106 protein-coding genes and 2 tRNA genes (1 of these 108 only partly in view) are annotated in these 114,990 nt (G+C 55.6%); 52 read left to right on the top strand and 56 right to left on the bottom strand.

Annotated elements, in window-relative coordinates; all coding sequences use genetic code 11:
* Positions 1–85: 85 nt before the first annotated feature.
* Positions 86–1,885, bottom strand: a complete 1,800-nt coding sequence (locus K1718_RS03570) for an NAD(P)/FAD-dependent oxidoreductase (protein ID WP_265679722.1) — start codon at positions 1,883–1,885, stop codon at positions 86–88.
* Between the two features lie 150 nt (positions 1,886–2,035).
* Positions 2,036–3,784, bottom strand: coding sequence for a sigma-54-dependent Fis family transcriptional regulator (locus K1718_RS03565; protein WP_265679723.1), 1,749 nt, complete (start codon positions 3,782–3,784; stop codon positions 2,036–2,038).
* Here K1718_RS03565 and K1718_RS03560 point away from each other — a divergent pair.
* Positions 3,783–4,007, top strand: a complete 225-nt coding sequence (locus tag K1718_RS03560; RefSeq protein WP_265679724.1) for a hypothetical protein — start codon at positions 3,783–3,785, stop codon at positions 4,005–4,007. The two genes, K1718_RS03565 and K1718_RS03560, sit on opposite strands and share 2 nt — an antisense overlap.
* Before the next feature lie 71 nt (positions 4,008–4,078).
* Here K1718_RS03560 and K1718_RS03555 read toward each other — a convergent pair whose 3' ends face one another.
* Positions 4,079–4,882 (bottom strand): MipA/OmpV family protein, encoded by an 804-nt coding sequence (locus K1718_RS03555; RefSeq protein WP_152499591.1) that lies wholly within the window; start codon positions 4,880–4,882, stop codon positions 4,079–4,081.
* 220 nt (positions 4,883–5,102) lie between these two features.
* Between K1718_RS03555 and K1718_RS03550 the strand changes: the two genes are divergently transcribed.
* Complete coding sequence (locus tag K1718_RS03550) at positions 5,103–5,399, top strand: YggT family protein (protein ID WP_265679725.1); 297 nt, start codon at positions 5,103–5,105, stop codon at positions 5,397–5,399.
* A 69-nt stretch (positions 5,400–5,468) separates the two neighbouring features.
* Here the strand turns inward: K1718_RS03550 and K1718_RS03545 are convergent, their stop codons facing one another.
* The 4 genes from K1718_RS03545 to K1718_RS03530 form a co-directional block, all read right to left on the bottom strand.
* Positions 5,469–5,660: a Trm112 family protein gene (locus K1718_RS03545; protein ID WP_152499589.1), complete on the bottom strand. Its 192-nt coding sequence runs from the start codon at positions 5,658–5,660 to the stop codon at positions 5,469–5,471.
* 58 nt (positions 5,661–5,718) lie between these two features.
* Positions 5,719–6,396, bottom strand: coding sequence for an LON peptidase substrate-binding domain-containing protein (locus tag K1718_RS03540; protein ID WP_265679726.1), 678 nt, complete (start codon positions 6,394–6,396; stop codon positions 5,719–5,721).
* An 82-nt stretch (positions 6,397–6,478) separates the two neighbouring features.
* Positions 6,479–7,417 carry a thioredoxin gene (gene trxA / locus K1718_RS03535; protein ID WP_418068127.1) on the bottom strand — a complete coding sequence of 313 codons (939 nt, stop codon included), beginning with the start codon at positions 7,415–7,417 and terminating at the stop codon, positions 6,479–6,481.
* A 185-nt stretch (positions 7,418–7,602) separates the two neighbouring features.
* Complete coding sequence (locus K1718_RS03530; RefSeq protein WP_265679728.1) at positions 7,603–8,124, bottom strand: prolyl-tRNA synthetase associated domain-containing protein; 522 nt, start codon at positions 8,122–8,124, stop codon at positions 7,603–7,605.
* Positions 8,125–8,364: 240 nt separating this feature from the next.
* Between K1718_RS03530 and K1718_RS03525 the strand changes: the two genes are divergently transcribed.
* Positions 8,365–8,439 (top strand) — tRNA-Gly (locus K1718_RS03525).
* Between the two features lie 445 nt (positions 8,440–8,884).
* Here the strand turns inward: K1718_RS03525 and K1718_RS03520 are convergent.
* Both K1718_RS03520 and K1718_RS03515 read right to left on the bottom strand, forming a co-directional pair.
* Positions 8,885–9,958, bottom strand: coding sequence for a Gfo/Idh/MocA family protein (locus K1718_RS03520; protein ID WP_265679729.1), 1,074 nt, complete (start codon positions 9,956–9,958; stop codon positions 8,885–8,887).
* Positions 9,959–10,024: 66 nt separating this feature from the next.
* Positions 10,025–10,810: a ThuA domain-containing protein gene (locus K1718_RS03515; RefSeq protein WP_265679730.1), complete on the bottom strand. Its 786-nt coding sequence runs from the start codon at positions 10,808–10,810 to the stop codon at positions 10,025–10,027.
* 223 nt (positions 10,811–11,033) lie between these two features.
* Here K1718_RS03515 and K1718_RS03510 point away from each other — a divergent pair, with 223 nt between their 5' ends.
* The 3 genes from K1718_RS03510 to K1718_RS03500 all read left to right on the top strand — a co-directional run bounded on the left by K1718_RS03510 (position 11,034) and on the right by K1718_RS03500 (position 12,738).
* Entirely contained in the window at positions 11,034–11,408 is a 375-nt protein-coding gene (locus K1718_RS03510) for a hypothetical protein (RefSeq protein WP_152499583.1), read from the top strand.
* A 121-nt stretch (positions 11,409–11,529) separates the two neighbouring features.
* The gene (locus tag K1718_RS03505; RefSeq protein WP_265679731.1) at positions 11,530–12,099 is read left to right on the top strand and encodes a TetR/AcrR family transcriptional regulator; all 570 of its coding nucleotides are present in this window, start codon (positions 11,530–11,532) and stop codon (positions 12,097–12,099) included.
* Between the two features lie 129 nt (positions 12,100–12,228).
* Positions 12,229–12,738 carry a hypothetical protein gene (locus K1718_RS03500; protein WP_152499581.1) on the top strand — a complete coding sequence of 170 codons (510 nt, stop codon included), beginning with the start codon at positions 12,229–12,231 and terminating at the stop codon, positions 12,736–12,738.
* Here K1718_RS03500 and ggt read toward each other — a convergent pair.
* Positions 12,732–14,477, bottom strand: coding sequence for a gamma-glutamyltransferase (gene ggt, locus K1718_RS03495; protein WP_265679732.1), 1,746 nt, complete (start codon positions 14,475–14,477; stop codon positions 12,732–12,734). The genes K1718_RS03500 and ggt overlap by 7 nt on opposite strands.
* A gap of 179 nt (positions 14,478–14,656) precedes the next feature.
* On the opposite strand from ggt, the gene K1718_RS03490 reads away from it, so the two are divergent.
* Entirely contained in the window at positions 14,657–15,022 is a 366-nt protein-coding gene (locus K1718_RS03490) for a c-type cytochrome (protein WP_152499579.1), read from the top strand.
* A gap of 6 nt (positions 15,023–15,028) precedes the next feature.
* Here K1718_RS03490 and K1718_RS03485 read toward each other — a convergent pair whose 3' ends face one another.
* Positions 15,029–16,000: an endonuclease/exonuclease/phosphatase family protein gene (locus tag K1718_RS03485; RefSeq protein ID WP_152499578.1), complete on the bottom strand. Its 972-nt coding sequence runs from the start codon at positions 15,998–16,000 to the stop codon at positions 15,029–15,031.
* Positions 16,001–16,197: 197 nt separating this feature from the next.
* On the opposite strand from K1718_RS03485, the gene K1718_RS03480 reads away from it, so the two are divergent.
* On the top strand, positions 16,198–16,488 hold the full coding sequence (locus K1718_RS03480; protein ID WP_285806058.1) for a YchJ family protein: 291 nt from the start codon (positions 16,198–16,200) through the stop codon (positions 16,486–16,488).
* 53 nt (positions 16,489–16,541) lie between these two features.
* Here the strand turns inward: K1718_RS03480 and K1718_RS03475 are convergent, their stop codons facing one another.
* Positions 16,542–17,306, bottom strand: a complete 765-nt coding sequence (locus tag K1718_RS03475; protein ID WP_265679733.1) for an SDR family NAD(P)-dependent oxidoreductase — start codon at positions 17,304–17,306, stop codon at positions 16,542–16,544.
* A 539-nt stretch (positions 17,307–17,845) separates the two neighbouring features.
* On the opposite strand from K1718_RS03475, the gene K1718_RS03470 reads away from it, so the two are divergent.
* Both K1718_RS03470 and K1718_RS03465 read left to right on the top strand, forming a co-directional pair.
* On the top strand, positions 17,846–19,270 hold the full coding sequence (locus tag K1718_RS03470; protein ID WP_265679734.1) for a lipopolysaccharide biosynthesis protein: 1,425 nt from the start codon (positions 17,846–17,848) through the stop codon (positions 19,268–19,270).
* A complete protein-coding gene (locus K1718_RS03465) occupies positions 19,260–20,390 on the top strand; it encodes a GNAT family N-acetyltransferase (protein WP_265679735.1) in 1,131 nt (376 codons plus the stop codon). Before K1718_RS03470 ends, K1718_RS03465 begins: the two co-directional genes overlap by 11 nt.
* Here K1718_RS03465 and K1718_RS03460 read toward each other — a convergent pair.
* The 3 genes from K1718_RS03460 to K1718_RS03450 all read right to left on the bottom strand — a co-directional run bounded on the left by K1718_RS03460 (position 20,380) and on the right by K1718_RS03450 (position 23,170).
* The gene (locus tag K1718_RS03460) at positions 20,380–22,020 is read right to left on the bottom strand and encodes an AMP-binding protein (protein ID WP_265679736.1); all 1,641 of its coding nucleotides are present in this window, start codon (positions 22,018–22,020) and stop codon (positions 20,380–20,382) included. The genes K1718_RS03465 and K1718_RS03460 overlap by 11 nt on opposite strands.
* 74 nt (positions 22,021–22,094) lie before the next feature.
* The gene (gene xerD, locus K1718_RS03455) at positions 22,095–23,018 is read right to left on the bottom strand and encodes a site-specific tyrosine recombinase XerD (protein ID WP_265679737.1); all 924 of its coding nucleotides are present in this window, start codon (positions 23,016–23,018) and stop codon (positions 22,095–22,097) included.
* A gap of 8 nt (positions 23,019–23,026) precedes the next feature.
* Positions 23,027–23,170: a hypothetical protein gene (locus K1718_RS03450; RefSeq protein ID WP_173005876.1), complete on the bottom strand. Its 144-nt coding sequence runs from the start codon at positions 23,168–23,170 to the stop codon at positions 23,027–23,029.
* 152 nt (positions 23,171–23,322) lie between these two features.
* On the opposite strand from K1718_RS03450, the gene K1718_RS03445 reads away from it, so the two are divergent.
* Genes K1718_RS03445 through K1718_RS03435 form a run of 3 tightly spaced genes read left to right on the top strand, consistent with a single transcriptional unit; the run spans position 23,323 to position 26,454 of the window.
* On the top strand, positions 23,323–23,964 hold the full coding sequence (locus K1718_RS03445) for a shikimate kinase (RefSeq protein ID WP_152499572.1): 642 nt from the start codon (positions 23,323–23,325) through the stop codon (positions 23,962–23,964).
* Positions 23,965–23,992: 28 nt separating this feature from the next.
* Positions 23,993–25,135, top strand: coding sequence for a 3-dehydroquinate synthase (aroB, locus tag K1718_RS03440; protein ID WP_265682414.1), 1,143 nt, complete (start codon positions 23,993–23,995; stop codon positions 25,133–25,135).
* A complete protein-coding gene (locus K1718_RS03435; RefSeq protein ID WP_265679738.1) occupies positions 25,132–26,454 on the top strand; it encodes an HlyC/CorC family transporter in 1,323 nt (440 codons plus the stop codon). The genes aroB and K1718_RS03435 overlap by 4 nt, the downstream gene beginning before the upstream one ends.
* A 61-nt stretch (positions 26,455–26,515) precedes the next feature.
* Here the strand turns inward: K1718_RS03435 and K1718_RS03430 are convergent, their stop codons facing one another.
* On the bottom strand, positions 26,516–26,812 hold the full coding sequence (locus tag K1718_RS03430; protein ID WP_265679739.1) for a BolA family protein: 297 nt from the start codon (positions 26,810–26,812) through the stop codon (positions 26,516–26,518).
* Between the two features lie 181 nt (positions 26,813–26,993).
* On the opposite strand from K1718_RS03430, the gene K1718_RS03425 reads away from it, so the two are divergent.
* The 4 genes from K1718_RS03425 to K1718_RS03410 all read left to right on the top strand — a co-directional run bounded on the left by K1718_RS03425 (position 26,994) and on the right by K1718_RS03410 (position 31,609).
* Complete coding sequence (locus K1718_RS03425; protein WP_152499569.1) at positions 26,994–27,584, top strand: J domain-containing protein; 591 nt, start codon at positions 26,994–26,996, stop codon at positions 27,582–27,584.
* Between the two features lie 65 nt (positions 27,585–27,649).
* Positions 27,650–28,636 carry a cobaltochelatase subunit CobS gene (gene cobS, locus K1718_RS03420; protein WP_265679740.1) on the top strand — a complete coding sequence of 329 codons (987 nt, stop codon included), beginning with the start codon at positions 27,650–27,652 and terminating at the stop codon, positions 28,634–28,636.
* Positions 28,637–28,643: 7 nt separating this feature from the next.
* On the top strand, positions 28,644–30,551 hold the full coding sequence (gene cobT / locus K1718_RS03415; RefSeq protein WP_265679741.1) for a cobaltochelatase subunit CobT: 1,908 nt from the start codon (positions 28,644–28,646) through the stop codon (positions 30,549–30,551).
* A gap of 11 nt (positions 30,552–30,562) precedes the next feature.
* Complete coding sequence (locus K1718_RS03410) at positions 30,563–31,609, top strand: esterase-like activity of phytase family protein (protein WP_265679742.1); 1,047 nt, start codon at positions 30,563–30,565, stop codon at positions 31,607–31,609.
* Positions 31,610–31,687: 78 nt separating this feature from the next.
* On the opposite strand, the gene K1718_RS03405 is transcribed toward K1718_RS03410, so the two are convergent.
* The 3 genes from K1718_RS03405 to rpmB form a co-directional block, all read right to left on the bottom strand.
* Positions 31,688–32,080 (bottom strand): GFA family protein, encoded by a 393-nt coding sequence (locus K1718_RS03405; RefSeq protein ID WP_265679743.1) that lies wholly within the window; start codon positions 32,078–32,080, stop codon positions 31,688–31,690.
* A 169-nt stretch (positions 32,081–32,249) separates the two neighbouring features.
* Positions 32,250–32,936 (bottom strand): queuosine precursor transporter, encoded by a 687-nt coding sequence (locus K1718_RS03400; RefSeq protein WP_152499565.1) that lies wholly within the window; start codon positions 32,934–32,936, stop codon positions 32,250–32,252.
* A 19-nt stretch (positions 32,937–32,955) separates the two neighbouring features.
* Complete coding sequence (gene rpmB / locus K1718_RS03395; RefSeq protein ID WP_152499564.1) at positions 32,956–33,252, bottom strand: 50S ribosomal protein L28; 297 nt, start codon at positions 33,250–33,252, stop codon at positions 32,956–32,958.
* Between the two features lie 344 nt (positions 33,253–33,596).
* Here rpmB and K1718_RS03390 point away from each other — a divergent pair, with 344 nt between their 5' ends.
* The 3 genes from K1718_RS03390 (at position 33,597) to K1718_RS03380 (ending at position 37,175) form a co-directional block, all read left to right on the top strand.
* Positions 33,597–34,430: a DUF3108 domain-containing protein gene (locus K1718_RS03390; RefSeq protein WP_209006805.1), complete on the top strand. Its 834-nt coding sequence runs from the start codon at positions 33,597–33,599 to the stop codon at positions 34,428–34,430.
* 218 nt (positions 34,431–34,648) lie between these two features.
* The gene (locus K1718_RS03385; RefSeq protein ID WP_152499562.1) at positions 34,649–35,608 is read left to right on the top strand and encodes an acetyl-CoA carboxylase carboxyltransferase subunit alpha; all 960 of its coding nucleotides are present in this window, start codon (positions 34,649–34,651) and stop codon (positions 35,606–35,608) included.
* Positions 35,609–35,915: 307 nt separating this feature from the next.
* The gene (locus tag K1718_RS03380; protein WP_265679744.1) at positions 35,916–37,175 is read left to right on the top strand and encodes a L,D-transpeptidase family protein; all 1,260 of its coding nucleotides are present in this window, start codon (positions 35,916–35,918) and stop codon (positions 37,173–37,175) included.
* A 29-nt stretch (positions 37,176–37,204) separates the two neighbouring features.
* On the opposite strand, the gene K1718_RS03375 is transcribed toward K1718_RS03380, so the two are convergent.
* From K1718_RS03375 to leuS, 5 genes are all read right to left on the bottom strand, one after another.
* Positions 37,205–37,807: an HD domain-containing protein gene (locus tag K1718_RS03375; protein WP_265679745.1), complete on the bottom strand. Its 603-nt coding sequence runs from the start codon at positions 37,805–37,807 to the stop codon at positions 37,205–37,207.
* Positions 37,808–37,921: 114 nt separating this feature from the next.
* On the bottom strand, positions 37,922–38,974 hold the full coding sequence (locus K1718_RS03370; RefSeq protein ID WP_265679746.1) for a MaoC family dehydratase: 1,053 nt from the start codon (positions 38,972–38,974) through the stop codon (positions 37,922–37,924).
* A gap of 130 nt (positions 38,975–39,104) precedes the next feature.
* Entirely contained in the window at positions 39,105–40,145 is a 1,041-nt protein-coding gene (gene holA, locus K1718_RS03365; RefSeq protein WP_152499558.1) for a DNA polymerase III subunit delta, read from the bottom strand.
* Positions 40,146–40,169: 24 nt separating this feature from the next.
* Positions 40,170–40,745 (bottom strand): hypothetical protein, encoded by a 576-nt coding sequence (locus K1718_RS03360; RefSeq protein ID WP_152499557.1) that lies wholly within the window; start codon positions 40,743–40,745, stop codon positions 40,170–40,172.
* Positions 40,732–43,353, bottom strand: coding sequence for a leucine--tRNA ligase (gene leuS, locus K1718_RS03355; RefSeq protein ID WP_265679747.1), 2,622 nt, complete (start codon positions 43,351–43,353; stop codon positions 40,732–40,734). The genes K1718_RS03360 and leuS overlap by 14 nt, the downstream gene beginning before the upstream one ends.
* 367 nt (positions 43,354–43,720) lie before the next feature.
* On the opposite strand from leuS, the gene K1718_RS03350 reads away from it, so the two are divergent.
* The 6 genes from K1718_RS03350 to K1718_RS03325 all read left to right on the top strand — a co-directional run bounded on the left by K1718_RS03350 (position 43,721) and on the right by K1718_RS03325 (position 48,931).
* Positions 43,721–44,392, top strand: coding sequence for a YggS family pyridoxal phosphate-dependent enzyme (locus K1718_RS03350; RefSeq protein ID WP_152499554.1), 672 nt, complete (start codon positions 43,721–43,723; stop codon positions 44,390–44,392).
* Between the two features lie 264 nt (positions 44,393–44,656).
* Positions 44,657–44,887 (top strand): EF-hand domain-containing protein, encoded by a 231-nt coding sequence (locus K1718_RS03345; protein ID WP_152504100.1) that lies wholly within the window; start codon positions 44,657–44,659, stop codon positions 44,885–44,887.
* A 265-nt stretch (positions 44,888–45,152) separates the two neighbouring features.
* Complete coding sequence (locus K1718_RS03340) at positions 45,153–46,145, top strand: TRAP transporter substrate-binding protein (RefSeq protein ID WP_265679748.1); 993 nt, start codon at positions 45,153–45,155, stop codon at positions 46,143–46,145.
* A gap of 137 nt (positions 46,146–46,282) precedes the next feature.
* Positions 46,283–46,777: a TRAP transporter small permease gene (locus K1718_RS03335; protein WP_265679749.1), complete on the top strand. Its 495-nt coding sequence runs from the start codon at positions 46,283–46,285 to the stop codon at positions 46,775–46,777.
* Positions 46,774–48,045: a TRAP transporter large permease gene (locus tag K1718_RS03330; protein WP_265679750.1), complete on the top strand. Its 1,272-nt coding sequence runs from the start codon at positions 46,774–46,776 to the stop codon at positions 48,043–48,045. Before K1718_RS03335 ends, K1718_RS03330 begins: the two co-directional genes overlap by 4 nt.
* Positions 48,046–48,055: 10 nt before the next feature.
* Positions 48,056–48,931: an isocitrate lyase/PEP mutase family protein gene (locus K1718_RS03325; protein ID WP_265679751.1), complete on the top strand. Its 876-nt coding sequence runs from the start codon at positions 48,056–48,058 to the stop codon at positions 48,929–48,931.
* Between the two features lie 16 nt (positions 48,932–48,947).
* Here K1718_RS03325 and K1718_RS03320 read toward each other — a convergent pair whose 3' ends face one another.
* The 5 genes from K1718_RS03320 to K1718_RS03300 form a co-directional block, all read right to left on the bottom strand.
* Positions 48,948–51,842: an AsmA family protein gene (locus tag K1718_RS03320; RefSeq protein ID WP_265679752.1), complete on the bottom strand. Its 2,895-nt coding sequence runs from the start codon at positions 51,840–51,842 to the stop codon at positions 48,948–48,950.
* A 129-nt stretch (positions 51,843–51,971) separates the two neighbouring features.
* Positions 51,972–53,129 (bottom strand): DUF1513 domain-containing protein, encoded by a 1,158-nt coding sequence (locus K1718_RS03315; protein WP_265679753.1) that lies wholly within the window; start codon positions 53,127–53,129, stop codon positions 51,972–51,974.
* Positions 53,110–54,183 (bottom strand): imelysin family protein, encoded by a 1,074-nt coding sequence (locus K1718_RS03310; protein WP_265679754.1) that lies wholly within the window; start codon positions 54,181–54,183, stop codon positions 53,110–53,112. The genes K1718_RS03315 and K1718_RS03310 overlap by 20 nt, the downstream gene beginning before the upstream one ends.
* Positions 54,183–55,712 carry a di-heme oxidoreductase family protein gene (locus K1718_RS03305; protein ID WP_265679755.1) on the bottom strand — a complete coding sequence of 510 codons (1,530 nt, stop codon included), beginning with the start codon at positions 55,710–55,712 and terminating at the stop codon, positions 54,183–54,185. The genes K1718_RS03310 and K1718_RS03305 overlap by 1 nt, the downstream gene beginning before the upstream one ends.
* Before the next feature lie 86 nt (positions 55,713–55,798).
* Positions 55,799–57,061 (bottom strand): imelysin family protein, encoded by a 1,263-nt coding sequence (locus K1718_RS03300; protein WP_265679756.1) that lies wholly within the window; start codon positions 57,059–57,061, stop codon positions 55,799–55,801.
* A gap of 306 nt (positions 57,062–57,367) precedes the next feature.
* Here K1718_RS03300 and K1718_RS03295 point away from each other — a divergent pair, with 306 nt between their 5' ends.
* The gene (locus K1718_RS03295) at positions 57,368–57,844 is read left to right on the top strand and encodes a tellurite resistance TerB family protein (protein WP_152499544.1); all 477 of its coding nucleotides are present in this window, start codon (positions 57,368–57,370) and stop codon (positions 57,842–57,844) included.
* Positions 57,845–57,936: 92 nt separating this feature from the next.
* Positions 57,937–58,689: a glutamine amidotransferase gene (locus K1718_RS03290; RefSeq protein ID WP_265679757.1), complete on the top strand. Its 753-nt coding sequence runs from the start codon at positions 57,937–57,939 to the stop codon at positions 58,687–58,689.
* 58 nt (positions 58,690–58,747) lie between these two features.
* Here K1718_RS03290 and K1718_RS03285 read toward each other — a convergent pair whose 3' ends face one another.
* The 3 genes from K1718_RS03285 to pyc form a co-directional block, all read right to left on the bottom strand.
* The gene (locus tag K1718_RS03285) at positions 58,748–60,313 is read right to left on the bottom strand and encodes a DUF1254 domain-containing protein (protein ID WP_265679758.1); all 1,566 of its coding nucleotides are present in this window, start codon (positions 60,311–60,313) and stop codon (positions 58,748–58,750) included.
* A 133-nt stretch (positions 60,314–60,446) separates the two neighbouring features.
* A complete protein-coding gene (locus K1718_RS03280; protein WP_265679759.1) occupies positions 60,447–61,043 on the bottom strand; it encodes a cytochrome P460 family protein in 597 nt (198 codons plus the stop codon).
* 191 nt (positions 61,044–61,234) lie between these two features.
* Positions 61,235–64,675: a pyruvate carboxylase gene (gene pyc / locus K1718_RS03275; RefSeq protein WP_265679760.1), complete on the bottom strand. Its 3,441-nt coding sequence runs from the start codon at positions 64,673–64,675 to the stop codon at positions 61,235–61,237.
* An 823-nt stretch (positions 64,676–65,498) separates the two neighbouring features.
* On the opposite strand from pyc, the gene K1718_RS03270 reads away from it, so the two are divergent.
* The 5 genes from K1718_RS03270 to K1718_RS03250 all read left to right on the top strand — a co-directional run bounded on the left by K1718_RS03270 (position 65,499) and on the right by K1718_RS03250 (position 71,712).
* On the top strand, positions 65,499–68,657 hold the full coding sequence (locus tag K1718_RS03270; RefSeq protein ID WP_265679761.1) for a helicase-related protein: 3,159 nt from the start codon (positions 65,499–65,501) through the stop codon (positions 68,655–68,657).
* Positions 68,657–69,058 (top strand): RNA-binding S4 domain-containing protein, encoded by a 402-nt coding sequence (locus tag K1718_RS03265; RefSeq protein ID WP_152499538.1) that lies wholly within the window; start codon positions 68,657–68,659, stop codon positions 69,056–69,058. Before K1718_RS03270 ends, K1718_RS03265 begins: the two co-directional genes overlap by 1 nt.
* Before the next feature lie 224 nt (positions 69,059–69,282).
* Positions 69,283–69,615 (top strand): ferredoxin FdxA, encoded by a 333-nt coding sequence (fdxA, locus tag K1718_RS03260; RefSeq protein WP_152499537.1) that lies wholly within the window; start codon positions 69,283–69,285, stop codon positions 69,613–69,615.
* Between the two features lie 455 nt (positions 69,616–70,070).
* Positions 70,071–70,661 carry a CarD family transcriptional regulator gene (locus tag K1718_RS03255; RefSeq protein ID WP_152499536.1) on the top strand — a complete coding sequence of 197 codons (591 nt, stop codon included), beginning with the start codon at positions 70,071–70,073 and terminating at the stop codon, positions 70,659–70,661.
* A gap of 187 nt (positions 70,662–70,848) precedes the next feature.
* Positions 70,849–71,712, top strand: a complete 864-nt coding sequence (locus K1718_RS03250) for an RNA polymerase factor sigma-32 (RefSeq protein WP_152499535.1) — start codon at positions 70,849–70,851, stop codon at positions 71,710–71,712.
* Positions 71,713–71,788: 76 nt separating this feature from the next.
* On the opposite strand, the gene K1718_RS03245 is transcribed toward K1718_RS03250, so the two are convergent.
* Together K1718_RS03245 and K1718_RS03240 are read right to left on the bottom strand one after the other, a co-directional pair.
* Entirely contained in the window at positions 71,789–73,294 is a 1,506-nt protein-coding gene (locus tag K1718_RS03245; protein WP_265679762.1) for a M48 family metalloprotease, read from the bottom strand.
* 108 nt (positions 73,295–73,402) lie between these two features.
* Complete coding sequence (locus K1718_RS03240) at positions 73,403–74,281, bottom strand: hypothetical protein (protein WP_265679763.1); 879 nt, start codon at positions 74,279–74,281, stop codon at positions 73,403–73,405.
* Between the two features lie 296 nt (positions 74,282–74,577).
* Between K1718_RS03240 and K1718_RS03235 the strand changes: the two genes are divergently transcribed.
* Together K1718_RS03235 and K1718_RS03230 are read left to right on the top strand one after the other, a co-directional pair.
* Positions 74,578–74,654, top strand: a tRNA-Arg gene (locus tag K1718_RS03235).
* Between the two features lie 92 nt (positions 74,655–74,746).
* Positions 74,747–75,130: a VOC family protein gene (locus tag K1718_RS03230; RefSeq protein ID WP_265679764.1), complete on the top strand. Its 384-nt coding sequence runs from the start codon at positions 74,747–74,749 to the stop codon at positions 75,128–75,130.
* A gap of 16 nt (positions 75,131–75,146) precedes the next feature.
* Here the strand turns inward: K1718_RS03230 and K1718_RS03225 are convergent, their stop codons facing one another.
* Positions 75,147–76,109 carry a sugar kinase gene (locus K1718_RS03225; RefSeq protein WP_265679765.1) on the bottom strand — a complete coding sequence of 321 codons (963 nt, stop codon included), beginning with the start codon at positions 76,107–76,109 and terminating at the stop codon, positions 75,147–75,149.
* Between the two features lie 96 nt (positions 76,110–76,205).
* Here K1718_RS03225 and K1718_RS03220 point away from each other — a divergent pair, with 96 nt between their 5' ends.
* Positions 76,206–76,967, top strand: a complete 762-nt coding sequence (locus K1718_RS03220) for an HpcH/HpaI aldolase family protein (protein WP_265679766.1) — start codon at positions 76,206–76,208, stop codon at positions 76,965–76,967.
* A gap of 24 nt (positions 76,968–76,991) precedes the next feature.
* On the opposite strand, the gene K1718_RS03215 is transcribed toward K1718_RS03220, so the two are convergent.
* The 7 genes from K1718_RS03215 to K1718_RS03185 form a co-directional block, all read right to left on the bottom strand.
* Entirely contained in the window at positions 76,992–78,881 is a 1,890-nt protein-coding gene (locus K1718_RS03215) for a bifunctional sugar phosphate isomerase/epimerase/4-hydroxyphenylpyruvate dioxygenase family protein (RefSeq protein WP_265679767.1), read from the bottom strand.
* 20 nt (positions 78,882–78,901) lie between these two features.
* Positions 78,902–79,105: a hypothetical protein gene (locus tag K1718_RS03210; protein ID WP_265679768.1), complete on the bottom strand. Its 204-nt coding sequence runs from the start codon at positions 79,103–79,105 to the stop codon at positions 78,902–78,904.
* Positions 79,102–79,962 carry a shikimate dehydrogenase gene (locus K1718_RS03205; RefSeq protein WP_265679769.1) on the bottom strand — a complete coding sequence of 287 codons (861 nt, stop codon included), beginning with the start codon at positions 79,960–79,962 and terminating at the stop codon, positions 79,102–79,104. The genes K1718_RS03210 and K1718_RS03205 overlap by 4 nt, the downstream gene beginning before the upstream one ends.
* Positions 79,959–81,254, bottom strand: coding sequence for a TRAP transporter large permease (locus tag K1718_RS03200; RefSeq protein ID WP_265679770.1), 1,296 nt, complete (start codon positions 81,252–81,254; stop codon positions 79,959–79,961). The genes K1718_RS03205 and K1718_RS03200 overlap by 4 nt, the downstream gene beginning before the upstream one ends.
* Complete coding sequence (locus K1718_RS03195; RefSeq protein WP_265679771.1) at positions 81,251–81,811, bottom strand: TRAP transporter small permease; 561 nt, start codon at positions 81,809–81,811, stop codon at positions 81,251–81,253. The genes K1718_RS03200 and K1718_RS03195 overlap by 4 nt, the downstream gene beginning before the upstream one ends.
* Positions 81,812–81,845: 34 nt before the next feature.
* Complete coding sequence (gene dctP / locus K1718_RS03190) at positions 81,846–82,856, bottom strand: TRAP transporter substrate-binding protein DctP (protein ID WP_265679772.1); 1,011 nt, start codon at positions 82,854–82,856, stop codon at positions 81,846–81,848.
* Between the two features lie 97 nt (positions 82,857–82,953).
* Positions 82,954–84,027: a Gfo/Idh/MocA family protein gene (locus tag K1718_RS03185; protein ID WP_265679773.1), complete on the bottom strand. Its 1,074-nt coding sequence runs from the start codon at positions 84,025–84,027 to the stop codon at positions 82,954–82,956.
* A gap of 184 nt (positions 84,028–84,211) precedes the next feature.
* Between K1718_RS03185 and K1718_RS03180 the strand changes: the two genes are divergently transcribed.
* The gene (locus K1718_RS03180) at positions 84,212–84,886 is read left to right on the top strand and encodes a GntR family transcriptional regulator (RefSeq protein WP_152499371.1); all 675 of its coding nucleotides are present in this window, start codon (positions 84,212–84,214) and stop codon (positions 84,884–84,886) included.
* A 36-nt stretch (positions 84,887–84,922) separates the two neighbouring features.
* On the opposite strand, the gene K1718_RS03175 is transcribed toward K1718_RS03180, so the two are convergent.
* Positions 84,923–85,234 (bottom strand): GFA family protein, encoded by a 312-nt coding sequence (locus tag K1718_RS03175; protein ID WP_209006958.1) that lies wholly within the window; start codon positions 85,232–85,234, stop codon positions 84,923–84,925.
* Positions 85,235–85,410: 176 nt separating this feature from the next.
* On the opposite strand from K1718_RS03175, the gene K1718_RS03170 reads away from it, so the two are divergent.
* Positions 85,411–86,139: a helix-turn-helix transcriptional regulator gene (locus K1718_RS03170; protein ID WP_265679774.1), complete on the top strand. Its 729-nt coding sequence runs from the start codon at positions 85,411–85,413 to the stop codon at positions 86,137–86,139.
* Between the two features lie 44 nt (positions 86,140–86,183).
* Here K1718_RS03170 and K1718_RS03165 read toward each other — a convergent pair whose 3' ends face one another.
* Positions 86,184–87,791 carry a GMC family oxidoreductase gene (locus K1718_RS03165; RefSeq protein WP_265679775.1) on the bottom strand — a complete coding sequence of 536 codons (1,608 nt, stop codon included), beginning with the start codon at positions 87,789–87,791 and terminating at the stop codon, positions 86,184–86,186.
* Between the two features lie 164 nt (positions 87,792–87,955).
* Here K1718_RS03165 and ypfJ point away from each other — a divergent pair, with 164 nt between their 5' ends.
* The 4 genes from ypfJ to ftsY all read left to right on the top strand — a co-directional run bounded on the left by ypfJ (position 87,956) and on the right by ftsY (position 92,467).
* Positions 87,956–88,852 carry a KPN_02809 family neutral zinc metallopeptidase gene (gene ypfJ / locus K1718_RS03160; RefSeq protein WP_265679776.1) on the top strand — a complete coding sequence of 299 codons (897 nt, stop codon included), beginning with the start codon at positions 87,956–87,958 and terminating at the stop codon, positions 88,850–88,852.
* A 150-nt stretch (positions 88,853–89,002) separates the two neighbouring features.
* A complete protein-coding gene (gene dapF, locus K1718_RS03155) occupies positions 89,003–89,914 on the top strand; it encodes a diaminopimelate epimerase (protein ID WP_265679777.1) in 912 nt (303 codons plus the stop codon).
* Positions 89,911–91,179: a tRNA (N(6)-L-threonylcarbamoyladenosine(37)-C(2))-methylthiotransferase MtaB gene (gene mtaB, locus K1718_RS03150; RefSeq protein ID WP_265679778.1), complete on the top strand. Its 1,269-nt coding sequence runs from the start codon at positions 89,911–89,913 to the stop codon at positions 91,177–91,179. Before dapF ends, mtaB begins: the two co-directional genes overlap by 4 nt.
* 28 nt (positions 91,180–91,207) lie before the next feature.
* Positions 91,208–92,467: a signal recognition particle-docking protein FtsY gene (gene ftsY, locus K1718_RS03145; protein ID WP_265679779.1), complete on the top strand. Its 1,260-nt coding sequence runs from the start codon at positions 91,208–91,210 to the stop codon at positions 92,465–92,467.
* Between the two features lie 85 nt (positions 92,468–92,552).
* Here ftsY and K1718_RS27585 read toward each other — a convergent pair whose 3' ends face one another.
* The 5 genes from K1718_RS27585 to K1718_RS03120 all read right to left on the bottom strand — a co-directional run bounded on the left by K1718_RS27585 (position 92,553) and on the right by K1718_RS03120 (position 100,513).
* Positions 92,553–95,309, bottom strand: coding sequence for an autotransporter outer membrane beta-barrel domain-containing protein (locus K1718_RS27585; RefSeq protein ID WP_265679780.1), 2,757 nt, complete (start codon positions 95,307–95,309; stop codon positions 92,553–92,555).
* 415 nt (positions 95,310–95,724) lie between these two features.
* Positions 95,725–96,687, bottom strand: a complete 963-nt coding sequence (locus K1718_RS03135; protein WP_152499363.1) for a hypothetical protein — start codon at positions 96,685–96,687, stop codon at positions 95,725–95,727.
* An 8-nt stretch (positions 96,688–96,695) separates the two neighbouring features.
* Positions 96,696–98,357, bottom strand: coding sequence for an ABC transporter permease (locus tag K1718_RS03130; protein ID WP_152499362.1), 1,662 nt, complete (start codon positions 98,355–98,357; stop codon positions 96,696–96,698).
* Complete coding sequence (locus K1718_RS03125) at positions 98,354–99,448, bottom strand: ABC transporter ATP-binding protein (protein WP_265679781.1); 1,095 nt, start codon at positions 99,446–99,448, stop codon at positions 98,354–98,356. Before K1718_RS03125 ends, K1718_RS03130 begins: the two co-directional genes overlap by 4 nt.
* An 81-nt stretch (positions 99,449–99,529) precedes the next feature.
* Positions 99,530–100,513 (bottom strand): extracellular solute-binding protein, encoded by a 984-nt coding sequence (locus tag K1718_RS03120; protein WP_152499360.1) that lies wholly within the window; start codon positions 100,511–100,513, stop codon positions 99,530–99,532.
* Between the two features lie 183 nt (positions 100,514–100,696).
* On the opposite strand from K1718_RS03120, the gene K1718_RS03115 reads away from it, so the two are divergent.
* Positions 100,697–101,836, top strand: a complete 1,140-nt coding sequence (locus K1718_RS03115) for an ROK family transcriptional regulator (protein WP_265679782.1) — start codon at positions 100,697–100,699, stop codon at positions 101,834–101,836.
* A 36-nt stretch (positions 101,837–101,872) separates the two neighbouring features.
* Here K1718_RS03115 and K1718_RS03110 read toward each other — a convergent pair whose 3' ends face one another.
* The 3 genes from K1718_RS03110 to gloB all read right to left on the bottom strand — a co-directional run bounded on the left by K1718_RS03110 (position 101,873) and on the right by gloB (position 103,499).
* The gene (locus tag K1718_RS03110) at positions 101,873–102,316 is read right to left on the bottom strand and encodes a cupin domain-containing protein (protein ID WP_152499358.1); all 444 of its coding nucleotides are present in this window, start codon (positions 102,314–102,316) and stop codon (positions 101,873–101,875) included.
* A 47-nt stretch (positions 102,317–102,363) separates the two neighbouring features.
* Positions 102,364–102,579, bottom strand: a complete 216-nt coding sequence (locus K1718_RS03105) for a hypothetical protein (protein ID WP_152499357.1) — start codon at positions 102,577–102,579, stop codon at positions 102,364–102,366.
* Between the two features lie 137 nt (positions 102,580–102,716).
* Entirely contained in the window at positions 102,717–103,499 is a 783-nt protein-coding gene (gloB, locus tag K1718_RS03100) for a hydroxyacylglutathione hydrolase (RefSeq protein WP_265679783.1), read from the bottom strand.
* A gap of 151 nt (positions 103,500–103,650) precedes the next feature.
* Here gloB and K1718_RS03095 point away from each other — a divergent pair, with 151 nt between their 5' ends.
* Positions 103,651–104,445 carry a class I SAM-dependent methyltransferase gene (locus K1718_RS03095; protein WP_265679784.1) on the top strand — a complete coding sequence of 265 codons (795 nt, stop codon included), beginning with the start codon at positions 103,651–103,653 and terminating at the stop codon, positions 104,443–104,445.
* Positions 104,446–104,456: 11 nt separating this feature from the next.
* On the opposite strand, the gene metW is transcribed toward K1718_RS03095, so the two are convergent.
* Positions 104,457–105,089 (bottom strand): methionine biosynthesis protein MetW, encoded by a 633-nt coding sequence (gene metW / locus K1718_RS03090; protein WP_265679785.1) that lies wholly within the window; start codon positions 105,087–105,089, stop codon positions 104,457–104,459.
* Positions 105,090–105,092: 3 nt separating this feature from the next.
* Positions 105,093–106,295, bottom strand: coding sequence for a homoserine O-acetyltransferase MetX (gene metX / locus K1718_RS03085; protein WP_265679786.1), 1,203 nt, complete (start codon positions 106,293–106,295; stop codon positions 105,093–105,095).
* A 230-nt stretch (positions 106,296–106,525) separates the two neighbouring features.
* Here metX and K1718_RS03080 point away from each other — a divergent pair, with 230 nt between their 5' ends.
* The 3 genes from K1718_RS03080 to K1718_RS03070 are packed head-to-tail and all read left to right on the top strand — an operon-like array spanning position 106,526 to position 109,499.
* Positions 106,526–107,380: a chorismate mutase gene (locus K1718_RS03080; protein ID WP_265679787.1), complete on the top strand. Its 855-nt coding sequence runs from the start codon at positions 106,526–106,528 to the stop codon at positions 107,378–107,380.
* A gap of 31 nt (positions 107,381–107,411) precedes the next feature.
* The gene (gene hisC, locus K1718_RS03075) at positions 107,412–108,536 is read left to right on the top strand and encodes a histidinol-phosphate transaminase (protein ID WP_265679788.1); all 1,125 of its coding nucleotides are present in this window, start codon (positions 107,412–107,414) and stop codon (positions 108,534–108,536) included.
* Positions 108,537–108,560: 24 nt separating this feature from the next.
* Positions 108,561–109,499 (top strand): prephenate/arogenate dehydrogenase family protein, encoded by a 939-nt coding sequence (locus K1718_RS03070; RefSeq protein ID WP_152499351.1) that lies wholly within the window; start codon positions 108,561–108,563, stop codon positions 109,497–109,499.
* 10 nt (positions 109,500–109,509) lie between these two features.
* Here the strand turns inward: K1718_RS03070 and K1718_RS03065 are convergent, their stop codons facing one another.
* Positions 109,510–110,415 (bottom strand): polyprenyl synthetase family protein, encoded by a 906-nt coding sequence (locus K1718_RS03065; RefSeq protein ID WP_173005842.1) that lies wholly within the window; start codon positions 110,413–110,415, stop codon positions 109,510–109,512.
* A 137-nt stretch (positions 110,416–110,552) separates the two neighbouring features.
* Between K1718_RS03065 and K1718_RS03060 the strand changes: the two genes are divergently transcribed.
* The 4 genes from K1718_RS03060 (at position 110,553) to K1718_RS03045 (ending at position 113,455) form a co-directional block, all read left to right on the top strand.
* Positions 110,553–111,767: an SAM-dependent methyltransferase gene (locus K1718_RS03060; protein WP_265679789.1), complete on the top strand. Its 1,215-nt coding sequence runs from the start codon at positions 110,553–110,555 to the stop codon at positions 111,765–111,767.
* Positions 111,760–112,500: a monofunctional biosynthetic peptidoglycan transglycosylase gene (gene mtgA / locus K1718_RS03055; protein WP_265679790.1), complete on the top strand. Its 741-nt coding sequence runs from the start codon at positions 111,760–111,762 to the stop codon at positions 112,498–112,500. Before K1718_RS03060 ends, mtgA begins: the two co-directional genes overlap by 8 nt.
* A gap of 183 nt (positions 112,501–112,683) precedes the next feature.
* A complete protein-coding gene (gene rpmF / locus K1718_RS03050) occupies positions 112,684–112,869 on the top strand; it encodes a 50S ribosomal protein L32 (RefSeq protein WP_152499348.1) in 186 nt (61 codons plus the stop codon).
* A gap of 163 nt (positions 112,870–113,032) precedes the next feature.
* Complete coding sequence (locus tag K1718_RS03045; protein WP_152499347.1) at positions 113,033–113,455, top strand: hypothetical protein; 423 nt, start codon at positions 113,033–113,035, stop codon at positions 113,453–113,455.
* Between the two features lie 80 nt (positions 113,456–113,535).
* Here the strand turns inward: K1718_RS03045 and K1718_RS03040 are convergent, their stop codons facing one another.
* Positions 113,536–114,177: a septation protein A gene (locus K1718_RS03040; RefSeq protein ID WP_265679791.1), complete on the bottom strand. Its 642-nt coding sequence runs from the start codon at positions 114,175–114,177 to the stop codon at positions 113,536–113,538.
* Between the two features lie 336 nt (positions 114,178–114,513).
* On the opposite strand from K1718_RS03040, the gene K1718_RS03035 reads away from it, so the two are divergent.
* Positions 114,514–114,990, top strand: partial view of a DUF3299 domain-containing protein gene (locus tag K1718_RS03035; RefSeq protein WP_152499345.1) — the 5' portion only. Its footprint extends 252 nt past the window's final position; 477 of the gene's 729 nt are visible here — the first part of the coding sequence; the start codon lies at positions 114,514–114,516; its stop codon lies off the right edge, out of view.

Genomic DNA, 114,990 nt, shown 5'->3' with positions numbered 1-114,990 from the left:
AAGAGCGCTTACCGGTTTCATTGGCTAAATTGTTGAAGTCGATTTTGTTTGCGGCCCGCCCAATCGTGCGGGCCGCTTTCTTTGATCAGGCCAGATGATGCACACTTTGGAGGCCATAGACCGGAGTAGGTAAACCTTCCATCCGCGCTTTCAGCTGCAGCGCCAGAAACTGCGAGTAGTGGCGGGACTGGTGAAGATTGCCACCATGGAACCACAACGCTTCCTGTTGGGTCGGCTTCCACATGTTTCGTTGTTCGCCTTCCCAGGGGCCTGGATCTTTGGTGGTGCTTGAACCAAGTCCCCAGACCTTGCCGACCTTATCGGCCATATCCTGTCCCATCAAATCGGCAACCCAGCCGTTCATGGACCCATAGCCGGTCGCATAGACGATCAGATCCGCCTCCAGTTTGGACCCGTCGCTCAGAACCACCCCGTCTTCAACAACTTCAGTAACCTGACCGCGCTTCAACTTGATTTCACCGTCAATGATGAGCTGGCTGGCACCGATATCGATATAGTACCCGGAGCCACGGCGCAGATATTTCATGAAGAGGCCGCTGTCGTCGTCGCCCCAATCGAGCCAGAATCCAGCTTTTTCAAGACCATCATAGAAATCGGCATCGCGTTTCTTCATCTCTGCATAAGCAGGGATCTGGAACTCGTGCAGGATCCTGTAGGGCAACGACGCAAATATGAGATCGGCTTTTTCTGTCGTCACACCTGCCCGTACGGCCTCTTCGGAATAAAGCGCCCCAAGACCGACCTCCATGAGAGTATCGGACCTTACAATGTGGGTCGACGAGCGCTGGACCATCGTGACATCGACGTCACCCTCCCAAAGGGCCGCGCAAATGTCGTGGGCTGAATTGTTGGAGCCAACAACAACAGCTTTCTTGCCGCGATAAGCGTCCGGGCCCGGATGCTTCGACGAATGCTGCTGGTCCCCCTTGAAGCTGTCCATCCCGGGAAACACCGGAATATTTGCTTTGCCCGACATACCCGTTGCCATGACGAGTTGCTTCGGGCGCAAGACGACTTCTTCGCCGTCACGGTCCACGACAATAGTCCATTCCTTTGCTGCTTCATCATACTTGGCGGACTTGGCGACCGAACGCGTCCAATAATTCAGTTCCATCACCTTGGTGTACATTTCCAACCAGTCCCCGATCTTGTCCTTCGGGCTGAAAACGGGCCAGTTCTCGGGGAATTTGATGTATGGAAGATGGTCGTACCAGACAGGGTCATGAAGGCAGAGCGACTTGTACCGGTTGCGCCAGCTATCGCCCGGGCGGTCGTTCTTTTCCACGATGATAGTCGGCACACCGAGCTGGCGAAGCCGGGCGCCGAGCGCAATTCCGCCCTGCCCGCCGCCTATGATCACGCAGTACGGTTGCCTTGAGTAGCCAAGTTCCGCCGCCTCATTCTCCCGCTCCTCCTTCCAGGTCGTACGATGCTTTGCTGCACCGTGCTTGGCACCCAACGGCCGATCAAACCCTTTTGGCTCCTCGTGCCCCTTGAGTTCAACCATCGTTGTCAGAAGGGTCCAGATCTTTCCGTCCTTGAGCCTGAGCAGTCCATAGCCGCGAGCAAGCGCGGTTTCAAACTGGATCCAGGCTGTGACAACACCGCCTTCTTCCGTTGGAACTTCACCATCGGCCAGTTGCCAGTTCCTGGGCGCTGTTGAAGCCAGCTGATGTGATAGCAGGTCTTTGACCTGCTCCTTGCCTTCGACTGTTTTGATGTTCCAGGTGAAAGCGACCAGATCCCGCCAGTAGCAATCGTCCTGGAACATCTCCACCGCTTCATCGATCTTTCCTGTTTCAAGGGCATCGCCAAACGTCTTAAGAAACGTCTCGGTCTGGTGGATCAAAGGTGTGTCGAGCATTGCATTCCTCCCGCGGTACCGCTCTTTGTTCAGATGGGAGAGCATTGCAGAGGGCAGCATCGACTTGCCATCAAGCAGTGATCCTTTGCGTGATTTAGACGCTCGAATGTGGTCGCGGCGTTGCGTGCGCAACAACGCGCAACAGTTGGGTCAGGTCTTGCGCAACAGGCCAGCCTTGCGCACCCGTCGCAGAACTGTCGAACGGTTTACGCCGAGACGCCGCGCAGTAACGGACATATTCCAGTTGCAGGCATCGAGAAGTGACTCCAGATCCTCTGTCGGGTCTGTTTCGATGTGCCTGGCAAGAGGTGGCGGCGGCAAGTCCGGCAGATCAATCACGGATCCTTCCGAAAGCGCTATCGCAACATCAAGTGCGGTTGCTAGTTCTCGAACATTGCCGCGCCATTCCCGCCCGCGAAGTTCGGCAAGTGCCGCCGGAGAAAGACGGAAGTTTCGGGGAGATCGTCTCAGGAGACGGTCGACCAACCATTCAAAATCCTGGCGATGACGCAGCGGAGTGACCGGCAGAACAGCCCCAGCCAGCCGGAAATAGAGTTCCGGCCGTATCAACTGGGCAACCTGAGGTCCGACGGGGTCCTGGCGCGTGGACGCGATCACCCTCAGATCGTCTCGCGATTCCAACAATGCCAGCACGGCACCTTGACCGTCAGCATCCAGATCTTCAATGCCTTTGAGGAAGAGCGTTCCTGCGCCAGCACTGCGCAATCCTTCGATCTGTGACCTGTTCAATCCTGAACAGGTCACGAGATGAAAAGACCTGTCGGCAGGACCGAGCACATGAATTGCCCGTGCAAGATACTCCTTACCGGTTCCCGTTTCTCCCAACAGCAGCAATGGGACTTGCGTCGGTGCAAGGCGTGCGAGCTTCGACATAAGCTGCCGCAGCATTGGATCAGGACCGCAGAAGCCACGCAAAGGTCCGCTAACGGAGCCCGTTTCGGAATGACGCGGGAGGCGCGCTGACTGTGGTGCAATGGCGTGCCCAAAGAGGCCTCGTCCATCCCGAAGACGAAGAACACGTTCCTCCGTTGGCCGGCCGCGCATGAGATCCGGCAATGCATCGACATCAAGATCCATATGCATGTCGATCCTAGTGCCGATCAACTCGGTTCGGCCTTCAGGCGCCAGACACTCTCTGGCCCCGTGGGTCATGCCGATAATCGTGCCGTTTTCATCGAGCGCGACAGCAGCCTCCGGGTCGACTTCCAGGAATTCAGCCGATGTTGAAAACCGCAAAACCCAGTCCCGGCGTGTCATGGCCATGAGGTTGGCCATTTCGACGCGCCTTACCGATGCCTTGACGAGGTTCATCGCAAGGTTCTGGCTCGACTTCGGAGAAGGGGACCGCAGCAACGAAACATCAAGAACAGCTGCAAGATTACCGCTTGTGTCGTAGATCGGCGCAGACGTGCAGGACAATGGCGTATGCGCAAACCCGAAATGATCACTTTGATGGATCGTCACTGCCTCGCCGGTAACAAGACAAGAACCAACACCACAGGTCCCCGCAAGCTCTTCCGACCAGTCCGACCCTAGATAGAGTCCAGCCAGTCTCAACTCGTCTTCAAACCGCGGATCGCCGAAGAAGTCCACGCAGATGCCCTTCGCATCCGCGAGCAAGAGGACATAATTCTGACCGGCAACCTGCTTGAAAAGACTTTGGAGGCCGGACCGGGCTGTCGCAATCAGACGTTCAGACTGTTCCTGGTGTTCGCGAAGCTGATCGGCAGTAACAATGTGCGCCGGCTCAGGACGCGTCGGGTCCATGCCGTAGGTTTCAACGCAACGGCGCCAGCTTTGCGAGACAAGCCCGTCCCGGCCAGTTTCAAAACCATTTAGAACCCGGTCGATCTCGCTCACATGTTCATGATCGCGCATGCCTTCCTCCCTCGGCATTGCCGTTACGATACTGTCACAAGTCGCAGGAGTGCAATACGCAGGCAACAAGTCCGACTGCGTGCACGCAATCAAGGCACTCGCAAGCCATCAGGACTGGAGCGAAGGTTTGCTTCTTTTAAGAGCTAAAGCCGAACAAAGTTTCAACGGGCCGTCTGCTGCTGCGGGACGACCCGGTGTGATCTGCCTTCGGGAGATGTTCTGAGCAGGCAGTTCCAGCTTCACAAAAAAGGAGGCACAAGGCCTCCTTTTCAAATCGTCGCTTGTAAGACCAACTCAGTCGAAGAGATCGAATGCAAAGCGGTAGCTGACACCGACACCCAGGCTAAACTGGTCTTTGCTGCCGTTCCTTGCAATCGGGCTGTCAGCAGCATCGCCGACCAGACGGTCATACCCGCCCTGAATGTGCAAACGCACATCGTCGTTCCAATCATAGCTTGCACGAGCTGCCAGGCCGACGCTCTTGAACCCGCCACTTGGGTCATACCGCGTCAGGCGACCGCCACTTGCCGCGGCCTCGGAGCTTGTCACACCGAAATAGGTGTCCATGTAATCGTCCGTTGCAAAATCGGCTCGCGGACCGAAGGACACTTCCCACTTTTCAGCTGGATAGACGATACCATCGAGACCAAGCTGACCCACCTGCCCGGTGTGGCCGTTGATACCTTGGCGCAGCTCGGCAAAAGCACGGAAATGCTCTGTCCGGAACCCACCGCCAAGACCGAGTTCAACTGCCCAGTCAATGGTGCGTGTGCCGCGCAGATCGTTGCTGTCGCTCGCCTTGCGCTCGCCGATAAAGTTGAACGAGGGAAAGAAGAAAATTCCACTTTTCCGCCGACCGTCAACAACCTGCCCAAGTCCCGGCAGATAGAACCGGCCAACCGAAATGATCGGAAACGGATAGATCAGGTAAGAGTCCGCGGCTTCATAGCGCGGCTTGGCGATGGCGCCGATGCCCAGATCGACTACAAACTGACGATTGGCATCTTGAGCGGAAAGGTCACCACTTTGAGCCAGTGCGCTACCGGTCACGGCGCTCAGGGCAAGGGCAAGCGCAGCGCGCGAAAACAGCTTCAACATTCAGATAACATCCATAGGGATTCCCATTGGCAGGGAAGATAGCACGACTAAGACTTATACAAAGCCTAAGGAATCCCGGTTTTATGCAACTGTTGCAATTTAGCATCGCTGGTTGCAGGCATTAAACATAACCCGGTTAAATGACAGCCTGCCTTGCAGCGGCCACGCCGGAAAGCTACATGATGACAAAGACTGATATTGAACGGCAACGGACCAGACCATGACCGCACTCTTCAACGTGATCCTCATTGCACTGGATCTCTACTTCTACATCATTATCGCCAGTGCGATTTTCTCCTGGCTATATGCCTTCAACATCATCAATTCCAACAACCAGATCATCAATTCGATCGGCAGGGCGCTCTATAATCTCACCGAGCCTGCATTGAGGCCAATTCGCCGGTTTCTGCCGAATCTCGGCGGCATAGACATTTCGCCGGTTATCTTGCTGCTCGGGATTATCTTCCTGCGTCAGATCATTATCTTGAACTTGATGCCAATGTTCCGAGGGTACTGACCCGGTTCACAGAAAACGAAAAAGCCCGGGCAACGACCCGGGCTTTTGCTGTATATCAGGCATTCCGCCTCAGTCCTCCAACACGCGCGCCTCATCTGGCAGCATGATCGGAATGCCGTTTCTGATCGGATAGGCCAGCTTGGCGGAGCGGGAAATCAGCTCCTGTGCTTCTGCATCATATTCCAGCGTGGACTTTGTTACCGGACAGACGAGCAACTCCAGCAGCTTGCGGTCGACGGTGCGTTCACTTGTTTCGTTCATAATTGGTCAGTCTCTTAAAACAGCCGGCTTGGTGGAATTAATTTTTCGGCCGGCAGGGTCACTGCAGCGTTGAGCCGCCGTCATTTTGTGATTTTGCCAGATCCATCTCGGTGATCGCAATCAGGGTCTCCGCACGGGTTCTGAGATCCCTTGCTTCAAGCAAGGCCTGCTTCTCCTGAGGACCATAAGGACACATCATGCACAAGGCATTGACCAGAACTTCCGTCTCAGCTTCAGAAACGCTCTGCCAATCCGCCTCCAGATTGTTTGCATCCAGATAACTGCGCAGGGTTTTCAAAAGACCATTTCGGTCAACGCCGTCTTCACCCTCACCGCACCTCAAATCGTTGGCAAAGGCGGCAAAGTCACACTCAACCTCACGGAACCGGCTGTAGCTCTTGCGCTCGTTTCCGAGTGCGAAACGGGTAATACCCTGGAGGGTGATCAGGTAACGCCCGTCTCCTGTTTCCTGAAAACTTGTCAAACGTCCTACACAGCCAACGCTCGCAAGATCCGGAGTATCCGGATCTCCGGCAAGACGCTCTGGCAAAGGTTGAACCATGCCGATCAATCGGTTGCCTGCAAGTGCGGCGTCAACCATGTCGATATATCGTTGCTCGAAAATATTGAGCGGCAATTGCGTCCGGGGAAGCAACAAGGCACCTGAAAGCGGAAATACGGGCAAGGCCGCTGGCAAATCCGCAATCGTCTCGTAAATGGCGTTTCCTGCCTGCATTACAGCGCCTTCATTGTTTTGGTTATTTTCGCAATATCGCCAGCATGATGCTTCCCTAAATGTGTGGCACTTGCTGCAATCGTCAAGCAAACAGGACGGCGGAAAGTTTCCGGCGGCCATAGGCGCTTGCCGGGTCCTTGAAGCCCCAGGCCTCAAAGAATTGCAGCAGCTGCTTGCGCGCACCGTCTTCGTTCCATTCCCGATCATTGCGCACGATTTCAATCAGCTGGTCGACTGCTCCGTTCTTGTCGCCCTTGCCGTTGAGGCCGAGCGCCAGATCGAACCGCGCCTGCAGGTCCTGCGGATCTTTTGCAATCCGCTCCTGAAGCCCGGCAAGGTCGCCGAGCGAGGCTGCCTGCTCAGCAAGATCAAGCGCTGCCTTTGCTGCCGTATAGGCTTCCTCGGAGCGTTTGTCTTCGGGAACCATGTCCAGGGCCTGGGTGGCACGCTCCAATTCATCTGCGCCAAGATAGCACTGCGCCAGACCGCAAATGGCCTTTACGTTGTCCGGTTCCATCTGCATCACAGCGCCGAAAAGCTGTGCAGCCTGACCGAAGTCCTTTTCAACAAGCAGCTGCTCGGCTTGTTCCAGAAAGGCATCCGCCTGATTGACAGGCGCCGGGCCAGCAAGCTTTTCGATGAATTCCTTCACCTGACTTTCCTGCTGAGCACCCATGAAGCCATCAACCGGCTGACCATCCTTGAAGGCAACGACGGCCGGAATGGACTGAATGCCCATTTGCCCGGCGATTTCCGGGTGGTCGTCGATATTCATCTTGGCCAGCTTGACGGTTCCGCCTGCCGCCTTGACTGCGGCCTCAATGATTGGCGTCAACTGTTTGCACGGGCCGCACCAGGGTGCCCAGAAATCCACCAGAACCGGCTGCTGCCGTGAAGCTTCCATGACGTCTGCCATGAAGGTCTGCGTGGTCACATTAAAGATGAGATCGCCACCGGTCGGACCATCTCCGCCACCGTCGCCTCCAAAACCACCACCCTGGCTACCGTAATCGCCACCCATGCTGGCGCCGAACCCGCCGCCGACCTGGCCGCCAATGCTGTAGTTGCCGTTACTCATGTGCCGCCTCTTAAACTTCGACGCTTCCGCTCGTCGCGGCGCGTCCTGAATCAAATCATCATATTCGGTTGAATTGGCCCCTAACATGGCTCCGCAGCGACCGAATTACAAATCCTGAAATCAGCCGGTCAAAGACCAGCTGCTTTTGCTTCTTCGCTCACCGCCAAAACAGCAACGCTATGTCCGCACGCTTTAGCAAATTTCAGCAGGTCACTGGCTGAAATCGACGTGGTCGCGTCATTTTTCAAGGGATGATAGTTCAACACATCATGCTGCATCATGGCCGCGTCGAACACGGGTGTCACCCGCTGGCTCTCGCGATCGTTGACAAGTGAGAAAGGCGTTACCGAACCGGGCTCCACACCCAGCACGTCCATCAGCAGGTCGGCGTTGCCAAACGAGACGCGGCCCTGTCCGCCTATGATCTGGTGAACCTTCTTGAGGTCAACCTCAGCATCGTGCAGCAGCACGATCAGAAACAGACGGCCCTTCTTGTCCTTGACGAACAGGTTCTTGGTGTGACCGCCCGGGATCCTGTCGTGCAGATCGCCGGATTCGGCCACCGTGAACACCGGTTCATGGTCAGTCGTTGTGACCTCGATTTCCAGATCCTTGAAGAAGGTCATGAGGTCGTCACGGGATGCGGGCATGATTTTTCCTGAATTTTTCGCTTTCAGCGCTGTCTAACGCAATTTGAAAGGTGACGACAAGAAAAAAGAATATAAAAAAGCGGCAGAATTCTGCGGATTTGAAACGAAGGAACGGCACAAACTCCACAGAACGACAGCCAAAAAAAATTCTGTAAATTCGGTGTTGCATTCCGTCTCAGCTTAGTTCATATACTGCGCCACCGACGCCGGGGCGATCTTCGCTGGGCGCTGGAACAATATGCGGGTGTAGCTCAGGGGTAGAGCACAACCTTGCCAAGGTTGGGGTCGTGGGTTCGAATCCCATCGCCCGCTCCAAAATTTCCTCACTTACCCCAGTGAGTTGAAAAAGCCGCCTTTTGGCGGCTTTTTTCATGTTTGGTTCAACATCCTTCACATTAAAAGCAGTATCTGCTGCGCTGTTCTTGCACCAAAAACAGCTACCTCATGGAGCCTGCTTCCGGGCGAAGGACACAAGCATCTGTTGTTCTGGAGAGCACTTTTTTTGCTGTGAAGAATTTGTGCTTTTTCCCGAGTTTTGGCCGGTTTTGATCGATAAAAACCGTTTCGTCTAAAAATTGAGAAAAACCTGTCGTTGGCTCTGAACGAAGTATCAGGGCCTGACCTATAAAAAGGAAGATGCAATTTCCGGAAGAGCCTGTCGCTGTGGCGATCGATCCCGCGTTGTTGCCCTGCCTCTAGTACCTACTTCTGCAGCGGAGCTTCTCATTTCAAAAGCTCCGCTGCAGCTCTTATGGGAAGTCTAATCGGAGAGCTTGAGGAAGCGGCTGCCTTCGGCATGAGAACGCTCGGCAGCGTCAAGCGCGTGTTGCAACCGGGCACCGTGATCGAAATCCGGTTCGGCTTCGCTGTCGCCTCTGATTGCCGAAATGAACCGCTCATAGATTGTGGTCACAGGAGGGACGGTAAGCTCCTGCCATTCGGCAGTTTGTAGATCTGGCTCGCGGCAGATACGCAGACTTTCAGATCGCTGTTCGAAGAGAATTTCCAGCCCACCTTTGTCGCCATAAAGACGCAGGCGAAGATCGTTCAGGTGGCCGGTTGCGAAACGGGTCGCGCTGATGGTTCCGAGCGCTCCGTTCTCCAGCTCGGCCTGCAATGTGAAACTGTCGTTTGCATCAAGGGTATAGCCGCCGATCCGCCCACCCTCCGCCTTGTCGAAGGTTTTCAGGCGGCAGGAGAGGTCGCGAACCTGGCTTCCGGCAGCAAAGGTCACGAAATCGATGATGTGAATTCCCACGTCACCGAGCACGCCTTTCGAACCATGTTCAGTCGAAAGACGCCAAAGCCACTGGCTTTCCGTGCGCCATTCCCCCCAGGCAGGTTGCGTCAACCAGCTCTGCAGGTAGGAGGCCTCGAAATGGCGAGGAGACCCAATTGCCCCCGCGGCGACCAGTTTGGCTGCCTCCTGAAGAACCGCAACATTGCGATAAGACAGGTTCACCATACCCACCAGCCCCTCAGCACGGGCGAGTGCTGCCATTTCGTCGGCATGTTGGGCGTTGGTGGCCAACGGTTTTTCGCAAAGAACGTGTTTGCCCGCTTTCAGCAAAGGCATCGTTGTTGGATGGTGCGCGCCATCCGGTGTCACGTTGGCCACGGCATCGAATGCACCCCAGGATATCGCCTCATCCAGATCTGAAAACCGGTGAGGAATTGCGAATTCATCGCAAAACTCGGCCAACACATCCGTGCGCCTGTCGACACCTGCAACAAGCTCGACTCCAGGCATCTTCTGGAAAGCTTCGGCATGAACGCGCGCCATATTGCCCGTCCCCAGGACAAGCATCCGGACCGGTTTTTCAGAAGTCGTCATGAAATACTCCGTCCGCAGGAATGCCGAACACACGGCCACACCTGCGGTTTTGAAAAGGAAAGAATACTAGCGATACCCTTCTTCGCCTTCGGCGTGAAGTTTCGGTCCACGTTCCTCTATTTTTTCCGGCGCCGCATCGACCGGCACATTCGGAGCTGCATTCGGGTCGGCCAGCCGGTCCATTGGGTTGAAGGCCCACTTGACACCGTTCTTCAACACCTGACGAACGTGGTCGTTGTAATAGGTCGGGTAGGTTTCGTGCCCCGGCCTAAAATAGAAGATGCTGCCCGCACCGCGTTTGTAGGTCAGGCCCGACCGGAACACTTCGCCGCCCTGGAACCAGCTGATGAAAACCGTTTCCAGCGGTTCTGGCACACCGAACGGCTCGCCATACATTTCTTCCATTTCCAGCTCGAAGCTGTCCGGCAGACCTTTGGTGATCGGATGATTGCGGCTGGTAACCCAAAGCCGCTCGCGTTCACCGGCCTCGCGCCAGGTCAGATTGCAAGGTCCTCCCATCAGCCGCTTGAACGGTTTGGCGAAATGAGCGGAATGGAGAAACAACATGCCCATGCCGGACCAAACCGCATCGCAAACCCGGTCGACAACCTCGTCGGAAACGTCGCCATGGGCAGCATGACCCCACCACAACAGAACATCGGTTTCGCGCAACCGTTCTTCAGTCAAGCCATGCTCAGGATCCTGAAGTGTTGCTGTTGTGGCGTTGATATCGGGGTCTTCGTTCAAAGCCTCCGCAATGCACTCATGCATACCTTTCGGGTAGGTGTCCGCGACGATTTGGTTGTGCTGTTCGTGGACGTTTTCGCCCCAGACTACGGTTCTGATCGGCATTTGACCCTCCCGATTATGTGCGGTGTTTTGGATATGTAGGCTTCGGCAATCGACAAATTCCAAAGCGCTTTGGATAGCGCTATCATTGGATTTTGCAGGTGTCAAACGCACAGTCACGTTAAGCAAAAAAATGTGTCCTGCTGCCTGTGACCGGACGCCACATTGGCAGCATTCTCAAAAGCAGAATAACATACCATATGTTATGGTTTGTATGGAGGTGCCCATGAATTCTCTTCTGCTTTTCGCCAGTTTCCTCTCATTGCTGGTCTGTCTGCTTCACACATTTGCCGGCGGACGCGCCATCGCCGTTCCGCTTCTGAAGGCTCAGGATCTGCATCCGGTTCCGAAATACGTGACCTATTTCTGCTGGCACATCGTCACGATCGTACTTGCCATGCTTTCAGTTTTGTTTGTTGTTGCCGGTTTTCGGCCCCAAAGCCTGGAGTTGGCTTGGGTGGCAACAGCCCTTACAGCTTCATTCTTTCTTCTCGGCCTTGCAGTTCCTCCGATTAAGAAGCAGAAATACAAGGATATGCCGCAAGGCTGGCTGTTCCTGCCGATACTCATTCTAGGGGCTCTCGGTTCGGTCGGACTTTAGGCGGGCTCCGAGGACATCAGGTGCGGCATAACCTTGGAAAATCCAGTGCGCGGCAAAATCGAAAGCCAGGGATCGGAGCTCTGGCAGGATTGACGAGACATGGAAAGAGCAGCCAGGCAGGATGACTAAGCGCAAGCGTTTCGGAAAATCCGACTGGCTGTCGCTGGGACTGTCCCAGTTGAAATCGGATGGTCCTGCCGGACTGACCGTGGAGGCCCTTTGCAGCGCTGCCGAGCGTACACGCGGTTCGTTTTACCATCACTTCCAGGACCATGGTGTCTTCATCCTGGAAATGATGCAGGCATGGAAGCAGCAGCACACGCTGGATGTCGCCGACAAAACACTTGGCCCGGCAGTCAAAGACAGGCGCCAGAAACTGTCTCACCTTGCCAATCATCTGGATCATGAGCTGGAACGAAAAGTTCGTCAGTTCGCTCAGTCGAACAGTGCAACACGCGAAGTGCTGCAGGAAGTCGACAAGCTGAGAACCGATTTCGTCGCCGACCTTTACCGTGACCGCGGTCTGCCAGATGACGAAGCAATGCAGATCGCCCAGATCGAGTATGCGGCCTTTGTCGGCGCTCAGATCGTCTGGCCCGACATGCCGGCGCAGGACCGCATGGCGCTAGACCGGAAATTCGCAAAGCTTGTCTCAAACGAATATGCGGTCGACAAGAACACGAAAGAGTGAAGTCGCGCTTCACCTTTAATTAACCAGCTTCGAACGTGACACGCTTCCCGCCTACCGAATGTAACTGAATGGCAAGGACCTGACGCTAATCAATCTGCATCTTCAAATCGAGATGATCAGGTTACCGACATGCACGCGCTCCGTCAGCCCATAACCGCCGTTGTAATCATATTCTGGTTCAGTTTTTGGCTGCTGAACGGGCTCGACAAGTTCTTCGCCCGTCAGGACATCGGCTTGCTGCGCTGGTGGGGAAATCATCGGGTTGAAAAGTTCACCATGTATTTTGACAGGCTTTCGCTCGACCCCGCGTTCATCCAGGCGACACTGATCTTTGCCGGCGTGGTCGAATTTGCTGCTGCCGCGTTTTTTGTGGTGGCCGGTGTCAGACTGGTTCAGGGAAAACCCGGCGTGGCCTATCGCACGGACCTTGCCATCACGGTCTCAATCGTAGTGTTCCTTGGCTTCACCATCTTCGACGTTGTGGTAGGTGACCGGGCAGAACTGCTCGAGCACTCAACCTATATCGGTGTTCTCTTGATGTCGTTCCTGGCCGTGTCGGCGGAAAGTTTCTTCCAGCATCTTCGCGACCTCGACAGCAAGAGCGCGATCAACCGTCACTTCCCGCCAAAGGCTCAATAGCCGGCCGTCAAGGCACCGGGGCGTCTCGGATCGGATGCTCCGGCAAGAACATCGCCCACCTTCATGATCGACTGGGTCGAGCCCATCGCATTCTTGACCTCCACTTTGTGCCCCTTGGCTTCAAGCAGCTTGATCGTGTCCGGCGACAGGCCTTCCTCGATCCTGATCTCATCCGGCAGCCATTGATTGTGAACACGAGGGGCGGCAGTTGCTTCAGCAATGCTCATCTTGTGATCGACGATGTTCATGATGATCTGAAGAGTGGTCGTGATGATGCGGCTCCCTCCGGGTGAGCCCGTCGCCAGAAAAAACGTCCCATCCTTGAACACCAGTGTCGGGCTCATTGACGACAAGGGGCGCTTGCCGCCTTCAACAGCGTTGGCGGTGCCACCAATCAATCCATAGGCGTTTGGAACGCCCGGCTTTGCCGAAAAATCATCGAGCTCGTTGTTAAGCAGCACACCTGTCCCATCGGCCGTCATCCCCACGCCGTAGGAAAAGTTGAGCGTATAGGTGTTGGAAACCGCGTTACCGTCCTTGTCGACAACTGAAAAATGCGTGGTTTCGTTGCTCTCGTAAGGAAGCGGATCCGCAGGCTTGATCTGCTCAGAGGGTGTCGCCACTTCCAGATCGATTGTTTTGACAAGTTCGGCCGCATAAGCAGGTGACGTCAGTCCTTTGACCGGAACATCCACATAGTCGGGATCGCCCAGATACTTCGACCGGTCAGCATAAGCCCGCCGCATGGCTTCTGCCATGACGTGGATCGTATCGGCCGAATTCGGACCGAACTCCGCGATAGGGAAGGCTTCGAGCATATTGAGGATCTCGACAATATGAACACCGCCAGACGATGGTGGCGGCATGGACGCAATCTCGTATCCCCGATAGGTGCCGGTGACCGCGTCGCGCCAAACCGGTTCGTAACCGGCAAGATCATCAACGGTCATGCCGCCGCCCGCCTGTTGAACCTTTGCCGCAATCCGTTCGGCGGTTTCACCTTTGTAAAACCCTTCAGCTCCCTTGTCGGCGATCATCCGCAAGGTGTTGGCCAAATCGCTCTGGACCAGAGTTTCACCCGGCAAATAAGGCACACCACCGGCCTTGTAGAAAATCTCAGCCGTTGCAGGGTCCTTCGTCAAACGCTCAATCCTTGCCGCGAGAGCGCCCGAAAGGCTTGGAGTTACCGTGATGCCTTCGTCTGCAAGCTTGATGGCTGGTGCCACAAGATCAGCCCAGCTGAGGTTGCCGCTGCCATGTTTGTCAAAGGCTTCGGCAAATCCGGCAACCGTCCCGGGCACTCCAACTGCAAGACCGGAATACCTCGACTTGTCCTTGTCCGGCTCGCCGTCATCGCCAAGAAACATGTCCTTGAACGCGGCAGCCGGTGCCTTTTCCCGATAGTCCAATGCTTTGGTTTCATCGCTGGCGGACATGTGGATCATCATGAAACCTCCGCCGCCCAGATTCCCCGCGCGCGGCAACGTCACCGCAAGGGCAAAACCCGTTGCAATTGCCGCATCGACGGCATTTCCGCCTTGCTTCAGGATATCAACGCCGACTTGCGTCGCGACGGCTTCCTGACTGGCAACCATCCCGTTTTGCGCCGTGACGGAATGGAAGCGGTCGGTGAGTGAATAGATCGGCGTCTCCTGTGCCGCAACGTGCTGCACTGGCAAGGCGATGAGTGCCGACGCAACGCCGAACACCGACAGAAATGACTTGAAACACACACGCATGGCCGCCTCCGAAAAAATGAACCAGGACCCACTGTGGCTGAGGACAACGCGAGTAGCAATTCAAAAACGCGCGGTGGTTGAGGGATTGATCCACCGCAAGGCGTTTATGTTGATTAGCGGCCATCCTCAATCCGTCAGTTGACGCCTTAGATGAACACTGGCGAAAACAAGGAGGGTGCATGACCGGCAATTCAGTTCGCAACCAGGCAACCGCATATCGCACGGCGTGTCTTGCTCTGCCCGTCCTCGCGGCAGCTGTTCTGGGACTATCGGTTTCTACAGCAACTGTGCAGGCAGCAGACGCTTCTGTTGGAAAGACTCTTGCGCTGCAGTGGTGTTCCTCTTGTCATCTCGTCGCAGAAGACCAGAAAACCGCCTCCAGCGTATCTCTTCCCAGCTTCTACGACATGGCCGGAGATCCGGGTTGGACCGAAGAAACCCTCGCGACATTTCTTGCCGATCCGCACCCAAAAATGCCCAACATGTCGTTGCAGACACGGGAAATCGCCGACCTTGCCCGCTACATCAGTTCACTGCAGCCATAAGCTGTCTCAGAGCGCAAATTCCGCCAGCATGGCAGCGTGATAAGACCCTGCATAATCACTGCCATCTGCATCGAAAACCTCGTCGAGCAGATCGTAGTTGAACACCTTGAAATCGACTGTACAGTCGGTCATGGCCGCACTCGCCAGAATGTGGTCAAGCGCTTGTCCACGCCCTCTGTGAATGACCGTTTGACGGCGTTCGGGAGGTAGGGCGCGGTCGAGTTGGAACAATCGCCTTTTTTCCAGATCGGGTGAGCCGGTGTCATCAGGGTCGGCGCGAAGCAACCTCAAAGTGCCGGTTTCCCCGGTCGCGTTGAAGTCTCCCGCAAGCACGATCCGGGCTTCTTCATTGTCATCAAGCAGCTCCTCCACTGCGAGGCGTAGTTCGAGTGCCTGCGCAGTCTGCTTGAAAACCGACAACTGATATCCTTCAGCCCAGGCAGCAATGTTTTTCCATGATCGGTCAGCTCTCTTAGCACCGCGGATCATAGCGGCGATCGGTGCACGCAAATGGACGGCGAAAAGATGAAGAGGTGTCGACGCCCCGACGTCAATTTCCGCCTGGAGAACAGGCCGCTCGAAAAGCACCGTTTGCGGGCTTTCGTAGGGCGGCTCGGCAGTTTTGGGTTGCCAGAGGGCCGGGTGAGCATGCAATTGATAGAGACTTGAATACCCTCGAACAGGATATCTGGAAAGGATCACCAGATTGTGCCTGTCTCCCGGACCTTTCCCGGACGGACGATCACTCGTTGCCCGGTGGAAAGCCTCATACGGTGTTCCTTGCAAAAGCTGATCCAGAGCCAGAAATTGTCGTTTCTTGTTGCCTTTCACTTTTTGCGCATTCACCTCCTGTAAGCAGAGAATGTCAGCGTCTAGCTCAAGTATTTTCGGCTTTAGCGCTCTCAACCGCGGTGCCAGTGCCTCTGGATCAAATTTGTCCGATCCAAATGATTCCAGATTGAATGTCGCAAGTCTCATGAACGCGTCCGGGTTTCCAGGTCTGTCGTCAGAAACCATAGCGATGCACGGCAGCCAGTGGTAGAGAGCCCCGACTGGTGAATTCGGAGACCTTCATGAGCAATGATGTCTGTCCGTGCGGCAGCAACTGCAGTTATGATGCATGTTGCGGTCCTTTTGTTGACGGAAATGCACTGCCCGAGACAGCTGAGGCGCTAATGCGTTCACGCTACTCGGCCTATGTGAAAGGCAAGATTGCCTACCTGAAAACGACATACTGGCCCAAGTATCAGGCAGAATTCGATGAAGTTGGCACAGCGCGATGGGCGGCGGAGAACCATTGGACGGGTTTGAACGTTCTGAAGACCGAAAAGGGTCTCAAGACAGACCGGGACGGCACAGTTCTTTTCGAAGCCAGTTACCTCGCTGCTGGCAAGTTGAACACTCATCGGGAACTAAGCCGGTTCCGCAAGAAGGCGGGACGCTGGTACTACGTCGAGGCAATCTGAATGCGACCGCACCATCAACGCTTCAACGGTGCGGTTGCCATGAATTCACGAACCTAGTTCCGTCCGGCCATCACACCGCCATCCACGTCCCAGATTGCACCAGTCACCCAGCTTGCTTCATCTGAAAGAAGAAAATCGACCGTCGCTGCCACATCCTCAACCGTACCGATACGGCCGACGGGATGGAATGCATCAAAACCCTTGAGTGTCTGTGAGATCTCGTCTTCCGGAATGAACGCTCCATAGATAGGTGTTTCCACCACCGCAGGCGCGACGGCATTTACGCGAATACCTTTTTCGCCGAGTTCCATAGCCAGGTGCTGTGTCATGGAATGCAGGCCTGCCTTGGCCATCGAGTATGCCGAAGATGGCGTTGCCTTGATTGCCTGATGCGCCCACATGGACCCGATGTTGACTATTGATCCCGATCCGGTCGCGGTCATTTTGCGGGCGACGGCCTGGGTCAGCAGGAAGGTGCCTCTATTGTAGTCGTGGTAGAGGTCATAGTCCTGGGCAGTATGATCGAGGTAGGGTTTCGGACTGAAATAACCTGCCGCGTTGACCAGATAACGAATGTTGCCTTCAAGTGCGTCGACTTTACCGACCAGCGACTGCACGTCGTCCGTATTTGTGACATCGGCCTGCCAGGTCATCACGTCAACGGAATGCTCCGCCTCGATATCCGCCTTTGCGGTCGAAAGTTTGTCGGCATTCCGCCCGACCAGAACTGGTGTCACGCCGCGCGCGGCAAGCCTTTTCGCGGTCGCCAATCCCATTCCGGATGAACCGCCTTGAATGATTGCAAAGATCTGGGCCACTGCTTCAACTCCTATTTATCTACTAGTTGGTAGGTATAGAGATGTATCAACTCTCGACCCGGCAAAGTCAACACTTATCTATCAATAGGTAGATAACACTCATGTGACTGACCAGATTGATTTGCGACGTCCGATCGAAAGCAAGGGAAACTGAAGAAAACAGGCACGTTCTCGATAGTGCCTAAAAACTGTCCGGCCCCTGCGATTGGCGGCGGGTGCAGGGACCGGACTAAACTGCGGATCGAAGGGGAGGCAGCCCTCATCATCCGCAATGCAAAATCAGATTTCTCTCATTCGGGCCAATGATTAGGGCCGTTGAAGGAGTAGTGACGACTCAGCATCAGTATGTTCTCTATTTGTTCCAATCTGCTTTTATAAGTCAAGTGGATTGTTTCATGCTCCTTTGAGCCATTTTCCATCTCGAAATCCTATTTCATCACGCATCTGTGAAACCAAAGCCGTCCAGTTCCCCAGTTCGCTAGAGAAAATTAAGTCCCTCATGTCACAAATACGGAATATTTGCTGCAAAGGACCCGTCGTTGCGTTTCACTTCCAACTCCTGGACAAAGCGTCTTCACAGCGCCTCCTGGCCTCAGGTTTTGGGCAAAGGAGGTGAACAGATTAGAGCTGTCTTGAATGGCAAGGGCAGCGACAATCACGCCGCGGGCCGCATGGCGGTATCCACGTTTGCCATCCGGATCGGTGGTGCTGCGCTCGCGTATCTTTCGCAGATTGTCTTCGCGCGCGCGCTCGGTGCGCATGACTACGGCATCTATTCTGTTGCGTGGACCTTGGTCATCATACTCGGGGTCATGTCCTGCGGCGGGTTCTCTGCCTCCGCCAACAGGTTCCTGCCACAATACCGGCAGGCAAGCGATCTGGATGGACTGCGCGGTTTCCTCTTTGCAAGCCGGGTTTCGGCTTTCTTGATAGGCGCCGCAACGGCTATTCTGGGTATTGGCATAGTGTTTCTGGTCAGCCCGATCATAGAGCCCTACTACGTTCAACCCATCGCGGTTGTCTTGCTGGCACTGCCGTTCTTTGCGTTCGGACTGGTCCAGGATGGCATTGCGCGAAGTTACGACTGGTCGTCCCTGTCGATGTTGCCGACCTATATCTGGCGGCCACTCACCATCCTGATATTGCTTTTTGTGGCGATATTCGCCGGACTGAAAGCAGATGCCCTCACAATGGCAACCGTCGCAATTTGCGCGGCAATGCTCATCGCGCTCTATCAGTATTTGCAGCTCAGCCGCCGGCTTTCGCACCAGGTACCGATCGGTCCGCGCAGGATTGAGTTGAAGAACTGGATCCTGATCTCATTGCCAATGTTGATGGTGGATGGATTTCTGCAGCTGATCACCAGTGCCGATGTCATTATGGTCAGTTTTTTCCAGGATCCGGACGAAGTCGCCATATATTTCGCGGCCTCACGCACGTTGGCCCTGGTGCATTTTGTCTATTTCGCAGTTCGTGCGGCATCGGCACACAGGTTCTCCGACTATATGCACAGGCAAGACCAGAAGGGCCTTGAAGACTATGTTCGCAAAGCCACACACTGGACGTTCTGGCCGTCGCTTTTGGCAGGTGCAGGGCTTTTGCTCATCGCCCCGTTGCTACTGGCCCTCTTCGGCAGTGGTTATGAAAGCGGTTACCAGCTGATCGCCATTTTGATGATCGGCGTTCTCGCGCGTGCATCTGTTGGTCCTGCCGACGCGCTATTGACCATGACAGGGCATCAGAAGAACTGCGCCGGTATTTATGCGGTCACGTTTCTGCTCAACGTTCTTCTAAACCTTGCCTTCATTCCGCTACTTGGCCTCGCCGGTGCGGCGATCGCAACAAGTTGCGCAATTCTTTTTGAAGCATCAGCGCTTGCATTGGTTGCCAAACGCAAGCTGAATATCACGACATTTGTTCTTCTATTGCTTTTTCCACCCAAGGACCGCCAGGTTGATCAGTGATCAGACAGCCGCACAGCAGTACCAGATCCTTGAGTTCGATCCGCTGAGCGCAACGGTTCCGGAAGCGAACTGGCGGCAGCTTGCGAAACTTTCAATCGATCCCAATCCGTTTTTCGGGCCTGAATTCCTAAAACCGTTTCTGGAGCACACGGCCAACAGGGCGGTTCGCCTTGTCGTCGTCAGAGAAAAACAAAAGCAGCACTGGCTGGCAGCTGCACCAGTCGGTCGCCGCAGACTTGGCATTGCCTTTCCCGTCACTTCGACCTGGGCAACTGAGTATTCTCCGCTGGGAACACCGCTCTTGCACCCGGATGCCTCGCAAGGCGCAATTGCCGCCTTTCTGCACGCCATGGGCGGCTCAAAAAGTGTGCTCGCTTTCCCCTATCTCCCGCTGCACTCTGCATCAGCTGACAGATTGAGATCGGCGATGGCGGAACGTTATCGTTCGACCACATGTGCGACCAGAGCAGCTCACGCAGCCGGCGAAACCGGGAACCAACAGCTTGAATCGGCCTATAGCGGCAAACGGCGCAAGGAAATGCGCCGCCTCTTGCGCAGACTTGATGACCACGGCACGACGCGGTTTTCCAGTTTGTCTGGCCACGAAGCCGTTCAGGGATTTGAATCCTTTCTGCATCTGGAAGCCAAGGGCTGGAAAGGACGGGCGGGAACCGCACTTTTGAGCACACCGGAAACCGCAGCATTCGCGCGCGCGGCAATTGCAAACCGCTCAGCAGAAGACGGTGTTCGTATCGATCAGCTTTGGGCAGGCAACACACTTGTGGCCGCACTGGTCCTCTTTGTGGAGGGGGGAGCTGTTTTTTCCTGGAAAATCGCCTTTGACGAAGAGTTCGCCCGATATTCTCCGGGAGCCCAGATTGCCGTACATGCGTTTCGGGAAAACCTGAAACTGAATGGCTTCAAAGGCGCGGATTCCCTTGCCATTCCGGGACACACCATGATTGAGCCACTTTGGAGAGGACGCCTTGAAACCTGCACGTTGCTTTATTCAGGAGGGGCATTCAGCGCACAGCTTTGCGCTCTGTGTCAGGCGGACCTGGAATTGGAACAGCGGCTTCGGCGCCTTGTGAGACAGCTCAAGAAACGCGTCAGGCCCTGACCGATATCTCGTCACGCGCCTGCTGACGAAGTTTCCGTCGTATGACCTTGCCGGTGGTGGTCATCGGAAGCTCATCCACAAATTCGATCTCTCGCGGGTATTCGTGCGCAGACAACCTTTCGCGAACAAATCCGCGAATGTCGTCTTCGAGCTGCTCACCACCTTCTGCGTCCGGTTTCAAAACGACATAGGCTTTGACGATCTCGGTGCGCAGCGAATCGGGCTTGCCAATAGCTGCCGCCAGCGCGATCGAAGGGTGCTTGATCAAACAATCCTCGATTTCCCCCGGACCGATCCGGTAACTTGCCGAAGTGATGATGTCATCGTCTCGCCCGACAAAATGAACATACCCATCCTCATCCATGACCCCCTGGTCACCGGTAATCATCCAGTCATCAATGAACTTGTCCCGGGTTGCTTCTGGCTTGTTCCAATATTCCAGAAACATCACCGGATCCGGCCGCTTCACGGCAATTTGCCCGAGTGTTTCAGGCGGTAAAGGCATGCCTGTGTCGTCGATAATGGCAACGGCGTGCCCCGGAATTGCCTTGCCGATGGCGCCGGAACGGCTGACGCCGAGTTCTGCGACAGACCCCAGAACCGCATTGCATTCGGTTTGTCCATAAAACTCGTTGACCGCAAACCCGAATTCTCCCTGGAACCAGTCATACGTTTCGCGCCCAAGGGACTCGCCTGCAGAACCAACGCTCCTCCAGGCGAGATTGAAGCGGCGGGCAGGACTGTCTACGGCTCGCAGCATTTTCAGCGCTGTTGGCGGAATGAAGGCATTGCGAACGCCTTCTCGTTCAAGCAATTTAAAGGCGAATTCGGGATCGAATTTTCGGGTGGCATGAGACAACACAGGAACGCCGAGTGTAAGCGCCGGAAACAACGCGTTTAACAAGCCGCCGGCCCAGGCCCAATCCGCCGGCGTCCAAAGAAAATCTCCGTCTCGCCCCAGGAAATTCTGTGAAAGCTCAATCCCCGGCATGTGCCCGAATAGGACCCGGTGCCCATGCAACACACCTTTAGGCTGGCCGGTTGTTCCCGACGTATAGATCATCAGTGCGGGATCATCTGGTGTGGAGGCAATAGTTTCGAAGCGATCCGATGCCTTGGCTTGCAGATCGTCGAAACAACAGACCCCTGATTGCGGTCCATCCGTGGAGACGACAAGGTCAAGATCGGGAAGATCCTCACGGATTTGGGAGAGTTTTTCGAGCCCTGCGGAATCGGTCACAAGCGCCTTTGCGCCGGAATCCGACAAGCGGTACCGCAAGGCCTCCAAACCGAAAAGTGCTGCAAGAGGAACGGCGATTGCGCCGATTTTGTAGGCAGCAAGATGTGCAACCGCGGTTTCAGGAACCTGAGGCAATAGCAGTGCCACCCGGTCACCTCGCCTGATGCCTTTCGCGACAAATGCATTGGCAATTCGATTGGCGGCCTGATTGAGACGCTGGTGGCTCCAGTCCCGTACATCGCCATTCGTCAGCACTTGGCGAATTGCCAGACGCTCTGGATCTTTCGCAGCCCACACGTCGCTGATGGCGGCAGCCATGTTGTAGGTTGCGGGCAAAGACCATTGAAAACGGGTGTTCAGCGTTTCGTAGTCGCCGGCAGGTTCCAGCATGCATGTTTCCCGATGCTATATTTTTGGGCAGCGGAGTGTAAGGCGACGAATGCTGCAGCGCAATAGAGCGGAACTCAACGCCGCGCCAACGGGTGCGCGCTCTCGACGAGCTCCCTCAGACGTTCGTCGAGAACATGGGTGTAAATCTGCGTCGTTGAGATATCGGCATGACCGAGAAGCTGCTGCACAACGCGCAAATCAGCACCGTTTTGCAGAAGATGCGAGGCAAAGGCATGCCGGAGTACATGCGGTGAGACTTTTGTCGCCGGAAGTCCGGCTGCAACTGCCAGATCCTTGAGTTCCCTTGCAAAATGCTGACGTGTCAGGTGACCGCTGTCACCGTGAGAGGGAAACAGCCAGGGACTTTTCTCATAAGCGCCTTCCGCCGACCTCAAGGCCACATAATCTTTCATGGCGGCCTGTGCGGCATGGGACAAGGGGACCAAACGCTCTTTGCCACCTTTGCCGGTGATTTCGATGAGGCGCGCGTCGCGCAAAGCTGCGGTAACCGGAAGCGCAACAAGTTCAGAAACGCGCAGTCCAGTGGCATAAAGAACTTCTATAAGCGTATAGAGGCGCTGTGCACGCAGGCGGGCAGCCGAACTCTTCTGGGGCGTCGCAGCACCCCGTTCAGCAGTTTCAATCAATCGGTCGACATCGTCGACAGACAACACTTTTGGAAGTGCTGCTCGCCGCTTGGGTGCTGACAATGTGCGTGTCGGATCATCCTCTCGAACACCTTCAGAGTAGAGGAACTTGTAGAACTGTTTGAGGGCTGACAATCTCCGGGCCTGTGACGTCTCGGCAAACCCTCGGCGGTTCAGATCCCCGAGATACGCTGAAATCTTGTCTGTGCCGGCATCGGCAAGGTTTGTGCGACCGAGAAATCCCGAGAAGTCTTCAAGATCACGGCGATAGCTTTCAAGCGTGTTTTCGGCCGCACCACGCTCTGCTGCCAACATCTCAAGAAACGTTTCGAGATCGAAACCGGTTGCCAAATCAGACCCTATCGGCCAAAGCCGTCCTTCTTGACGCGAACGGTAATCTCCCGCTCACGCGGGTCGACGAAATTCGCCAGCGCAAACACCGCGCCATAGCCAAGTGCACCCAGCAGCAACAACACCAGCAGCAGGCGGGTCAGGGTTGGCACAAGCGGACTCCCGAGCAAAAAGCGTGAATGCCATAGGCGAATCGGTCACCGGATTGTTTCAAGAAGACCCCGTCCAGCGCAAGTGATGACGTTAAGGTATCCGAAACAAGATCAGCCCGTGTCTTTTTTGGTGAATATGATACAACGCCGCCATGACGAAAAATGACAAGACACAGGACCTGGAAACGGGCCCTGAGTGGACAAATGCCAGAGATATCGATTTGGCCGGGCTCCTTAAAAAGCTCGGGCATCGCTCTATTGTTTTGGTTGGAATTATGGGCTGCGGAAAATCCACAGTCGGCAAGCGGCTTGCCCAGCGCCTGGGTCTTGAATTCATCGATGCTGATTCCGAAATAGAGCGTGCAGCAAACATGACGGTATCAGAAATTTTTGCAGAACATGGCGAACCTTATTTCCGCAGTGGCGAAGAACGGGTCATTGCGCGGATATTGCGAGAGGGTCCCCAGGTTCTTGCCACCGGTGGCGGCGCTTTCATGAGCGATGCCACCCGCCAGGAAATTTCCGAACACGGGGTTTCGATCTGGTTGAAAGTGGATTTTGAAACGGTCATGGCACGCGTTCGGCGCCGGTCAACGAGACCGCTGCTGCAAAATCCCGATCCTGAAGGCACGATGCGAAACCTTCTGGCAAAGCGCGAACCCGTTTATGCGCGTGCTGCGCTGACCGTCACATCCAAGGAAGTTCCGCACGAAACGGTGGTCGACCAGATCGTCATCACGTTGGCCGACTATCTTGATCGCGACGATGCGCAAAGTGCCTCGGCAGCATCCTGAAACACAGAAATTCAAAGACAAAATGACAATGGAAGCAAACGTGGCTGACGCAGCCGAAGCAGAGCGAACTCAGGTCAAAGTCGATCTCGGCGCCCGCAGCTACGACATCAAGATCGGGCGCGGAGTGATGGATGCGGCCGGCGCGGAGATCGCCGCCGTCTTGCCCGGCGCACGCCTTGCAGTGGTTGTTGACGAGACGGTTGCGAAATTGCATCAAAAAGCGTTTTCCGAAAGCCTCAATGCCGCTGGCCTTGAACACACTGTGCTGACCGTGCCTAGCGGCGAAAGCAGCAAGTGTTTTCGGGAATTCGAACGCCTCTGTGATGAAGTGCTGGCGGCAAGGCTGGAACGTGGCGATGGCATTGTCGCGCTTGGCGGCGGTGTCGTTGGCGACCTCACAGGCTTTGTTGCGTCTGCGGTCCGTCGCGGCATGTCTTTCGTCCAGGTACCCACCACGCTTCTGGCTCAGGTAGACAGCTCCGTCGGAGGTAAAACAGGCATCAACGCCCGGCATGGCAAGAATCTCATCGGAGCATTCCATCAACCCGCATTGGTTCTCGCCGACACGGCTATTCTGGATACATTGCCGATCCGCGATTTTCGCGCAGGCTATGCGGAAGTTGCCAAATACGGCCTCCTTGGAGATGAGCCTTTCTTCCGTTGGCTGGAAGCCAACTGGAAAGCGGTCTTTGCAGGAGGTCCCGAACGCGACCAAGCCGTCGCCCGGTCCTGCCAGGCCAAAGCCGATGTCGTGGCCGCTGATGAACTGGAGGCGGGACGACGTGCATTGCTTAATCTCGGCCATACTTTCGGCCACGCACTTGAAGCAGCCGTCTCGTATGAAACCGAGCGCGTCGTGCACGGAGAAGGTGTCTCGATCGGAATGATGCTTGCGCACGAGTTTTCAGAAAAACTGCAGCTGATTGACGAGGTGACCGTTGCGCGCGTCCAGAAGCACCTGACAGATGTCGGACTTCCGGTCTCGCTGAAAGATGTTCCAGGCCAGTTACCACCTGCAGAAACCTTTATGGACATCATCGCTCAGGACAAAAAGGTCAGTCGCGGCGCACTCACGTTCATTTTGACCCGCGGTGTCGGTGAAGCCTTTGTTGAAAAAGGCGTCGATCCGGCACTGGTATCGGATTTCCTCAAGGAGAAACTTGAAACATGATGGAAACGTCTCTCTGGCTGGCGGTCGGCGCCATTCTGGTGCTTCTGTTCCTGTCCGGTTTCTTCTCCGGCTCCGAAACGGCGCTGACCGCAGCTTCGCGGGCGCGCATGCACCAGATCGAAAAAAACGGCGATTGGCGAGCCCGGGTGGCCAGCCGGCTAATTGCCAACAGGGAAAGGCTGATCGGCGCGCTGCTGCTTGGCAACAACCTGGTCAATATTCTGGCATCCGCGCTCGCCACGAGTGTTTTTCTCTCGCTTTTCGGCGAAGCGGGCGTAGCTTTGGCGACCCTGGTCATGACGGCTCTGGTTCTTGTTTTTGCGGAAGTCCTTCCAAAAACATGGGCCATTTCAAATCCGGAACGATTTGCCGTGATGGTTTCACCCATTGTGCGGGTGGTGGTTGCCGTCTTCGGACCGGTTGTTGCTGGCGTCGAGGTGATCGTCAGGATGATCTTGCGCGTTGTCGGCATCAACGTCGGAGCCGACACCTTCATCTTGTCCGCGCATGAAGAACTGCGCGGCGCTGTCGATCTGCAACATATCGAAGGCGGTCTGGAAAAGGGTGAACGCGACCGCCTCGGCGGCCTTTTGGACCTGGCCGAACTGGAAGTGTCCGACGTCATGGTTCACAGGACCAACATGGTCGCCCTCAATGTTGACGAGGACCCTGCAAAGCTTGTCGAGGCCGCCCTCGCCTCTCCGTACACACGGCTGCCTCTTTGGCGCGGTGAAAGCGACAATTTTGTTGGCGTCCTTCATGCAAAGGACCTGCTGCGCGCACTCCACGCAGCCGATGGTGGCACCGACGGCATAAACATTTTGGACATTGCCGCACCTGCATGGTTTGTGCCGGACACGACCAGCCTTCAGGATCAGTTGAACGCGTTCCTGCGACACAAGTCCCACTTCTCGCTCGTCGTCGACGAATATGGCGAGGTGATGGGCCTTGTGACCCTGGAAGACATTCTGGAAGAAATCGTGGGGGAAATCGCGGACGAGCACGATGTGGAACTGGAAGGCTTGAGACCACAAGCTGACGGCTCGGTCATTGTGGACGGGTCAGTGCCTATCCGTGACCTCAACCGTGCGGCAGACTGGAGCCTGCCCGACGATGAAGCGACGACTATCGCCGGACTTGTCATTCACGAAGCGCGCATGATTCCGGAAGAACGCCAGATTTTCACGTTTCACGGTTTCAGGTTCACGGTCCTGCGCCGAGAGAAAAACAGGATCACGCGCCTTCGGATCATGCCGCTTGGCCAGATACCTGGCGTAAAAGCTCCAGCTGTCGCTCCAACGACACGGATCGAGGCATAAGGTGTTTTTTCGCAGTTAAGCAGTGTCGCTCCACGCAGGCGGCGACGGCGAGGCTGAGCGACTAGCCGGCCACTCTTGCCGCACGGGGATCAGGTTCGCTGTCGGACCGGATCTCCAGAGCCAGCGCATGTACACCGCTCTCCAGTTCTTGCGCCAACAGGTCATTAATTGCCCTGTGGCGCGCGACGCGGTTCATGCCTTCGAAGGCGGCCGAGGCAATCTGGACCCTAAAGTGGGTTTCTCCGCCTTCACGCCACCCGCCATGACCCTTGTGCTTGTCTGACTCGTCTATGACGTTCAGAAATGAGGGGGAAAAGGCCGCGTGAAGCTTGTCGGCAATGATCTGTTTTGTACTCATATGCGTTTATGTGACGTATGCGAATTCGAAGTTCAAGTCTTTGCTGGCTCGACCGGGCCTGATAAGGTTTCGGGCTGTCCGACCTCCGGGAGCCACTGCTTGGCAAAATAGCTTTGGATACCGGATCAATGAAACGACCGGCGGGTTGCCCGCCGAGGCTCAGGCTTCAATATTTCGCACCATGAAACTGGATTCAAAAATTTTCGACGGTATTCGGGTCAAGCCGGACAAGGAGCGGGCGCAACAGGATCGCCATCCGGTCTGCGACCACCCCGGCTGCAACCGTCCTGGAATGCACCGGGCACCGAAAGGTCGCAATCGGGAGGGGCAGTATTTCAACTTCTGTGTCGACCATGTCCGCGAGTACAACAAGTCCTATAATTATTTCAACGGGATGGGCGACGACGACGTCCGGAGCTATCAAAAAGATAGCCTGACAGGACATCGTCCGACCTGGAAAATGGGTGTGAATCGCCAGGCTGCAGACGGGCCTGATGGGTTCGACGCGAGGGAAGGTATGCGCTCCAATGCGCAACGCCGTGCAGAATCCATACGTCGTCCGCGCCAAAGAAAATTACTAACGCTTGAAAAACGCTCCCTGGATGTGCTCAATCTGCCATACACAGCCCGTGGCGATGAGATCAAAGCGCGCTATAAAGAGCTTGTTAAATTGAACCATCCGGATGCCAATGGCGGTGACAGGTCTTCCGAAGACCGCCTGCGGGAAATTATTCAGGCCTACAACGTCCTGAAAAAAGCCGGTTTCCTTTAAGCCCGCAGGGTCCTGCAGGCTTTCCCCAAATGACCCTTCCCGACATTCGGGACAGCGGAGGACTGATGACTGAGACGACGACCGCGGCTATGGCCATGCCGGATACTGAAGTTTCTGTAAGTGAGGTTTTCGGCTTCAAGTCGAATCTCAAGGTACCGGCATTTTCCGCCGCATCCGAGCATGTGCCCGAGCGCGACGAGGACTACCTGTTCGACCGGGCTACCACGCTGGCCATTCTGGCAGGCTTTGCGCACAATCGGCGCGTCATGGTGACCGGCTATCACGGTACGGGCAAGTCGACGCATATCGAGCAGGTGGCAGCCCGTCTCAACTGGCCCTGTATCCGCGTCAATCTGGACAGCCACATCTCGCGTATCGATCTTGTCGGCAAGGATGCGATCGTCATCAAGGACGGTCAGCAGGTCACCGAGTTCAAGGACGGCATTCTGCCCTGGGCCTACCAGCATAATGTCGCGCTTGTGTTCGACGAATACGATGCCGGTCGCCCGGACGTGATGTTTGTGATCCAGAGAATTCTGGAATCGTCCGGCCGCTTGACCCTGCTTGATCAAAGCCGCGTTATCCGCCCGCACGCCGCCTTCCGTCTGTTTGCAACTGCAAATACCGTGGGACTCGGAGATACTTCGGGTCTTTATCACGGCACGCAACAGATCAACCAGGCTCAGATGGACCGCTGGTCCATTGTCACAACGCTGAACTATCTGCCACATGACAATGAAGTCGACATCGTTCTGTCGAAAGCAAAGCATTTCCAGACAGACGAAGGCCGAACTATCGTCTCCAAAATGGTGCGTCTGGCGGATATGACCAGAAATGCGTTCATCAACGGCGACCTGTCTACGGTCATGAGCCCGAGAACGGTCATCACATGGGCGGAAAATGCCGAGATTTTCGGCGACGTCGGATTTGCCTTCAGACTGACCTTCCTCAACAAATGCGACGACATGGAACAATCGCTGGTCGCAGAGTTCTATCAGCGCTGTTTCGGCGAGGATCTGCCGGAATCTTCCGTAAATGTCGTCATGAGCTGAGGGTAACATGGCGCCGAGGCCGGGACACAACACACTGCCGGGAAACAAGCCCGCACCAAGTACCGAACCGTTCAAGCAGTCGGTCAGCGGCACCATGCGCGCCATTTCCGGCGAGTCGGAACTGGAGGTCGTTTTTTCAGGCGACCGCCCGGGACTGTCTGGCATGTCCGCCCGATTGCCCGAACCCTCTCGCAAGGTCAATGCCCACGAAGTGGCGGTAACGCGCGGCTTGTCAGATTCCATGGCATTGCGCATTGCCTGCCATGACAAGACCGTTCACGCCAAGAACATGCCGCAGGGACCGGAAGCCCGGGCCATTTTCGAAGCCGTTGAGCAAGCACGCTGTGAGGCTGTCGGAGCGCGCCGGATGCAGGGTGTCGCCGACAATCTGGCAGTGATGCTGGATGACCGGTTCCGCAAATCCGGTGCGGCGGATGTTGCCAGCCGGGAAGATGCGCCGCTTCAAGACGCTCTGTCTCTCATCGTTCGCGAAAGGCTGACCGGAGCCAAGCCGCCGGAAAGCGCGGAAAAACTCGTCGATATGTGGCGCGGATGGGTTGAAGACAAGGCCGGCGAGGACTTGGACCGCCTGGAAGCGGAAGTCGAAGATCAGTCTCACTTTGCCGCTCGTTTGCGGGACGTTTTGAAATCACTCGATATGGCCGATGAGATTGGCGATACCGACGATGAAATGGACCCAGACCAGAACGAGGACGACGGCAACAACGACGAAGCTGAAACGGGAGACGACAGCGAGGAAAACACCGGCGAACAGGAATCCTCACCGCAGGAAATGGACATGTCCAGCGAAGAGCAGGACAGCGGTGATACGGAAGCTGCCGAAGCCGACATGGACGACTTCGCCGAGCAGGATATGATCGAGGACTCCGAAGAGCCTGGTGAAAGCGAGCGATCCGAAAGCCCGTTCTCAAACCGTCCGGAGACTGACTATCGTGTCTTTACCTTCCAGTTCGACGAGACGGTAACGGCGGAAGAACTGTGCGATACCGCCGAGCTTGACCGACTTCGCGGCTTTCTCGACAAACAGCTGACGCACCTGCAAGGGGCCGTTGCCCGGCTTGCCAACCGCCTGCAACGCAAGTTGATGGCGCAGCAAAGCCGTGCCTGGGACTTCGATCTGGAAGAGGGCCTGCTGGATACCGCACGTCTGACACGCGCAGTCACGGATCCGATGGCCCCGCTTGCATTCAAGCAGGAACGCGACACCAATTTCCGCGACACGGTCGTGACGCTGCTCCTGGACAATTCAGGATCCATGCGTGGTCGACCGATCACGGTGGCTGCCACATGTGCCGATATTCTAGCGCGTACCTTGGAGCGCTGCGGCGTGAAGGTGGAAATTCTCGGCTTCACCACCAAGGCCTGGAAAGGTGGACAATCACGGGAAAGCTGGATCGGAGCCGGAAAACCACCGACACCCGGCCGCCTCAACGACCTGCGTCATATCATATACAAATCCGCTGACGCTCCCTGGCGCCGTGCAAGGCGCAACCTGGGCCTGATGATGCGTGAAGGCCTCCTGAAGGAGAACATTGACGGCGAAGCGTTGCTCTGGGCTCATGACCGGCTTCTGGCCCGTCCGGAACAACGCCGGATCCTGATGATGATTTCAGATGGCGCGCCGGTGGACGACACAACACTGTCGGTCAATCCGGGCAACTATCTGGAGCGGCATCTGCGCTATGTGATCGAAGACATCGAAACCAGATCGCCTGTTGAGCTGATCGCGATCGGGATCGGGCACGATGTGACCCGCTACTACCGGAGAGCTGTCACCATTGTCGATGCCGAAGAACTTGCCGGGGCGATGACGGATCAGCTTGCCGATCTCTTTGACGACGAAGTCGACACATCAATGCAGACCCGCGGCCGGCGCCGAGCCGGGCGCCGATAACACTTGAGCTGATGACGAGCGCGCTGGAAAAACGTCGCAAGCTTCGAGGATACCTCGTCGCGGCCGTGATGTTTCTGTGCGCCTGCGACACTTGGCAAGGTCATGCGTTCGCTCAGCAATTGCTGACGAAGGGCGAACTCGTAAAGGTGCGCACCAAGGATATCGAGACGTTCCGCATCGGCCATGAAGACATCGAATTCGGCAAACTGACCTTTCTTGGCGGATTGGAGCTTCTGGCGTCAGATCGGAAGATCGGTGGCCTTTCGGGCCTGATCAGCCTGGACGGCGGTGATCGCTTCCTGGCAGTGACCGACAACGGTCACTGGGTAACAGGTGCCATCGAGCAGGCTCCGAACGGCCGCCCGCTTGACATAAAAGATGTTTCCTACGCCCAACTGCTCGGACATGACGGCAAAACGCTGACCGCGCGCTGGGGCCACGATACGGAAGCTCTGACCCTTTCAGAGACCGGCCTTTATGTGACCGCAGAAACGCGCAATGCCATCTATCACTATCCCTGGCCAATCGCGACCGGCAAGGAACAGATGATCGGTGAGGTTGCCCTTGTCGACGAGATCAGGTCACTACCACGCAATGCCGGCCTGGAATCCCTGGCAACGCCGCCTGAAGACGGACCGCTTGCCGGAAAGCTGATCGCCATTGCGGAATCATCTCCGAGCGACTTTCAGGACCTCAAGGGCTACATCATCGGCCCGGAAGGCACGGAACGCTTCAGCATCAATCGCGAGAACCGCTTCGATGCGACGGATGCTGCGTTTTTGCCGAACGGTGATCTGGTGCTGATGGAGCGCCGCTTTAATCTGCGAGACCTGATCGGCCTGCGCTTGCGAAGGTTTGAGGCCGCTTCAATCTTGCCGGGAGCAAAGCTCGAAGGTGAAATCCTGTTGGAAGCAGACTACGGCTATCAGATCGACAACATGGAAGCTCTCAGCATCCACCAGAATGACAAGGGTGAAACAATCCTGACCCTTCTGTCCGACAACAATCGCTCCTTGCTGCAAAGAACGGTGTTTTTACGATTTCGGCTGGACGAATAGGCTCACTGTTTCCTTCCACTTGAGCCTTACCAAAACAAATCCAGGCTCCTTGTGTGACCCTGATTGGCAACATTCACTTCAGCCTTCAGAACGCTCCTTCGAGGTGCGATCCCGCTCATATATCGTCTTGATCGAGAATTCAGGCAGCCAGCTTTCCCGGCGAATGGTCCAGAGTTCATACGTTGGCGTGAGCTGATCCGGTGCGTCCAGCGCGCCCAGATTGATCTCGATCTCGTCCAATGTGCGAGAGTAAACGGACGAGCCGCATTCCGGGCAAAAGAACCGTCCAGCAAAGTCCTTCACATCACCCTTGATGATAACAGCATCTTCCGGAAAGACCGCGGAAGCATGAAAGAGTGCGCCATGTTGCTTGCGGCAGTCCATGCAGTGACACAGACCGACGCGATAGGGCTTCCCAGACGCGACAAAACGCACTTTGCCGCACAGACAGCCACCCTCAAACTTCTGCATACTTCGCATCCATTGAAACCTTGGTCAGGAGATGTGCAAGCCTGCGGTGTTTCAGCCCGGAATGCAATTGCAACAAAATCTCGGCATCCGAATTGGATCACAGTCGGGCTTGAACCAAAAATGGCGCCCGATGGGGCGCCACTTGAGAAGTATCAGTGTCCTTGTTGCCTCAGGCAGCAGATCCGTTGGGAACTGGTTGGAACAGGCCAAGTACAATCCGGTAAGGCGCGAGCAACGCAACCGCCACCAGCATCTTCACGAGGAAGTCTCCAGCTGCCAGCGACACCCACAGCAGTGTCTGCGTTCCTTCGCTGATCCCGAGAAACGGAACCGGGAAAGCCAAAGAACCGTCGTCCATGCCGAAGAAGCCGTCAATGAAAGCAAAGCTCGCGGCGAAGGCGATACCGAAGAACAGGATGGTGTCGATCATCGAGCCGATGAGCGACGAGGTGATCGGCGCTTTCCACCAGGCCATCCGGCGCAGGCGGTCAAAGATCGTGACATCAAGCAGCTGAGCCACCAGGAATGCGGTTCCGGATGCAATCAGGATGCGTGGTGTCGTGAAGGCTTCATCGGCCGTCCAGAAAAGCAGCGGAATGACGATTGCCAGAACGAAGCCGGAAATGACCACGCGGCGCGCGGCCGTGGGTCCAAAACGGCGGTTGGTCAGATCCGTTACCAAAAACGCAACCGGATAAGTGAATGCGCCCCAGGTCAGCGTATCGGCCAGATTGATACCGCCGACGATTTGCTGCACAGGAAACTGAACGAGGTAATTGGAGGCCACAACAACGAGCGCCATCGCGAGGATCGCGATGGCGTAATGGCCCACGGAGAAGCTCCGGGTGTCTGTCATCTTATTGCCCTAACGGGAATTAAGCGGCTGCGGCTTCCGCCTGCTTGCGCTTGATGCTGGTTTTGATCTTGCGTGCGGCTGTTGAAAGCTCAGCATCGCTGGCTTTCATAAGGTAGGCGTCAAGACCACCGCGATGCTCGACGGAGCGCAGTGCGTGTGCGCTGACCTTCAGCTTGAATGTCTCACCAAGCGTATCGCTCATCAGAGAGACATTGCACAGGTTCGGCAGGAACCGGCGGCGGGACTTGTTATTCGCGTGTGAGACGTTGTTGCCTGTCATCACATCTTTGCCGGAGAGTTCGCAACGGCGTGCCATGATATCACCTTTTGTTTTCGCGGCTGGGCCGTTACTTGGAACCCAGCAAGTCCAAACCGGAACCGGCGCGGACCTTAGGTCCGGCGACATCGTCTCCGGCATTTCTCGGAAAAAGTTGCCCCGCTATAATGGCAGCGCGCGCGCAGGTCAAGAGATCTGAGCCCCATTGGGGAATTTCTCTGACTTAATTCGCAGAAGTGCCAAGCGTTAACCAGTGAGTTACCATAATTTAGAATGATTGATTTCGTTCTGCACGCTGATTTCATGCTATGGTTACCGTTGCGGAACACTTCAAGGCGCGGGGGCGCAATTTGCTGCCGTTTTGGCAGGCCGGAGGTTTTAAAGTGTTTGGTTTGACGTCTCTCGGGCGACTGGTCGCCCTGCCGATGGTTGTTGGCGCACTGCTGGTTACACCCGCAGAAGCCAAGAAAACGAATATCGGCGGCCTTTATGCAATTTCGATTGCCGGCTTCAAGATCGGCAAGGGCACGCTCTCGCTGGCCATGAAAGGCAACGCCTATTCCGCCAAAGTCAGCCTTGCGCCGGCCGGGATCGGAACACTGTTCTCCACCGGCAAAGGAGGCGCTGAGGCGTCAGGATGGCTGGTTGGCTCAAAGGTTGTTCCCTCCAAGTACCGCATGGCTTCCCAGGCTTCCAACATCGACTTTTACGTCAAGTTGAACCAGGGTTCAGGCCATATACGCTCCTCAGACGTTGCGCCGCAATTCAAACCGAATGCCGAGCGCATCAAGGTTACTCGCCGTCATAAACGCAATGCGATCGACCCACTGAGCGCTGCGCTGATGCCGGTGGGACGCGCAAAGGACAGCCTGGGCCCTAAAGCGTGCAGCAGAAAGCTGCCGATTTTCGACGGCTGGACCCGTTTCGACATCAAGCTGAGCTATCAGGGAACGAAGGAAGTTTCCGGCCGTGGCTATGACGGACCCGTTGTTGTCTGCAAAGCCCGCTGGGTGCCCATTGCAGGTCATCGGCCCTCGAAGGAGTCGGTCAAGCGCATGGCTCGCGCCAAAATGGAAATCTGGATCGCTCCTCTTGGGCGGGACAACGTTTTGATCCCCTATCGCATTTCCATGGACACCAAAAACGGACGGCTCGTGGTTGAAGCGACCAAGCTGAGCGTTGATGGCGCTGCCAGCAAACAGTCCGCGCGCCGCTGATCCGGCTCGAAACCCATGGCCAGTTCGGTTCATTTCAAGGCTTCTTCTTGAAATAAGGTCTAATCAGAGCCCGGAACAACAGCCGAGGCTTGCGCCCCCTTGCGTCTCTTGTTACAGCCCTCCACGTTATGACAACACGGTGAATGCCGTGACCCGTCAATCATTTCCGGATCGACCGATTATTAAGGTGGTGCCGGCTTGTTCAGGTAACCGAGTAAATGCACAGCTATTTGGAATTCGAAAAGCCCGTTGCAGACATTGAAGGCAAGATCCAGGAACTGAAAGCCCTCGCGGCTGAAGATGGTGAAGAAGTCAATGTCGACAGTGAAATCGAACGGCTGAAAACCAAATCGTCGCAGACACTGCAGGACCTCTACGGCAAACTGACTCCCTGGCAGAAAACACTTGTTGCCAGACACCCGGACCGCCCACACGCCGTCGATTACATTGCCGGACTGATTGAAGATTTCACGCCGCTCGCCGGCGATAGAAAATTTGCGGAAGACCATGCCCTTATTGCCGGGATCGGCCGCTTTCGTGGTCAATCCGTTGCAGTTCTTGCGCAGGAAAAAGGCCACGATACGGAATCCCGGCTAAAGCACAATTTCGGCATGGTCCGCCCCGAAGGCTACCGCAAGGCCGTCAGGGTCATGGAAATGGCGGAACGCTTCGGTCTGCCGCTGGTGAGTTTTGTCGATACGTCCGGGGCGTATCCGGGCCGGGGTGCGGAAGAACGCGGACAGTCCGAAGCCATTGCCAGATCTACGGACAAGGGTCTTGGCCTCAGCACTCCTTCGGTTGCCGTTGTAGTCGGGGAAGGCGGGTCAGGCGGCGCCATCGCGATCGCGACGTCAAGCCGGGTGCTGATGCTCGAACATGCCATCTACTCCGTGATTTCGCCGGAAGGCGCGGCCTCAATCCTTTGGCGCGACAGCGCCAAGGCACAGGACGCTGCGACAGCCCTGAAAATCACGGCTCAGGACCTGAAGCAATTGGGCGTGATTGACGAAATTGTCGGCGAACCCGTCGGTGGTGCGCATAGAGCACGCGAAATTGTGATCGACAGCACTGGCAAGGCAATCGAGACTGCTCTGAAGAGCATGGCGGAGCTTTCCGCTGAGGAATTGCGCAAGCAACGCCGCGAGAAGTTCATCTCCATTGGCCGCACGCTCGGCTGATGTCTCGGCAAGCATTCCATTGAAATTGTGAGTATTTTGCTCGGTTTAAAGCGGCTTTAAGCCGCTTTTGCCTTGCTATGGCCAGAATTTACCCTCATTCAGGCCAAGTTGGGCACGTTTTTCATTTGGGGAAAAAGTTGTTCTGATCACCGGAATTTGCATCGCGAAGGCAAACCCGGTCCAGTAACCTATCGTCAACCATCATTCCCTAGCCTTTGCGCGGGGGCGAGACGCAGGGAATGCGACCGGACCGCGTAGGGCTTTCGCTAGGTTTGGAACGCTTTCCAACAAGTTTGGGATAGTAATAATGGTGTTTCGGCGTGTTTTAGAATCGCCAGCAGGCCAGCTGAAGACAGGGCAACGCCGAAAGGGCCGCAAAGCGGTCAGGCTGGGTGCTGTCATTCTCGCAGCAGGTTTTCTCGCGGCTTGCCAGGCAGATGAATTCAGCGCCGGCCCCAACAAGGCCAACCTGCCGGTCAGCGCTTCACTCAAGCGCAAGATGAACGATCTCAACATGAGTTCGACATCGCCGATCATGATCCGCATTTTCAAGGAAGAGTCACAACTCGAGGTCTGGAAGCAGACGCGCTCGGGCAAATACAAGCTCCTTGAAGACTTTGAAATCTGCAAATGGTCGGGCAAGCTCGGTCCGAAATTCAAAGAAGGTGATCGTCAGGCGCCGGAAGGTTTCTATGAAATCACGCCTGCGTTGATGAACCCCAATTCCAGCTATCACCTGGCCTTCAATCTCGGTTACCCGAACCGGTATGACCAGTCTCATGGGCGCACCGGATCGCATCTCATGGTGCATGGGGCATGCTCTTCTCGCGGCTGCTACGCCATGACCGACGAACAGGTGCAGGATATCTACTCGCTCGCTCGCGACAGCTTTAAGGGCGGACAACGTTCCTTTCAGGTTCAAGCATATCCATTCCGCATGACACCGGAAAACATGGCGCGTCACCGCGACAGTGACCATCTGGATTTCTGGAAAATGCTGAAGACCGGATACGACCATTTCGAAGTTGCCAACGTACCGCCAAAGGTCACTGTCTGTGAGAAGAAATACGTCTTTGATGCGACAACGCTGGTTGAAGGTGTTCCCTTCCGTGCTTCGGCCAAATGCCCCGAATACCAGGTAAGCCCGCGACTTGCCTCGGCAGTTGCCTCAAAACAGAAAAAAGACAACACCAAGTTCCAGCAACTTGCAGCACGTTACGATGCACGCGAAGAGCGTCAGAAGCGTTGGGAAGACCGCTCCAACCGCCTGGCGGAAGTCCTGGGCGGCGGTGAAGACACCCAGACTGCGGCAACGGATGCCGGTGCAAATGCGCCCGCAACACCGGCGCAACAAACGGCGTCCACAAGTGCGCCAGGAACCCCGGCGCCAGCAGCCGACACGACTTCCTCAACAGTTGAAACAGCTTTTGCTCCTCAGGAAAACAGTCGTGGCAGCTCTGTTGGCGGCTTCTTCAAACGCTGGGTTCCCTTCGGTTCCAAGGCTACAAATGAAAGTGCCAGCGTCGGCGCGATCAGCACGGAAGTCGTTCCAGCTTCCAAGCCGTGACCTCATTGCCTCTGGATTTCCGCCTCTGATCAACTGAGAGGCGGCAAACCTTTTGACACGCCTGTCTGAAGGACCGACGGGTCATAGGCCTTGCGCGCAAACACGTCCCGAACCAGAGGTTCAAAACTTTCCAGCGGATCGTATTCATAATCCGGATCGAATGAACTTTGATCCCAGCGCTCGCAGAAATCCGCACAGGCTTGAAAATGCATGTGGTCCTTGAAACGATCCCGCGCATTTCCATCCCAGCCATAGTGATGGGCATAGTAGATCATTTGAAAGATGCCGTGATGCTCGACCACCCAGGCCACCTCGTCACGAACAAACGGACGGATGACTTCAGCTGAAAACCGATCATGGTTCTGCGGTGCCAATCCGTCGCCGACATCGTGCAGCAATGCACCGACAATCCAGTCGATATCAGCACCTTCCCTGCGTGCCCGGGTCGCGGACTGGAGCCCATGTTCAAGCCGGGTGATCTTGTAGCCCGAAAGCGTGTCTTCACCTTGGCGTCGAAGTTCGGCGAAAATCCGGTCTGCGGTCAAACCATGATACGGTTTTTCTGCCTCGGCCAGCAGATCATAGTCCTGCTTCGTGCCGTTTTTCATCTGCGTGAACGAAACGGTTTTCATGGTTGATGCGTCTCCATAGTCCTCACCTGAATGTGGGCAATCGAAACTCATCTTGTCCAGGGCAAATCCGGCGTGGGCAGTCTTCGAAACGACCGGAAGCCGGATCGGTAGACCCTATTTCGGCATCATCGCCCAGTAGTCGAAGTCGAGGATCACTTCATCCAGGTATTTCCCGTCAGCAGTCTTGTCGGGGAAGTCCGCACAGGACCGGTTCTTGGTCGCGACAAGGCGAAGTCGCAAAGCGCCGACATCAGATCGTCCATCAATATCCGACTTGTCCAGCACTTCCGACCAGGCATAGACCGTGTCACCCGCCCCAAGCGGTCCGACGTGACGGCCGCCGTTGATGCCGCTGATATGGAATGCATTGGCAAGGCCATTGAAGGACAGCGCTCTTGCGATCGAAATCACATGACCCCCGTAGACCAGCCGGTGACCGAACCGGCTGTGGGCTTCCGTGTGCTGGTTGAAATGCACCTTGGCCGTATTTTGATAAAGACGGGTTGCCATTTGATGCTCGGCTTCTTCAACGGTCATTCCATCGACATGATCGATTTTTTCACCGACCTCATAGTCGTCAAAGCGGAAACCCGACCCTGAAAGGTCGTTGTCCCAGTTAGCCGCATCCAACAACGGAACGGCAGTTCCCAGTGACTGCGGATCCAAAGCCGCTGGCAGTTCGGGCACAACGGCCTCGGGCGCGGGGCAATCTGCATCGCGCTTGTTGACCATCACCCAGCGGACGTAATCCAAAACCTCTGTCCCGGTGGAAGTGTAGCCGGTGGATCGCACGTAAACGACGCCGGTTTTCCCGTTGGAATTTTCTTTCTTGCCGATGACTTCCGAAACGGTCGAGATTGTATCTCCGGGATAAACCGGAGCCAGAAAACGCCCCCCTGCATACCCCAGATTGGCAACCGCATTGAGTGAGATGTCCGGAACGGTTTTACCAAAGACAATATGAAACGTCAGGAAATCATCGACCGGAGCCTGCGCATAACCAAGCGATTTGGCAAATGCATCTGAGGATTGGACTGCGAACCGGGAGCCATACAACGCTGTATAGAGTGTCTGGTCACCACTGGTGACAGTGCGCGGCGTTGCGTGTCGGATCACTTGCCCGACTTTGAAGTCTTCAAAAAAATTGCCGCGATTGGTCTTGCTCACCTGCGCCTCCCGTATTCTGTGTTCTGCACGGGAATAAAGCCTATTGCAGCGCACACTAGCAAGTACGACGATGTGCCAAGCTAGCCTTTGCACCCAACCGATGCGCACGAGGACACTGGAAAGGGCCTATTCAGCGGCGCTGGTTTCTGGCTCTTGCCGCACGCCCGAGTTTCAACAACGCTTCGGACAGGACCGGCACACCGAGCGGATCATTCAGTCGGGAGATCCGGGTTGCTTCGCTGAGGATGTCCATCGCTTTTTCAAGATCCTTCAGTGCCCAGATTCGCAATTGTTGCGAGAATTTCGGCTTGCGGCTGAAGAAAACAGGGGGGCGCTGGCCATCAATGACCGCCTGTGCGCTCTTGCCCTGGTCGACATCGATACGCATACGGTGCAGTTGCTGAAAATGCTTGAGTGCCTGATTGGCAATGACGGATGCTTTCGATCCCGCTTCGGCCAAACGCTCCAGGCCATGATCCAGCATGGCAAGATCGCCGGTAGCGGCGGCATCAATCAGTTCCGATGTCTCGAAGGCAGAGGCGTCACCGATGATGGCTTCAATGTCTTCACTGTCGATGCGGCCTTTGTGGAGTGCATAAAGACAGAGCTTCTTTAGTTCCCCCCGGCTCGCCATCCGGTCGCCGCCCAGCAAACTGTGCAATGACGCACGCGCTTCCCGGGTTATGGAGAGACCGGCTTCGCGGGTTTCTTCGTCGATCAGATGATCGATGCCCCGATCGCTGTCGGCATAGCACGGCAAGGCTATGGCACGCTTGTGCGTCTCGACAAGTTTCCTGAGGCCAGCGCCCTTCTTGATATCTCCAGCTTCAAGAACAACGAGGGTCTGCCAGTCATCCAGTTTGAGAACCGGCTCCATTGCGGGGTTGAGGTTCTTGCCGCTGGCGTCCTTGACCCAGACGATCCGGCGACCACCGAAAAGTGGGACTGTCAGCACCTCGTCAATGAGTCGATTGGGGTCTGCGCTGATATCAGCAGCGTCAATCTTGATCAGATTGAAAGGGTCGCTATCCCCTTCAGAGGCTTTGTTGACGAGCCGTGTTGCCCGCTCCGATACCAGTCCGGTGTCCGGACCGAACACAAGAACCACGCCACCAGCGTCAGGTGGATTGGCAACGAACCGATCGATTTCCGCAGCTTTCAGAACGGTCACGGCCGGCGCACCTCTGCCAGAAAACTATTGCTGGCTTGCAAAATAGCCCGCAACACGAGCGGTGATGTCATCGGCAACCGACTTGGCAACCCGTTCCTGAGCATCCCGGTAGGCACGCGTGTTGGCAAACCGTTGATCCGAGAAGTCATAGGAAGCGGTCTTGAAGGCCCGGCCCGACATCAGCGTTTCATCTGTCGACAGGTCACTCAGGACAAAGGTCGAATTCATCGTGGTGTTGTAGGCGGACGGTACATCGGCGAACCGTTCCACACCAACTTCAGAATTGCTGACGTCAATCAGCACCTTCAGCCTGTATTTCTTGGCCGGCGCTTCACCACCGCGCTCAAACCTGTAGGTCAGCTCATTGTAAAGAACACGCGAAGCATCGTTGTTGGCAAACTGAGCATCGATCGAATCCAGATCGATGGCCGCCATTTCAGCCGCGACGGGTGACGAAACCGAGCCGAATTCCCCGGTGCTCGTGCCGTAGAGCGGGCGCACCTGACACCCGCTCAAAAGGACTGCTGCTGCAAATCCAACGCAAAGTGCACCGCGGCGCCAGGCGGCTCTCTTCTCGAAGATGTTGTCAAACAACGACATTTACGATCCTTTGCGGCACAACAATGAGCTTCTTCGGTGAATTTCCGTCCAAAGCCTTGCGAACGAAGTCAAGCGCCAGAGTAGCCGCTTCGACCTCTTCTTTGGAAGCGTCTTTTGCAATTGTCAGTTCGCCGCGCCGTTTGCCATTCACCTGGATCGGATATGTGACACTGTCTTCAGCCAACAGTTCACTCTCCGGTTCGGGCCATTTGGCCTCGGAAATCAGGTTGTCATGACCAAGCGCAGACCAGCATTCTTCCGCCAGATGCGGCATCATGGGCGCCATCATCTGGACGAGAAAATCGGCAGCTTCCCGGATTGCATAACGTGCTGCTCCGTCGGCATCACCGTCGTTGAAGGTTTTGCTGATCGTGTTGACCAGCTCATAAAGACGGGCAACGGCCCGATTGAAACCGAGGCCTTCCAGATCATTTGAAACGGCGGCCAAAGTTTTGTGGCTGGTCCGGCGCAACTCAAGCGCCTTTCCGCTCACTTCTGGCGCGGTTCCACCGCGAGGTTCGATCTTTTCCGAAATTTCTCCGATCAAACGCCAGACACGCTGGACGAAGCGCCATGCACCCTGAACGCCATCTTCGGTCCAGATGACATCACGCTCCGGTGGGCTGTCAGACAGCATGAACCATCGGGCTGTGTCTGCGCCATAGGTATCGATGATGTCTGTCGGATCGACCGTGTTGCGTTTGGACTTCGACATTTTTTCAATCGAGCCGATGACAACCTCTTCGCCTGAATCAAGCAGCGTCGCGCGCCGTGAACCGTCGACCTCCTCGATCTTGATTTCCGCAGGTGCAATCCATTGACCGTTGGCACCTTCGCCGAGACGGTAGGTCTCGTGCGTGACCATGCCCTGCGTAAAGAGACCCTTGAACGGCTCTTTCAGATCAAGCGCACCAACTTTCTGCATCGCGCGGGTGAAGAAGCGCGAATAGAGCAGGTGCAGGATCGCATGTTCGATGCCGCCGATATACTGATCGACCGGCAACCAACCATTGGCCGCAGCAGGGTCGGTCGGCTCATTGCAGTCCGGTGCCGTGAACCGCGCAAAATACCAGGAACTGTCGACAAAGGTATCCATGGTGTCGGTTTCACGTTTGGCCGGCTTCCCGCATTTCGGGCAGGTGGTATCGCGCCAAGTCGCATGTCGATCCAGCGGATTGCCCGGTTTGTCGAAATTGATATCATCCGGCAACTGAACAGGCAGGTTCTCGTCTTTTTCCGGCACGACACCGCAGTCGTCGCAGTGAACAACCGGGATCGGACAACCCCAGTACCGCTGGCGTGAAATACCCCAGTCGCGCAGGCGGAAATTTACCTGACGCTCTGCCTGAGGCGTTCCGTCGACGCTGACCGTCTCCAGTTTCTTCGCAACCGCTTCCTTGGCATCCGCAATTGACAGACCATCCAGGAAGTCCGAATTGAAAATCGTGCCGTTGTCGGTGAAAGCCTCGTTGCCGACATCGAAACTTGCCGGGTCTGCATCCTTCGGCAAAACAACGGGTTTTACCGGCAGCTCATATTTGCGTGCAAAATCCAGATCGCGTTGATCGTGTGCAGGGCACGCAAAAATGGCCCCGGTTCCGTAGTCCATCAGGATGAAATTGGCGACATAGACCGGCAACTCCAAAGACGCGTCCAGGGGATGCCTGACCCGCAGACCGGTATCGATGCCCTTCTTTTCCGCTTTTTCAATGGCTTCTTCCGAAGTTCCAACCCGGCGGCATTCCTCAATGAACGCCTGCAGCTCCGGATTGCCCTCGGCAACCTTCAACGAGATCGGATGATCGGGCGAAAGCCCCATGAACGATGCCCCATACAGGGTGTCCGGCCGCGTGGTAAAGATCTCCAGCGTCTTGTCGCCTGTTGGTGCTGCTTCGGTAAATTCAAACCGCACACGGAGGCCTTCCGAACGGCCGATCCAGTTCTTCTGCATCAGACGAACCTTGTCCGGCCAGCGGTCGAGAGTATCGATCGCCTCCAGCAGATCTTCCGAAAAGTCAGAGATCTTGAAGAACCATTGGGTCAACTCGCGCTGCTCTACCAGCGCCCCCGATCTCCAGCCGCGGCCGTCGATCACCTGTTCGTTGGCCAGAACCGTCATGTCGACAGGGTCCCAATTGACCTTGGCGTTCTTACGATAGACCAGACCGGCTTCCAGGAACCTCAGGAACAGGCGCTGCTGCTGCGTGTAGTACCCTACATCGCAGGTCGCGAATTCACGGCTCCAGTCCAGCGAAAGACCCATGATCTTGAGCTGGTCTCGCATCGTGGCAATATTTTCGTAGGTCCAGTCCTTTGGGTGAACCTTGTTTTGCATGGCTGCGTTTTCTGCAGGCATGCCAAAGGCGTCCCAACCCATCGGATGCAGAACATTGAAGCCTTTTGCACGCTTGTAGCGGGCAACCACATCGCCCATGGCGTAATTGCGCACATGACCCATGTGAATACGGCCGGACGGATAGGGGAACATTTCAAGGACATAATACTTGTCGTGCGGGTCGTCGTTATGCGTGACGAACACATCCTTGTCGTTCCAGACCTTTTGCCAGCGCGCTTCGACTTCGCGCGCGTTGTACCGTTCCGTTGCCATCAATTATGCCGTTTGTTCTTGCCGCCGGATCTGGCGGAATTTGTGAATGAATGACTGCCGGACTGTCACCAGAAATCCTGCCCGCGGTCAACATGTGTCAGACGTTTGTGCCTGCTGAAGCCTGTTTATTGCGCAAAGCCGCATCCGTAAAGCGGTTGAAGGCGTGGATCGGGTACCTTTTCCGGTCAAAAGCGAACAAGAAGTCGACATGCGGGAAGAGGCGCTACTCACAGACAGGCCCTTCAACACCGACGAAACAAGATGCCATTTGAAGCTGATTTCAAACATGGTTATGACAGACCGCATGTAGCCAATGTCTGAGACCGGAGTGTCTCTATCGTCAGTCTGTTTTCTCATGGAGCACTTGATGACCGATGCCGCTGAGCGTCTCGCCGCGACCCTGACCGACATCAATAAGGCTGAGTCCGAATTCGGCCGGGCATCTGGGTCGGTCACATTGATTGCCGTATCCAAAACATTCGACAGCGCATCAATTCGCCCGGTCCTGGAGGCCGGCCAACGTGTTTTTGGCGAGAACCGGGTGCAGGAGGCAATGCAGAAATGGCCCGGATTGCGTGACGACTTTGATGAGATCGAATTGCATCTGATTGGCCCCCTGCAGTCCAACAAGGCCAAGGAAGCCGTTGCAACTTTCGACGTGATTCATACCGTGGACCGCCTGAAGATCGCGAAGGCACTGAAATCGGAGATGGACAGGCAAGGTCGCCAGCTGCCGTGTTTCATCCAGGTCAACACCGGCGAGGAACCACAAAAGGCGGGGATAGCCCCTCAGGACGTCGATGCCTTCATTAGCGCCTGCCGCGACGACGTCGGACTGGATATTGTCGGCCTCATGTGTATTCCGCCTGTTGATGAAGCTCCAGGCGAGCATTTTGCCCTTCTGGAGAAGATCGCTGCCCGTAATGCGATCAAAGGCCTCTCCATGGGTATGTCGTCGGACTATAAGACCGCGGTTGGTTTTGGTGCGACTCACGTTCGGGTCGGCTCGGCAATTTTCGGGGCACGAGATTACCGTTAAATGGCGTTTGGCACCGACATTCGCAGCAAGAAAGCCTTTCTCAGTCGCGAAGCTGCCTGAAACTGTCAAAATTGACAGGAATTTGACCAACCAGTGACTGAATCTTTACATCGGCCACAACAATGCCGCGACTTTTTCCTCAAGCGGCCCTTTGCCCGTCGCGATCCGGCAGCAAAGTCCTCCCTGTTCCGGTTCGACGGGTCGCAGGGACCTGACGAATGGACGGAACACCAAGACCAAAACCAAACAGTTGGAGGTCATATCATGTCCAAACGTCTTACTGCCGCGATCCTCGTTGGTGCTTTCACCGTTTCTTCTGCGGCTCTCGCACAGGGCATGTCCTTTGAGGCGGTCGACAGCAACCAGGACGGTTTCGTAACTTTTGAAGAAATCACGGCTGCTGTTCCGACCATGTCGGAAGATCTTTTCAAGGCCGCAGATGCGAACCAGGACAGCATGCTGGATCCGGACGAGTTCGCAACAGTTCAGCCGTAACAGCGGTTTCGGGCGGTTACCCCCCATAACTCCGCCAGCGCGGCGCAGCCGCCCGATCAAGACCATCGCCGGAGGTCACGCCGGCGGTGGTTTTTCGCGTTTGGCCAGACCAACGTCGTTTTGTGGCTGAATGAGCGGCTCTGGGTTTCATACATCCCGAATGACTCAAGTGTTTGTTGAGTTATCGTAATGATTGATCGGCACAGATCTCATTGACCCCAAATTGCAGCTTTGCCAGACTGGTCGGCGTATTTGGGAGGAAATCATGAAATCATTGAATTGGGCGCTCGGCGCCGCAATTGCGCTTGGTCTTTCTGCTGGCTCCGCTTTGGCAGCCGACACAACATTGCGGATTTCGCTGCAACTGCCACTCACCAGCCATCTCGGCCAGAACCTGCTCCTCTTCAAGGAAGAAGTGGAAAAGAATTCAAACGGTGACATCGCGGTCGAAATTTATGATTCCGCCCAGCTTTACAAGGACAAGGAAGTTCCGGCAGCTGTCGGGTCCGGCGCAATCGAGATGGGTGTCGCCTCACTGACCCGATATGTCGGGGACGTTCCGGCAGTCGACATCTTCTATCAGCCGTTCCTGTTCGATACCGAAGAAAAGGTTCGTGCAGCTGTCGCCCCAGGGTCAGCTGTCCGTGGACCGTTGGACGAGGCCATCCAGGATACGGGATCGACCGTTTTGTGGTGGCAGGCCTATGGCGGCGCGATCATGCTGTCCAAGGAAGCACCGATCAAGACACCTGAAGACATGAAGGGCAAAAAGGTTCGTGTCTTCGGCAAGACGCTTGGTGACTTCGTCAAGGCAGCCGGTGGAGCGCCGACACTGATTTCAGGTTCAGAGCAATATCTGGCGTACCAGCGAGGCACCGTTGATATTGGCATGACCGGTGTTTCCGGCGTGAAATCCAGAAAACTCTGGGACGTCATGGACACGATCACCGTCACCAACAATGCGGACATTGAGTTCATTGTCGTCGTCAATACGGACTTCTGGAACGGGCTGTCCGAAGAGCACAAGGCGATTGTACAGGCAGCGGCATTGACGGCAGAAAACGATGTTCGTGATCGCATGTCGCAGATCGAGGCGGACGCCTACAAAGCAGCCGAAGAAAACGGCATGACGGTTTATCGTCCGACTGCGGAGGAAATCACCGCATGGAAAACCGTCAGCGAACCCGTCTATGAGGCCTATATCGAGAAAACCGGCGATCTGGGTCAAAAGATCATGGATGCGGCGAAAAAGCTCTGATCCTACCGAAACGCGACTGTTGCAAGCGATGACTGGCATATTGCCGGTCATCGTGCGCTTTCGTTTTTATCTGACTACAGTTCGTCAGAGCCGTTTTTGCGGATAATTTCCTGGCCGCCGCCCATCCTGAGGGTTCCATGACAGCCTTTTCATCATTCCTGCGCGCCCTGGCGTGGATTGCCGCTCTCCTGTTCTTCTGTGCCGGAGGAATGCTGACCTATGAGGTAGCCGCTCGATACCTCTTCATTGCGCCAACGATCTGGGCTGCCGAGCTTTCGCAGCTTTGCCTCATCTGGGGAACGATGCTGGCGATGCCCTGGCTGCTTCAATCCGGCCGCCACATAGCCGTTGATGCAATCACAGAGCGCCTTGGACCGCTTGGGAAACGGCTTTGCTACGGTTTATCGATGTCGGCCGTCGGCCTTTTCAGCTTAATTGTCACATGGTTCGGTGGCGACATTTTCTGGGATTCCTTTGAACGTGGCAGAACCACGGGCTCCATGCTCGATCTGCCGACATGGGTTGCCGAACTGGCAATCCCGATCGGTTTTGCCCTTCTCTTTGCTCAAGCCTTGATAGAAGTCTTGAAAGCGATGCGCGGAACAATGCTCGAAGCGGGTGAGCGTTCATGACCACAGTTCTGATCCTCGCAGCGCTTTTCAGCCTTCTTCTGATCCGCGTTCCGGTTGCCTTCGCCCTCGGCGGGCTTGGGCTGGCCCTACTTCTGTTTGGCGGCTTTTCACCGCTTATGGCTCCACAGGCCATTCTTTCCACTCTGGATGGTTTCATTCTTCTGGCCGTGCCGCTTTTCCTGCTTATGTCCAACATCCTTTTGAAGGGCGGGGTGGGCAAGGATCTCTTTGCAGCGGTTCATGCCTGGGTCGGACATTGGCCGGGCGGCCTTGCTGTCGCGACCATCATTTCATGCGGCATCTTCGCCGCGATATCTGGTTCGTCCGTGGCAACCGCGGCAACGATTGGCACAGTTGCCATTCCTGAAATGATCGAACGCGGATATCAAAAACGTTTTGTCTATGGATTGCTGGCCGCCGGCGGCACGCTTGGCATTCTCATCCCGCCGTCCATTCCGATGATCGTATACGGCTTCGTCACGGAGCAATCCGTTATTGCGCTATTTCTTGCAGGGATAGGTCCGGGCCTTCTTCTGCTCACCCTGTTCATCATCTTCTCCATGATCTATGCGCGCTGGTTCGGCGGTTTTGAAGCGGTTCCGGCTGCGGATTGGGAAACGCGGTTCTGGGCATCACTGCGCGCTTTGCCGTCGGTTCTGTTGGCTGTCTATGTGATCAGAGTGATCTATATCGGCGCTGCAACCCCGACCGAAGCAGCCGCGATCGGTCTTGCAGGTGCACTTGTGATTACGCTCGCGATGCGACGTCTGACCTGGTTGTCCTTCCGTCAGGCAATCTTCGACAGCATGGTTACGACCGTGGCAATCCTGATGATCGTTGCCGGTGCAAAAGTTTTCGGCAAGGCAATCACGCTCTATCGGATACCTCAGGACATCTCGATGTTCATCAGCCAGAACTTCGATACCCCGCTGACCTTTATTCTAGTCGTCTCGGTCGTCCTCCTGATCATGGGTCTGGTGTTTGAAGCCCTGTCCATGGTTCTGATCATGACGCCTGTTCTCTTGCCGGCGGCACTGATCCTCGGTTTCGATCCGATCTGGTTCGGCGTCTACATGGTCGTGATGGTTGAATGCGCTTTGATCACGCCGCCTGTCGGTCTCAATCTTTACGTGATCCAGTCGGTCGCCAAATCCAAATTGTCAGAGGTCGCCCGCGGCGTGCTTCCGTTCCTGGGGCTGATGCTGTTCAGCGTTGCCGTCCTCTATTTCTGGCCCGCTTTGGCCCTTTATATACCCTTCAATTTCTGAGGTTCGCACCATGCCATCTCCGGCCGACACCCTCCGTACGCTTCTGGCGCAGGACAAGCTGCACGTGATGCCCTGTTGCTATGACGCGCTATCGGCAAAACTGATTGAGCAGGCGGATTTCGATCTGACCTTCATGTCCGGTTTTGCCGCCTCCGCAAGCCGGATCGGCCAACCCGATCTCGGCCTGATGTCTTATTCAGAGGTGCTTGACCAGGCCAGAAACATTGCCGATGCCGTTTCCATACCGATCATCGCCGACGGTGATGAGGGCTATGGAAACGCTATGAATGTTCGCCGGACAGTCGCCGGCTTTGCCAAGGCAGGCGCGGCAGCCGTCATGATTGAGGATCAGCTAGCGCCAAAACGCTGCGGACACACGCCTGGAAAGGCAGTTGTATCGCGGCAGGAAGCTTGTGATCGCATTCGGGCCGCCGTTGACGCACGCGCAGACGGAGCCGACATTCTCATTCTGGCCCGCACAGACGCCCGCCACGAACATGAACTCGGTGAAGCCATTGAAAGAGCCCGCATGTTCAAGGAACTCGGAGCTGACATTCTTTTCGTCGAGGCACCAAAAACCGTCGCCGAAATGGAAACCATTTGCCGGGAGCTGCCGGGGCCAAAGATGGCCAACATCGTGGAGGGGGGCGTAACACCCGACCTCTCCCACAAGGATTTGCAGGAGATTGGATATGCCATCGCCGCCTATCCGCTGACCTTGATGGCCAGTGCCATGAGGGCGATGGTCGGCACTTTGGAGCGCCTGAAACTTGATCAGGACCGCACGCCGGATCTCATGAGTTTCGCAGATCTGCGAGACCGCATCGGTTTCAACAAATATTACGAAGTGTCAGAACGCTACGACACGTCGCGAAGGGACAAATAGCCCGGCAAGCAGAGAACTAGTTGTTTTTCTTCTGCTTGCCGAAAACATTGCCCAGAAGGCCTGCTGGCAGCCCGAATCCTTCTTCCACCGCCTTTAGAACCTCTTCGTCGTCAACCTCACCATCAATGACCTTTTGAACGTTGATTTGCGTGTTGCCACCAGTCGCCCGTTCAATGACCTTGTTGGCGGTATCGACCAGTTCTTGAGAGGGTTCCTTGTTGCCTTGCAGGATGGAGATCAATTCGCCACCCGTCTTCTGAAGCTGTTTGTAGGCTGCTTCTGGGTTTTCCAGAATGCCTTTGATATCCGGATAGATCCGGGGATCATTCCAGGGCCCTTCGATCACGATGGGCACGCCAAGGCCTGCCATTTTCTTATCCTCGCCCTTGCGGCGGGGTTGAGGAGCTTGTCCTTCCAGCGTCGGTACGATCTTCGGCTCAACACGCCAGGCAAGGCTTTGTTTCGGCATATCGGTCGTGCCTTTGCCCGTCATACGCAAAAGCGGACCCACCATCGCCAGATCTTCGGTCTTGGCAACGCCATTGTTGATCTGGAAGGTTGCACCGAGTGAGCTGAAATCGGTCTTTTCCGACGCGTTGTCTTGCCAGCCCAGCAAGGTTTCAATCGAAAGACCACGCACCATTTTGGGAATGTTGATCCCCCGGATCGCACCATCCATGAATTGATACCTTGCGGTTCCGTTCAGGCCTTGAACAAGCGCCTGCTCACTCGCCCCTTTGGAGGTGACATCCATGTTGATGGTCGCTTTGCCTTCAATCCAGCTGAAATCAGCTGCATCGCGCAACAATGGATAGGAATCAAGACTGGTCAGCGCGAATTTCGCCGCGACGTCCGGCGTATCAGAAGACCCGTTGAGCTTGACTGTGCCGGTCCCTTTGCCGTTGTAAAGCGACAGATTTTCAAGGTTTGCCGTTAGGAGACCATTTTGTATGGTTGCTGACAGAGCAGACTGATCGATCTTTATCTTGTCCCAACGAATTTCCTGCGTTGTAACCTTGAAGTCCGCATCGACAGCCCTCAAACCGGAAAAATCGATCGGTTCGTTGCTCCACCCGCTTCCTTTGCTGGTGTTACCGCCGCTATTGCCGCCACCGTTGCCGCCTGAAGACCCGGAAGAAGAAGAATTCCCACCTGATTTCGCGCTGCCACCAAGATATGGATCAAGAACCAGCGCTCCCAGCGCAAGGCGGGCAGTGACCTTCGGCTTCCCGGCGAGTTCAATACGTCCGTTTGCCTCACCGGAGGTGCTGTCCAGAGTGAAGCGGGTTTCCTCGAATGTGATCGTTTCGCCCTGAACACCGAAAATACCGGATGCCTTGAAGGTTTTCAGGCCTCCGCCCGCGCCGATCGGCTGCCCCATCCAGGCCATCAGGCCACGCAAATCTGCCGTTTCAAGGCGAACAGCACCGTCAACTGCGCCCGAACGCGCCGCCCATCCGTCAAAGCCTGCACCCACGCGATTGCCCTTTACTGTCACCGAGACAGGCGCTTCAGCCCCGGCCAGAAGTTTGGCCGTGTCGGCATTGCCGGTCAGCGTAAAGGCTTCACCGCGCCAGGTCATGGCACCGCTCAGGGATATCGGCTTTTCCAGACCTTGCATCTCGACATCCATGGCAAGGTTGGTCAGTCGATCTGCTTCCGGATCACCACCGACGGCGGACGCAAGGCCGAGACCGCCGATCTCCCCTTCCGAGATTGAAACCGATCCGTTTATGTCGAGCCCCGCCACCAGCTCTTCGCCCGTAAGACCGACCGTCTCAAACGCAAGATCAGCACTCAGTTTTCCGCTTGCCGGAAGATCCTGCCCTGACAGCAGCAGCAGGTCCGCAATCGAACCGTCCTTGAGTACCAGCCGGCCGGAAAGTTCCGGCACAAGACCGGAAAGGTCTGCATCTGCGGCTCCTCCAAGCGACAATTGACCCAGTGTTATGTGGAGGTCAGCCAACGAAACTGCAGCTTCTGTCCCTGAAATCCTGGCGTCCATATTGAAGGCACCAGGATCGGTCGCCAGATCCTGACCCGCAAGCGCGACAAGAGCTTTGAGCGAAGGACCAGACCCTTCAATTGCCAACTCGGCGCGGGCAGGCTCGATACCGGCCTCGCCTCCGACCGTAATCTTGTTGTCGGCGGAGGATATCGTGAGGTTGACCGGAACCTGTTCACCCGAAACCATTCCAAGCGGATTTGTCAGAGAGCCCTCGACACCAAGTGGGATCTCGTTGAAGACAAAACTGGAGCTCAAGTCAACGACGCCGGACAGGTCCGGAGCGTTGAGAGAAAGATTGAGGTCGGTCACCCTGATAGGTTCAGGCGTCGACAGGTCTTTGTATGTGACCGTCCCGCCGGTAATCTCAAGGCTGTCGACACCAATGCTTTTCAGATATCCCTCCGAAGGTGCTGAACCGCCACTGGTATCCTCAGCGGGTGCGTCCGTTTGCGCGGGGGCTTCAACCACTCTTGGTGCGGCCTCCGGACTGTCCGAAGCTGTGTCAACTGCCAGCGCGCGACGCGGCTCCCAACTGGTCGTGCCGTTTGGTCCGATTTCGAGATAGATATCCGGTTGATCAAGCGAAATGCCTGTAACCTGAATGTTGCCGGACAGCAGCCCACCCCAGGCCAGGCCAAATTCCATACGTTCGGCTTTGGCAAATTCAATGCCGTCTGCTCCGGCTTCTCCGGACAGGCCGATTTGCTCAGCAACAAGCGAGAAACCAGGAAACAGCGACAGGGAAACAGGACCATCAAGTCTGACCCGCCAACCAAGGCGTTGGTCCACCTGCTCAACAACCTGGCGCTTGATCTCATCCTTGGGCAGGAACAGCGGAACAACCAGTATGATGGTCACCAGCATGAACACCAGGCTGCCCAGTCCGATCAAAAGCCGTCGCATTAAAGTGCCTTTCATCTCCTCGAATCGGCCTCAATGTAGACCAATACGGCAACAAACATGCCTGATGAATTTGACAAAAGCAGGAATTGTCGCCGTTTCAAAGCCGATTTGCAGGATTTCAGTGCGAATTCAAGAAATGGAAGACATGTGATTGTCCCAGGCATACCCGGGCGGCCGGGCTATGACTTCGGCTGGAGCGTCAAGCTCTCCAACATAAGAAAGCGCGCCATTTCCGTCTGAAATCAGGAAACCTGCCTGATCGATCGGTGCGACACCGCACCCGTCGGGAATGGGTTTTGCCCCCAGAAAGGCTGAAGTTGACGTGTCCCAGAAAAGCGTTTGACCGCCACGCGGGGCAGACGTTGCAATCACACTGCCATCGTTGTTGGCAGTCACCGAACCGATGTAGTTTTCAAGTCCAATTGCAATGGGAGTCGGGATCGCCGTTGGACGAGGCGGTTGGTCCCGTTCAACAACGACGACCAGCGGCGGCGTTTCGTTTTCCGGCCCTTCGAACTGACCGCCAACCCATACTCTTCCGGCAGCGTCCATTGCCATATGGCGCAATGAAACCTGGTGCAGGGAGCGTGGCAGCGCTTGCATGGACAAAAGTTCGCCGGTCTCTACATCAAGAAAGGCGATCGACGGCGCCATGCTGTCGAGATTCAGCTTTTCGCGTGCCTTGTCCGGATGGGTTTCAATGCCACCATTTGCGACGATAAGCGCGCGTCCATCGGCGCTCATCAGAATGTCGTGTGGGCCAACTCCGAAAGTATCGAACTCTCCGATACGCTTTGGCTCGGCAGCACTCATGTCATAAACACCGACAACACCCCTAGCCCCATCGAAGTCGTTCTCAACCGAATAAAGCAGCCGTCCATCGGCCGAAAAACACCCGTGCCCATAAAAATGCCGACCCTTGGAGGCGGCCAGGACATGAGGTTCAACACGATCGAAAGGATGAATGACGACGGCAAATGCACCCGGACGCCTTGCAAATGCAACCCAGCGGGTCTTGTCGGGAGATATAGCTATCCCGTGCCCTCTGCCCGGCAGGGAGACTTCAGCCAAGACCTGACCAAGGTCGTCCAGAATGCCAATTCCAAAGGTTCCGTTCGCTTTTCTGAAGGCACTGGCAAAGAGAGGTACGTCCTCTTCGGCCTCCCGGCCGATAAGGCTCCCAGCCAGCGTTGATTTTGCAAAAACCGGCGTTGCCGCGAGGCTTCCCAGCCCGGCCAAAAACTGACGTCGGGAAAATGCCGTCGGCTTAGTCGCCGTCAAGCGCATTGAACCCTCCGGCGAGATCCAGCGCTCCGGCAAGTTCGAGAGCGACAGTATCTCTGATCGATTTGACGGTAATCGCAAGGACGCTCACCAGTTTGTAGCTGTCTCCCTGCCCGAATGAATTGCGCAGTGGGGGACTTAGCTGCGCTAAAATCTTCTGAGCGTTGCCGAACTCAAAGTTCAGCGTATCGAAAATCCACATGAAGTCCTGCGGCGTCAGGCTTTGCAGGTTCAAGCTTGACAGCGACTGCTCAATTCCCTGCAATTCGCTGGACAAGAATATGACGCCATTGCCCGAGCGCGAAAACGGAAAACGTCGGGGTTTGGCCTTCTCTTCAGAAGTTCCTAGTGCTGGCAAAAGATCCTGATCGCGCACAACAATCAGCCCAGTGACCAATGCGTTGAAAACGGATTCGATGGCCTCTTTCGAAGTCTGAAACCGCGCATCGTTGCCACCAGGTGTTAGCAAGATGTCTTTGAACCCGTCCGGGTTTGCCCAATCCGCCTCAAGGGCAATTGCGATGGTGTGTATATTCTGGGCGATTGCGAGAGCATAGTCGCACGTAAACTCCGAGTTTTCGTCCGATTTCCCCAGCCGCACTTCGCCGGTCTTGTCAAAAGCGATCAGCTCCAGAGCTGTCAGCCCCTGAACTGCAACACTCTTTTTCGCAAGACCGGCGGCATTGAGCGCGTCCTTGTCCTTGTTCGCATATAGTTTGCGAAGTTGCCGTGAACCTATGCCGCGAGGATCAGGCAGAAAGGCCAGACGGCTTAACCTGTCCTGATCAAGAAGTGGCCCGAAGCGCAAGAAGTGAATACGTCCAAAGTCATGAACGGTTTCGGAAAACACTTGTTGAAACTCAAGGCCGGCCGTCTCATTCGCATCGAGACAGACCGTTTCGACTGCCGTCGGAAGGCTCTGCGTCGAGGAGGCAAATTCCTGAAAAGCCGGCTTGATATAGCCGATGATCATGCTTTCAAGGTTGGACTTGTAATCCTGCGCCTGTGCCGAATCCGAAACAGACAGGACTATGGCCATCACAAGTATCAGGCGCATTACAGAGACTCCAAAAACCTGATCAGATATCGGCGGTCATCCGGAGACAGATTGACTACGTTGTTTCGCGCCTGCTCAGCCTCACCACCATGCCATAGCACTGCTTCAAGCAGGTTTCGAGCACGACCATCATGCAGGAACCGGGTGTGATTGTTAACTGTTTCAGTCAAACCGATACCCCATAGCGGCGGTGTGCGCCACTCCTGACCGGTCGCGTCGCCAACGGGCCGGTGATCGGCGAGGTCTGGACCCATGTCATGAAGCAACATGTCGGTGTATGGCCAGATCAGTTGGAACCGGTGAGCCGGATTTTCCGCAAATCGGCCGGTAACGAATTTCGGCTGATGGCAAGCGGTGCAACCGGAGGCGTAAAAAACTTCCTTGCCCTTGAGGACTTCCGGATCTTCGACATCCCGCCGCGCCGGAACTGCAAGGTTTTCTGAATAGAAGGTCACAAGTTCCATAACCGGGTCTGGCGCTTCCGATGGTCCAAGTTGAGCCTGCTCGCCATGCGGCATGGACAGGCACTCCGTTTGGGCCTGGGTGCAGTCACCGAAGTTGTTGGGTTTGTCCGGTGTGCTAATGCCGATGTCGCCTGCGAACGCGCCAGCTGTCTGTGCCCGGATGGTTGGATTCGAGGCCTTCCAACCAAACCGTCCGAGTGTCAGCTCATTGGTTTGCGGGTCCCGCACCTGACTGGGCCTTCCCGATATCCCGTCTCCATCCTCATCACTCGGGTCGGCAAGCGCTTCGATATCTCCGGGGTGGATCGCCTGCAACAACCCAAGCCCGATCATTGGCGGAGCAACTCTGGGCGAAATCAATGTTTCTGGATGCATGTCGCCATAACCAAGGTCACGGATATTATAAATTGGCTTTTGCAGAACAACGGTTTCACCGCCGTTCAGCAATATCTCTATGTCCTCAAATTCAATGTCGAACTTCCCTTCGCCGGACAATCCGGGAACCGCAAACGCCTGAAACTGACCCCCGTATGTGGGCTCAGGAATAGACAGAAGCACCTTCTGGGCTAAAGCCTGCCGCTGATCATCGTTTTGCGGAGGTATCGACAATCTCAAAAAGAGCGAAACCGCCTCGTCTCCCGTGCGAGGCGGACGGCCACGCCCATCCTTCAGATGGCAGCCCTGGCACGACCTTGCATTGTAGAGAGGCCCCAGACCATCAGATGCCTGAGTTGAAGCCGGTGAAGAGGCCCAGAGCTTCTTGAAAAGCCCGTTCCCGACCTTGAACAAGTGCTGCTCGTCGAAAGTGAGATTTGAATTGGAATGGGAAAAGGCATCTCTGCTTGGCCGTCGTTTTGAGGTGCCGGCGCCTCCCTGCATCTTCTCAAATGCCTCAGCTGTTTCAAAGTCCGTTGTCAGCTCAAGCACCCGCGCCGCCTTTAGCCGGTCGGCTTCGGAAAGATCGTCTCGATAGGAGAGAGCATCGGCGCCATAGGTCGGATATGCAGCGACCAGAAAAACAGAAACAGCGCCCAATGCGGCGCTCAGTTTGGGGACCAGTCCCATTGTTCGCATCCTGATTATGCCCGCGAGCCCCAATTCGCGGGTGTCAACACCAGGCGGTCCATCGACCGCCTGGTACACTCTAAGGCTTATTCGAAGACAGCGCCCGGATTGTCCAGGCTGTCTGAGCCTTCAAAGGCGATCTCGTCAAGCTCAAGCACCTTCACCACACGTTCGATGGAGGTCGTCTGGTCGACAAGCGCATCAACGGCCGCCTGCACGACAGCATTGCCTTCCTCGTTGCCCTCACCGATCATCTGGTCATAAGCTTCGCCGCCTTCAGCGCGGGCTTTCATGGCCTCAAATGCCGCAAGCGTTGCATCAAGTTTGGTTTTCATTTCTTCCGCAAGCGCAGGGTCTTTTTCCGCGACAAGTTCCGCCAGAGACGCTCCGGAAACATTGTTGCCGAGTGGGCTGCTGTATTCGCCGAAATAGACATTCCGGATCCCGACCACATCATTGTAGTGCGACATATGCGTGTTGTCGGAAAAGCAGTCATGCTCTTCCTCCGGGTCATGAAGCATCAGGCCAAGTTTCATCCGTTCACCAGCCAGTTCGCCATAGGAAAGCGAGCCCATTCCGGTCAGGATCGTGGCCAGTCCGCCAGTTTCACCCTTGCCGCCAAGTTCCTCGCGCGCAGCGCCACCAGGGGCCCAAGCAGCTGTCATTTCTTCCAAATCGGAAATCAGCAGATCGGTGACAGCCTTGAGATACTGAACACGGCGCTCGCAATTCTCGCCGGTGCAGTTTGCGGTATCGAAATCGGTTGCCGGACGGCTGCCGGCTCCAGCGTCCGTTCCGTTCAGATCCTGGCCCCACAGCAAAAATTCGATCGCATGATATCCGGTTGCAACATTGGCCTCCACTTCACCCGCTTCCTGAAGCGTGTTGGCCAACAGGTCGGCAGTGATCTCGGTCGCATCGACAGTTTCACCACCAACTTTCAAAGTCGGATTGGCGATAACATTCGCAGCGTAAAAATCATTTTCTTCAGATTCATCGCCATAAGACGCATCGACGTAATCGATCAGGCCTTCATCCAGCGGCCAGGCATTTACCTTGCCTTCCCAATCGTCGACGATGGCGTTACCAAACCGGTATGCCTCGGTCTGCTGATACGGGTTACGAGCCTCGATCCATGCGGCACGGGCAGCTTCCAGATTTGCTTCGGTCGGCTCTGCAATCAGCTTGTCGATTGCGCCCTTCAGCGTCTTGGCCGTCTCAAGCGAGTCAGCGTATTTTTGCTGGGCAATGTCGCCATATGTCGACAAAACATCAGCCGGAGCCGCGGACAATGCCGGCGTGGCAAAAAGTGTTGTTGCGGCCAAAAGGCCAAACTTAAAAGATTTCATTGGTCCATCCCGGTGTCTGCAGGCCTGCAGAAAATAAGTGTTTGCGGCAGGCCAATTCCGAAAACTTTGGCGGTCAGCGAGTGCTGCGCAGATCGTACGGAAACCATTTTATGAGGCAAAAAGTCAAGATAAAAATGCTAAAAAATCAATACTTTAGAACAGTTCCAAAAAGTTGACTGGGAAGTGTAAGTTTAACTACGCATATATAAGCCATAAATCAGACATCAATCCTTTGATGCTAGTGAGGGAATGGTATAGCAATAAAAATAGGCCGGATCGGACGCCGGAAAACGGGAAGAAAACAAGATGCTCAATGCACTGAAAAGCTTTGTACGGGAACTTACCTTCGGTGACAGTGGTGAAAAGACTTTCGCTGAAGACGACAAACGACTTGCAGCTGCTGCGCTCCTGTTTCATCTGATCGACATTGACGGTGTCATTGAAGAGAGCGAAAGCCAAAAACTTCGGCAGATACTCCAGAACCATTACGAACTGTCGGACAAGGAAACGACCGAGCTTATTTCAGCCGCCAAGCAGCGGGACGAGGAAGCCGTCGACCTTTATGGCTTCACATCGGTGCTCAAACGCACCGCGGACGAAGACGAGCGCCTCGCGATCGTCGAAATGATGTGGGAGATCGTCTATGCGGACGGTCACGTCCATGAATTTGAAGACAACACGATCTGGCGTGTTGCGGAGCTTTTGGGCGTGTCGACCCGTGATCGCATGACGCTTCGCCACAAGGTTGCTCAAACCGCGCCGGAAGCTGATGAAACCAGCTGACACCCTGCTAGAAGCAACGCCAGCTGTTCATTACTGACCGGTGATGCCCTACGGGACTCGATTTCCAAGATCACCTGCCTCATATTAAAGGCATGAAATTTCAGTCAAGTCAGGGCGGTCGCCCCAAAATTCTGATCATTCTGCACCAGGAGCATTCTTCACCAGGCCGGGTCGGTCAGGAATTGGTGAAACGGGGGTTTGCGCTGGACATCCGCAAGCCGAGATTTGGCGACACTTTGCCCGACACAATGGACGGGCACGCAGGCGCGGTCATTTTTGGCGGGCCAATGAGTGCCAACGACCCGGATGCGTTTGTCCATAAGGAGATAGACTGGATCAGCGTTCCGCTGGCCGAGCAAAAGCCATTTCTGGGCATATGTCTGGGTGCGCAAATGATGGTGAAAAACCTTGGCGGCACCGTATCCGGACACCGCGACGATCTCGTCGAGATCGGTTATTATCCATTGAAAGCGACCAAAGCGGGCCAGGCACTCATGAACTGGCCGGGAAAGGTCTACCAGTGGCATCGCGAAGGGTTCAGCCTGCCGCGTGGAGCAGAACTGCTTGCAACCAGTCCGACCTATACCAACCAGGCAATCCGTGTGGGACCGACCGCTTATGGCATTCAGTTTCATCCTGAGCTCACGCATCAGATGATGGTTCGCTGGACAACAAAGGGGGCTCCACGCATGGAACTCCCCGGAGCGCAACAGCGCCGCGATCACTTTGCAGGTCGACTGGTCTATGACCCTGCAGTTAAGAGATGGCTCGACGGGTTTCTGGATCACTGGATCGGATCCGCCGCAATGCCGAAGGTCCACTCGGCGCTGAAAGCAGCCGAGTGAACCCGCATTCCATGCAGAACCGATAATCAGATCGGAACGTCAAGACTGAGTTTATCGCTCACTCAAGCAACTCGATTTCACCAGGCTGCCACGTTTTTTCAAACCAGGCCTTCTCTGGTCCATAGAGACGCAGGATCGTGAACCAGCCCTTTCCAGGAATTGTCTCGATCCAGTTCTGTTCTTTTCCAGATGGTGCTTGCGGGCCAAAATAGAGCGTCACCGATCCGTCTTCATTTACAAGCAGCTCGTCACGTTTGTTGTTTTTGCTCGGAAAGGGCTGGCCGGTTTGCAGCTCTGAACGCGTTTGCGGGTCGTAGGCGACCACCGACCAGAAATCCTTGGCGGGCACGTTGGACGGAATTTCTAGCTTGTAGGACTTGGAGCCGTCGAGAAAGTCTCCCGATACGTCCGTAACGTTGAGCGCATATTGTGAGCCCTTGCCGGGCAGCTTCAGCACCATGGCGGGCGTGTTCACTGTCGCCATGTAGAAGAACATGGTTCTGGCATCCAGATAGCGCCCTCCGTTGCCCTTGTCCCGGAGCCACTGCCAGTCACCACCAATGAACGCGGTATACCATCCGCTATTTTCATAAAGATAAGCGCTCTTGTCGCGCGGCTTCAACCAGATGGACCTGGCCATTGCGTTTCCGACCGCAACCGCCTCAGTTAGCAATTGTTTCATCCGAGGGTCCGGATCGAACGGTTTTCCTTTTTCGATGCCAATTGCGGCGGCAAGCCCACGCAGTTCCGGATCGAAGGTGGAGATGGGTTCTCGGTCAATCACCGCATGCAGTTCGTTGTAGAACTCGAATGTATTGGCATGGATTGTATTGAAAACCTTTTTGGAGGCATTGATGAACTCCATTTCCGGTGGTGTTGCCTTGTTCTTCAGCGGATAGATCTTCAACCCGTCCCGATAGGACTGCACAGCAACATCCGTTTTTCCATCGACCAGAAATCCGCGCGCGATGAACCAGTTGATATAGCTGGTCGACTTCGACACGAAATAGGTTTCGCCATCGACCTCTGCTTCATAGCCACCAACCGGAGGATCGAGGTCCCCTTCATAGTCGGGTGGAAGTATCAGATATCTGCCACCTTCACCCTTGTCGGGGCCTGGGACTCCCATATCGGTTACAAATCGAAAATAGGCATCGTTCACGGTTGTCGGGCCCTGGCCCTTGGGCACTTCGATAACCACAGGGCCGTCGCGCTGAAGGTCCAGTATCGCCGTTCCATAAACTGTGTCGGTGTTACCGGTCAGGAACAACGGATTTGAATCCATAAGTTGTTCGAACACGGCAACCTTGTTGGGTGCGTCCAGCCCGATCTCAAGCAGGCCCCGGCGGATTCCCTCAATCGAAGTTGCCGGAATGAAGTTCAAAAACACCTCAGCACCGCGCATGAAGTCGAGAGCATCGAACATGAGGGTGCTCGTCTCAGGTGTCGGCCTGCCATCGATGAACTTGAGGGTGCCGAAACGGGTCTCGACTTCGTCGGGCGTCAAGATGTCTTCAGGGATCGGTGTATTGTATCCTGGTGGATTGACCGTTTTGTCGGATGCCAGACCTGGCGAATTGAGACAGAGACAAGCGGCAAACCAAAGACCAATTCGTTTCATCATTCCCTCCCGGAAGTCACACGGGCATTGCACTCGGCAGCCTTCGAACAACTGGAAGATGAAACTGAAAATGAATCAAGCTGGTGATTTTGACGGTGGAGCGTCATCGCTCCACCGATAGGTCAACTCATAAAGTTTACCTGATACGAGCGTCTTCGACCGGATAACCAAGACCGCCCTGCTCGCTAAAGTTTTCCAGGTGACATTCACTGCATGCGGTCACGACATTGACCGCTTGAGGGGCACCATTCGGCGCAACCATCATGTAGTACCAGTCACCGGTCTCCGGAGATGTACCAGCGCGCACCTTTTCCATCAGGAACAAAGGCCCCTTGCTGACTTTACCGTCATCGTTGATCGCAAAAGATTCCTTGGCGATCTTCGTGCCAGCCGGAACCTGAACATCCTCCGGCTTGTATTTCAGATATTCATCCGCACCAATCGCATTCACGTAGGTGACAAGGAAACGTCCCCCATGAAATCCGGGTGCTGCAGGAAAGGCGCTTGCCTTTGTCCAACCCGGATAATCATTGACAAAGTCTTCGGAGATCCAGCGTTTGGGGCCTTCTTGATATCCCGCCTGCAGATCGGCTTTCAGACAATCATAGACGCTTTCGGCTTCGTCGCCGTTGAGTTCATAGCCAGGCTTGTCGACATCGCAGGCAGCATGCGCTGTCGCGGAAATCAAAAGTGTCGCAAAAACGCCTCCCAGATAAATCGGTAGCTTCTTCATTTCTCTCTCCCATTGTAGCCAGCCCCGCGTAGAGCTGAAGGAAAGAAGCTTCCGGTCCAGAAAGGCGCACGCACAATTCACGTGGCCGGTGTCGACACGTGAAAAGCCGTGAACCTGAAGTTTTTCAGCTTAAATGACAGTAAGTTATGCCGCGGATCGCAGGAACTTGCGATCCGCTCAAGTCTGCTCGATCAGCTTTCGAACACCACCAGAAGGTCCTTGGCGTCAATTTGAGCACCGGGTGTCACCAGGATTTCGGCCACTTTGCCATCGCGTTCGGCATGCAGCGCCGTTTCCATTTTCATGGCTTCGATCGACACCAGAACATCGCCGGCCTTCACATCCTGGCCTGCGGCAATGGCAACAGTTGAGATCACGCCCGGCATTGGAGCCCCGACATGAGCCGCATTGCCGTCCTCAGCCTTGCGCATTGCAGCGGCACCCGTGGCGCCATGTGCCCGGTCCGGTACCTTGACGTTTCTCGGTTGCCCATTGAGTTCGAAGAAGACTTTCTTCTCGCCCTTTTCGTCCGTTTCGCCGATCGCCTGACAGCGAACCACAAGGGTTTTCCCCGGCTCCAGGTCAACCAGAACTTCGTCACCGGCTTCCAGACCGTAGAAATAGACCGGCGTCGGCAAGACCGAAGTCGGGCCATATTGTTGGAATGCCTTGTCGAAGTCAGTGAACACCTTCGGATACATCAGATAAGAGGCAAGCTCGGTATCGTCCACCTCATGACCCGTTTTTTCGGTGGCGGTCTCGCGCTCTGCATCCAGATCCGCTTCTGCCAGCAGAGACCCGGGCCGAACCTTGATCGGAGTTTCACCCTTCAGCACTTTCTGCTGAAGAGCATCCGGCCAGCCACCCGGCGACTGCCCAAGATCCCCATGCAGCATCTTCACGACGCTGTCAGGAAAGGCGACATCCTTCCCAGGGTCTTCGACATCCTTCACGCTCAGGTTCTGGCTGACCATCATCAATGCCATATCGCCAACGACCTTGGACGACGGGGTAACCTTGACGATGTCCCCGAACATCTGGTTGGCATCGGCATAAGCCTGTGCAACTTCGTGCCAGCGGGTTTCAAGACCGAGCGAACGCGCCTGTTCTTTCAGATTGGTGAACTGCCCGCCCGGCATTTCGTGAAGATAGACTTCAGAGGCGCCGAAACGCAGGTCACTTTCAAAGGCCCGGTACTGGGTCCGAACGGCCTCCCAGTAAAAAGAAATCTGGCGAATGGTCTTGGCGTCGAGCCCCGTATCGCGCTCACTGCCACGCAGTGCCTCGACAATGGAACCAAGACAAGGCTGCGATGTCAGGCCCGAAAGGGCATCCATCGCAGCATCAACCGCATCGGCACCCGCTTCGACAGCTGCCAGTATCGTCGCAGCGGCAATGCCCGACGTATCATGCGTGTGGAAGTGGATCGGCAGATCGACTTCCTGCTTCAAAGTCCTGATCAGCAGTTTTGCAGCTTCCGGCTTACACAGGCCAGCCATGTCCTTGATACCAAGAATATGAGCTCCTGCCGCTTCCAGCTCCTTGGCAAGACCGACATAATACTTGAGATCGTATTTCGGACGGGCGCTGTCCAGCATGTCGCCGGTGTAACAAAGAACACCTTCACAAAGTTTTCCCGACTCCTGCACCGCGTCCATGGAGACGCGCATGTTTTCGACCCAGTTCAGGCAATCGAAGACACGGAAAAGATCAATGCCGTTTTCGGCTGCCTGCTTGACGAAGAAACGAACCACGTTGTCGGGGTAATTCGTATAGCCTACCCCGTTGGAGCCGCGCAGCAGCATCTGAAGCAGGATGTTTGGCGCTCTTTCGCGGATCTGATGCAAGCGCTCCCAAGGGCTTTCCGTCAGGAACCGCATGGCAACGTCGAAGGTCGCACCCCCCCAGCATTCAAGGGAAAACAAGCTCGGCAAACCGGTTGCGTATGCATCAGCCACGTTGACGATATCATGGCTGCGCATGCGGGTGGCGAGCAGCGACTGGTGCCCATCGCGCATCGTCGTGTCGGTTATCAGCGCGCGTTTTTCCGCCTTCATCCAGTCGGCAAAACCCTTCGCGCCCAGTTCATCGAGCAATTGCCGGGTTCCAGCCGGTTTGTCGTCGCCGAAGTCAGGGACGATTGGCGCCGACGCGTCCTTGGGCGGCCGCTCCCGGTTTTTGGTTTCCGGATGCCCGTTGACGGAAACATCGGCAATATAGGTCAGCAGCTTGGTTGCCCGGTCCTGCCGTTTCGTCTGCTCAAAGAGCGCAGGCGTGTCGTCAATGAACCTTGTTGTATAGGCGTTGGCCCTGAAATCATCGTGTCCGATGATGTTCTCAAGAAAGACAAGATTGGTGGCAACACCGCGGATCCGGAACTCGCGCAACGCGCGGTCCATGCGTTTGCGCGCATCTTCTGCCGTCGGAGCCCAGGCCGTAACCTTTTCCAGCAACGGATCATAAAAACGCGTGATCACCGCGCCGGAATAAGCAGTGCCACCATCCAGGCGAATACCAAATCCAGTCGCGCCGCGATAAGCAGTGATGCGGCCATAGTCCGGAATGAAGTTCTGCTCCGGATCTTCCGTCGTAATCCGGCACTGCAGTGCGTGACCGTTGAGACGGATCATTTCCTGCGGCGGGACACCGCTCTCCGGTGAACCGATCTTGTAACCGTCGGCAATGTGGATCTGCGCCTGTACGATGTCGATGCCGGTGACTTCTTCCGTCACCGTATGCTCAACCTGAACGCGCGGATTGACCTCAATGAAGTAGATGGCACCCGTATCGGCATCCATAAGGAATTCGACCGTACCCGCACCGCGATAGTTGACCGCCCGGCCGATCTTCAGACCGTATTCGCAAAGTTCCTGCCGTTTCGCCTCGTCGAGATATGGAGCCGGTGCCCGCTCGACGACTTTCTGATGCCTGCGCTGAATGGAACAGTCGCGCTCAAACAGATGCACAACGGTTTCGCCATCGCCGAGGATCTGAACCTCCACGTGCCGGGCGCGCTGAACCAGCTTTTCAAGATAGATCTCGTCCTTGCCGAAAGCAGCCTTCGCTTCGCGCTTTGCGGCCAGAACTTCCTTTTCCAGTGTGGCTTCGTCAGGGATCACCCTCATCCCGCGGCCACCACCGCCCCAGGAGGCTTTCAACATGACCGGATAGCCGATGTCTTGTGCCTGCCGCCGGATTTCATCAATTTCATCTGGCAGCGGATCGGTTGCTGGCATGACGGGGACACCAGCTTCAATTGCAAGGTTCCGCGCAGCGACCTTGTTGCCCAATCGGCGCATAGTGTCGGATTTGGGGCCTATGAAGGTAATTCCGGCGGCTTCACAGGCGTCAACGAATTCAGGGCTCTCGGAAAGAAGACCATATCCGGGATGAATCGCATCGGCCCCGGAATGTTTGGCAACACGTATGATCTCGTCGATGGACAGGTAAGCCTCGATGGGGCCAAGCCCCTTTCCGACCTGGTAGGCTTCGTCAGCCTTGAATCGGTGCAGCGCCAACTTGTCCTGTTCCGCATAGATCGCGACGGTTTTCAGACCAAGCTCATTGGCCGCCCGAAACACCCGGATTGCAATCTCGGATCTGTTCGCAACGAGAATTTTTGCAATTGCCAAACGCCCTCTCCCCTAACTTTGAGACAAAATTCAGCCACTTTCGGCAAGATTTCTACTTTGGTAGGAGGCGCTTGAAAAGGGGCAGAAGGTATGTCCTTTTTTTAAGCCGGAGAATTTTTTTGCGCCTGCACCGCTAACCTATAGAAAATGAACACTAATCCGGCCTAAGTCTTCGACGGATTACCGCTTTCGAAAAATTTGCAGTGCAGCAAAACGGCAGCATTTTTCCTGCAATTGCAAAAATTTTGAGCGAACTTTTCGACTCTGAACCAAATTGAGACACTGTTCTGAACACCTTGTTGACTGCCTTTCGTTGGCACTCTGGAAACCGGTTCAAAGATCCGCACTGCCAGATGCCGACCCACCAAATCTGGTACGAACAAACCCGAAACTTGTCTGAATCAGCGATTCGTCCAGGCTTCGTTCACCCTGTGTCCAAAGGTAAACGGACAAGCCTCTAAGGTTATTCCCGCGATTTTCAGAATTTTAACACTTGACAATGACTCGACCCAAACTGCGCTCATCTGTAGATTTTGACTCAAGCTATTGGCCAGATTCAGGATTTTGTGCCCAAGACGACACTGCAGGCTACATGTCGTAGGGAACAAATCCTGAATCAGAAAGAGTCCGCGATTCGGTTTCGGTTTGTTCCAGAGTCGTTCTCCACAATTATTTTTCGATTGAAAAAAGAGGCGTTTTTGACCATTTGGATAGGGACACAACGCGCGACGGCGTGCTAGATACGCTCCACCATATCTAGGGCCCGTTCCAATGGCGTTCTTTCAGAGCGCCTTGCAAAAGAAAGCCAACCAAAACCACTTTCATGCCACGTCCCCAAACACTGCCGCTGCCGCCGCAAGCCCGGTCCCGTACTGTCACGGCCGTGCTCGGACCGACAAACACCGGCAAGACTCACCTCGCGATCGAACGCATGCTGGCGCAGTCTTCAGGCCTGATCGGCCTGCCCTTGCGCCTGCTTGCGCGGGAAGTCTACGGACGGGTGGCAGACCGGGCGGGCAAAGAAGCCGTCGCTTTGGTCACTGGTGAAGAAAAGATCATTCCGGACAATCCGCGGTTCTGGGTCTCGACAGTCGAGGCAATGCCGCTGGACCTCAAAACCGAGTTCGTCGCGATTGACGAAGTTCAGCTCGCTGGAAATCTGGATCGTGGGCACGTTTTTACCGACCGCATCCTGAATTTGCGGGGCATGTCGGAAACCCTGTTGCTTGGCTCGGCGACAGCGCGGCCGCTGCTGGAAAGGCTTCTGCCCGGCCTGAATGTCGTGACCCGGCCTCGCATGTCCATTCTGGGATATGCGGGTTCAAAAAAGGTGTCCCGTCTGCCCGCTCGCTCGGCGATCGTCGCGTTTTCCTCCGATGAGGTCTATTCGATTGCCGAACTCATCCGCCGGCAACGTGGCGGCGCCGCTGTCGTCCTTGGCTCACTGAGCCCGAGAACCCGGAATGCGCAGGTCGACCTGTTCCAGAATGGTGATGTCGACCACCTCGTCGCCACGGATGCCATTGGCATGGGCCTCAACCTCGACGTCCACCACATCGCCTTTGCAGGCAACAGAAAATATGACGGCTATCAGTATCGGCAGTTGACTGCATCCGAGATGGGTCAGATTGCCGGACGCGCCGGAAGACACACCAAAGACGGCACGTTCGGTGTCACCGGGCGGGTCGACCCGTTACATGACGAACTCGTCGAACAAATTGAAAGTCATCAGTTTGACAGCCTGAAAGTGCTGCAATGGCGCAACAGTTCTCTGGATTTTTCTTCCAGCGGCTCGCTTCGAAAAAGCCTGGATGCAGTGCCGAAAGAAGAGGGTCTCGCTAGGGCACCCACAGGCGATGACATCACAGCTCTTGAACATTTATTGCGCGACGCCGCAATATCTGACATGGCAAAAGGCGAAAAAGCGGTCGAATTGTTATGGGATGTGTGTCAGGTCCCGGATTATCGCAAGATTGCACCCGCGAACCATGCCGACCTGCTGAACACCATTTACAGCCATTTGATGCGTCATGATGTCATTGCTGACGATTGGTTCACGCGTCAATTGGCCTTCGCAGACCGCACAGATGGTGATATCGACACACTCGCAAACCGGATTGCTCACATCCGGACCTGGACATATGTCGCGAACCGCCCTGATTGGCTGGCCGATCCGGCTCATTGGCAAGGTGTGGCAAGCGGCATAGAAGACAAATTATCTGACGCCCTTCACGAGCGGCTGACACAGCGTTTCGTGGATCGGCGGACAAGTGTATTGATGCGACGTTTGAGAGAGAACGCAATGCTGGAAGCAGAAATTACATCGAGTGGCGATGTGCTCGTTGAAGGTCAGCACATCGGAAATCTGCTTGGCTTCCGCTTTGCCCCCGATGCGGCTGCCGAGGGACCGGATGGAAAGACCGTGCGCGCAGCTGCCCAGAAGGCTCTGACGACTGAGATCGAGTCTCGCGCGGAAAAGCTCGGCAAATCGGAAAACAGCGATTTTGTGCTGACATCCGATGGTGCTATCCGCTGGCGGGGCGAACCCGTTGCCAAATTGGTTGCCGACGAAGATCTTCTTGCACCAACGGCCCTCCTACTGGCTGACGATCATCTGTCTGGCCCTTCACGGGAGGCTGTTCAGAACCGCATCGACCTTTGGGTCAAGGCACAGATCGACACCTTGCTGAAACCGCTCGTGGACCTGAAAAACGGTGAAGACCTGGAAGGCCTTGCACGCGGCATCGCGTTTCGCATCGTCGAAGGCCTCGGCATTCTTGAGCGCCAGGAAGCGGCGGACGAGATCAGGCAACTCGATCAGGACATGCGTGCCTCTCTGCGCAAACACGGCGTTCGTTTTGGCGCATATACCGTTTTCGTACCCGCACTGTTGAAACCGGCCCCCAGCCAGTTGCTCGCACAGCTTTGGGCGCTGAAGCACGGCTCGCTCGACATGAATGGCATGGCCGAGTTGCCGCAGTTGTCCGCCTCAGGCCGCACATCAATTCCGGTTGATGAAAGCATCGACAAGGCGCTCTACAAGGTTGTCGGCTTTAGGGTCTGCGGCCCTCGTGCCGTGCGGGTCGACATTCTGGAGCGATTGGCCGATCTGATCCGGCCGTTGATTGCCTGGAAGCCACTTGATGCGGAGGTTGCGCCGCCGGAAGGAGCAATCGAAACCGGTGGCGGCTTTACCGTAACAGTTGCGATGACCTCCCTGCTCGGATGCGCCGGCGAGGATTTTTCCGCGGTTTTGAAATCGCTCGGGTACCGAGTTGAAACAAAGGAAGTGCAGCGCCCGGTCACTGTTAAGGCAGCGACTGAAGGACCCGAAACGACGACAGAAGCGGACGCTGACAAAGACGCCTCCACCACCGAAACACAGGAAGCACCCGCTCAGCCAGCCGAAGCTGATGGTGAGACCGACGCTTTGGCAGTGGCAGACGCGCCGGAAGCAACCTCCGGCGACAGTGCAGACACACAGGCTGCGGAGACACCTGCCGCGGAGATGGAACCAGCTGCTGAACAGCAATCAGAAAGCCAGACCAAGGAAGCGGAACCCTCTGCGGAGCCTGAAGCTGTTGAGGGCGACGCCCAGTCGGAGACTGACCAGACATCAGATGCGCCGACAGAGGTGGCTGCAGACGGTGAAGCGAGTGGAGGTGACCCGGAAACGGAAACAGTCACCATAGAAATCTGGCGACCTGGCCGGCATGATCGGCGCCCTCGAGGCCGCAACGATCAACGGCGTGGTGGAGACCGCAAATCCCACGGACCGAAGGGCGGACACGGCGACAAGCGCCACGCCAAAGGTGCTGGGAAAGGCGGTCCGAACCGGAACAAGGGCGGACATGGCGGCAAGGGTTACGACGGGGGCCACAGGCGCGACAAGACGCCAAAAGACAAGCCCATCGATCCAAACTCACCTTTTGCCGCCCTGATGGCCTTGAAGGAAAACCTGGACAGCAAGGACAAGAAGTAATTCCGGAGACCGGTGAATTCTCTGCCTCAGGCAGCCTGCGCATCGACAAGTGGCTCTGGTACGCCAGGGTCACGAAGTCCCGGTCTCTTGCGCAAAAACTGGCGACCTCCGGTCATATCCGGGTCAACAAGGAAAAAATCGCTTCTGCAAGCAAAGCAGTTAAGCCCGGTGATGTTCTGACCATCGCGCGGGAACGCGGCGTGCTCATTCTCAAGATCATCGCACTCGGCAAACGGCGCGGCCCTTACGAGGAAGCCCGTAAGCTTTATGAAGACTTGTCGCCTCCGCCACCTCCAAAGGCTGATCCTCCTACGCAGGCACCTGGCCAACGGGAAGCCGGGTCAGGCCGTCCGACCAAACGAGATCGCCGCAAGATGGATGCATTTCGCAGCGAAAGCTGACACCGAATGCGCCCAATCGCTCAAAAACGAAAAATCTTTCTCTTTCTCCGCCCAAATGCGTCATCGTGGGCGCTTGCGCCCGTCATCCAAAAACGATACCCAACGGCCTGAAGTAGATTTAATGTGCTGCTCCTGATAGATGAGCTGCACATATGACCGCCGCAACAAAATAAGGATGCTGTCCGAACGTCCTGTTACGGTTGCCGGCTTTTATGAGGATACCGATGACCTACGTCGTCACAGACAATTGCATCAAGTGCAAATACACCGACTGTGTTGAAGTGTGCCCGGTGGACTGCTTCTATGAAGGTGAGAACTTCCTCGTCATTAATCCGGACGAGTGCATCGATTGCGGCGTGTGCGAACCCGAGTGTCCGGCGGAAGCCATTCTTCCTGATACGGAGCCGGGATTGGAAAAGTGGATTGAGGTCAATGCCGAGTATTCGGAGAAGTGGCCGAACATAACCGAAAAGAAAGAACCGCTGCCCGACGCAGCTGAATACGACGGCAAAGAAAATAAATTCGAGAAATTTTTCTCGCCAAACCCGCCGTCTTGATTCGATAAACTTATGCGTGCGGCGCACCGCCGCATGCGTCAGCTATACTTACTTAATTTGTGATTCTTATAAGAAATTCAAACACCTGACTGATGGCCTCAGTGAGGTGCTATGTGTCATTTGCACATCAAAAAAGCACAACGCTTTAATTTTCCACAAAAGTATGTTACCTTTAGTGGATAGTCGCCAACCACGAGACCAACCCCAAAAACGGAGTCTTCCCAATCTGTTCCGGCTCATAACCACCGGACAGAGAAAGATCCCGGCAGCTCATGTGTGTGAATAAGGTTCTAGTGTGGAAATAGACGACTGACCAGCCCTGACGCGCCGCATATCAACAGGCGTTCCGTAAAGGATCGCTCGGCGGGGTACGTGTCGCATAAGAAAAGAGGATCGCTCAGCGATCCATCACCGGCCCACAAGGGCCGATTAACTGCGCAGGAGAGAATATAAGTATGGCAACGAACACCAAAAAGACCGCGCAGCGTCAAGGATTCAAGACCGGCGAGTACATCGTTTATCCGGCGCATGGCGTCGGCCAGATTACCGCTATTGAAGAGCAAAACGTGGCAGGTCACTCTTTGGAGTTGCTCGTTATCGTTTTTGAACAGGACAAGATGACCCTGCGCGTCCCGGTCGCGAAGATCACGTCCGTCGGCATGCGCAAGCTGGGTGATCCGGCAGCTGTCAAGAAAGCTCTGGAAACCGTTCGCGGCCGTCCGCGCGTCAAGCGCACCATGTGGAGCCGCCGTGCGCAGGAATATGAAGCAAAGATCAATTCCGGCGACCTGATCGCGATCTCCGAGGTTGTTCGCGACCTTTTCCGCTCTGAAAACCAGCCGGAACAGTCCTACTCCGAGCGCCAGCTGTATGAAGCAGCACTGGATCGTATGGCGCGTGAAATCGCAGCCGTGAACAAATGCTCTGAAACCGAGGCGATCAAGCAGATCGAGCAGAACCTGGCAAAGTCCCCGAGCCGGATTAAAGCTGCCGAAGCTGCCGAAGCCGGCTCGGATGATGACGAAGACAAGGAAGAAGCCGCTTAACAGCAGCGCTACTCCTAAAAAAGAACTTGGTAAGGCCCGGATTCGTCCGGGCCTTTTCATTTTTGAAGCAGCTGCTCGCGGACTTATCACGGAGAAGTGCACAAAATCTGCCTCGGCGACATTCGTAAGTGATCTAACCTGCACTTATGTACGTAGTATCCCCGATAACAGCGTCGGAGCGTCAGCAATGTCCATGAGCGAAAAACGTCAGCTCGTTCGAGCAGCAATGAAAGCCCCTTACCTGACACGTGAGGAAGAGCTCGAACTGGCTGTTCGATGGCGAGACGATCGAGATGAAAAGGCGCTTGAAAAACTGTCTTTGTCTCACATGCGCCTGGTGATTGCCGTCGCTTCGCGATTCCGCAATTTCGGCCTGAACCTCGGCGACCTGATTCAGGAAGGACATGTCGGCCTCCTCGAGGCAGCCGCCCGCTTCGAACCCGAGCGGGAAGTTCGCTTCTCAACCTACGCGACATGGTGGATCCGCGCCTCGATCCAGGACTATATCCTGCGAAACTGGTCGATTGTCCGCGGCGGCACCTCGTCCTCGCAAAAGGCGTTGTTCTTCAATCTGCGCAGGCTCCGCGCCAAATTGTCCGGCAATCAGACCCCGCTCACCGATAGTGAATTGCATCAGAAAATCGCAGACGCGATCGGCGTAAAACAGTCCGACGTGGCACTTATGAATGCACGCCTGTCCGGACCGGATACATCCTTGAACGCTCCGGTGACAGACACTGAAGGGTCAAGCGCCGACAGGCAGGACTTCCTTGTGTCCGATGCTCCACTACCTGATGAAATCGTCACTGGCAGCATCGATTCAGAGCGGCGGAGCCGCTGGTTGAGTTCAGCACTCAAGGTTCTGAGCGAACGCGAGCTGAAGATCGTTCGGGAACGCCGTCTTTCCGAAGAAGGAGCAACTCTTGAATCGCTCGGCACCAAGCTTGGCATTTCCAAGGAACGCGTAAGGCAAATCGAAAGCCGGGCAATGGAGAAGCTGAAATCAGCACTTCTGGCCGAGCAGCCGGATCAGGCGGTCTACAGCGCCTGACATCCGAGAGACGCTATTTGAAATTTTGACACTTCAAACACCTTAAGCCGGGAGTCACGCACTGCCGGCTTTTTCTTTAGTCAACCACAAGCTTGACGGCAGTGCCGGTCGGTATCGCCTTGTTTGGGCTGAGGTCATTCAAAATGGAGAAGAACTCAAGCCGCCTGGACGGCTCGACCCCACTCATGCCAATCGCAAGCTTGCGTGGCGTGTCGCCTGGCTGTGACTTAACGACCTTGATCCGCAGCGACCGCAACCGCGCCCGCTCTGTCGGTGTCAGCTGCTTGAAACTGTCGATGGTGGCGCGAAAATCTTCATCAAACGCCTGATTGGGCGACCTACTGGCAAATATGAACCGATAGCCCGTGCGCCCGATGCGCAGTACTGCAATCCGGAAAGACCAGCCTTGCGTGATTGCGGCGCCGGTGACACCCGGCAGACCATTGATCGTGGTCTCCCGAACGCTCTCGGGAAGCAGCCCGTTGATCCAACCGGATTTCATGTAGTCCACCAGGCTGGAATACCCGCTGACATCCGCGCCGTCGAAACGGATCGCCGTTCCCGCCCCGTTGCTGGCCAGCACGGCTTCGGGCGAGTTTTCAAGTATGTATCCCTTGGGTACGGTGAACCCGATACCAAGGGCCTTGTGAAGAAATGAACGTCCGCGGACAAACCCTTCCAACGGATCATCACCAAACAACATACCATTGATTTGGCTGAGATATCGATCGCGGTCACGCTCGCCAATTCCAGGTGCGCCGATCTGCCGTGCCGCACGCACCGCAATCTGCAACCGCTCGGGCGTCGAAGGGTGAGACGACAGAAAATCGGGCGCGGAGGATCCAGACCTGTCAGCGGACTGATACCCGGCAAAAGCAGCCATTGAACGCAGGAAGCGTGCTGCCGCATATGGGTCGAAACCGGCTTTCGCAAGCGTTTTGACGCCAATTGCATCGGCCTCCAGTTCCTGCACCTGGCTGAAGCGGGCAAAAGACAGTTGAGAGGAAATGATTGCCTTGCGGGCTTCTTCTGAATCCTGCACCACGTCGTTCAAGATCCGGTTGGCGAGTTGCTTGGCCTCAGCTCTCTGCTGCCGCTTTATGGCGTGGTTGGCGGTCACATGCGCCATTTCATGCGCAAGAACCGCAGCAACTTCCGACGTGTCGTTGGCAAGGGCCAGAAGGCCGCGCGTCACATAAAGATACCCACCAGGCAAAGCAAAGGCATTGATCGCCGGTGAATTCAGGATCGTGATCTTGTAACTCTGAGACGGATCGTCCGAAGCGGCAACAAGTCGGCCAACGACGCTCGCGACAGCACGCTCGGCTCCGGCGTCATTATAGACCCCGCCATAGGTGGCGACGACACGCGGATGTTCCCTGGCACCGATATCAGCCGACAGGTTCGGCCTGAGCGTTCCTGGAGCAACGGTGCTGACATTTGGACCATCACCGAGGAACTGACAAGACGCGACAACAAGCGCAAGACAGCCTGCCCGAAGGGCACGCAGCCAACTTCGGTCAGACCGGCGCCCGGTCTTTGCTGTAGCTCCACACAATGTGGAGCGTGCAAAATCTGTCACTCTTCTGGCCGTCACTTACTGACCTTTTTGTCCGGCTCATACGGCCATCTCACAACCGCAACACCACAAGCCAAATCGTCCATTTTCTCATGTTGGCGCCACCCCCGTTCAATTGAGAGGGGCAGACTCCAATACCACCAATTGCTCCGGATGATGGAGCGCAATATGCGGCCCGTCCTTTTCCTGCACGGTACCGCGCAATTCAACGGCGCGGCCTGTCAGCGCATCCACGTCCCAACCGGATTGGGCAAGTGCTGCATTGAAAGCCTCTTCATCCGAAACTTTCAACGTGGCTGTGAAATCCGTTTTCCAGTAATTTCCGAAGTTCAGATAGCGGGTTGTGCGGGTTTTTCCAAGGGAAACAACGCGTCCCCGTGCAATTACATAGTATCCGCTCATGCCGTTGAACGTCTTCGGTGCTTCGGTTGAAAACACGACCTGAGGCGCATTTTCCCGCCATAGCCCAACATCCGCCTTGCGGGCGTCCCTCTCAAGGCCTCTCAGTATATGCGCGCAACGACCACTTGAGTGCTGAGGCGCAAACAAAGCACCGCCCTCGCCAAGCAGTTCTGCTTGAAGAAGAGAAGATCCATGCTCGTCGGTACGTATGATCCAGGCCGGAACAAGACCCCATCGATTGACCGGACCAAGCGGGACCGCTTCCAAATCTTCACCCGACTCAATAAATGCCAATTGAGCTCGGTCTTCGGCAGACGACACACCACTTCCAAAGCGAAGCTCACCTGCAAAAAAGCGCTCACCCGACTCGGCGTAAAAGTGCCTGTCCTGATCATCATATCTGACAGAAATGGAAGAACTTGACGCGTCAAGACAGCTTTGCGCCGCACCCTGACTGTCCGGCAAGAAGGTGTCAGCAGCGCCAGCAGCAGAAGATAGCCACATTGCAGAAGCTGCAAAAGCGGCCCGAACTCCGGCGCGAAGGTGGCATTCCTTGAGAAACGCGGCACTTTCCCTAAAGCTGGTCACAGACCGCCCTCACCTCCGACCCGAATTGAACCTCTTCCTCAAAAAACGCACAGACGGCCCCCATCCTCGCCACATCTTGCATTTGCTCATGGCTTCACGACCGGAGACAGTGAGAAAGCGGTCACGACTGAAGTTCCTGCTAAGGGGCGAATAAGGCAAGTCCAAGACAAACTTGACAAAAAGCGACCACACAAGACCGAACCCGACCCGACATCTTCCAAATCATCAGACTTGGAAAACCACACATCCAACGCTCTCGCCAACCATTCAAAATCATGCTAAGCGACCCTATCAATGGCCCCGTAGCTCAGCAGGATAGAGCATCAGATTCCTAATCTGAGGGTCACAGGTTCGAATCCTGTCGGGGTCACCATTTTTCAGAAGTCCATTTCTTCATTGTGTTTGCCACAGTCTGGCAACACGGCTTGAGAACGCGAACCTCACCCAAATCCCGGATATCAAAAAATGCTCTCTGGCGTCTGTATTGGAACCAACGACATCGAAGCCGCCGGCATCTTTTACGACAAGGTGCTGGCAAAGTTGGGCATGCAGCGTGTGCTGGATGAGCCGCATGAACTGGGCTACGCAGGCAGCGATGGCCGGACCACAGTTTTCGTTGTTCTCCCCTTTGACGAGCAGCCTGCGACCTTTGGCAATGGCACACAGATCATGTTTTATGCGCCGGATGCCGACGGCGTAGACGCATTCCACGCAACCGCACTCGAGAGCGGGGGCACGGACGAGGGTGCGCCGGGACCACGCCACTATCACCCGGACTATTACGGAGCCTATGTCCGAGATCTTGACGGAAACAAGCTCAACGTATCCGTCGATCTTGCGGGTAAATGAAGACTGCCGAGGTTAATCAACCGGCAGTTTTCAGAACTGTGGTCCGGTCCGGAATAGCTTCAATCGCGCCATAACCGCTCACTGTTCCGGCTGCGACGATCGCAGCCCGTCTTGCGGCTTCCGTTTCATTTCCGGTTTCCAGAAGATACGCCAGAAAAGCACCGGCAAAACTGTCACCCGCCCCTGTGGCATCGACGGCATCCGCGTGCGGTGCCCTGATCTCAAACTGGTCCGCTGATGTTGCCAGGACGGCCCCCTGGTGGCCACGCTTGAGAAGAACAAATCTTGCGCCGTGACGCTGAAAATGCGCGATTTGCGCCTTAGGATCGCAAGTGCCCAGGAGAGTGTTCGCCTCATCATCTGACGGCAGCACTATGTCGGCCAAGGGCAAAAACGCTTCAATGGTCTGCCGGGCTGTGTCGAGAGACCATAGATTCAGGCGCAGATTCAAATCAAACGACACAAGCGTTTCACTGTCCTTTGCCAGCTTTGCCGCCTGAAGCACGGCCCGTCGCATTTCCGGGCTAATGGCAAGGCTAACGGCCGAAACATGGAGAATTCTCGCGTTTGCGATGGCGTCCTGGGGCAAGTCGGAAACAGAATAGTGGCTCGCGGCCGAACCGCGCCTTGCATAGAAGAACTGCCGCCCCGCCGGATGAGGATGGATAAAATTGACGCCGGTTGGATCTTCCGGCCGCACAAGGATGTTGGACCTGTCTATGCCTTCTTGGTCACAGAGCGCCAGGATGTCTTCGCCGAAAGGATCACTGCCGACTGCGGAAAGATATCCGGTGGCCCCTCCCTGGCGTGCTGCTGCCACGAGAGCGTTGAGTGTGTCACCTCCAACATTTTGCCGATAGGCAGGCCGCCCATCAATTTGGTCCGCCAGTCGAACCATCTCGATCAAAGGCTCTCCAAGGGCAAGTATCTGTGCAGTGGTCATGCCCGGATTAAAGAACCTCGTCTCAAGATTGTCCATGGATCGACGCCCAGACATGTCTGGCCAGATGACAAAATATGGGCTTAACTTCAGACAGTTTGTCACTTTTCCTCATGCGCAACAGGTTGAATTGAAATGAAAAATCCGAAAAACCTTTTCAAGGCCGCATTGCGTGCAAGGAAACACCAGCTAGGCATCTGGAATACGATTGGCGGTAATGCCGTCCCCGAACTTCTTGGAGGCGCGGGATTTGACTGGGTCCTGATCGATTGCGAGCATTCTCCGGTTGAAGCACTGGATGTTCTGCCCGCCCTCCAGGCAATCGCAGGCGACCCGACCACAAGCGCCGTTGTCCGCCCTGCCGCCAACGATCCAGTCCTCTTCAAAAGGCTGCTCGATTTCGGCGCACAGACGCTTATGGTCCCTTATGTGCAAACTGCGGAAGAGGCGGCGGCAGCCGTCAGTGCAATGCGTTACGCACCGCGCGGTATTCGCGGCATGGCCGGCATGACGCGTGCTACCCGCTATGGCAAGGTGGATGATTACTACAACATCGCGGAAGAAGAACTCTGCCTGATCGTCCAACTCGAAACCCAAACCGCATTGGACAATCTGGAAGCGATTTCCAAGACCGACGGTGTTGATGCCGTCTTCATTGGCCCTGCTGACCTGAGTGCCAGTATGGGCATCCCTGGTCAGATGAACCACCCCGACGTTCAATCCGCAATCAAAGAAGCGTTTGAGCGCCTCAAGGCAATGGGCGTTCCCTACGGTATCTTGACGCTCGATCCCGATGCAGCCGGAAGCTACATGTCGCAAGGCACCGCGTTCACAGCAGTCGGCGTCGATCTCGCACTGCTTGCAGACGCTGTCGCGACGCTCAAGGCACGGTTTTGAGGTGCATCCTGCAATTGGCGGCTTCTACGTGGCAGGCATGCCTTTGGCGAGCCCGGCTCGTTTTTGAGCGGCGATGCGAAACGGTGCATTTGGTGCACCAAAGCCCGAATATGCGGCATCCCGTTGCACGATTTCGATAAACAGGCCACCGGCGGTCTGACGCGAATAGAACTGAAAGAACGGTGCACCGTTTTCCTCGTCGTAAAGGATGTTTGCAGCTCTCAGCCGCTCCAACAGATCATCTGGAAAATCGAACCTAGCAGCCAGGTCGGCATAATAGTTGCCGGGTATTGGCAATATTTCAAAACCGTTGGATGACAGAGCTTCAGCGGCATCAAAAACGTCTTCGGTTGAAAAGGCCAGATGCTGAACGGCAGCGCCGAAGTGTTTCGCAGCAAAGGAGCCAGCAAGCGTCCGATGGGTTTCAGCGCCGTTCAAAGTTATTTTCGTCTTGCGGTCTTCGCTTTCAATTGCCTGGCTTCGCACCAGCCCATCCGGGTCGACCACGTCGATCATGGGCAGTTTTTTCATTTGAAACAACGACGTGAAGAACAGCGACCAGCTAAGCATGTCCTGATAATTCATCGTTTGAGCAATATGATCGAATGCTTTCAAAGGACCTTCTGTAGCAGCAGCGGTCGGTTTACCTTCAAACTCCTGGTGCCAGACCTCCGCCAAGCCGCTTTCAGCATCGATAAAATGAAAGACTGAACCGCCAAGGCCTCGGATAGCCGGTATGTCCAGTTCGCCAGGGCCCAGAGGCTGCGCAAAAGGCTTTGCACCAAGTGTGCGGGCACGCCGAAGGGCATCGCCGGCTGAGTTCACACGCAAGCCTATATCGCAGACCGAAAGACCTTTGGCGCTCCAGACGGCCCCGGCATGTCCTGCTGTTTCAGAATTGACCACAATTCTAATGTTTCCCTGCTGCCATAGAGCGATAGCCTTGTTCCGGTGAATGCCAACCCGGCTGAACCCCAACTGCATGAGCAGATCGGACAGGAAGGTGAGCTCGTCTCCGCGCGCCGCAAATTCGATGAACTCGATACCCTCCACAACAACACGTTCTGGAAGATCAGGCAGGTCGATTGATGCTTCCGGCTCGACGCGCCGCACATCGTCCATCAAAGCCATCAGCGATCTGTAACCATCCAATGCAACAGTCGATGGGTTGCCGCCCCGAAACTGATCATTGAAAATCTCAAGGCTCACCGGGCCGTCATAGCCGGTGGCAGCAACCGCCTGCATGAAATGTTTCACATCAAGATCGCCCTCACCCGGCATATTGCGAAAGTGACGAGACCAGTAGAGCAGGTCCATCTCTATAGCTGGGGCATCGGCAACCTGAACAAAGAAGATGCGGTCGCCGGGAATTGACCGAATGGACTCCGGGCTCAGTTTCCTTCCCAACGTATGAAAACTGTCCAGGATCAGACCGGTATTGGGATGATTTGCGCGGCGAACGATTTCCCAGGCATCGCGGTGGTCATTCACATGACGTCCCCACGCAAGAGCTTCATAGCCGACACGCAGGCCACGTTCAGCTGCTCTTTGGCCAAGTTCTCTCAAATCATCGGCAGCACGGTCTATCCCACCAAGGGAAGCCGGATGGACGGAAGAGCAGATCAGCACGAGGTCTGTCCCCAGTTCCTGCATCACATCGAACTTGCGTTCCATGCGGTCGAAAGCTTTGCTGCGCAATGGTTCCGGCAAGCATTCAAAGTCCCGGAATGGCTGAAACAGCGTTATTTCCAGACCAAAGTCGCGAACCATGTTCCCAACGTCTCTCGGCGTGCCGTCATGGGCAATGAAATCCTGTTCGAAGATCTCCACACCGTAGAAACCGGCGCTGGAAATCGCCTTCAGTTTCTCAACCAGATTGCCCGAGATGGACACAGTTGCAATCGACGCCTTCATGATCGCACTCCAAAGTGATTTCAGGCTGACCCGCAACGAACCGATGCCCTCTGAAGAGCACGCGAGCGCACAGTTGCCGTCACGAAATGAACCCCCGTGGCTTTCTCATCAAAGGCCAGATAGTGCAGCCAGCGGGGTGGAATGGATCTCTTGTCCCACCACGCGGCAATCGCAACTGCGAACTCGAAGACCAGCCTGAACTGAGCGTTGCCAGGTACCTTCATGCTTCTGCCTCCAAGTCTTGGTCGGCCAGCAATGAGGCAAATACCGATCCCATTCGCGAAGTATCCGGTCGGCAATCTGTCAGGAGCCTAAAAGCGTGAACGGCCTGATTGAGTGCCATTGCGCCGCCATCCAGAACCTGACGACCCAGTTGGTGCGCAGCGCAAACAAGGTCGGTCTCCAAGGGGCGGTAAACGATGTCGGCAACCCAGGCCGTGGGACTGAATGAAGAAAGGTCGAAAGGCAATCCTGGATAGGAATACATGCCAACCGGCGTCGCGTTGACGACGCCGCGGTAACGTTGGAAATCAACATCTTCTGGAGTTACGGCACTGGTATCGGCGTCTGGTCGCGCTTCTTTCAACTGAGCAACCAGACACTCCGCTCGTTCTTTGTCCGTATCGACGAGCTGAAGTGCCAAAACCTTTTCATCGATCAGGGCCAGTGCAGTTGCCGCGCCTGCACCTCCGGCACCAAATTGCACGATCCTCTGACTGCGCAGGGGAAGCGAACTGTTCCTCATAGCTTCTCTGAACCCGGAATAGTCAGTAGAATGGCCAATACGGCAACCATCCCGGAACAGGACCGTGTTCACAGTTTTGATGTGCGCGGCGGCACCTTCCAGCCGGTCTACGAGCTGGCAGGTATGAACCTTGAAGGGATGGGTAATGTTCAGTCCGGCAAAGCTGCGTTTTTCGGCGTGATCCAGGATCTCGGACAAGGAGGCGCCCTTCCACCGGCCGGACGAAGTGTCGAAACGCTCATAACGATAGTCGATTTCCTGCGCGTGCCCTTCTCGCTCATGCAGCTCAGGGGTCAAAGATGGGCCTATTCCGGATCCGACCAGCCCGGCTCTCATCCCACGTACCCAAACAAACGTGGCAGGAACAAAACAATATCCGGAAAGACGATCAGCACCAGCAGAGCAAGCACCAGGACGCCGAGAAACGGCCAGATTTCACCGATGATCTCTCGAAGCGGGATCCCGGTTACCGCGTTGATGACAAAGAGCAGAATACCGTAAGGCGGCGTGATCAGACCGATCATGGAATTCACGACGACCAAAACGCCAAAATGCACCAGGTCTATGCCCAGCGCCTTGCATGTCGGAATGAACAGGGGAACGATCACAAGAATGATGGTTGTCGCGTCCAGAACGCATCCGAGCAAAAGCACCAGCAGATTGACCAGAAGCAGGAATACAAGCGGATGAACGTCAACGCCGGTCAGAAAGTCCGACATCATGCCGGGAATGTTTTCCGATACAACGATGAAGTTCAGGATCAGCGCTCCGCCAATAACAATTCCGACAGCTGCTGACGAGCGCGCACTCTCCACGAAAATGCGGTAGAGCGAATGGATCGTGAGCGCACGGTAAAAAAGGGCAGCCAGTAAAAGCGCATAAAAAGCTGCCACAGCAGCAGCTTCCGTGGGCGTGGTAACGCCTCCATAGATACCGTAAAGCAATATGGCCGGCATAAGCAGCGCAGGAAATGCATTGGCTGTGCGGCGCGGCAATTCGCGCAACGGAACCGGTTTCTCAAGTGCAAAACCTCTTTTGGCCGACAGATAGGAATTCATTCCCATCAGGACGGCTCCCATCACAAGTCCCGGCAATATGCCCGCGAGAAACAGGGCGCCTATCGACGCGTTGGAGACAAGTGCGTAAAGCACCATCGGGATTGACGGCGGTATGATGGGCCCGATTGTTGCGGAAGCTGCCGTGATTGCGGCAGCATATCCCCGGCTGTACCGGCCTTCCTTGGTCATCATCTCGATGATGATTTTTCCGATGCCCGCAGCGTCTGCGACCGCCGATCCCGACATTCCGGAAAAAATGAGCGATGCCACTACGTTGACATGCCCAAGCCCGCCGCGAAATCGGCCGACGGCAGCGACGCAGAAATTCAGCAATCGCTCTGAAATCGTGCCGGCATTCATGATGTTGGCCGCAACGATGAACAACGGGACAGCCAAGAGCACAAAGCTCTTATAGAGGCCTTGAAGGATCTTCTCACCGGTCAGAGCGATATCCAGCCCTCCAACGGCCAAATAAACGGTCGATGCCAGAATGATTGCGTAGCCGATCGGGGTCCCGATGCCCGCCAGAAAAAACAGGGTCAGGAGGCAGAGGGCAAGCTCGAGCGTCATACGGCTTCGTCTCCTTCCTGAATGGCAGGAAGGTCATGATCATGGCCCGGCAGTTCGTGATCGTTTTCCGGCGGCCCAAAGCGAAGAACATCGATGAACCGCCAGGCATATCTGGCCGCGACCACGATCATGAACAGTGCATAGATCGAAAAGATTGTCCGCATCGGGATCTTGTCACCCGTAAAAGGGTTTCTGACCGTCGTCGTCTTCCGGATTTTCATCCAGTCGATGTAGTCCCAGGTCGGCAGGAACGACCAGGCAAGACCGACAACAATGGCGGCTGCTGAGATCAGGGCCAATACACGCCGCAGTCTGGTCGGAGCCGCGAGATACAAGATATCGAATGTCACGTGATCTCGTTCACGAACCAGAAACGCGTTCCCGAAAAAGACAATCCAGACCCAGAGAATAAGACAGAGTTCAAGGGTCCAACCGAACGGTGCATGCAGCACGTAACGGGAAAAGATTTGCAAGAGAAACGTCAGAAACATCGCCGCCAGCATTGTGGCGGCGATGAACTCGGTGCCATGGGTGAACAATCTGGTAAACTGCCGCACCGCTGTCCCCCAATTGGTTCAAACGCAGTTGCGCTCAGTTTCCAAGTGCGTTGATTTTTTCCAGCACGCCTTCCGGCCAGCTTGCGGCGAATTCGCTGCCGACATATTGAGCCTGGACATGGTCGCGGAACGCAGTCAGGTCCGGCTCGTAGATCTCAACACCCTGCTCGGTGATGAAACTGGCAAGGCTGTCTTCCAGTTCAAGCTGCTTCTTGCGGCCGCTTTCTGCAGCTGCATCGGCTGCCTTTTGAACCACCTCCTGCTGTTCAGGCGTCAGGCTGTCCCAGACGGCCTTTGAAAAGGCGATGTAATTCAGGTCAACCAGATGCGAAGTCAGCACAATCTGATTTGTGACCTCGTAGAACTTTGCATCCACAACGGTCGGCAAAGGATTGTCCTGACCATCGACAGCACCGGTCGACAGAGCCGTATAGACTTCGGCAAACGACATGGGCGTTGGAGAAGCGCCCAGCGCTGATCCCAGAAACTGCCATGCATCCGTCCCTGGCATGCGCAGGTTCACGCCAGCAAGGTCTGCTGGTGTTTTGACGGTGAGCTCGTCCTTGGTCTGACGCAGGTTCACGTGCCGTCGGCCCAGATACATGACGGAGAGCAGTTTAACGCCGAGTTCATCCTCGACCTTCTTTTTGAAAGGATCCATCAGTGGATCGTTGAAGACCCGCACCTGATGTTCGGCATCCTGATGCACATACCCTGTAGCAAAAATCGAAAACTCCGGGAAAAACTGAGCCAGCTCCTGGGCGGAGGCAATCGACATCTCGAGATTGCCGCGGCTGATCGCTTCCAATTCCGTACCTTGCGCAAACAGGGTCGCGTTGTATCCCGGCTGGTAGTCTGCAAAATCCTTGACCATGGGTGCAAAGACTTCTGCCATCGCCACAGACCGCTGGTCAGTTTCAGAACCGGCCGTCGCAAGACGCAGCATAATGCGATCAGATGCAGCACTGCTTCCCATCGCTCCCGCCATCAGTCCGACGGCAAGTGATGCCGCAACAACGGCTCGTCTTGTGTATTTCAATGTCATCTCTTCCTCCCTGCGACGATTGCTTCGTCTTTCAGCACCAAGGATCTTGCTTGGTTTTCCAAATTATTCAATATGTTTTGAATAATATCTGATATTTTTAACTCGCCAACTCAACGCTTACCTGGTCCGACTTCAGCGCTACGGTTTCATCGTTTTCTGCAGAGTATTGAATCGCCTCAATGACTTGCAGAGACTTCAAGCCCTCTTCTCCTGCAACCAGTGGCTGGGCACCGTGCGCGATGACGTCCGCGAAGTTCTTGATCTGGTTCACCAACGGGTCGGTGGCGTCGCGCGTCAACGCTGTCGCCGACAAAGGCGACCACCAGTCGGGGTCACGTCCGGGGTAGTGCCAAAGCCGAAGGTCGGGAATGGACAATGACCCTCTGGATCCGCCGATGAGGTAACTGCTTTCCGAAGTCGGCGGATAAATCGGGTATTCGCGTGACGTCAGTTCCCAACTCCAGGGAGCGACGATACCGTCGGATACCGAGACAGTGCCAATTGCGCCGTTTTCAAGTTCCAACAAGGCACTTGCGACGTCTTCATTTTCAAAACCTCGTGCAGAGGGACTGGCGACAGCACGCACTGTGCGGATTTCACCGCACAGATACCTGATGAGGTCAATGTCATGCACGAGGTTGACGGCGATGGGGCCGGCACCGTTTTTCTTTCGCCACTCCGCTGTTTCGAAATAGTGATCCGGCTTGTAGAACCAGCATGTCGCCTGAACGGCGCGTATCTGGCCCAGATCTCCTGTTTCTATCGTTTTTTTGGCTCTTTCGATTAGCGGATTGTGTCGCCTGTGATGTCCCACCAGCAGCGGAACAGTCTTTTTGTTCGCGTGTTGCACTAGCACGCGTGCATCATCGGAGGTCGTCGCGATCGGCTTTTCAACAAGGACGGGACAACCGTAATCAATGCAGGTCATGGCCTGGGGCACATGCAGGCTGTTGGGGGTAGCCAGGATCATGCCATCGGCATGACTGCGCGCAAAAAACTCCTCTATGTTGTTGAAACAGGGTAGTCCCTGGTCTGCGGCAGCCTTTTGACCCGCCTCTCCCGGCTCGATCACGGCAACGAGGTCAACGCCCGACGTTGTCGCAATGGCGTCACCATGCCGTCGACCAACCAACCCAAATCCTGCAATCGCCAACCGGACGTTGCGGTCCATTTGTCCTCCCCAGTCCCGCTTTTGGCGCAAGGTCTCTGCTTGCTTGGGGCAAAGCTTAGGACAAAAACTATCGACTTGGCAATAATATCTGATATTTTTATTTTTGAATGATTTTATTTGAAATTGAAGACAGGCGAAACAAGTGGTAAATGCCTGACAATTCGGAGGGTCAGGGTGAAATGCGATGAGTGAAACGGCAAACACTGTCGGATCAACCACGTATCAGCGTATCAAGCGTGACATCATTTTCGGCGCATTGAAGCCGGGTGCGAAACTCAAACTCGATGCGTTGAAGGCGGTCTACAAGACGAGTCTGTCAACACTGCGTGAAACGCTTAACAGGCTTGCCAGCGAAGGTTTCGTTGAAGCCCCGGCTCAGAGGGGTTTCCTGGTTAAACCGGTCTCCGTGACCGATTTGAAGGAAATCACTCATTTGCGTGTCTTGCTTGAGTGCCACGCCTTGGAACTGTCGCTTGAAAACGGCGACACTGATTGGGAAGGAAACCTGGTCTCCGCGCATCACAAGCTGCATCTTATGGAACAGAAGATGCTTGACGGTGACACCTCAAAAAAAGAGATCTGGAAAAGATACGACTGGGAATTCCATCTCGCGATGATCCAGGCCTGCAATTCCGAAAACCTGCTTGCCTTGCATTCCATACTCTATGACAAGTACCTGCGATATCAGATGATCGTCCTGACAAATCGCGGCGAAGCGGCGGTCCAGGAACATCGTGACATGTTTGAAGCCGCGATTGCACGCGATGCTGAAAAAGCAAAATCCTTGCTGACACAGCATATTGAAAATGGGCTGGAACACACACTCGCTGCTATGGACCGAGGTGAACTGGTCGCCTGATGCAAGCAACTCGATCTCTTTAAGCGCCGATAGGCACTAGGCTTTTTCGTCTTGAGGCCCTGGTGCCCATTCTGGTTTTTCAGCGACAAATTCGTGAAATGAAGTGCGAATGCCGGGATCATCATCAAGGCAATGCGCGTTGATGGGGAACGTATCATCCTTGGAGAGCGGTTCTCCCAAGGATGTCCCGCAAGACCGGCAATAAGACCGGACATATTTGTAGGGCGGCTCTGGTTCGACGGTTTGAATGTCGTCCGCACCGCTGACAAGCCTGAACTGCTCGCGTTTTACAAACACCATAGTCGAAGTCCCCAGTTTACGGCATCTTGAGCAGTGGCATTTGCCCATCATGGTCGGCCGTTCATCAATGACGAATTGAACGGCGCCACAACAACAGCTTCCTTTGATTTCCATAGCAATTTCCTTCTGACATTGAAGCGATGCCAAGACTTAACATCCGGCTGCTGCCAACGTATTGTCAGCATCATGTCAGCATGTCAGACATTGTTTGAAGGGACATCGTGATGAGGCGCGGGGACCGTTTGTTCGAACTGATCGAAGTGCTCAGGCGGTCACGGCAGCCCATCTCCGCTGAGGTCATCGGAGAACAACTCGAGGTCTCGAAAAGAACCGTCTATCGCGATATTGCTGCGCTTATGGCGCAAAACGTCCCGATCCACGGCGAAGCCGGGATCGGTTATGTGCTCGAACCCGGGTTTCACATGCCGCCTCTTATGCTGACCCCGGACGAGATTGAGGCCGCTGTTCTGGGAGCTCAATGGGTCGCCACGCGTGGAGAGCCTGAACTGGCAAATGCTGCTGCCAATCTCATATCCAAACTTGAGGCAATAGCGCCCTCAGGTTCAGAAACGTTTTTTGACGCGCCCTCGACCAATGTTGCGCCTGTCGAACCACCCAAGGAAGGCCTGGATTCATCCAGAATTCGGACGGCGATCCGCAATCGCAACAAGATCTGGATCTCCTATCGCGATGACAAGGGCTCAACATCCGAACGAACCATCTGGCCATTGCTTCTCGGCTATCGGGACGCCGGCCGGATCATTGCCGCGTGGTGCGAGCTCAGGTCGGCATTCCGATACTTTCGAACAGAGCGGATCAACGCCGCGAATGTACTGCCGGACAGGATCCCCCAGCGTATGGATTTGCTGAGAGCAGAATGGCAGAAAGCAATGGCTTCCGAGCGGGAAAAATATATGGCCCCAACAGCCGTCGCGAGACAGGAAGAGCGCTGAAGGGAACGATCAAAATTCTTTGTGATTCAGACGCGTAGAATGTCTCAAGAACGGATCATATCGGCGGCCTTTTCGGCGATCATGATCACCGGTGATGCAGTATTGCCAGAGACGATTTTCGGCATGATCGACGCGTCAATCACGCGCAATCCCTCAAGACCGCGCACCCGAAGCTGCGGATCAACGACACTCGCCTCGTCGCTGCCCATCCGGCAGGTTCCCACCGGGTGAAATATCGTCGTTCCGATATCACCTATCTTTTCCAGCAATGTTGCATCATCGGCGACTTCGGGACCGGGAAGAATTTCTTGCGGCTGATAGATTTCCAGTGCCTTTGCAGTCATGATCTGACGCGCCTGACGCACGGATTTCAAGGCAACGTCCTTGTCTCTTTGGCTCGATAGATAATTGAGCCGGATATCTGGCTGGTCGGCGAGTTCTTTGCTTCTGATATGAACGGAGCCGACACTTTCAGGTCTGAGATTGCAGACCGACATTGTGATCGCCGGGAAGGGATGAAGCGGATCTCCCAATTTGTCCGTCGAAAGCGGCTGCACGTGATACTCAAGATCGGGAGTATCCAGAGCCGGATCCGACTTTGTAAAAATGCCGAACTGGCTGGGCGCCATAGACATCGGACCCGATTGAGTGAGTGCGTATTGCAATGCTATTTTTGCCTTTCCGAACAGGCTGTTCGCAAGCGTATTCAACGTTTTGACGTTCTTGACCTTGTAGACCGTCCGGATTTGCAAATGGTCCTGAAGGTTTTCACCAATGCCGGTCCGCTCGTGAAGAACGTCAATCCCCAGGTCTTTCAAGACCCGTCCCGAGCCGATCCCGGATAGCTCCATGATCTTGGGCGAGTTGATCGCACCTGCGGCAAGCAGAACCTCACGTTCTGCAACAGCCTCTAGAGAACGTCCTTTGTGTTGAAACCGGACGCCTTTGACCCGTTTGCCATCAAGTATGAGGTTCTTTGTTTCGGCGTGTGTGATCAGCCTCAGATTTGATCGTTTCAAAGCCGGCTTCAAAAACCCGCGCGCAGTGTTCCAACGCACGCCGTTCTTCTGATTCACTTCAAAAAAACCACTGCCCTCATTGTTGCCGTCATTGAAATCGCTGCGTGGTTCGATGCCGAATTCCCGAGCACCAGTTTGCACGGCATGAAGGATGTCCCAACTGACCCGCTGCTTGGATACCTTCCACTCACCGCCCGCCCCATGCAGCCCGGTGGAACCAGCATGATGGTCCTCCGATTTCAAGAAATACGGTAGAACGTCCTCCCAGGACCAGCCGACGTTTCCCAGCTGCCGCCAGTGGTCATAGTCGGCAGCCTGGCCGCGCATGTAGATCATGCCGTTTACCGAGGAACATCCGCCAAGAACCTTGCCGCGCGGGTAGAAGAGGCTGCGGCCGTTCAGTCCGGGCTCGGCGGCCGTCTTCATCATCCAGTCTGTGCGCGGGTTGCCGATGCAGTAAAGATATCCCACCGGGATCTGGACCCAATGGTAACTGTCCGATCCGCCGGCTTCCAGAAGGAGAACCCGAACCGACGGATCTTCGCTCAGACGGTTTGCAAGCACACATCCGGCCGTCCCGGCACCAATGATGATATAGTCATATGTTCCATCAAGCGGCTCCGACCGGGTCATTGAACTTCCATTTATCTGTTGCAGGCATTGACGATCTGACCGCCACTTTAGAGTGGATCATCTTTCCGGCCACCGAAAAAGCTGTCATTCGGACTAATGCATGACAACCACATGGATCGATCTGGTATATCGGGAGCGGATACTCAGACAAGGTATGACGTGCCATGCGATGGAAAGGCCGACGCGGCAGCAGCAACATTGATGACAGACGTGGTCGCAGCGGCCGGCGGCGGGCAAGATCGACCGGTGGACGCAGAATGCGAACCGGTGGTGGCTTGGGTGTCACCGGCATACTTGTCGTCGTCGGAATTGCCTGGTTGATGGGCATCAATCCGCTCACACTTCTGTCGCAGCTGGATGGTGGCGGAGGATTCGAAACACCGTCTTACCCGAGCCAGGCACCGAGCAGGCCTGCGGACGGCGAAACTGCTCAATTTGTTTCAGTCGTGCTCGCCGACACGGAGGAAACCTGGGGACGTATATTTGAAGGTCATGGTGGCAGCTATCCTGAACCGACCCTTGTTCTGTTCTCCGGTTCCGTCTCGTCGGCATGTGGATTTGCAAGCGCTGCAACGGGACCGTTTTACTGCAGCGCGGATGACAAGCACTATATCGACCTTTCCTTTTATCAACGCTTGGCCAACCAGCTGAACGCACCTGGAGACTTCGCCCAGGCCTATGTCCTTGCCCATGAAGTCGGCCATCATATTCAAAACGTACTGGGCGTATTGCCGGAATTCCACAAGGTTCGCAAAACCTTGAGCAAGGCGGAAGGCAATGCGTTGTCGGTGCGGGTTGAACTTCAGGCTGACTGTTATGCGGGCATCTGGGCTCACTTTGCTGCCAGGCAGCGCGGTTTCGTCGAAGATGGTGACATCGAGGAAGCGTTGAACGCGGCCAGCCGCATTGGTGACGACACGCTGCAACGGCAGGCCCAAGGATATGTGGTGCCAGAAAGTTTCAACCACGGAACCTCGGCACAGCGTGTCCGCTGGTTTCGCAAAGGCTTTCAATCCGGCCAGCTTGAAGTTTGCGACACCTTCAGCGCGCAGCACCTCTGACACCAGCGACACGAAGGCCGGCCGGCCAAATGCATAGCTGCTTCCAGAGGCGTGCCACTGGTAATTTACGGTGTTTTCAGCCATATAAGAGCAACTGTCTGACGGAAACGTCAGGCGTAACCCCACTCAAACCTTCGAAGTGCACTCGGTATGGCGTCTGAAACCAGACCCTTTTTGAAGATGAATGGCCTTGGCAATGATTTCGTGGTCTGGGACGCACGGGTAGATCCCTTGCGCTTGTCCCCGGAAGTCGTCGCACGTCTTGGCGACCGGGAAACCGGTATTGGCTTCGATCAGATGATCACCGTTGAGCGGTCCTCATTTGGCGTTGATGCATTCATGCGCATTCACAATCAGAACGGTGGCGAGGTGTCCGCCTGCGGCAACGCCACACGCTGCATTGGCCGTCTTCTCATGGAAGAAGCCGGCAAGGACCTGGTAACGATCGAGACGGCGGCCGGGCTGCTGCATGCCTTTGATGCCGAGGGTCCGCGTACCGTTACAGTCGACATGGGGAAACCGCGCTTTGAGTGGGATCAGATCCCGCTTGCCGAGGAATTTGCCGACACGCGCGCGATTGAGCTGCAGATCGGACCGATCGACGATCCGGTCCTGCACACACCGGCAGCTGTCAGCATGGGCAATCCGCATGCGATCTTCTGGGTCGACGATGTAGAAGGATATGAGTTGGAGCGGTTCGGCCCGCTTTTGGAACAACATCCGATTTTTCCCGAGGGCGCCAACATCTCTCTGGCACATATCTTCGATGAGGATCAGATCCGGGTAAAGGTGTGGGAGCGTGGCGTCGGCCTGACGCTCGCCTGCGGCACCGCCGCCTGTGCGGTTGGCGTTGCTGCCGCACGCGATGGCAAGACCGGTCGCAAAACCACCATTCATCTTCCCGGTGGACCGATCGGCATTGAATGGCGGGAGAGCGACGAACACGTCCTCATGACCGGCCTGACCGAAGTGGAATTCGAAGGTGAAGTCGATTTTGAAACACTCACCTGGCGCAAGACTGGAGCCGGCGACGCTTCGACGGAGGCGGAGGCGGCCTCATGAGCATTGACGTCGTGACTTTTGGTTGCCGCCTCAATTCCTACGAGTCGGAAGTGATGAAACGTGAGGCGGAGGCTTCTGGCCTCAAAGACGCGATTCTGATCAACACGTGCGCTGTCACGAACGAAGCTGTACGGCAGGCACGGCAGGCCGTTCGAAAGGCCAAGCGCGACAACCCGAACGCCCGCGTGATTGTTACCGGATGCGCCGCGCAGACCGAAACCGAAACCTTCTCCGAAATGGAGGAAGTGGATCTTGTCCTCGGCAATACGGAAAAGCTGGAACGCAAATCCTATCAAGACGTTGCCGCGTTCGGTATTTCAGGTTCCGAGCGGGTACGCGTCAACGACATCATGAGTGTCGAAGAAACGGCGGGCCACCTGATCGACGGCCTTACAGGCCGCGCGCGCGCCTTTGTTCAGGTCCAGAACGGATGCGACCACCGGTGCACGTTTTGTATTATTCCCTATGGCCGCGGCAATTCACGCTCCGTGCCGATGGGCGTCGTGATTGATCAGATCAAGCGCCTCGTATCGAATGGCTACAACGAGATTGTCCTGACCGGTGTCGATATCACCTCCTATGGCGCAGACTTGCCGGGCACTCCGAAACTCGGCACGCTGACGGCCAAGATCCTGAAAATGGTGCCCGCTCTCAAACGCCTGCGTCTGTCGTCCATTGACAGCATCGAGGCCGACGAGGATTTGATGCGGGTGATCGGTGAAGACGAACGGCTGATGCCGCATTTTCACTTGTCGCTGCAGGCAGGCGACGACATGATCTTGAAACGGATGAAAAGGCGCCACCTTCGCGAAGACACCATCCGCTTTTGTGAGGAAGTCAGGCATGTGCGGCCGGATGTGGTTTTCGGTGCAGACATCATTGCCGGGTTTCCAACAGAAACCGAGGCAATGTTCGAAAACTCGTTGAAAATCGTCGACGAATGCGGTTTGACGCATCTTCACGTTTTCCCGTTTTCACCGCGACCTGGAACGCCTGCGGCCCGCATGCCGCAATTGCCGCGCAATATTGTCAAGGAACGGGGTGCGCGCTTGCGCGCCAAAGGTGCCGACGCCCTGATCACACATCTGACTTCAGAGGTCGGCAAGACCAGGCCCGTCCTTGTCGAAAAGGAAGGGCTTGGCCGCACCGAGCAATTCACTCAGGTGGAACTGGCAGGCGGTATGGCGGGAGAGATTGTCGAAACCAGAATAATCGGTCATACCGGTCGACATCTTCTGGGCGAAGCCCTTTCCAAAGCGGCATAAGCAGCGACAGCAGTTTTAAGGCGGTTTCATGAGCGAGAAAAAGCGCGGATTTCTTGGACGGCTGTTCGGCGGCAAGGAGCCTTCTGAAGACCAGGCCGAAGCCTCGGCTGAGACACCCGTTGCAGAACCCCTCTCCGATGCAACAAGCGAAGTTGACCCGACTGTTGACGTCGAGATGGAAGTCCAGCCAGTCGCAGCCTTGAATGTGCCGCCACAACCCATGCCCCTGGATGCTGCTCAGAACCTCGGGCGGACAATGTCCTCGGTCCCATCCTCAACACCGTCGATGCAGGATATACTGCCGACGGATGTTTCGCTTGATGCTGAGTCCGATCCTGAGATCGCACCGCCAACACCATCGGAAGAACCGAAGCTATCCTGGTTCCAGCGTCTCAAAAGCGGTCTTTCACGTTCGTCCTCTTCGCTGACCGAAGGCATTGCCTCCATCTTCACCAAGCGCAAGTTGGACGCCTCCATGCTGGAGGAACTTGAAGACATTCTGATCCAGGCGGACCTTGGCGTTGATACCGCAATGGCAATCACCGACCGGTTGTCTGATGGACGTTACAACAAGGAAATTTCGCCTGAGGAAGTCAGGGCCATCCTCTCTGAAGAAGTGGAGAAGGTACTGGAACCCGTCGCCAAACCGCTTGACCTTGAAACTGGAAAATCGCCTCACGTTGTTCTGATGGTTGGTGTCAATGGCACCGGTAAGACAACCACGATCGGCAAACTGTCACAGCAACTGAGAGCGGGCGGCAAGAAAGTCATTCTGGCTGCAGGAGACACGTTTCGGGCTGCCGCTGTTGAGCAGTTGAAAATCTGGGGTCAGCGCACCGGCGCTGAAGTCGTGGCCCGCGACACCGGTGCCGATGCAGCAGGTCTGGCCTTCGACGCCATGCAGGAAGCGAAAGAAAAGCAGGCAGACGTTCTTTTAATCGACACCGCAGGACGTCTTCAGAACAAGGCGGAACTGATGGATGAGCTTGAAAAGGTCATCCGCGTCATCAAGAAACACGATCCGGACGCGCCGCACACGGTTCTGCTCACACTGGATGCCACCACCGGTCAGAACGCGCTCAATCAAGTTGAAATCTTCGGTAAAGTCGCCGGAGTGACGGGCCTTGTCATGACCAAACTGGATGGAACGGCACGCGGTGGAATTCTTGTGGCCATTGCGGCAAAATACGGCATGCCTGTACATTTCATCGGTGTTGGCGAGGGTGTCGCCGATCTGGAACCATTCTCCGCCAAAGACTTCGCCAGCGCCATTGCCGGACTGGCATAAGGGTTACGTGTGAGTGCTGGTCCAGAACGTTGTGTTCACGCATCGTGTTTGCGTCGGAACGGAGCTGGTTTCCGTCTCATAATCTTTAGAAAGCCAAGCTGCCTTTGAGCAGGAACCCGTGTTGCTGCGTATCTGAGGACAGTGCCCCTTCATACGAGAGTTTCAGGGCCGCGCCATTTTCAAACAGGGCTGTCGCGCCTACGGAAACATCGGCAAACACATTTCCGAAATCCGACGAATTGGTGAACGAACCGACGCCCGCAGGAGCATTTAGAAAATCGGCAGACAAGCTGCTGTCATCGTCTGGATAGAAGCTGACACCCGCACGTACGAAAGGCCTTAGGACGCCTCCCTCAGACAGGTTGATCTCATTCCCCAACTCCACTGAGGGCGTGATGGAATAGTACGTGTCGGAACTGCCGGAAACACTCAGATTGGCCGCCCCTCCACCGCGTTCCGTTACACTGCCTCGATGAAGATATGTGAAACCGATGTCGAGCTGCGGTTTGGCGAACCAGGTCCCGTGTTCAAACAAATACGCAGCCCGTATCTTTCCTGCGACGTGGGAAACCCTGTGTCCGGACGTGGCGACCAAGTTGAGCCCACCGAAATTGACGGTTCGGTCTGTATCATAATCGTCAATTCCACCGCTTATCGCAGTCGACAACAAGAGCGGACCGTTCTGGTATTTGACAGAAACGCCGGCGCTGAAGCGATTGCTCGTGCTGTCCGCATTGGAATCTGTGTTCAGTGAAGCACTTTCGTAACCAAGCCCAACTCCCGCGAACCAGTTGGGTGCAAATGACACCTGGGCACCACCGGCAATGCCGCCTGCATTCTCGTCATAGCCGATTGACTGGCCATCATTGTCTTGCCGGGTAAATCGACCCCGGGGCTGGACCCAAACGCATTGGCCCTGGTTGATGGCGCTCAGACCCTCTCCTGCCACGTCGCAGGAAAACAAGAGGTTTGAAAAGTTGTTTGCCGCGAAAAGAGAAGCCGTTTGGGTGCTTAGGAATACTTCCGCCGAAAGCTGATCGAGCGCGTCCTCATAAGCACCGGTGCTCGATACGTTGTTCAACAGGGCATTCAGGATAGGTTGCAGACCGCCCTGTCCCGCATCGAAAGCGGCATTCAGTCGATTGCCTATGCTGCGCTGATTTTCGTTGCCGGCTCCGGCCGAAAAATCGATTGAAGTGGTCAGGACGACATCGTTGGCGTTTGGAAATGAAAGGCCTGCCTGAAATGCCGGACTGACTTCGGCAAGACTGGCACCGGAGTTCGTTGTTCCACCGGTCGCAGACAGTATTGTTACAGAAACAGCGTCTCTCGATTGGTTTATTACATGCGGAGAAATCGATCCATCGAGTGTCGCCGTTCCAGACACATTGAGACGATCAGCAGAACCTGCAGTCGTATCGACTGTTATTGTCATGGTACCGGCGCTGGTCTGAATAAGGTTCCCGGTGATAGTGGTCGTGCCAACGGTCGATTCCCCACCAGGTGACAGGTTACCGGCATTGGTCAGGGTGTTGCCAGAACCCAGCGTAACAGTCGACCCGGAATTGAATGTTCCTCCCGACTGGTTGTTGAAGCTGTTGGTTCCCGCACCAAGGGTCACATTGCCAGTGATTGTGCCGGTATTGTTGACCGTGTCGTCGCCATCCTGGCCGGAAACGGCAAGGCCTGATTGCGCAGAAAGTGTCGCCGCGTTGTTGAGCGTGCTTGAAACACCAGACACACTTTCCAGCGAAACCCCGCTGCCAGAACCGGTTCCCCCTTGAACTGTCCCACTGTTCAAGTTGACAGTGCTCGAACCCGAAGAACCTATGATGGACTGAACCCCATGGCCCGTCGACGCCGCAATGTCGCCGGTGGAATTGACGACGACCGTTCCCCTTTCAGCTTCCGCTGTGATGCCATCTTCCTCAGCGGTGATATTGCCGACCGAGGTCACGCTGGTTGTTCCAGTCGTGCCTACAAGTTGACTTGTTTCAGCTTCGATACCGTCTTCGGTGCTTGAGACAATGTTCCCCGTTGAGTTCACGGTAACATTGAGCCTTGCCGAGGCCTCGATGCCCTCGTCTTCCGCCGTAATGTTTCCCGTAGATGTAACCGTCGCCTGCTCGCCTGAACCGGCCGTGGCATCAATGCCAATGTCCGTGCGGGCGGTGATATTTCCGGTTGACGTTACAAAAACACTGCCGCTGTTGCGGTTGAACGCGTTGATACCGTCATTATCCGCATCAATGTTGCCTTTGGACGTGACAGTGGTATCGCCCTCGCCTTCATGGCTCGCGTCGATGCCATTCCCGCTGCCCGCCGTGATGTTGCCCGTCGACGTAACGCTGAGGGTACCCTCGCCGAAATGGTCCGTGTTTATGCCATCCCGATCTCCGGTAACGTTGCCATTGGACGTAACGCTGATGTCTCCATCGACCCGGGCACTGAAGGTGCCGAGCCGGGCATCAATACCGTTCGCTCCGCCCGTTGCCGTAATTGAGAACGATCCGGTATCGCTATTGATTGTGATGTCTTGGGCAACGGAACTCTCAAACTCGATGCCGTCCACACCCGAAGCAGGCGCAATATCCTGGGTGACATTTTCAACTGTTAAAGACGTCAGAGGAGAATTGGCATCAATGCCGCTGGAAACGTCGCCGGTACAAGTTGCGCTTGTGCCTGAAACGGTACACGGTCCGGAACTTGGCGGCACTACGGTTTGAGACAGGACTGTTTTTGGCTCACCAACCAGCGCCAAACTGAAAGTAGCTGTCGCCAAAAGCAGGTTGCGTGAAAATGTCGGCCCGTTGCATGTCGACTTCATTGGACGCCGCATCATGCTGCTTCCTCCAGTCTTAGTGGCAGCAGATATTGTATGTTTCACCTGCTGCTTACACGACTAGGAATATTTGCCGATACATGCGACCAGATGACAAGATGAACTTGCTGAATTCGCTCAACTGTCAACATGGAATTCGCAATTACACCGTCTTGTCTAAAAATGCTTAACGGGCGGTTAACATCTTAGTCACCGTCGCCTTTCGAACGAGCCAAGGCTTCTCTCGGCCAAATACTTCAATCTGCTATCGTGTTGTTGACGCTTTTCTCTGCATTCCTGTAGGCGGGTCATCCGCACACGAAATCAGAAGGGCTGAACGAAACTGCGCCGATCGGGCAGTCTTCAAAGCCTGCCTCAACTAGTCGGAGTGTCACCTCTGGCTCCCGCTCCGGGTGAACTGTTCAGCAGGCGCACCTCAACCAACATTGCAGTCTGCAATAACGACAGTTCTGTCGTCGAAAAATTCCGATTTTGTGCCACCTTTGACGGTCGCAAGATCACAAATTCGATGAAAGTCCAGCTCTTCCGCCCGTTCAAATTCCTCTTCCCAAGCGGCAATTGTCGGTATGGAAGGCAAGGTTGCATAGCCATCACTGAAGACTTCAATAGTGTGAATTTCAGATTTGGGAATTCGCTCGTCTATCCAGTCGCCAAGTTTTGGGCTGCCGTTCGCCAGCACGTCGTAACAGAGCGCACTTCCTTCAACATTGGCAAACATGCCCTGCTTACAGATTCCGGACTTCAAGAAATCGCGCACCGCATCAGCTTCTGCAGCAAGATCCAGTGAGCGGATCGTGTCATGGATAATCTCGTCAGCTGCCGTTTCTGACAGGACGCCATCTCTAACGGCCGCCGACAAACCCAGGAAAATTCCACGGCGAGCGGTCAATTCTGTTGTCTCAGGATCAGATCCACCGTCTCTCAGGTGTTTGAACAGCGCCACTCGAGCATGTGTTGCGACATCATCGATCAGTTTTGAGTGCCTCAATATGGTATCCGCGTTGAGACGGATTCCACTGTCGCCAAGACAAAAGAGCCTCCATTGGTCACCGCAATCAATCGCCAGCGACAGCGTCGTCGCAGGCAACTGAGGCAGGTCGAACGGTTCCAGTTTCTCCGCATACATTTCGCAAATCCGGTCCACGAGCTGCCTTGCCGGCAGCTCTCTGTTCTTGCGGTCTAAGAACAGCTCTGAAACCACCTCTGCGGCGGTGAGTGCGGCCAACCGGGCTGCGGGAACTCCGGCGATAACGTTGCCGCGAACATCCGTTGCCCCATCGAAGACGCCAAGACAGACACCGGGCAACACAAGCGGAACATCGTCTCCGGGACGATCATTGTCGCGGTATTTGCAGCGTGAAAATACTTCAATATTCATGGAAAACCTTAGAGAAACGCGGAGTCACGGTTTTCAGTGAACCGGAAGACTGCGTAAACACAGACGCCGGTGCTGAGCAGTAGGATGGTGGACAAAGCAGCCGCAATGCCGAATTCGCCGTCAAGAACAGCCACATAGACCTGAACAGGCATCGTAATCGTCCCTGAATCGTAGATGATCAGGGTGGATGAAAGCTCGTTGATAGCTGTGATGAAACTCATAAGTGAGCCGACGATGATACCTGGAAGAATGAGCGGCACAGTCACTTTCATGAACGCGCCGAGCGGGGTTGCTCCCAGATTGACAGCCGCTTCTTCCAGAGAAGGCTTTATTTGTCGCAAGCTGGACGTCGTGGACCGAACACCGTAGGGAAGCCGGCGGATGAAATAGATCATGATCAGCAAGGTGGCGGCGCTGAATACGTCAGGAAATCCATTGCGGAAGACGGTGACAAAGCCAATTGCCATGACGACGCCTGGCACGAGATAGGGAACCATCATCAGGAAATCGATTGACGCCGCCGCCCTGGTCTCCCGTCGCACGATGACGTAACTGATCAGACCGGATGCGATTGTAATGAAGACCACTGCAGTAATCGCGAACAAAAAGCTGTTCGTTATCGCCTCGGGGGCATCTCGCCAGATGCGTTGATAGCTCTCAAGACCAAAGCCACCGACAAAGACAGGGCCATTGGTTTTAAGGAACGACGTATAGACCACGACCGCTGATGGGATCATCGCCAGGATGACGATGCCATGGCTCAAGACATGAACAAGAGCGTTCTTCCAGCCTTTGAGCCTCACTGGCACGGGAAGGTTGGTCAGGGAACTTGCATAGCGCCGTTTGGATAGAATCCGGCGTTGAGCCAGCAGGGCCAACATTGAAATTGCCATCATCAAGATTGAAACGGTCACCGCCATGGTTGGCGGGCCTCCGAGCTCAGACCGGTAAGCCGACAATGCAATGGTCGACAGGGTTCTAAATCCCCGCCCAAGTATGGCGGGTGTGCCAAAGTCCGCTATGGCCAGGACGAAGCAGATAATTGCTCCGGTGCTCACAGCCGGAAACACCAGGGGAAGCGTGATCTTGTAAAACCGCTGCCAGGGGCTGCAGCCGAGATTTTCCGCAGCGTCCTCAAGCGATTTGTTTACGGCGTTGAGCGCCGTCTGTGTCATCAAGAAAATGAACGGGAAGAACTTGAGAGAAAAAACCAGAATGATGCCATGAGCACCATAAATCGTGGGAACATCCAGTCCGAAATTGCCAAAAAAGTTGGTAACGACGCCGTTGGATCCCAGGATCATGATCCAGGCATAGGCGCCTATGAACGGCGGAGACACCAGCACCAGGATGGCAAGCGTCGAGATCAGTGCTTTGCCTTTGACGATGAACCTGGTGGTAAAGAACGCCAAGGGGACGCCGATCAGGCACGCGCCAATTGTTCCAAGGACACCTACGAACAGTGTATTTTTCAGGCCGTTGACGTAGTAGTTCCGCGTGAAAACCTCGATGAAATTGCCGAGCGTGAATTGCCCCGTATCCGGATCAATGAATCCCAGCAAAAGGACACGCAAAATTGGCAGGATAAGGAGAAGCGACAGCATCACGATGATCGCGATCGTGACGACTGTCCAGAAATCGAGTCTTTGACGCGACAGAGACAAATTCATCCGATCCGGCCCCCGAGAGCTTCTTTCTCAAAAAAAGAAAGGTTGTGGCGCTCAATGCGAAATTGCGCCTCACTGTCGAGTGGTAGATCAATTACGCTTGGATCTGATCGGCTTACGGACTTAAGGATCTCACCTTGCTCCGTAGTTCCAAAAACTTCCATTTCCCGGCCAATGAAACTTACCTCTTTGATACGGACCGGGATTGAAATTTCAGATTGATCGGTTGCGGACCCCTGTTTGCCTGGAATGACAGTTATGTCTTCAGGTCGGATCGCACACACAACATCACCGGAATGCTGATTTGGCAGATCCAGCAGGATCTGTTCGCTCCCGCATTTCAGGGCAGCCTCGGCACCGGAGCGCTCGACATCGATGAAATTGTTGGAGCCAACAAAGGACGCGACAAACCGATTGGCTGGCCGCAAATACACATCAAGCGGAGAAGCCGCCTGCTGAATGACGCCACCTTCCATGACACAGACAACATCTGAAAGCGCAAGGGCTTCTTCCTGATCATGTGTCACGTAGATTGTCGTGACACCTAGGTCCTGCTGAATGCGTCTGAGTTCCGCACGCAGATCGACCCTGAGTTTCGCGTCGAGGTTGGACAGCGGTTCATCCATCAAAAGCACTTTCGGCCGCACAACAATTGCACGAGCAAGGCCAACTCTCTGCTGCTGGCCACCAGACAGTTCATGAGGCATGCGGCCGGCAAATTTTCCGAGCTGAACGACCTCCATAACCTGATCAACCCGCTGCCGAATTTCGTTTGCCTCGATGCGTCTTTGCTTGAGGCCGAAAGCGATGTTGTCACGGACGCTGAGATGGGGGAAAACCGCATAGTCCTGGAACACCATGGCCACATCTCTTTGGTGGGCAGGCAAATGCCCAATGGAGCGTCCATCCACTGATATGTCGCCAGCTGATTGGCTGTGAAATCCAGCAATCGTGCGTAACAACGTGGTCTTGCCGCAGCCGGATGGGCCCAGCAGGGTGTAAAATGTGCCGCTTGGAATGGAAACATTAATGTCCGAAAGCGCGACCACGCTGCCATACAGTTTTCGAAGCCCGGATATCTCAACTGACGCCATGATAAATTCCTAAAAATTTTGGAGTTTCGGCGCGTGCCTGGCGGCTTTGGCTCAGCCAAACCGCCAAGCACGGCACCTCAGTTATTGGACGTCAAGGAGAAGATCTTCCCATTGGGCAACGAGTTTCTTGCGGTTCTCGGCCGCCCATGCTCCGTCATAGCCGACGGACGGCAATTCACTCACGGGCTGGAGCGCAGGGTTTGAGGCCACATCCGCGCGAACAGGGCGCCTTCCCTGCTGAGCGACCACTTCCTGAGCTTCTTTCGAAAGCATGAAGTCCAGGAATGCCTTACCGTTTTCAGCATTTGGTGCTCCGGCGACAAGCGTCATGGCATCCGGGACGATTGCAGTGCCTTCCGATGGGTAGACAATCTGAACGGGTCCACCACCCTCAACATAGCGCAAGGCGGCATCTTCCAACGTTACGCCGACAGCCAGTTCTCCGTCGTTGACAAACCGGGGAACTGCACCTGAGCTGTCAGAAAGCACAAAGTTCGAGAGTAGCCCTTTGTAGGTTTCCCAACCGGCTTCTTCAGTGTCATAAGCCTGCAAGACGGTTGCAAGCTGGATGTAGGCTGAACCAGATGCATTCGCCTTGGCCGACGAAACGACATCATCATATTTCGGATCAGACAATTCCGCCCAACTTGTCGGAACAGGCAAATCGCCGAGTTTGCCTTCATTCACGATGAAAGCCATGACAACAGCCGTAAACGGGCTCCAGAGTTCACTCGGCTTCATGCCTTCAGCAAGCGCATCCGTACCTTCAGCGTCATAAGACTGAAACAGTGCCGGGTTGAAGTCGACGACCGTTCCATCAACGCTCCAAAGCACATCCGCAACCGGGTTGTTCGCTTCTGCTGTCAGGCGGTTCAAAAGCTCTCCAGAGCCCGCCTTGATGATTTCAACTTCAGTTCCCGTTTTTTCCTCAAAGACAGGCACAAGCGCGTCAATGAAGTTCTGCGGTACTGCCGTATAAACGGTAACAGAGCCGTCGGCGAAGGCAGTAGAGGCTGCAACAGCCATGCTTGAAGACAGCATGGTGGCCAAAAGAAATTTCTTCATATTCTCCTCCATCTATTAGGCGTTTGTAACGCCTGATTGGCCCGCTTTTTCGGACCGGCAGGACCTGCAATTATTATATTGCATAATGCAAGCTAATAATTGATCTTGCGGAATGTCAAGGAGGTTTGAGACAACGTTGCTCTGGTTGAGCAGTCAAAATCGAAAAATGAAAGAGCGGTGACGATGTCAATGGGACTGGATTTGGGGTTCAATTCTCGGCGCATAATTGCGTGTGTCCGGACATCTGGACCGCAATCTCGTGCAGATCTGGCTCGCAAGCTCGGGGTCAACCCAGCGACTGTTACCCGTCTTACGACGGCGATGGTTGAAGGTGGCATTCTGTACGAGGAATCTGATCCAGGCCGTGAAGGCAAAAAGGGATTTCCCGCCAAGGTTCTCAAGATTGAACCGACAGGCCTTTATTCAGCTGGCGTTTATCTGGATCCTGATAAAATCCGGACATGTGTGATCAATGCTGCGGGCGATATTATTACCAATGACGAAATCGAGCCGGCTGACCTGACTTTCGAATCCATCATGACCGCGGCAGGAACACGTGTCCGACAGCAGATTGGCGACTGCGGATTGGACGATGGCCGCGTGGCCGGTTGCGGCGTCAGCTATCCTGGTCAGTACACGGAGAACCCTTCTCGTGTAAGGAGGATCCAGCAGTTCAAGGACTGGCCAAACATTAGTATCGAAAGGGATCTGGAGCCGTACTTCAACATGCCCGTCAAACATATGAACGATGCGAAGGCCGCCTGTTTGGCCGAGCTCTATCACGGGGTTTGCACGGATGTTGAGGACTTTTGCTACATTTGGCTGTCCTACGGGATTGGCGGCGGTGCAGTCGTACGCGGGAATCCCCATTTGGGAAGACTGAAGGGTGCAGCGGAGTGGGGAGGACTGTTTCCCAAAACAAAGCCTCGCCCCTCGGGACAAGACTTGTTCGATACCCTTGCTGCAGCGGGCAACCCGATTGAGAAACTGAGCGACATCGGCGACGAGCATCTCGGCTTGCCCATCGTTCACGACTGGCGCGAACGCGCGGCGCAACAAATTCAATGGCTCTGCCTGGTGATCGCAAGAACCTTCGATCCGGAAACCATCGTGGTGGGAGGAACAATGCATCCTTATATTCTGGATGGCTTCATCGACCACATGATGAAAGGAAACGGCCTGGGCGACGACTATGAATGGTCCCTGCCCAACATCGTTCGTGCATCACGCGATGACCTGCCGGAGCTGGGGGCCGCTGCGCTTCCTATTCATGATGTCACCAATCCGACGGCCTACGCGGGAAGAGCCAGTAAAGGCTGGTGAGGAAGCGATCTTGAATAGCAAGAAGCTTTGATCCAATCAGCTTCCAGGCTGCCACCCTTCCGGAGCCATTTCAAAGCCTTCGAACTGAAAGCCGGGTGCAACAGTACAGCCAACCAACGTCCAGCTGCCAAGTGACTGTGCCTGCTGCCACCCGTCACGGGGTACGATTCCTTGCGGCCGTTGACCAGCGGCGAGATCGTTGCCGAGCGTCAGGACGACTTTGCGTGCTCCATCCGGACTGATGGACAGCTCAAGTGGTGCGCCCGCATACCAGTGCCAGGTTTCCACCGCATCGACCTTGTGCCAGCGCGACAAAATGCCGTCCGGCAACAGGAAATAGATGAGTGTCGACGCAGCCCGTCCTGCCGCATCAGTGACATCATCCCGAAAGGTTTCGACATAAAACCCGCCTTCTGGATGCGGCTGCATTTTCAAAAGATTGACAACATCGTCAGCCGTCAGGTTCGGAGAAATGCTCATCTGAATTCCGCAAATTGAATGCCGGGTTGGATGACACTGCCAACGATTCAGGACTGGCCGGTATCCGAACAGAAGGCGATATCGTCTATGGTTTCTCGAAGCGCCGCAACGACTTCCTCGTATAGAACTTGCATGTCCAGCCGGTGCCCGCCGCCTTGGTGCATGGGAATGGCCTCCGCCTGATTGACGATCCGATGAACCACATCCTTGGCGCGTTGTTCAGCGGTTCGGCTCAAATGGTTTTTGCTACTCGCAGGTGTCATGGAACTGCCCCTTCACAGATCACGATCTCGTGCATATGGGGACAGATCCCATTTGTTTTAAGTCCGAACGACAGAAAAGCTTCCAGAGAAAACAATCAGGAATTGTTGCCAAGCTGATAGCGCCCTCTCAAGACTGATCAGGCGTTGTCCTTACGTGTCCGGATCTCGGTAAAGACCTCGACAGCCGGCTTACCTTCCATTCCAAGCGCGGCTGCAACTGAAGCCTCTCCGGCCCGCAAAAACGGATTGGTTGCCTTTTCAAGCCGCATTGTTGTCGGCAATGTCGGTTCGCTTCTGGCGCGAAGCCCGGCAACTTCTTCGGCACGCGCTTTCAGATCGGCATTGCCCGGTTCGATGGTAAGAGCAAAGCGGGCGTTTGCTTCGGTATATTCGTGACCGCAATAAATCACGGTATCATCGGGTAATTTCTGCATGAGCTTGGCAAGCGAAGACCACATCATTTCCTTGTCGCCCTCAAAGACGCGGCCGCAACCAAGCGAGAACAGCGTGTCCCCCGTGTGGGCAACTCCGATTGAAGCGATATGCCAGGATATCTGGTCCAGTGTGTGCCCGGGTGTCGATATGGCTCTGACCTCATAAGGACCGCACAAAACGCCATCTCCGTCTTCAACAGTCCGGTCCAGTTCGGCAATCTTCTGGCGCGATCGTTCCGGACCGATCACGGTCGCCCCGGTTTTCTCTTTCAATTCACCAAGGCCCTGGACGTGGTCCCAGTGATGGTGGGTGATCAGAATATGCGTCAGTTTCCAGCCCGTGGTCTCAAGCACCTCTTCATAGGCTCCCGAATCCGGCACATCGAACGCGACGGTCGTCCCGCTCTCAGAATCATGAATGAGAACGCCGAAATTGTCGTCAAGGCAGGAAAACTGGCGGATTTCAGTCGTGTCACTCAATGCCATAGAGGAGCTCCGTTGATGGGCAGGTCTGTCAAAACGCAGAGTGGCAAAGTGCCGGAACAAGAGCAAGGCAAGAGATCTTGCGCTGGACTGCGGTTCCATGTTCAATCGCGGCGTCAAGAGGACGAACCCCGCGTTCACAGAGCCAGGCTGCATGTATCTAGACGTCGTTCATTTGCGCGCCTTTTACGATCTACCGCTCGGCAGGTTGCTTCGAAGCCTGATCGGTGCGCCGATCCGCAAGATGTGGCCGGACCTGTCTGGACAAAGTCTGCTGGGCATTGGCTATGCGGGTCCTTTCATGCGTCCGTACCTGGACTCCGCCGAGCGTGCGATCGCCGCAATGCCTGCCCCACAGGGGGCCGTACCCTGGCCACGCGAACGCGCGGGATCTTGTACGCTGGTAGAAGACGCAATCTTGCCCTTTCCCGATCTTTCCTTTGACAGGATCATGCTTGTCCATGCTCTGGACCATTGCTCGGATCCGGCGGCTGTCCTTAAAGAAGCCTGGCGGGTACTCGCCCCCGGCGGCCGGCTGATCATTGTGGTGCCCAATCGGCGCGGCCTGTGGGCTCAGTCGGAGCTTTCCCCGTTCGGATATGGCAGGCCTTATTCCGGCCGCCAGCTAAAGGATCTGATGAAAAGCTGCCAGTTCAACGTTCTGGACGACACGGAAGCCTTGTTCATGCCCCCTACAAAGGCACGAGCAATCCTGCGAGCGGCACGAACCTGGGAAGGGATTGGACGCCGCATCCTGCCCGCATTCGGTGGTGTCCTTGTTATGGAAGCGGAAAAACTGGTGTTTCAAAGTCTGCCCGCCGACGGCAAACGCAGCCGCCTGCGCGTTCTGCGTCCCGTCTTCATACCCGAAGGTGTCGCAACGGGACTGAAGCCGGTTCGGGCCACACATCCGAGATACGCTCGTTCGCGTTATGAACCTTTGAGCTGAAGCAATATTCTTTACCGTTTCAGCAGAAATACCGCCTGTTCGGCCACAATGTTCCAGACCCACCAAGGTGCATTCACCGGAATTTCGTTGCCGTGAGCGCTCAACGCAACGGCCTTGACGACTTCGGCGTCAAGCTCATGGCACAACTCGACAAAGTCACGCAGGGAACAGAAATGAATGTTCGGCGTGTCGTACCACTCATAGGGCAGATATTTCGTCACCGGCATACGGCCGCGGAAGAGAAGCTGCATGCGGTTGCGCCAATGGGCAAAATTCGGGATCGACACAATCACCCGCTTGCCGATCCGCAGCAGTTCGCTCATCACCTCTTTCGGTTCACGCGTCGCCTGCAGCGTTTGGCTGAGAATAACGACATCAAACGCCCGGTCCGGATAATCGGACAGATCCTTGTCCGCATCACCTTGTATGACGGAAAGGCCGCGTGCAACGCACCGGTTCACACCAGCCTGCGACAGTTCGATGCCACGACCATCGATCCGACGCTCGCGGGCAAGCAGATCGAGCAGAGCTCCGTCTTCCGAACCGATGTCCAGAACACGCGCGCCTTCAGGCACCAGCGAGGCAACCACCTTGTGATCGCCGCGCACTTCGCCGGGCCGGGATTGTCTGGGGGCAAGGTTCACAGTTTAGGCCTCCCCGCCAGGTGCGGGCACACCACGCGCCCGAGCGGCACCGGTCAGGAAACCCCGAATGGTTTCGAACATCTCCGGCACATCCAAAAGGAAAGAATCGTGACCGCGATCGCTCTCAATTTCGACAAAGGACACGTTTGCCGCAGCCGCATTCAAGGCCTTCACGACTTGCCGGCTTTCTGAAGTTGGAAACAACCAGTCGGACGTGAATGACATCACGCAAAAACGCGTGTTCGTCCCCGCAAATGCCAGCGGCAATGCCCCGTCGAACTGGTCTGCCAGGTCAAAATAATCCATGGCACGCGTGACATAGAGATAGGAATTGGCATCAAACCGATCGACAAATGTCATGCCCTGGTGGCGCAGGTAGCTCTCGATTTGAAAATCCGCATCAAAACCGAACGTCAGATTGTCTCTGTCTTGCAGGTTCCTGCCGAACTTCTGATGAAGCGACTCATCCGACATATAGGTGACATGAGCCGCCATGCGCGCGACCGCAAGACCTTTCGTTGGACGAACCCCTTCCTGGATGTAGGTGCCCTGCCGCCAGTTGGGATCAGCCATGATTGCCTGCCTGCCAACCTCGTGAAACGCGATATTCTGCGAAGTGTGGCGCGCAGCGGCCGCGATCGGAACCGCCGCAAACACCCGTTCAGGATAACTGACAGCCCACTGCAGAACCTGCATTCCACCCATGGAACCACCCATGACTGCAAAAAGCGTGTCGATGCCCAAATAGTCAACCAGCCGTGCCTGCGCACGAACCATGTCGCGAATGGTGATCACGGGGAGATCCAACCCATAAGGCACACCGGTTTGAGGGTTCATGGTTGCAGGGCCGGTGGTTCCAAGGCAGCCGCCAAGAACATTGGCGCAAATAACGAAGTAATGATCGGTGTCGACCGGCCTGCCGGGACCGACCATCAGCTCCCACCAGCCAGGCTTACCGGTCACAGGATTGGTAGACGCCACATATTGATCACCCGTCAGCGCGTGACAGATCACAATCGCGTTGGATTTGTCGGCGTTCAGCTCGCCATAGGTCTCATAGGCAATTTGCCATGGCCCAAGTTTGACACCCGAATCCAGCTCCAACGGCTCATCTGCAGGAAAATGCGCGAGCTTGCTTGAAGGGGCGATGGCCTCGTTTGCCTTGACGTCTTCTGATGTTTCTGGACTGGGTGTATCGGCGGACATGGCTCGGTTCGGCGTGTTGATATCGGTCCGAATTGAATTAGGACCTGATTGCAGCGATTTGGGGCCCGCTGAACCCGCTCCCTGATTGCCGCCGCCATAGGCGGCCTGACATCAGTCAGACTGGCGACCTAGCCGCGTGAAGCTTTGAGAGTCAATGTTTTCTTTTGCGTTTGACCGATCACATGCCTATGACTATGCGCCGCTGACCCTTGAATAAGGCGGAGCCTTCAATGTCTCAACTACCGGATAGCGGATTGTCGCTGGCGGATTTGCGCAAGCGTATCGATGATATCGATGCCCGCATCCACGATGCGCTGATGGAGCGCGCTCAGGCAGAAGCCGAAGTCAACTCGGCCACTCCTGCCTCGGGAGAAACCAGAACGGTGTTTTCGCCGGAGCGGGACGCGGATCTGATGCGTCAGCTGGTGGAGCGCCACAAAGGTGAATTGCCGCTGGCAACAGTTGAGCACTTCTGGCGGGACATCATCTGTGCCTGCACCGGTCTGAAAGAAGGCACCGCCATTCATCTGGACGGCGGCGCAGAGTTGATCGAGATGCTGGATCTGGCGCGTTTCTATTTTGGCTTCTCCGCTGAGCTGGTCCCTGGAGGCGATGCTGCGGATGTGGTCGGCGCTGTTGCCGCATCCCGAAGCGATCTTGGTCTCATAGCCTTGAACGATCGGGCCGAACTGCCCTGGTGGCGCGGCCTGAGCGAAACCGGTGCACAGGTTCGATCCAGACTTCCTTTCGTGGTTCTGGAAGATAGGCCCGCCGATTTACCTGCGCTTGTACTGTCCCGGGCTGACGGCCTGGTCGACAACACGGATGTGGCGGTTTATGACGCTCGCTGGTCCGATCTCCTGCCCGGTAAACTGATGGACCAGGGCATTGAAGTCCTCAGCTTCTTCCGATCCGCAAGCGGGGTCGATGCCCTGATTGCCATTTCGGGTGAATTGTCGGAGGAAGACGTCCTGGAATCCTGCGCTGCAGCCGGGGCGGCACCTGACATATTGAGACATGTCGGCGGATACGCTGCACCAATTGACGGTGATGGCGACGCAGACGAAGCATTTGGACCGGAATAAACACTGAAGCCGGGGACAGGGAGCCTCAGGAATGAACGAGATGAGCAAAGTGAACGAAGCCGGAAACCGTCCGCAGCCGAAAGCCGGCGTGTTGGACATTGCAGCCTACGTCCCGGGCAAATCCAAAGGCAGCCACGGCAAGACCGTTCACAAGCTTTCTTCCAATGAAACGCCACTTGGCACCAGCGCAACGGTCAGCCCGGCGGTTGATCATGTGATCCGGAATCTGGAGCTTTATCCGGATGGCGCGGCAACCGAACTGCGGGAAGCCATTGGCGATATCTACGGGCTCAATCCTGACAGGATCATTTGCGGCGCCGGCTCGGACGAAGTGTTGAGCATGCTGGCAAATGCATATCTTGCTCCCGGTGACGAGGCGATTTATTCCGAGCACGGGTTTCTGGTTTATGATATTGCCATCCGCGCCGCTGGCGCCACACCGGTCGTTGCGCCGGAGACCGACCTTTCAACGGATGTCGATGCGATCCTGGAACGGGTGACCGACAGGACCAAAATGGTCTTCATAGCCAATCCCAACAATCCGACAGGAACATATCTGCCCTATGAGGAAGTCAAACGGCTGCATGAGAGCCTGCCTGCTCACGTGCTTCTGGTGCTGGATGCGGCCTACGGCGAATATGTTCGGCGCAATGACTACGAGAGCGGCATTGAACTGGCCGCAACCTCTGAAAATGTTTTCATGACCCGGACCTTTTCCAAGATCTACGGCCTTGCAAACCTGCGTGTCGGATGGGGCTTCGGCCCGGCTCATATCATTGATGCCCTGAACCGGATCCGCGGCCCCTTCAACATGTCCGGTGTTGCGATTGCGGCGGGCATTGCTGCCGTCAGAGATCGGGATTTTGTCGCCAAGTCTGTTGACCACAACGAGAAATGGCTTCCTTGGGTCACCAATGAGCTGGAAGAAATCGGACTCAAGGTAACACCCAGCGTCGGCAATTTCGTACTGGTTCATTTCCCCGATCAGGACGGCCAGCGCGCCAAGGACGCAGACGCCTATTTGCTGGAGCGTGGCTGTGTCCTGCGCATGGTCGGGAATTACGGCCTTCCCAACGCGATCCGCATGACAATCGGTTCAGAAGAAGCCAACCGCACAGTTGTGGCCCATCTCAGGGATTTCCTGACAAACCGCTGACAGACAGAAAGCAGACAACTCCCGATGACTGGCGCCCCCCTTTTTGAGCGCATGGCCCTGATCGGCATAGGCCTGATCGGGTCGTCGATCGCACAGACCGCACGGCAACGTGGCCTGGTCAAGGAAATCGCGATTTCCACTCGCTCCCCTGCCACATTGCAGCGGGCGGAAGAGTTGGAGCTCGGCGACTTTTATTCGGTCGATGCCGCGCAAGCCGTTGACGGCGCTGATCTCGTGATCTTGTGTGTTCCCGTTGGTGCCAACGAAGCAGTTGCCAAGTGGATTTCGCCCGTGCTCAAGGCCGGTGCTATTTTGACCGATGTCGGCTCCACCAAGCAGTCTGTTGTGGATCAGGTGAGCCCACACGTTCCCAAGGGTGTGCATTTCATCCCGGGCCATCCGATTGCGGGCACTGAACAATCCGGTCCCGACGCAGGTTTCCCGACCCTCTTCGATCAACGTTGGTGCATCCTGACGCCGCCCAAGGGTACGGATCAGGCCGCTTTGGAAAAGCTGTCGGCTTTCTGGCAAGAGTGTGGCTCAAACGTCGACCTCATGGATCCAAAACACCACGATCTGGTGTTGGCGATCGTTTCACATCTGCCGCATCTGATCGCTTACAATATTGTCGGCACTGCCGATGACCTGGAAACGGTCACAAAGTCTCAGGTAATCAAGTATTCCGCGTCCGGTTTTCGCGATTTTACGCGTCTGGCCGCCTCGGACCCGACCATGTGGCGCGACGTGTGCCTGAACAACAAGGAAGCGATTCTGGAGATGCTGTCGCGTTTCTCAGAAGATCTTTCTGCCATGCAGCGCGCCATCCGCTGGGGTGACGGGGACATGCTCTTTGACCTGTTTACACGCACACGCGGCATCCGGCGCTCCATCATCGAAGCCGGACAGGAAACCGACGAACCGGACTTTGGCCGTCATGCAGCGGACACGCGTCAGGACGATTGAAAGATCCGCATCAGTTCGAACGTTTGACGATGTAGTCCGCTAGCGCGGTCAGCACACGAGCTCGCTCGCCGTAAGGTTCAAGCAGTGTTTCGGCGTCTTTAGAGAGCCGGGCCAGTTCGTCCCTGGTCTTGTCGATACCCCAAAGGCCGACAAGTGTGGCCTTTCCGGCTTCAGCATCCTTGCCTGTAGCCTTTCCCATGGTTTCCGCACTCGCTTCGACATCCAGGAGATCATCTGCCAGCTGAAAGGCGAGACCTGTGACTTCTCCAAAACGGGTAAGGCAGTGCAGATCACTTTCGTCTGCATCGGCAAGTACCGCACCCGCCCAACAAGCGTAGCGTAGCAAGGCTCCGGTTTTCATGGATTGCAGCTGCCGGATGTCGGCCTCACTTCGATCCAGATGTTCAGATTCAAGATCGATCATCTGACCGCCCGCCATGCCGCCGACACCTGAAGCCCTTGCAAGGCCACGTGAAAGTCTCAGGCGTACGGAAGGATCTGCGTGAACAGCTTCTCCTGCAATAACGTCAAACGCCAGGGTCAGCAGCGCATCGCCTGCAAGAATAGCAGCGGCTTCGTCAAATGCCTTGTGCACCGTTGGCTGCCCACGGCGCAGGTCATCATCATCCATGGCTGGAAGATCATCGTGGACGAGCGAATAGCAATGAACAAGCTCCAATGCGCAGGCCGCCTCCAGAACGCCCTGATCCGAGCGACCGAACAGGTTGGCCGCTTCCAGGACAAGAATGGGACGCAAACGCTTGCCACCGTTCAGGGCACCATGACGCATTGCGGCCAGCAGGCGTGGTGGCCGCGTGGTCTCGGCATCAAGGGCAGCGCTGCCCAAAATGCGCTCCAGAACAGTCTCTATGCGTCCAGCCTGTGCTGTCAGATGCTGCTTCAAGTCAAAGGTCACATTCAGCTCCAGAACAACTTTTTCAAAGTTCGGGTTTCCCTGATACCAATTCTCTGTATCGTCAAGGCGCGAATTTGAAAAACTGGCAGCTGTATTAATCGCCGGTCTGTCTTGGTTCCGGGTTGGGAGACTGTTTTATGAGATTGCTGTCGGGTCTGTTGCGGTCCTTTATCAAGCGCGGGCGCATGCGTGTTTATGATGCCGGCGGCGCATTGCACGAGTTTGGATCGGGCGAAGACGGACCAACGGTCACCATTCGCCTGCATGACAAGAAGCTCCACAGATCCCTTTTCCTGAACCCAGAACTGGCAGCCGGAGAGGCCTATATGGACGGGTCGCTCACGATGGAAGAAGGCTCTACCTGCTACGACTTCATGTTTCTGTTTTCGATCAACAGAGCGCCGCTTGGCGCGCACCCGGTTCAAGGCCTGTTGCGCAAGGGATGGAAAGCCTTCCGACGACGCCATCAGCAAAACAGCGTTGAACGGGCAAAAACACAGGCCCGGCATCACTATGACCTTTCCACCGAGCTCTACCGGCTCTTTCTGGATGAAGGGCTGAACTACAGCTGTGCCTATTACACAAGTCCGGATGAAAGCCTTGAAAACGCACAAGCTGCAAAGCTGACCCACCTTGTTGCCAAACTCGATCTTGAACCGGACATGGAAGTGCTTGAGATCGGTGGCGGATGGGGGTCACTTGCCATCCGTATGGCCGAAGCAGGTGCCCGTGTGACATCCCTGAACGTTTCGCCGGAACAGGTCAAGATTGCAGAAGAACGCGTTCGCGCCGCCGGACTGGAAGACAGGGTCACCTTTGTTCTCAAAGACTACCGCGAGTTCGAAGGACAGTTCGACCGGGTCATTTCAGTTGGCATGATGGAGCATGTCGGCATAGGCCATCTTGACGACTATTTCGGCAAGATCAGGTCCTGTCTGACAGATCGGGGCTATGCCGTAATCCACTCCATTGGCCGCATGACGCCTCCAGGTACGACGGGCCCCTTCATTCGCAAATACATTTTCCCAGGTGGTTACGTCCCCGCGTTGTCGGAGGTTTTCGCTTCCACGGAAAGGCTGGGGCTATGGGTCTGCGATGCGGAAATACTGCGTCTGCACTACTACTACACCATCCGCGATTGGCGTCGTCGCTTCGAAGCACAGCGTATCCCGGCCGCCGCCCTTTACGACGAAGCGTTCTGCCGTATGTGGGAATTTTACCTTTGTGCTGTTGAACTCGGTTTCCTTCACGGGTCAAACATGGTTTTTCAGCTTCTCCTGTCGAAAGAGCGGGACGCTGTTCCGATTATTCGGGACTTTATCGTGGACAACGAACGGGCTTTGAATGGCTAGAACAAGAGCGACCGGAGGTGGATCGGGCGCGCGGAAAACATCGACCAAGAAGCGCTCCTTCTGGGCGCTCCTGCGCAAATGGTTGGTCCGCCTCGTTCTCCTCGCCATTGTTCTGCCTCCGCTCCTGACGACCATTTATTCTGTCGTGCCGCCTGTGAGCACACTCATGATCGGTCGCTATGCGCAGCTTCTCTGGGTGGATCGGCAATGGGTGCCCCTGGAACGGATATCGCCAAACCTTGTGAAATCGGTCATCACATCCGAAGACAGTGGCTTCTGCGTAAACGATGGCGTTGAATGGGACGCGCTACAGGATCAGGTCGAAGCTCTGAGCGAAGGCGAACGGCCGCGCGGCGCCAGCACAATTACAATGCAGACAGCGAAGAACCTGTTCCTCTGGGGAGACAGGTCCTATGTACGCAAAGCACTTGAGCTGCCTTTGGCGCTGATGCTGGATGCGATCCTTACCAAAAGGCGGGTTCTGGAGATCTATCTCAATATCGCCGAGTGGGGTGAAGGCATCTTCGGCGCAGAGGCGGCAGCGCAGGCCTGGTTCGGCAAACCTGCAAAGGATCTGACACGGGTGGAAGCGGCAAGACTGGCAACGGCTCTGCCAAATCCGCTTGCGCGCAACCCGGCGAGTCCCTCTTCCGGGCACCGCCGTCTGGCGTCGACCAACCTTGCCAGGGTCAAAGGCGCTGGTCCCATATTCGGCTGCGTACTGGACAATTGAATTTGCCTGGCCGAAGCCTGCGACAGGTAAGTTCCGACCGAACCAAGAAATTTTTGTCTATGGGGTGGCAAAATGCCGGAGTTGCCTGTATAACGCCGCGCATTCCAATGCACTGCGTGCTGCCACGCCCCGGGCTTACCCGGTCCGGGCCGCGCGGTTATGGACCACGGAGAAACAAATAAAATGGCCGTTCCAAAGAGAAAAACCTCGCGCATGAAGCGCGGTTTTCGCCGTTCCACGGACGCCCTCAAGCAGCCGACTTACGTCGAGGACAAGGATTCGGGCGAATTGCGCCGTCCGCATCACGTTGACCTGAAGACCGGCATGTACCGGGGCCGTCAGATCATGACCCCGAAAGAAGACGCATAACAGCGTTTTTCTAAGGGCGGATCGCCGCTCGGCAAACCAGGATTGAGGCTGGCCCTGTTTCGACAGGCCGGCCTTTTTCTTTTGGCTTGAAATCGCCGGTATGTTGGTGTCAGGTCGGGTCCATTCCGCCCGGACAGGGCCAGACTTACCGGGAGCCGCATCAATGCGTCTGTTTTCTGCCATTCCTTTCACTTTGTTCAGTTTGCTGATTTACAACGGTTTTGCCTTCACCGTCGGAGCCGCAGATCCCGGCTTCTGGTCGCAGCCCATTATCACGATCGCCATGGTTTCGGGCGCAACCTTCCAGCTGCTCGCCAGCGACCTCCTGATTACAATCGGCCTCTTCTTTCTGTTCATTGAAATTCTGAAAGCCACACGCATAGGCACCACAGCCTTGCTCGACCACATGTTTTCAGTGCTGGTATTTGTCGCTTACCTGGTCGAATTTCTCGTGCTGCAACAGGCGGCCACATCCCTGTTCTTCATCTTGATGGCAATCTCCCTGATTGACGTAATCGCAGGGTTCTCAATCTCCATCACAGGCGCACGCCGGGATGTCTCGTTCGGTCACGACGGCATGCACTGAGGAGGTGCGCCAAGCGGCGCACCTGGATTCAAATCACACAACAGCTGTCAGTTCCGGCCGGACTGACACCGACAAAGCCGTCAATCGTCTTCGTCGTCTTCCAGAATGGCATGTTTTTGAATCAGCGGTAGCTGTGAGAGCGTGAAAAGCAATGTGATCGGCATGATGCCGAACACCTTGAAATTGACCCAGAAATCGGTTGAAAAATTACGCCAAACGATCTCATTGATCGCCGCCAGCACAAAGAAGAAAACGCCCCAGCGCAAAGTCAGCTTGCGCCAGCCTTCATCGGTAAGTCTGAAAGCACTGTCGAAGACATATCCAAGCAACGCTTTTCCGAATACCAACCCCAAAAGCAGCACGGAACCGAACAGGCTATTGACGATGGTCGGCTTGAGCTTGATGAAAAGCTCGTCATGCAGCCAAAGGGTCAGTGCTCCAAACACAAGCACGACGACACCCGAAACCAGTGGCATGATCGGCAGCCGTCTGGTCAGCCAGAGCGACACCGTCAGCGAAATCGTGATGGCAACCATGAAAGCGGCCGTCGCCAGAAAAATCGGCTCGCCAATCGCCTGAAGTACAGGAAATGAAGCTGCGAGCTGTTCACCGCGAGCGTTGAACAGAAAAAACACGCCGAGCGGGCCGAGTTCCAGCGCCAGCTTCAAGAGCGGCGACAATTCCTTCCGCGTCGGATCGTTCGGAGCGTGTTCAAGTTCCATTGTCTCATCGGTTCCTATTTAGTCGCACTGCCCGCCCGGACATATGTGATGCAAGGCAGGAGGGTCAAGCTTGACGCGCCTGAAACAGCACGCAGCACAACTTCTTGGCCAGTGCAAGATCGCGGAACCCGACACGGAGCAGCAAGCATCCAGTCCGGTCACAACGTTAATACTTGCGACATAAGACGTGAGACACACTCCGCTCCTCTTTGTCTGGTCAACACCCAGTCTGTGGGCAACATATGTGGGCTTCGCAGCAATTTGAGGTGCTTGGAAAGCGCCAATCTGCTATCGCCTAGGAAGCGATTTTAAGATCAACCGCACAGGTAGCCGCATATGCGTCTGTTTTTAATCTTGTGCCTCTTTCTAGTTTCCTTTCCGGCGGCAGCGGCAAAGGTTGCCGTCAATTGGACAGATCTGCCCGACCCCGGCTCCACCATCTTTGAAGATCCCTTCGCCACCTTGAGCATTGCGGAACTTCGATCTCTCGGGACTGTGCTGCGGCTGCGCCGCGAGCTTGAACAAACGACCCTTTCCGCAAATTCCGCTGCGCAGACGAGAGAGAGACTTCAGCGCGAGGAAGCCAAGCTTGCCGCATCCGGCGTTCGCACAGACTGGTTATTGTCGCAACGTCATGAGATCGGCAAAAAGCGTGCGAAGGCGGCTCTAGCCGGCAATCCCGACCTTGATGGCCAGGAAATCGTTATTTCGGGCTACGCCATTCCTGTTTTCGCACCTGGAACCAAAACGGTTACCGGCGGCTATCTTGTTCCGGAAGCAGGCATGTGCAGCCACATGCCTGCACCCGACCCC

Origin of the sequence: Roseibium porphyridii (genome assembly GCF_026191725.2) — a bacterium.
In the GTDB taxonomy this organism is placed as follows: Bacteria; Pseudomonadota; Alphaproteobacteria; order Rhizobiales; family Stappiaceae; genus Roseibium; species Roseibium porphyridii.
The sequence above is the reverse complement of the archived record's forward strand: the minus strand, read 5'-3'. Positions and strand labels throughout refer to the sequence as shown.

Bases quoted from the DNA above. Each gene is read 5' to 3' on its own strand.
- K1718_RS03570 (WP_265679722.1), bottom strand. From the start codon at position 1,885: ATGCTCGACACACCTTTGATCCACCAGACCGAGACGTTTCTTAAGACG.
- K1718_RS03560 (WP_265679724.1), top strand. From the start codon at position 3,783: ATGCCTTCCTCCCTCGGCATTGCCGTTACGATACTGTCACAAGTCGCA.
- K1718_RS03565 (WP_265679723.1), bottom strand. From the start codon at position 3,784: ATGCGCGATCATGAACATGTGAGCGAGATCGACCGGGTTCTAAATGGT.
- K1718_RS03555 (WP_152499591.1), bottom strand. From the start codon at position 4,882: ATGTTGAAGCTGTTTTCGCGCGCTGCGCTTGCCCTTGCCCTGAGCGCC.
- K1718_RS03550 (WP_265679725.1), top strand. From the start codon at position 5,103: ATGACCGCACTCTTCAACGTGATCCTCATTGCACTGGATCTCTACTTC.
- K1718_RS03545 (WP_152499589.1), bottom strand. From the start codon at position 5,660: ATGAACGAAACAAGTGAACGCACCGTCGACCGCAAGCTGCTGGAGTTG.
- K1718_RS03540 (WP_265679726.1), bottom strand. From the start codon at position 6,396: ATGCAGGCAGGAAACGCCATTTACGAGACGATTGCGGATTTGCCAGCG.
- trxA (WP_418068127.1), bottom strand. From the start codon at position 7,417: ATGGGTGGCGATTACGGTAGCCAGGGTGGTGGTTTTGGAGGCGACGGT.
- K1718_RS03530 (WP_265679728.1), bottom strand. From the start codon at position 8,124: ATGCCCGCATCCCGTGACGACCTCATGACCTTCTTCAAGGATCTGGAA.
- K1718_RS03520 (WP_265679729.1), bottom strand. From the start codon at position 9,958: ATGACGACTTCTGAAAAACCGGTCCGGATGCTTGTCCTGGGGACGGGC.
- K1718_RS03515 (WP_265679730.1), bottom strand. From the start codon at position 10,810: ATGCCGATCAGAACCGTAGTCTGGGGCGAAAACGTCCACGAACAGCAC.
- K1718_RS03510 (WP_152499583.1), top strand. From the start codon at position 11,034: ATGAATTCTCTTCTGCTTTTCGCCAGTTTCCTCTCATTGCTGGTCTGT.
- K1718_RS03505 (WP_265679731.1), top strand. From the start codon at position 11,530: ATGACTAAGCGCAAGCGTTTCGGAAAATCCGACTGGCTGTCGCTGGGA.
- K1718_RS03500 (WP_152499581.1), top strand. From the start codon at position 12,229: ATGCACGCGCTCCGTCAGCCCATAACCGCCGTTGTAATCATATTCTGG.
- ggt (WP_265679732.1), bottom strand. From the start codon at position 14,477: ATGCGTGTGTGTTTCAAGTCATTTCTGTCGGTGTTCGGCGTTGCGTCG.
- K1718_RS03490 (WP_152499579.1), top strand. From the start codon at position 14,657: ATGACCGGCAATTCAGTTCGCAACCAGGCAACCGCATATCGCACGGCG.
- K1718_RS03485 (WP_152499578.1), bottom strand. From the start codon at position 16,000: ATGAGACTTGCGACATTCAATCTGGAATCATTTGGATCGGACAAATTT.
- K1718_RS03480 (WP_285806058.1), top strand. From the start codon at position 16,198: ATGCGTTCACGCTACTCGGCCTATGTGAAAGGCAAGATTGCCTACCTG.
- K1718_RS03460 (WP_265679736.1), bottom strand. From the start codon at position 22,020: ATGCTGGAACCTGCCGGCGACTACGAAACGCTGAACACCCGTTTTCAA.
- K1718_RS03445 (WP_152499572.1), top strand. From the start codon at position 23,323: ATGACGAAAAATGACAAGACACAGGACCTGGAAACGGGCCCTGAGTGG.
- aroB (WP_265682414.1), top strand. From the start codon at position 23,993: ATGGAAGCAAACGTGGCTGACGCAGCCGAAGCAGAGCGAACTCAGGTC.
- K1718_RS03435 (WP_265679738.1), top strand. From the start codon at position 25,132: ATGATGGAAACGTCTCTCTGGCTGGCGGTCGGCGCCATTCTGGTGCTT.
- K1718_RS03430 (WP_265679739.1), bottom strand. From the start codon at position 26,812: ATGAGTACAAAACAGATCATTGCCGACAAGCTTCACGCGGCCTTTTCC.
- K1718_RS03425 (WP_152499569.1), top strand. From the start codon at position 26,994: ATGAAACTGGATTCAAAAATTTTCGACGGTATTCGGGTCAAGCCGGAC.
- cobS (WP_265679740.1), top strand. From the start codon at position 27,650: ATGACTGAGACGACGACCGCGGCTATGGCCATGCCGGATACTGAAGTT.
- cobT (WP_265679741.1), top strand. From the start codon at position 28,644: ATGGCGCCGAGGCCGGGACACAACACACTGCCGGGAAACAAGCCCGCA.
- K1718_RS03410 (WP_265679742.1), top strand. From the start codon at position 30,563: ATGACGAGCGCGCTGGAAAAACGTCGCAAGCTTCGAGGATACCTCGTC.
- K1718_RS03405 (WP_265679743.1), bottom strand. From the start codon at position 32,080: ATGCAGAAGTTTGAGGGTGGCTGTCTGTGCGGCAAAGTGCGTTTTGTC.
- K1718_RS03400 (WP_152499565.1), bottom strand. From the start codon at position 32,936: ATGACAGACACCCGGAGCTTCTCCGTGGGCCATTACGCCATCGCGATC.
- rpmB (WP_152499564.1), bottom strand. From the start codon at position 33,252: ATGGCACGCCGTTGCGAACTCTCCGGCAAAGATGTGATGACAGGCAAC.
- K1718_RS03385 (WP_152499562.1), top strand. From the start codon at position 34,649: ATGCACAGCTATTTGGAATTCGAAAAGCCCGTTGCAGACATTGAAGGC.
- K1718_RS03380 (WP_265679744.1), top strand. From the start codon at position 35,916: ATGGTGTTTCGGCGTGTTTTAGAATCGCCAGCAGGCCAGCTGAAGACA.
- K1718_RS03375 (WP_265679745.1), bottom strand. From the start codon at position 37,807: ATGAAAACCGTTTCGTTCACGCAGATGAAAAACGGCACGAAGCAGGAC.
- K1718_RS03360 (WP_152499557.1), bottom strand. From the start codon at position 40,745: ATGTCGTTGTTTGACAACATCTTCGAGAAGAGAGCCGCCTGGCGCCGC.
- leuS (WP_265679747.1), bottom strand. From the start codon at position 43,353: ATGGCAACGGAACGGTACAACGCGCGCGAAGTCGAAGCGCGCTGGCAA.
- K1718_RS03350 (WP_152499554.1), top strand. From the start codon at position 43,721: ATGACCGATGCCGCTGAGCGTCTCGCCGCGACCCTGACCGACATCAAT.
- K1718_RS03345 (WP_152504100.1), top strand. From the start codon at position 44,657: ATGTCCAAACGTCTTACTGCCGCGATCCTCGTTGGTGCTTTCACCGTT.
- K1718_RS03340 (WP_265679748.1), top strand. From the start codon at position 45,153: ATGAAATCATTGAATTGGGCGCTCGGCGCCGCAATTGCGCTTGGTCTT.
- K1718_RS03335 (WP_265679749.1), top strand. From the start codon at position 46,283: ATGACAGCCTTTTCATCATTCCTGCGCGCCCTGGCGTGGATTGCCGCT.
- K1718_RS03330 (WP_265679750.1), top strand. From the start codon at position 46,774: ATGACCACAGTTCTGATCCTCGCAGCGCTTTTCAGCCTTCTTCTGATC.
- K1718_RS03325 (WP_265679751.1), top strand. From the start codon at position 48,056: ATGCCATCTCCGGCCGACACCCTCCGTACGCTTCTGGCGCAGGACAAG.
- K1718_RS03320 (WP_265679752.1), bottom strand. From the start codon at position 51,842: ATGCGACGGCTTTTGATCGGACTGGGCAGCCTGGTGTTCATGCTGGTG.
- K1718_RS03315 (WP_265679753.1), bottom strand. From the start codon at position 53,129: ATGCGCTTGACGGCGACTAAGCCGACGGCATTTTCCCGACGTCAGTTT.
- K1718_RS03310 (WP_265679754.1), bottom strand. From the start codon at position 54,183: ATGCGCCTGATACTTGTGATGGCCATAGTCCTGTCTGTTTCGGATTCG.
- K1718_RS03305 (WP_265679755.1), bottom strand. From the start codon at position 55,712: ATGGGACTGGTCCCCAAACTGAGCGCCGCATTGGGCGCTGTTTCTGTT.
- K1718_RS03300 (WP_265679756.1), bottom strand. From the start codon at position 57,061: ATGAAATCTTTTAAGTTTGGCCTTTTGGCCGCAACAACACTTTTTGCC.
- K1718_RS03295 (WP_152499544.1), top strand. From the start codon at position 57,368: ATGCTCAATGCACTGAAAAGCTTTGTACGGGAACTTACCTTCGGTGAC.
- K1718_RS03290 (WP_265679757.1), top strand. From the start codon at position 57,937: ATGAAATTTCAGTCAAGTCAGGGCGGTCGCCCCAAAATTCTGATCATT.
- K1718_RS03285 (WP_265679758.1), bottom strand. From the start codon at position 60,313: ATGATGAAACGAATTGGTCTTTGGTTTGCCGCTTGTCTCTGTCTCAAT.
- K1718_RS03280 (WP_265679759.1), bottom strand. From the start codon at position 61,043: ATGAAGAAGCTACCGATTTATCTGGGAGGCGTTTTTGCGACACTTTTG.
- K1718_RS03270 (WP_265679761.1), top strand. From the start codon at position 65,499: ATGCCACGTCCCCAAACACTGCCGCTGCCGCCGCAAGCCCGGTCCCGT.
- fdxA (WP_152499537.1), top strand. From the start codon at position 69,283: ATGACCTACGTCGTCACAGACAATTGCATCAAGTGCAAATACACCGAC.
- K1718_RS03255 (WP_152499536.1), top strand. From the start codon at position 70,071: ATGGCAACGAACACCAAAAAGACCGCGCAGCGTCAAGGATTCAAGACC.
- K1718_RS03250 (WP_152499535.1), top strand. From the start codon at position 70,849: ATGTCCATGAGCGAAAAACGTCAGCTCGTTCGAGCAGCAATGAAAGCC.
- K1718_RS03230 (WP_265679764.1), top strand. From the start codon at position 74,747: ATGCTCTCTGGCGTCTGTATTGGAACCAACGACATCGAAGCCGCCGGC.
- K1718_RS03225 (WP_265679765.1), bottom strand. From the start codon at position 76,109: ATGGACAATCTTGAGACGAGGTTCTTTAATCCGGGCATGACCACTGCA.
- K1718_RS03220 (WP_265679766.1), top strand. From the start codon at position 76,206: ATGAAAAATCCGAAAAACCTTTTCAAGGCCGCATTGCGTGCAAGGAAA.
- K1718_RS03215 (WP_265679767.1), bottom strand. From the start codon at position 78,881: ATGAAGGCGTCGATTGCAACTGTGTCCATCTCGGGCAATCTGGTTGAG.
- K1718_RS03210 (WP_265679768.1), bottom strand. From the start codon at position 79,105: ATGAAGGTACCTGGCAACGCTCAGTTCAGGCTGGTCTTCGAGTTCGCA.
- K1718_RS03205 (WP_265679769.1), bottom strand. From the start codon at position 79,962: ATGAGAGCCGGGCTGGTCGGATCCGGAATAGGCCCATCTTTGACCCCT.
- K1718_RS03200 (WP_265679770.1), bottom strand. From the start codon at position 81,254: ATGACGCTCGAGCTTGCCCTCTGCCTCCTGACCCTGTTTTTTCTGGCG.
- dctP (WP_265679772.1), bottom strand. From the start codon at position 82,856: ATGACATTGAAATACACAAGACGAGCCGTTGTTGCGGCATCACTTGCC.
- K1718_RS03185 (WP_265679773.1), bottom strand. From the start codon at position 84,027: ATGGACCGCAACGTCCGGTTGGCGATTGCAGGATTTGGGTTGGTTGGT.
- K1718_RS03180 (WP_152499371.1), top strand. From the start codon at position 84,212: ATGAGTGAAACGGCAAACACTGTCGGATCAACCACGTATCAGCGTATC.
- K1718_RS03175 (WP_209006958.1), bottom strand. From the start codon at position 85,234: ATGGGCAAATGCCACTGCTCAAGATGCCGTAAACTGGGGACTTCGACT.
- K1718_RS03170 (WP_265679774.1), top strand. From the start codon at position 85,411: ATGAGGCGCGGGGACCGTTTGTTCGAACTGATCGAAGTGCTCAGGCGG.
- K1718_RS03165 (WP_265679775.1), bottom strand. From the start codon at position 87,791: ATGACCCGGTCGGAGCCGCTTGATGGAACATATGACTATATCATCATT.
- ypfJ (WP_265679776.1), top strand. From the start codon at position 87,956: ATGCGATGGAAAGGCCGACGCGGCAGCAGCAACATTGATGACAGACGT.
- dapF (WP_265679777.1), top strand. From the start codon at position 89,003: ATGGCGTCTGAAACCAGACCCTTTTTGAAGATGAATGGCCTTGGCAAT.
- mtaB (WP_265679778.1), top strand. From the start codon at position 89,911: ATGAGCATTGACGTCGTGACTTTTGGTTGCCGCCTCAATTCCTACGAG.
- ftsY (WP_265679779.1), top strand. From the start codon at position 91,208: ATGAGCGAGAAAAAGCGCGGATTTCTTGGACGGCTGTTCGGCGGCAAG.
- K1718_RS27585 (WP_265679780.1), bottom strand. From the start codon at position 95,309: ATGATGCGGCGTCCAATGAAGTCGACATGCAACGGGCCGACATTTTCA.
- K1718_RS03135 (WP_152499363.1), bottom strand. From the start codon at position 96,687: ATGAATATTGAAGTATTTTCACGCTGCAAATACCGCGACAATGATCGT.
- K1718_RS03130 (WP_152499362.1), bottom strand. From the start codon at position 98,357: ATGAATTTGTCTCTGTCGCGTCAAAGACTCGATTTCTGGACAGTCGTC.
- K1718_RS03125 (WP_265679781.1), bottom strand. From the start codon at position 99,448: ATGGCGTCAGTTGAGATATCCGGGCTTCGAAAACTGTATGGCAGCGTG.
- K1718_RS03120 (WP_152499360.1), bottom strand. From the start codon at position 100,513: ATGAAGAAATTTCTTTTGGCCACCATGCTGTCTTCAAGCATGGCTGTT.
- K1718_RS03115 (WP_265679782.1), top strand. From the start codon at position 100,697: ATGTCAATGGGACTGGATTTGGGGTTCAATTCTCGGCGCATAATTGCG.
- K1718_RS03110 (WP_152499358.1), bottom strand. From the start codon at position 102,316: ATGAGCATTTCTCCGAACCTGACGGCTGACGATGTTGTCAATCTTTTG.
- K1718_RS03105 (WP_152499357.1), bottom strand. From the start codon at position 102,579: ATGACACCTGCGAGTAGCAAAAACCATTTGAGCCGAACCGCTGAACAA.
- gloB (WP_265679783.1), bottom strand. From the start codon at position 103,499: ATGGCATTGAGTGACACGACTGAAATCCGCCAGTTTTCCTGCCTTGAC.
- K1718_RS03095 (WP_265679784.1), top strand. From the start codon at position 103,651: ATGTATCTAGACGTCGTTCATTTGCGCGCCTTTTACGATCTACCGCTC.
- metX (WP_265679786.1), bottom strand. From the start codon at position 106,295: ATGTCCGCCGATACACCCAGTCCAGAAACATCAGAAGACGTCAAGGCA.
- K1718_RS03080 (WP_265679787.1), top strand. From the start codon at position 106,526: ATGTCTCAACTACCGGATAGCGGATTGTCGCTGGCGGATTTGCGCAAG.
- hisC (WP_265679788.1), top strand. From the start codon at position 107,412: ATGAACGAGATGAGCAAAGTGAACGAAGCCGGAAACCGTCCGCAGCCG.
- K1718_RS03070 (WP_152499351.1), top strand. From the start codon at position 108,561: ATGACTGGCGCCCCCCTTTTTGAGCGCATGGCCCTGATCGGCATAGGC.
- K1718_RS03060 (WP_265679789.1), top strand. From the start codon at position 110,553: ATGAGATTGCTGTCGGGTCTGTTGCGGTCCTTTATCAAGCGCGGGCGC.
- mtgA (WP_265679790.1), top strand. From the start codon at position 111,760: ATGGCTAGAACAAGAGCGACCGGAGGTGGATCGGGCGCGCGGAAAACA.
- rpmF (WP_152499348.1), top strand. From the start codon at position 112,684: ATGGCCGTTCCAAAGAGAAAAACCTCGCGCATGAAGCGCGGTTTTCGC.
- K1718_RS03045 (WP_152499347.1), top strand. From the start codon at position 113,033: ATGCGTCTGTTTTCTGCCATTCCTTTCACTTTGTTCAGTTTGCTGATT.
- K1718_RS03040 (WP_265679791.1), bottom strand. From the start codon at position 114,177: ATGGAACTTGAACACGCTCCGAACGATCCGACGCGGAAGGAATTGTCG.